At 72.2% G+C, this 112,497-nt stretch carries 107 protein-coding genes, 2 tRNA genes and 1 riboswitch (2 of these 110 running past the window's edge); of the genes, 68 read left to right on the top strand and 41 right to left on the bottom strand.

Annotated elements, in window-relative coordinates:
• Window positions 1-586 carry the start of an MFS transporter gene (locus tag KUA19_RS11920; protein WP_217396252.1) on the bottom strand. It extends 599 nt beyond the left edge of the window, so the window shows 586 of its 1,185 coding nt (coding positions 1-586); its start codon is at window positions 584-586; its stop codon lies off the left edge, out of view.
• Window positions 587-635: 49 nt separating this feature from the next.
• On the opposite strand from KUA19_RS11920, the gene KUA19_RS43870 reads away from it, so the two are divergent.
• Window positions 636-1,094: a helix-turn-helix domain-containing protein gene (locus tag KUA19_RS43870; RefSeq protein WP_217396251.1), complete on the top strand. Its 459-nt coding sequence runs from the start codon at window positions 636-638 to the stop codon at window positions 1,092-1,094.
• Between the two features lie 47 nt (window positions 1,095-1,141).
• On the top strand, window positions 1,142-1,870 hold the full coding sequence (locus KUA19_RS11910) for a hypothetical protein (RefSeq protein ID WP_217396250.1): 729 nt from the start codon (window positions 1,142-1,144) through the stop codon (window positions 1,868-1,870).
• A gap of 10 nt (window positions 1,871-1,880) precedes the next feature.
• On the opposite strand, the gene KUA19_RS11905 is transcribed toward KUA19_RS11910, so the two are convergent.
• Window positions 1,881-2,435: a YbaK/EbsC family protein gene (locus KUA19_RS11905; RefSeq protein ID WP_217396249.1), complete on the bottom strand. Its 555-nt coding sequence runs from the start codon at window positions 2,433-2,435 to the stop codon at window positions 1,881-1,883.
• A gap of 42 nt (window positions 2,436-2,477) precedes the next feature.
• Here KUA19_RS11905 and KUA19_RS11900 point away from each other — a divergent pair, with 42 nt between their 5' ends.
• Window positions 2,478-2,894, top strand: a complete 417-nt coding sequence (locus KUA19_RS11900) for an HIT family protein (RefSeq protein WP_217396248.1) — start codon at window positions 2,478-2,480, stop codon at window positions 2,892-2,894.
• 14 nt (window positions 2,895-2,908) lie between these two features.
• On the opposite strand, the gene KUA19_RS11895 is transcribed toward KUA19_RS11900, so the two are convergent.
• A complete protein-coding gene (locus KUA19_RS11895; RefSeq protein ID WP_217396247.1) occupies window positions 2,909-3,163 on the bottom strand; it encodes a hypothetical protein in 255 nt (84 codons plus the stop codon).
• Between the two features lie 122 nt (window positions 3,164-3,285).
• On the bottom strand, window positions 3,286-3,729 hold the full coding sequence (locus KUA19_RS11890) for an NUDIX domain-containing protein (protein ID WP_217396246.1): 444 nt from the start codon (window positions 3,727-3,729) through the stop codon (window positions 3,286-3,288).
• A 65-nt stretch (window positions 3,730-3,794) separates the two neighbouring features.
• Here KUA19_RS11890 and KUA19_RS11885 point away from each other — a divergent pair, with 65 nt between their 5' ends.
• The 6 genes from KUA19_RS11885 (at window position 3,795) to KUA19_RS11860 (ending at window position 7,529) form a co-directional block, all read left to right on the top strand.
• Window positions 3,795-4,217 carry a DUF1801 domain-containing protein gene (locus tag KUA19_RS11885; protein WP_217396245.1) on the top strand — a complete coding sequence of 141 codons (423 nt, stop codon included), beginning with the start codon at window positions 3,795-3,797 and terminating at the stop codon, window positions 4,215-4,217.
• A 129-nt stretch (window positions 4,218-4,346) separates the two neighbouring features.
• The gene (yaaA, locus tag KUA19_RS11880) at window positions 4,347-5,132 is read left to right on the top strand and encodes a peroxide stress protein YaaA (protein WP_217396244.1); all 786 of its coding nucleotides are present in this window, start codon (window positions 4,347-4,349) and stop codon (window positions 5,130-5,132) included.
• Window positions 5,133-5,191: 59 nt separating this feature from the next.
• Entirely contained in the window at window positions 5,192-6,079 is an 888-nt protein-coding gene (locus KUA19_RS11875; protein WP_217396243.1) for an alpha/beta fold hydrolase, read from the top strand.
• Window positions 6,076-7,017, top strand: coding sequence for a hypothetical protein (locus KUA19_RS11870; protein ID WP_217396242.1), 942 nt, complete (start codon window positions 6,076-6,078; stop codon window positions 7,015-7,017). The genes KUA19_RS11875 and KUA19_RS11870 overlap by 4 nt, the downstream gene beginning before the upstream one ends.
• Before the next feature lie 296 nt (window positions 7,018-7,313).
• Window positions 7,314-7,386, top strand: a tRNA-Trp gene (locus tag KUA19_RS11865).
• Between the two features lie 66 nt (window positions 7,387-7,452).
• A tRNA-Leu gene (locus KUA19_RS11860) sits at window positions 7,453-7,529 on the top strand.
• A gap of 12 nt (window positions 7,530-7,541) precedes the next feature.
• Here the strand turns inward: KUA19_RS11860 and KUA19_RS11855 are convergent.
• The 5 genes from KUA19_RS11855 to KUA19_RS43865 all read right to left on the bottom strand — a co-directional run bounded on the left by KUA19_RS11855 (window position 7,542) and on the right by KUA19_RS43865 (window position 12,036).
• Window positions 7,542-8,048 (bottom strand): DinB family protein, encoded by a 507-nt coding sequence (locus tag KUA19_RS11855; protein ID WP_217396241.1) that lies wholly within the window; start codon window positions 8,046-8,048, stop codon window positions 7,542-7,544.
• 29 nt (window positions 8,049-8,077) lie between these two features.
• Complete coding sequence (locus tag KUA19_RS11850) at window positions 8,078-8,701, bottom strand: SAM-dependent methyltransferase (protein WP_217396240.1); 624 nt, start codon at window positions 8,699-8,701, stop codon at window positions 8,078-8,080.
• A 53-nt stretch (window positions 8,702-8,754) separates the two neighbouring features.
• Window positions 8,755-9,246 (bottom strand): hypothetical protein, encoded by a 492-nt coding sequence (locus KUA19_RS11845; protein WP_217396239.1) that lies wholly within the window; start codon window positions 9,244-9,246, stop codon window positions 8,755-8,757.
• 149 nt (window positions 9,247-9,395) lie between these two features.
• A complete protein-coding gene (locus tag KUA19_RS11840) occupies window positions 9,396-10,310 on the bottom strand; it encodes a site-2 protease family protein (protein WP_217396238.1) in 915 nt (304 codons plus the stop codon).
• Window positions 10,311-10,341: 31 nt separating this feature from the next.
• Window positions 10,342-12,036, bottom strand: coding sequence for an ArnT family glycosyltransferase (locus KUA19_RS43865; protein WP_217396237.1), 1,695 nt, complete (start codon window positions 12,034-12,036; stop codon window positions 10,342-10,344).
• Window positions 12,037-12,182: 146 nt separating this feature from the next.
• On the opposite strand from KUA19_RS43865, the gene KUA19_RS11830 reads away from it, so the two are divergent.
• The gene (locus tag KUA19_RS11830; protein ID WP_217396236.1) at window positions 12,183-12,419 is read left to right on the top strand and encodes a helix-turn-helix domain-containing protein; all 237 of its coding nucleotides are present in this window, start codon (window positions 12,183-12,185) and stop codon (window positions 12,417-12,419) included.
• On the top strand, window positions 12,419-13,012 hold the full coding sequence (locus tag KUA19_RS44950) for a Clp protease N-terminal domain-containing protein (RefSeq protein ID WP_217396235.1): 594 nt from the start codon (window positions 12,419-12,421) through the stop codon (window positions 13,010-13,012). Before KUA19_RS11830 ends, KUA19_RS44950 begins: the two co-directional genes overlap by 1 nt.
• A gap of 43 nt (window positions 13,013-13,055) precedes the next feature.
• Here the strand turns inward: KUA19_RS44950 and KUA19_RS11820 are convergent, their stop codons facing one another.
• Both KUA19_RS11820 and KUA19_RS11815 read right to left on the bottom strand, forming a co-directional pair.
• Complete coding sequence (locus KUA19_RS11820; RefSeq protein ID WP_217396234.1) at window positions 13,056-13,484, bottom strand: NUDIX domain-containing protein; 429 nt, start codon at window positions 13,482-13,484, stop codon at window positions 13,056-13,058.
• Window positions 13,485-13,551: 67 nt separating this feature from the next.
• A complete protein-coding gene (locus KUA19_RS11815; protein WP_308167425.1) occupies window positions 13,552-14,019 on the bottom strand; it encodes an HIT family protein in 468 nt (155 codons plus the stop codon).
• 40 nt (window positions 14,020-14,059) lie between these two features.
• Between KUA19_RS11815 and KUA19_RS11810 the strand changes: the two genes are divergently transcribed.
• From KUA19_RS11810 to KUA19_RS11795, 4 genes are all read left to right on the top strand, one after another.
• Window positions 14,060-14,992: a hypothetical protein gene (locus tag KUA19_RS11810; protein WP_217396233.1), complete on the top strand. Its 933-nt coding sequence runs from the start codon at window positions 14,060-14,062 to the stop codon at window positions 14,990-14,992.
• A gap of 482 nt (window positions 14,993-15,474) precedes the next feature.
• Window positions 15,475-16,116 (top strand): ABC transporter ATP-binding protein, encoded by a 642-nt coding sequence (locus tag KUA19_RS11805; RefSeq protein ID WP_217396347.1) that lies wholly within the window; start codon window positions 15,475-15,477, stop codon window positions 16,114-16,116.
• On the top strand, window positions 16,113-17,624 hold the full coding sequence (locus KUA19_RS11800; protein WP_217396232.1) for a DUF6297 family protein: 1,512 nt from the start codon (window positions 16,113-16,115) through the stop codon (window positions 17,622-17,624). Before KUA19_RS11805 ends, KUA19_RS11800 begins: the two co-directional genes overlap by 4 nt.
• A gap of 213 nt (window positions 17,625-17,837) precedes the next feature.
• Window positions 17,838-19,001, top strand: coding sequence for a sporulation protein (locus tag KUA19_RS11795; protein ID WP_217396231.1), 1,164 nt, complete (start codon window positions 17,838-17,840; stop codon window positions 18,999-19,001).
• A gap of 250 nt (window positions 19,002-19,251) precedes the next feature.
• Here KUA19_RS11795 and KUA19_RS11790 read toward each other — a convergent pair whose 3' ends face one another.
• Window positions 19,252-20,055 (bottom strand): hypothetical protein, encoded by an 804-nt coding sequence (locus tag KUA19_RS11790; protein ID WP_217396230.1) that lies wholly within the window; start codon window positions 20,053-20,055, stop codon window positions 19,252-19,254.
• Between the two features lie 97 nt (window positions 20,056-20,152).
• Entirely contained in the window at window positions 20,153-21,028 is an 876-nt protein-coding gene (locus KUA19_RS11785; protein ID WP_217396229.1) for a bifunctional 5,10-methylenetetrahydrofolate dehydrogenase/5,10-methenyltetrahydrofolate cyclohydrolase, read from the bottom strand.
• Window positions 21,029-21,040: 12 nt separating this feature from the next.
• A riboswitch (ZMP/ZTP riboswitch) is annotated at window positions 21,041-21,122 on the bottom strand.
• 87 nt (window positions 21,123-21,209) lie between these two features.
• Between KUA19_RS11785 and KUA19_RS42615 the strand changes: the two genes are divergently transcribed.
• Window positions 21,210-21,815, top strand: a complete 606-nt coding sequence (locus KUA19_RS42615) for a GNAT family N-acetyltransferase (RefSeq protein WP_308167424.1) — start codon at window positions 21,210-21,212, stop codon at window positions 21,813-21,815.
• Here the strand turns inward: KUA19_RS42615 and KUA19_RS11775 are convergent.
• Entirely contained in the window at window positions 21,812-22,348 is a 537-nt protein-coding gene (locus tag KUA19_RS11775; protein ID WP_217396227.1) for a DUF6817 domain-containing protein, read from the bottom strand. The two genes, KUA19_RS42615 and KUA19_RS11775, sit on opposite strands and share 4 nt — an antisense overlap.
• Before the next feature lie 113 nt (window positions 22,349-22,461).
• Between KUA19_RS11775 and KUA19_RS11770 the strand changes: the two genes are divergently transcribed.
• Complete coding sequence (locus KUA19_RS11770) at window positions 22,462-22,839, top strand: FKBP-type peptidyl-prolyl cis-trans isomerase (RefSeq protein WP_217396226.1); 378 nt, start codon at window positions 22,462-22,464, stop codon at window positions 22,837-22,839.
• Window positions 22,840-22,843: 4 nt separating this feature from the next.
• Window positions 22,844-23,644 carry an HAD family hydrolase gene (locus KUA19_RS11765; RefSeq protein ID WP_217396225.1) on the top strand — a complete coding sequence of 267 codons (801 nt, stop codon included), beginning with the start codon at window positions 22,844-22,846 and terminating at the stop codon, window positions 23,642-23,644.
• Here the strand turns inward: KUA19_RS11765 and KUA19_RS11760 are convergent.
• A complete protein-coding gene (locus tag KUA19_RS11760; protein ID WP_217396224.1) occupies window positions 23,635-24,006 on the bottom strand; it encodes an ankyrin repeat domain-containing protein in 372 nt (123 codons plus the stop codon). The two genes, KUA19_RS11765 and KUA19_RS11760, sit on opposite strands and share 10 nt — an antisense overlap.
• 131 nt (window positions 24,007-24,137) lie before the next feature.
• On the opposite strand from KUA19_RS11760, the gene KUA19_RS11755 reads away from it, so the two are divergent.
• The 3 genes from KUA19_RS11755 to KUA19_RS11745 all read left to right on the top strand — a co-directional run bounded on the left by KUA19_RS11755 (window position 24,138) and on the right by KUA19_RS11745 (window position 26,322).
• Window positions 24,138-24,818 (top strand): GOLPH3/VPS74 family protein, encoded by a 681-nt coding sequence (locus tag KUA19_RS11755; RefSeq protein ID WP_217396223.1) that lies wholly within the window; start codon window positions 24,138-24,140, stop codon window positions 24,816-24,818.
• Window positions 24,819-24,909: 91 nt separating this feature from the next.
• Window positions 24,910-25,896, top strand: a complete 987-nt coding sequence (locus KUA19_RS11750; protein ID WP_217396222.1) for a DUF2332 domain-containing protein — start codon at window positions 24,910-24,912, stop codon at window positions 25,894-25,896.
• A 42-nt stretch (window positions 25,897-25,938) separates the two neighbouring features.
• On the top strand, window positions 25,939-26,322 hold the full coding sequence (locus KUA19_RS11745; protein WP_217396221.1) for a nuclear transport factor 2 family protein: 384 nt from the start codon (window positions 25,939-25,941) through the stop codon (window positions 26,320-26,322).
• A gap of 13 nt (window positions 26,323-26,335) precedes the next feature.
• On the opposite strand, the gene KUA19_RS11740 is transcribed toward KUA19_RS11745, so the two are convergent.
• The 3 genes from KUA19_RS11740 to KUA19_RS11730 all read right to left on the bottom strand — a co-directional run bounded on the left by KUA19_RS11740 (window position 26,336) and on the right by KUA19_RS11730 (window position 28,623).
• Window positions 26,336-27,073 (bottom strand): phosphotransferase, encoded by a 738-nt coding sequence (locus KUA19_RS11740; RefSeq protein WP_217396220.1) that lies wholly within the window; start codon window positions 27,071-27,073, stop codon window positions 26,336-26,338.
• Window positions 27,070-28,167, bottom strand: a complete 1,098-nt coding sequence (locus KUA19_RS11735; protein ID WP_217396219.1) for a sulfite oxidase — start codon at window positions 28,165-28,167, stop codon at window positions 27,070-27,072. The genes KUA19_RS11740 and KUA19_RS11735 overlap by 4 nt, the downstream gene beginning before the upstream one ends.
• A gap of 108 nt (window positions 28,168-28,275) precedes the next feature.
• Entirely contained in the window at window positions 28,276-28,623 is a 348-nt protein-coding gene (locus tag KUA19_RS11730) for a GlsB/YeaQ/YmgE family stress response membrane protein (RefSeq protein WP_217396218.1), read from the bottom strand.
• Window positions 28,624-28,734: 111 nt separating this feature from the next.
• Between KUA19_RS11730 and KUA19_RS11725 the strand changes: the two genes are divergently transcribed.
• The 8 genes from KUA19_RS11725 (at window position 28,735) to KUA19_RS11690 (ending at window position 36,886) form a co-directional block, all read left to right on the top strand.
• Window positions 28,735-29,517 carry an RNA ligase family protein gene (locus tag KUA19_RS11725; RefSeq protein WP_217396217.1) on the top strand — a complete coding sequence of 261 codons (783 nt, stop codon included), beginning with the start codon at window positions 28,735-28,737 and terminating at the stop codon, window positions 29,515-29,517.
• Window positions 29,504-30,643 (top strand): AAA family ATPase, encoded by a 1,140-nt coding sequence (locus KUA19_RS11720; protein WP_217396216.1) that lies wholly within the window; start codon window positions 29,504-29,506, stop codon window positions 30,641-30,643. Before KUA19_RS11725 ends, KUA19_RS11720 begins: the two co-directional genes overlap by 14 nt.
• 32 nt (window positions 30,644-30,675) lie before the next feature.
• The gene (gene otsB / locus KUA19_RS11715) at window positions 30,676-31,482 is read left to right on the top strand and encodes a trehalose-phosphatase (protein WP_308167423.1); all 807 of its coding nucleotides are present in this window, start codon (window positions 30,676-30,678) and stop codon (window positions 31,480-31,482) included.
• 21 nt (window positions 31,483-31,503) lie between these two features.
• Window positions 31,504-32,313, top strand: a complete 810-nt coding sequence (locus KUA19_RS11710; protein WP_217396215.1) for an SDR family NAD(P)-dependent oxidoreductase — start codon at window positions 31,504-31,506, stop codon at window positions 32,311-32,313.
• 29 nt (window positions 32,314-32,342) lie between these two features.
• Entirely contained in the window at window positions 32,343-33,341 is a 999-nt protein-coding gene (locus tag KUA19_RS11705; RefSeq protein WP_254549196.1) for a 1-phosphofructokinase family hexose kinase, read from the top strand.
• Window positions 33,338-34,117 (top strand): 5'/3'-nucleotidase SurE, encoded by a 780-nt coding sequence (gene surE, locus KUA19_RS11700; RefSeq protein ID WP_217396214.1) that lies wholly within the window; start codon window positions 33,338-33,340, stop codon window positions 34,115-34,117. The genes KUA19_RS11705 and surE overlap by 4 nt, the downstream gene beginning before the upstream one ends.
• A gap of 289 nt (window positions 34,118-34,406) precedes the next feature.
• Window positions 34,407-34,781 carry an SCP2 sterol-binding domain-containing protein gene (locus KUA19_RS11695; RefSeq protein WP_217396213.1) on the top strand — a complete coding sequence of 125 codons (375 nt, stop codon included), beginning with the start codon at window positions 34,407-34,409 and terminating at the stop codon, window positions 34,779-34,781.
• Window positions 34,778-36,886 (top strand): amylo-alpha-1,6-glucosidase, encoded by a 2,109-nt coding sequence (locus tag KUA19_RS11690; RefSeq protein ID WP_217396212.1) that lies wholly within the window; start codon window positions 34,778-34,780, stop codon window positions 36,884-36,886. The genes KUA19_RS11695 and KUA19_RS11690 overlap by 4 nt, the downstream gene beginning before the upstream one ends.
• 294 nt (window positions 36,887-37,180) lie before the next feature.
• Here the strand turns inward: KUA19_RS11690 and KUA19_RS11685 are convergent, their stop codons facing one another.
• Window positions 37,181-37,369 (bottom strand): hypothetical protein, encoded by a 189-nt coding sequence (locus tag KUA19_RS11685; protein WP_217396211.1) that lies wholly within the window; start codon window positions 37,367-37,369, stop codon window positions 37,181-37,183.
• 210 nt (window positions 37,370-37,579) lie between these two features.
• Between KUA19_RS11685 and KUA19_RS11680 the strand changes: the two genes are divergently transcribed.
• The 4 genes from KUA19_RS11680 (at window position 37,580) to KUA19_RS11665 (ending at window position 40,889) form a co-directional block, all read left to right on the top strand.
• Window positions 37,580-38,326 carry a hypothetical protein gene (locus KUA19_RS11680; protein ID WP_217396210.1) on the top strand — a complete coding sequence of 249 codons (747 nt, stop codon included), beginning with the start codon at window positions 37,580-37,582 and terminating at the stop codon, window positions 38,324-38,326.
• A gap of 27 nt (window positions 38,327-38,353) precedes the next feature.
• Complete coding sequence (locus tag KUA19_RS11675; RefSeq protein WP_217396209.1) at window positions 38,354-39,451, top strand: coiled-coil domain-containing protein; 1,098 nt, start codon at window positions 38,354-38,356, stop codon at window positions 39,449-39,451.
• Window positions 39,452-39,508: 57 nt separating this feature from the next.
• A complete protein-coding gene (locus tag KUA19_RS11670; RefSeq protein ID WP_217396208.1) occupies window positions 39,509-39,928 on the top strand; it encodes a DUF6086 family protein in 420 nt (139 codons plus the stop codon).
• Window positions 39,929-40,295: 367 nt separating this feature from the next.
• Window positions 40,296-40,889, top strand: a complete 594-nt coding sequence (locus tag KUA19_RS11665) for a GrpB family protein (protein ID WP_217396207.1) — start codon at window positions 40,296-40,298, stop codon at window positions 40,887-40,889.
• A gap of 55 nt (window positions 40,890-40,944) precedes the next feature.
• Here KUA19_RS11665 and KUA19_RS11660 read toward each other — a convergent pair whose 3' ends face one another.
• From KUA19_RS11660 to KUA19_RS11650, 3 genes are read right to left on the bottom strand one after another with little or no spacing between them, the layout of a single operon-like run.
• Complete coding sequence (locus tag KUA19_RS11660) at window positions 40,945-41,451, bottom strand: GyrI-like domain-containing protein (RefSeq protein ID WP_217396206.1); 507 nt, start codon at window positions 41,449-41,451, stop codon at window positions 40,945-40,947.
• On the bottom strand, window positions 41,448-42,602 hold the full coding sequence (locus KUA19_RS11655; protein ID WP_217396205.1) for a hypothetical protein: 1,155 nt from the start codon (window positions 42,600-42,602) through the stop codon (window positions 41,448-41,450). Before KUA19_RS11655 ends, KUA19_RS11660 begins: the two co-directional genes overlap by 4 nt.
• A 13-nt stretch (window positions 42,603-42,615) precedes the next feature.
• Entirely contained in the window at window positions 42,616-43,302 is a 687-nt protein-coding gene (locus KUA19_RS11650) for an N-acyl homoserine lactonase family protein (protein ID WP_217396204.1), read from the bottom strand.
• A 50-nt stretch (window positions 43,303-43,352) separates the two neighbouring features.
• On the opposite strand from KUA19_RS11650, the gene KUA19_RS11645 reads away from it, so the two are divergent.
• Window positions 43,353-43,799 (top strand): VOC family protein, encoded by a 447-nt coding sequence (locus KUA19_RS11645; protein WP_217396203.1) that lies wholly within the window; start codon window positions 43,353-43,355, stop codon window positions 43,797-43,799.
• 224 nt (window positions 43,800-44,023) lie between these two features.
• Window positions 44,024-44,950, top strand: coding sequence for a GNAT family N-acetyltransferase (locus KUA19_RS11640; protein WP_217396202.1), 927 nt, complete (start codon window positions 44,024-44,026; stop codon window positions 44,948-44,950).
• Window positions 44,951-45,142: 192 nt separating this feature from the next.
• Here the strand turns inward: KUA19_RS11640 and KUA19_RS11635 are convergent, their stop codons facing one another.
• On the bottom strand, window positions 45,143-46,030 hold the full coding sequence (locus KUA19_RS11635; protein WP_217396201.1) for a LysR family transcriptional regulator: 888 nt from the start codon (window positions 46,028-46,030) through the stop codon (window positions 45,143-45,145).
• 117 nt (window positions 46,031-46,147) lie between these two features.
• On the opposite strand from KUA19_RS11635, the gene KUA19_RS11630 reads away from it, so the two are divergent.
• From KUA19_RS11630 to KUA19_RS11610, 5 genes are all read left to right on the top strand, one after another.
• On the top strand, window positions 46,148-46,885 hold the full coding sequence (locus KUA19_RS11630) for an SDR family oxidoreductase (RefSeq protein WP_217396200.1): 738 nt from the start codon (window positions 46,148-46,150) through the stop codon (window positions 46,883-46,885).
• Between the two features lie 378 nt (window positions 46,886-47,263).
• Entirely contained in the window at window positions 47,264-49,552 is a 2,289-nt protein-coding gene (locus KUA19_RS11625) for a sensor histidine kinase (protein ID WP_217396199.1), read from the top strand.
• Window positions 49,553-49,582: 30 nt separating this feature from the next.
• Window positions 49,583-50,002 carry a roadblock/LC7 domain-containing protein gene (locus KUA19_RS11620; RefSeq protein WP_217396198.1) on the top strand — a complete coding sequence of 140 codons (420 nt, stop codon included), beginning with the start codon at window positions 49,583-49,585 and terminating at the stop codon, window positions 50,000-50,002.
• A gap of 7 nt (window positions 50,003-50,009) precedes the next feature.
• The gene (locus tag KUA19_RS11615; RefSeq protein ID WP_217396197.1) at window positions 50,010-50,393 is read left to right on the top strand and encodes a DUF742 domain-containing protein; all 384 of its coding nucleotides are present in this window, start codon (window positions 50,010-50,012) and stop codon (window positions 50,391-50,393) included.
• On the top strand, window positions 50,374-50,961 hold the full coding sequence (locus KUA19_RS11610) for a GTP-binding protein (RefSeq protein WP_217396196.1): 588 nt from the start codon (window positions 50,374-50,376) through the stop codon (window positions 50,959-50,961). The genes KUA19_RS11615 and KUA19_RS11610 overlap by 20 nt, the downstream gene beginning before the upstream one ends.
• A gap of 15 nt (window positions 50,962-50,976) precedes the next feature.
• On the opposite strand, the gene KUA19_RS11605 is transcribed toward KUA19_RS11610, so the two are convergent.
• Entirely contained in the window at window positions 50,977-51,177 is a 201-nt protein-coding gene (locus tag KUA19_RS11605; protein WP_217396195.1) for a hypothetical protein, read from the bottom strand.
• Window positions 51,178-51,333: 156 nt separating this feature from the next.
• On the opposite strand from KUA19_RS11605, the gene KUA19_RS11600 reads away from it, so the two are divergent.
• The 4 genes from KUA19_RS11600 to KUA19_RS11585 all read left to right on the top strand — a co-directional run bounded on the left by KUA19_RS11600 (window position 51,334) and on the right by KUA19_RS11585 (window position 54,901).
• Window positions 51,334-52,308, top strand: coding sequence for a helix-turn-helix transcriptional regulator (locus tag KUA19_RS11600; RefSeq protein ID WP_217396194.1), 975 nt, complete (start codon window positions 51,334-51,336; stop codon window positions 52,306-52,308).
• A 107-nt stretch (window positions 52,309-52,415) separates the two neighbouring features.
• Window positions 52,416-52,766 carry a hypothetical protein gene (locus tag KUA19_RS11595; protein WP_217396193.1) on the top strand — a complete coding sequence of 117 codons (351 nt, stop codon included), beginning with the start codon at window positions 52,416-52,418 and terminating at the stop codon, window positions 52,764-52,766.
• Window positions 52,767-52,822: 56 nt separating this feature from the next.
• Window positions 52,823-53,341: a GNAT family N-acetyltransferase gene (locus KUA19_RS11590; RefSeq protein ID WP_372451790.1), complete on the top strand. Its 519-nt coding sequence runs from the start codon at window positions 52,823-52,825 to the stop codon at window positions 53,339-53,341.
• 393 nt (window positions 53,342-53,734) lie between these two features.
• Window positions 53,735-54,901 carry a serine hydrolase domain-containing protein gene (locus tag KUA19_RS11585; protein WP_217396192.1) on the top strand — a complete coding sequence of 389 codons (1,167 nt, stop codon included), beginning with the start codon at window positions 53,735-53,737 and terminating at the stop codon, window positions 54,899-54,901.
• A gap of 4 nt (window positions 54,902-54,905) precedes the next feature.
• Here the strand turns inward: KUA19_RS11585 and KUA19_RS11580 are convergent, their stop codons facing one another.
• The 3 genes from KUA19_RS11580 to KUA19_RS11570 form a co-directional block, all read right to left on the bottom strand.
• Entirely contained in the window at window positions 54,906-55,796 is an 891-nt protein-coding gene (locus tag KUA19_RS11580) for an LLM class F420-dependent oxidoreductase (RefSeq protein ID WP_217396191.1), read from the bottom strand.
• A gap of 150 nt (window positions 55,797-55,946) precedes the next feature.
• Window positions 55,947-56,447 carry a hypothetical protein gene (locus KUA19_RS11575; RefSeq protein ID WP_217396190.1) on the bottom strand — a complete coding sequence of 167 codons (501 nt, stop codon included), beginning with the start codon at window positions 56,445-56,447 and terminating at the stop codon, window positions 55,947-55,949.
• Window positions 56,444-57,382: a ribose-phosphate diphosphokinase gene (locus tag KUA19_RS11570; protein WP_217396189.1), complete on the bottom strand. Its 939-nt coding sequence runs from the start codon at window positions 57,380-57,382 to the stop codon at window positions 56,444-56,446. The genes KUA19_RS11575 and KUA19_RS11570 overlap by 4 nt, the downstream gene beginning before the upstream one ends.
• A 64-nt stretch (window positions 57,383-57,446) precedes the next feature.
• Here KUA19_RS11570 and KUA19_RS11565 point away from each other — a divergent pair, with 64 nt between their 5' ends.
• Together KUA19_RS11565 and KUA19_RS11560 are read left to right on the top strand one after the other, a co-directional pair.
• The gene (locus tag KUA19_RS11565; protein WP_217396343.1) at window positions 57,447-58,424 is read left to right on the top strand and encodes a tyrosine-type recombinase/integrase; all 978 of its coding nucleotides are present in this window, start codon (window positions 57,447-57,449) and stop codon (window positions 58,422-58,424) included.
• Window positions 58,425-58,527: 103 nt separating this feature from the next.
• Window positions 58,528-59,961, top strand: coding sequence for a M1 family metallopeptidase (locus KUA19_RS11560; RefSeq protein WP_217396188.1), 1,434 nt, complete (start codon window positions 58,528-58,530; stop codon window positions 59,959-59,961).
• Here KUA19_RS11560 and KUA19_RS11555 read toward each other — a convergent pair whose 3' ends face one another.
• The 3 genes from KUA19_RS11555 to KUA19_RS11545 all read right to left on the bottom strand — a co-directional run bounded on the left by KUA19_RS11555 (window position 59,962) and on the right by KUA19_RS11545 (window position 62,815).
• Window positions 59,962-61,344, bottom strand: coding sequence for an exonuclease domain-containing protein (locus tag KUA19_RS11555; protein WP_217396342.1), 1,383 nt, complete (start codon window positions 61,342-61,344; stop codon window positions 59,962-59,964).
• Window positions 61,345-61,438: 94 nt separating this feature from the next.
• Window positions 61,439-61,672 (bottom strand): DUF6158 family protein, encoded by a 234-nt coding sequence (locus KUA19_RS11550; RefSeq protein ID WP_254549193.1) that lies wholly within the window; start codon window positions 61,670-61,672, stop codon window positions 61,439-61,441.
• Window positions 61,673-61,756: 84 nt separating this feature from the next.
• The gene (locus KUA19_RS11545; protein ID WP_308167421.1) at window positions 61,757-62,815 is read right to left on the bottom strand and encodes an alanine racemase; all 1,059 of its coding nucleotides are present in this window, start codon (window positions 62,813-62,815) and stop codon (window positions 61,757-61,759) included.
• 178 nt (window positions 62,816-62,993) lie between these two features.
• Here KUA19_RS11545 and KUA19_RS11540 point away from each other — a divergent pair, with 178 nt between their 5' ends.
• Together KUA19_RS11540 and KUA19_RS11535 are read left to right on the top strand one after the other, a co-directional pair.
• Window positions 62,994-63,740: a hypothetical protein gene (locus KUA19_RS11540; RefSeq protein WP_217396187.1), complete on the top strand. Its 747-nt coding sequence runs from the start codon at window positions 62,994-62,996 to the stop codon at window positions 63,738-63,740.
• 73 nt (window positions 63,741-63,813) lie between these two features.
• Window positions 63,814-64,464: an HAD family hydrolase gene (locus KUA19_RS11535; protein WP_217396186.1), complete on the top strand. Its 651-nt coding sequence runs from the start codon at window positions 63,814-63,816 to the stop codon at window positions 64,462-64,464.
• Window positions 64,465-64,595: 131 nt separating this feature from the next.
• Here KUA19_RS11535 and KUA19_RS11530 read toward each other — a convergent pair whose 3' ends face one another.
• Window positions 64,596-65,306, bottom strand: coding sequence for a calcium-binding protein (locus tag KUA19_RS11530; RefSeq protein WP_217396185.1), 711 nt, complete (start codon window positions 65,304-65,306; stop codon window positions 64,596-64,598).
• Window positions 65,307-65,440: 134 nt separating this feature from the next.
• Here KUA19_RS11530 and KUA19_RS11525 point away from each other — a divergent pair, with 134 nt between their 5' ends.
• Window positions 65,441-65,917 (top strand): macro domain-containing protein, encoded by a 477-nt coding sequence (locus KUA19_RS11525; protein ID WP_308167420.1) that lies wholly within the window; start codon window positions 65,441-65,443, stop codon window positions 65,915-65,917.
• An 80-nt stretch (window positions 65,918-65,997) separates the two neighbouring features.
• Here the strand turns inward: KUA19_RS11525 and glsA are convergent, their stop codons facing one another.
• Complete coding sequence (gene glsA, locus KUA19_RS11520) at window positions 65,998-66,921, bottom strand: glutaminase A (protein ID WP_254549192.1); 924 nt, start codon at window positions 66,919-66,921, stop codon at window positions 65,998-66,000.
• Window positions 66,922-66,969: 48 nt separating this feature from the next.
• On the opposite strand from glsA, the gene KUA19_RS11515 reads away from it, so the two are divergent.
• From KUA19_RS11515 to KUA19_RS11485, 7 genes are all read left to right on the top strand, one after another.
• On the top strand, window positions 66,970-67,362 hold the full coding sequence (locus KUA19_RS11515; RefSeq protein WP_217396184.1) for a hypothetical protein: 393 nt from the start codon (window positions 66,970-66,972) through the stop codon (window positions 67,360-67,362).
• A gap of 221 nt (window positions 67,363-67,583) precedes the next feature.
• A complete protein-coding gene (locus KUA19_RS11510) occupies window positions 67,584-70,067 on the top strand; it encodes a DUF7617 domain-containing protein (RefSeq protein ID WP_217396183.1) in 2,484 nt (827 codons plus the stop codon).
• Window positions 70,068-70,507: 440 nt separating this feature from the next.
• Window positions 70,508-71,224, top strand: a complete 717-nt coding sequence (locus KUA19_RS11505; protein WP_217396182.1) for a TerD family protein — start codon at window positions 70,508-70,510, stop codon at window positions 71,222-71,224.
• Between the two features lie 32 nt (window positions 71,225-71,256).
• Entirely contained in the window at window positions 71,257-74,808 is a 3,552-nt protein-coding gene (fxsT, locus tag KUA19_RS11500) for an FxSxx-COOH system tetratricopeptide repeat protein (RefSeq protein ID WP_217396181.1), read from the top strand.
• Between the two features lie 174 nt (window positions 74,809-74,982).
• The gene (locus KUA19_RS11495) at window positions 74,983-75,732 is read left to right on the top strand and encodes a hypothetical protein (protein WP_217396180.1); all 750 of its coding nucleotides are present in this window, start codon (window positions 74,983-74,985) and stop codon (window positions 75,730-75,732) included.
• Window positions 75,733-75,762: 30 nt separating this feature from the next.
• The gene (locus tag KUA19_RS11490) at window positions 75,763-76,653 is read left to right on the top strand and encodes a hypothetical protein (protein ID WP_217396179.1); all 891 of its coding nucleotides are present in this window, start codon (window positions 75,763-75,765) and stop codon (window positions 76,651-76,653) included.
• Window positions 76,654-76,659: 6 nt separating this feature from the next.
• Complete coding sequence (locus KUA19_RS11485) at window positions 76,660-77,274, top strand: hypothetical protein (RefSeq protein ID WP_217396178.1); 615 nt, start codon at window positions 76,660-76,662, stop codon at window positions 77,272-77,274.
• Between the two features lie 7 nt (window positions 77,275-77,281).
• Here the strand turns inward: KUA19_RS11485 and KUA19_RS11480 are convergent, their stop codons facing one another.
• On the bottom strand, window positions 77,282-77,749 hold the full coding sequence (locus tag KUA19_RS11480; protein WP_217396177.1) for an SRPBCC family protein: 468 nt from the start codon (window positions 77,747-77,749) through the stop codon (window positions 77,282-77,284).
• Window positions 77,750-77,758: 9 nt separating this feature from the next.
• Window positions 77,759-78,172 (bottom strand): GNAT family N-acetyltransferase, encoded by a 414-nt coding sequence (locus KUA19_RS42610; RefSeq protein WP_217396176.1) that lies wholly within the window; start codon window positions 78,170-78,172, stop codon window positions 77,759-77,761.
• A 10-nt stretch (window positions 78,173-78,182) separates the two neighbouring features.
• On the opposite strand from KUA19_RS42610, the gene KUA19_RS11470 reads away from it, so the two are divergent.
• The 3 genes from KUA19_RS11470 to KUA19_RS11460 all read left to right on the top strand — a co-directional run bounded on the left by KUA19_RS11470 (window position 78,183) and on the right by KUA19_RS11460 (window position 80,916).
• Window positions 78,183-78,698: a hypothetical protein gene (locus tag KUA19_RS11470; RefSeq protein ID WP_217396175.1), complete on the top strand. Its 516-nt coding sequence runs from the start codon at window positions 78,183-78,185 to the stop codon at window positions 78,696-78,698.
• 103 nt (window positions 78,699-78,801) lie between these two features.
• On the top strand, window positions 78,802-79,740 hold the full coding sequence (locus tag KUA19_RS11465) for a VOC family protein (protein ID WP_217396174.1): 939 nt from the start codon (window positions 78,802-78,804) through the stop codon (window positions 79,738-79,740).
• A 51-nt stretch (window positions 79,741-79,791) separates the two neighbouring features.
• Window positions 79,792-80,916 carry a site-2 protease family protein gene (locus KUA19_RS11460; RefSeq protein ID WP_217396173.1) on the top strand — a complete coding sequence of 375 codons (1,125 nt, stop codon included), beginning with the start codon at window positions 79,792-79,794 and terminating at the stop codon, window positions 80,914-80,916.
• Between the two features lie 2 nt (window positions 80,917-80,918).
• Here KUA19_RS11460 and KUA19_RS11455 read toward each other — a convergent pair whose 3' ends face one another.
• Complete coding sequence (locus KUA19_RS11455; protein ID WP_217396172.1) at window positions 80,919-81,680, bottom strand: ABC transporter permease; 762 nt, start codon at window positions 81,678-81,680, stop codon at window positions 80,919-80,921.
• Window positions 81,673-82,614 carry an ABC transporter ATP-binding protein gene (locus tag KUA19_RS11450; RefSeq protein ID WP_217396171.1) on the bottom strand — a complete coding sequence of 314 codons (942 nt, stop codon included), beginning with the start codon at window positions 82,612-82,614 and terminating at the stop codon, window positions 81,673-81,675. The genes KUA19_RS11455 and KUA19_RS11450 overlap by 8 nt, the downstream gene beginning before the upstream one ends.
• A gap of 131 nt (window positions 82,615-82,745) precedes the next feature.
• On the opposite strand from KUA19_RS11450, the gene KUA19_RS11445 reads away from it, so the two are divergent.
• From KUA19_RS11445 to KUA19_RS11430, 4 genes are all read left to right on the top strand, one after another.
• On the top strand, window positions 82,746-87,599 hold the full coding sequence (locus tag KUA19_RS11445) for a non-ribosomal peptide synthetase (protein ID WP_217396170.1): 4,854 nt from the start codon (window positions 82,746-82,748) through the stop codon (window positions 87,597-87,599).
• Window positions 87,596-90,622: a non-ribosomal peptide synthetase gene (locus KUA19_RS44505; RefSeq protein ID WP_217396169.1), complete on the top strand. Its 3,027-nt coding sequence runs from the start codon at window positions 87,596-87,598 to the stop codon at window positions 90,620-90,622. Before KUA19_RS11445 ends, KUA19_RS44505 begins: the two co-directional genes overlap by 4 nt.
• The gene (locus KUA19_RS11435) at window positions 90,619-98,814 is read left to right on the top strand and encodes a non-ribosomal peptide synthetase/type I polyketide synthase (RefSeq protein WP_217396168.1); all 8,196 of its coding nucleotides are present in this window, start codon (window positions 90,619-90,621) and stop codon (window positions 98,812-98,814) included. The genes KUA19_RS44505 and KUA19_RS11435 overlap by 4 nt, the downstream gene beginning before the upstream one ends.
• Window positions 98,815-98,993: 179 nt before the next feature.
• Window positions 98,994-99,458: a hypothetical protein gene (locus tag KUA19_RS11430; RefSeq protein ID WP_217396167.1), complete on the top strand. Its 465-nt coding sequence runs from the start codon at window positions 98,994-98,996 to the stop codon at window positions 99,456-99,458.
• A 20-nt stretch (window positions 99,459-99,478) separates the two neighbouring features.
• On the opposite strand, the gene KUA19_RS11425 is transcribed toward KUA19_RS11430, so the two are convergent.
• The 4 genes from KUA19_RS11425 to KUA19_RS11410 all read right to left on the bottom strand — a co-directional run bounded on the left by KUA19_RS11425 (window position 99,479) and on the right by KUA19_RS11410 (window position 105,358).
• A complete protein-coding gene (locus KUA19_RS11425; RefSeq protein ID WP_217396166.1) occupies window positions 99,479-99,862 on the bottom strand; it encodes a hypothetical protein in 384 nt (127 codons plus the stop codon).
• Between the two features lie 171 nt (window positions 99,863-100,033).
• Entirely contained in the window at window positions 100,034-102,340 is a 2,307-nt protein-coding gene (locus tag KUA19_RS11420; protein ID WP_217396165.1) for a M28 family peptidase, read from the bottom strand.
• A gap of 95 nt (window positions 102,341-102,435) precedes the next feature.
• Entirely contained in the window at window positions 102,436-103,872 is a 1,437-nt protein-coding gene (locus tag KUA19_RS11415; protein ID WP_217396164.1) for a pectinesterase family protein, read from the bottom strand.
• 1 nt (window position 103,873) lies between these two features.
• Window positions 103,874-105,358 carry an RICIN domain-containing protein gene (locus KUA19_RS11410; RefSeq protein WP_254549190.1) on the bottom strand — a complete coding sequence of 495 codons (1,485 nt, stop codon included), beginning with the start codon at window positions 105,356-105,358 and terminating at the stop codon, window positions 103,874-103,876.
• Window positions 105,359-105,695: 337 nt separating this feature from the next.
• Here KUA19_RS11410 and KUA19_RS11405 point away from each other — a divergent pair, with 337 nt between their 5' ends.
• The 4 genes from KUA19_RS11405 to KUA19_RS11390 all read left to right on the top strand — a co-directional run bounded on the left by KUA19_RS11405 (window position 105,696) and on the right by KUA19_RS11390 (window position 110,210).
• Window positions 105,696-107,870 carry a sigma-70 family RNA polymerase sigma factor gene (locus tag KUA19_RS11405; RefSeq protein WP_217396163.1) on the top strand — a complete coding sequence of 725 codons (2,175 nt, stop codon included), beginning with the start codon at window positions 105,696-105,698 and terminating at the stop codon, window positions 107,868-107,870.
• Window positions 107,871-108,413: 543 nt separating this feature from the next.
• On the top strand, window positions 108,414-108,950 hold the full coding sequence (locus KUA19_RS11400) for a GNAT family N-acetyltransferase (protein ID WP_217396162.1): 537 nt from the start codon (window positions 108,414-108,416) through the stop codon (window positions 108,948-108,950).
• 148 nt (window positions 108,951-109,098) lie between these two features.
• Window positions 109,099-109,725: a helix-turn-helix transcriptional regulator gene (locus tag KUA19_RS11395; protein ID WP_217396161.1), complete on the top strand. Its 627-nt coding sequence runs from the start codon at window positions 109,099-109,101 to the stop codon at window positions 109,723-109,725.
• Window positions 109,726-109,757: 32 nt separating this feature from the next.
• Window positions 109,758-110,210 carry a DUF3291 domain-containing protein gene (locus KUA19_RS11390; protein ID WP_217396160.1) on the top strand — a complete coding sequence of 151 codons (453 nt, stop codon included), beginning with the start codon at window positions 109,758-109,760 and terminating at the stop codon, window positions 110,208-110,210.
• Between the two features lie 72 nt (window positions 110,211-110,282).
• Here the strand turns inward: KUA19_RS11390 and KUA19_RS11385 are convergent, their stop codons facing one another.
• Window positions 110,283-112,073 carry a bifunctional metallophosphatase/5'-nucleotidase gene (locus KUA19_RS11385; RefSeq protein WP_217396159.1) on the bottom strand — a complete coding sequence of 597 codons (1,791 nt, stop codon included), beginning with the start codon at window positions 112,071-112,073 and terminating at the stop codon, window positions 110,283-110,285.
• Window positions 112,074-112,413: 340 nt separating this feature from the next.
• On the opposite strand from KUA19_RS11385, the gene KUA19_RS11380 reads away from it, so the two are divergent.
• Window positions 112,414-112,497, top strand: partial view of an AfsR/SARP family transcriptional regulator gene (locus tag KUA19_RS11380; RefSeq protein ID WP_217396158.1) — the 5' end (the start) only. It continues 3,054 nt past the right edge of the window; the window shows 84 of its 3,138 coding nt (coding positions 1-84); the start codon lies at window positions 112,414-112,416; its stop codon lies beyond the right edge, outside the window.

Raw genomic sequence — 112,497 nt, 5'->3', positions numbered from 1 at the left:
TGCCGACCGGCTCCCCGGCCCGCGGGGTGGCCGCGACGGGCCGCCGGGACAGGGCCACCGCCGCGAGCGCCGCGAGCAGATAGGTGGCCGCGTCGACGGTGACGATGGTGCCGAGGCCGGTCTGGGCGTAGAGCAGGGTGCCCAGTGGTGGTCCGGCCAGCCGGGCCGCCCCGAAGGTGAACGCGTTGACGGAGTTCGCCTCGACCAGCCGGTCGGCGGCCACCGCCGGGATCAGCGCCCGCGCGGCGGGGGCGAGCAGCACGGCCGCGATGCTTTCGACCAGCAGTCCGGCGTACACCCACGTGGTTCCGGCCGCCATCAGCAGCACCCCGGCCGCGGCGACGACGTTGCCGACCGCCAGCAGCGTGCGGCGGCTGTACCGGTCGGCGAGCAGCCCGGCCCACGGGCCGAGCAGCACCGCGGGCAGGCCCTGCACGGCCAGCGCGAACCCGGGCGCCAACGCCGACCCGGTGCTCGCGTACAGGTGTGCGGGCACGGCGATGACCAGCAGGTACGTACCCAGTTGCGACACCGCGGCGCCCGCCCACAGCAGCCGGAAGTCGCGGCTGTCGCGAAGAATCCCCATGGTTTGGCAAGCTATCCTCACAGAACACAATGTGGCAAGATATGTTCTCATGGAAACAGGTGAGTGGGGTCAGGTGCTCAAAGCCCGCCGGACCGCCGCCGGACGCACCATCGCGGCCGTGGCCGCCGACGCCGGACTGTCCGTTCCCTACATCGCCAACCTCGAGAACGGACGCGGCAACCCCACCCTGGCGGCCCTGTCCGCGCTGGCCCGCGCCCTCGGCGGACGGCTGCGCGTGGAACTGGCCGACGACGCCGCCCCCGTGCCGCCCGAACTGCCCGCCACCCTGCCCGCGTTCACCCGCCAACCCCGCTTCGGCGCCGAGACCGCACTGCTGGCCGCCCGCACCGGCCAGCCCGAACCCGCCGTACGCGACCGGGTCGTCGCCGCGATGGCCGCCGTCGCCGCCGTTCACCCCGGCCGGTCCATGACCGAGCTCGACTGGCACCGCGTGCTGGACGTCATCGTCCTGACCACCCGAGTGGCGCAAGACCCCGAACGGCGTTAGCGTGACCCGCCGGCCCGATGCCGCGCCACCATCACGGGGAGAAAACCATGCAGGATCCGGCGACGCAGTACGCCGCGACCGTCCGTCCCGCCGTCGACCGCGTCTACTCCTCCATGCGCCGCGCCTCCATACCGCAGGTGCGCGCCCTGGTCGAACGCACCGGCAGGAATCCGGGGTTCGCGGTCAGTTTCTACTTCGGACTGCTCGCCCGGCCCATGGACGCCGCCGGGTTCGCCGCCGCCACCACCTACAACGGCGGTGACATGACCACCGAACTGGAACAGGGCATCGCCGTGCGGGACGCCGACGGCGCCTGGCACCTGACCGACACCGGCCGCGACCTGACCCTGGAGTTCCAGCGGGTGCTCGCCGAGTCGGCGCAGGAACACTGGGCGCAGACGACCCTGCCCACCATGCCGGGCCTCACGGCGCTGCCGCGCCTGGCCGAACTGCTCGCCGTCCTGCTCGAAGCCGGTCAGGCCAGCGGCGGCCCCGCGTTCGCCACCCTCACCCCGGTCTACGAACCGGCCGAGGCCACCGACGCCCTGCGCGTGTGCACCCGGCTGGGCGCCCTGCGCCACCACCGCGCCGACGCCCACCGCGCCGCCTGGGCCGCGGCCGGACTCACCCTCGACCAGCTGCGCGCCCTCGACCCCGACAGCCCGCAGCGCCAGGCGATCGAGGACGACACGAACCGCCGTGACGCCCCGATCTACCAGGCGCTCACCTCGGCGCAGCGGCTGGAGTTCCTGGGCCTGCTCGCCGCGCTGCCCTGACCGGGCCGCCTCAGACGCCCAGCGCCTCCAACACGGTGGCGCCGGGCAGCCCGGCCAGCACCTTGCCCGGCACGATCAGCTTCCCGCGCCGGTTACCCGACCCGATCACCACGTACGGGGTGTCGGCCACGGCCGCGTCGACCAACACCGGCCAGCTGTCGGGCAGGCCGATCGGGGTGATGCCGCCGTACTGCATCCCGGTCAGCGTCACCGCCTCGTCCATCGGCGCGAACGACGCCTTACGCGCCCCGAGGTGCCGGCGAGCCAGGCCGTTGACGTCGGCGCGGGTGCTGGCCAGCACCATGCACGCCGCGTAGGTCACGGTCTCGCCGCGCTTGGCGGCCACCACCACACAGTTGGCCGACAGGTGCGGCTCCACCGCGTACGCCTGGCCGAAGTTGCCGGTGTCGGCCAGGTCGGGGTCGGTGTCGACGACCAGCACCGACTCGACCGGCTCCACCCCCGTCCACGCGGAGAGCGCGGCCGCGACGGGCGCGGCCACCAGGTCGGAGCGGGTCACGGCGGGCCAGGCGGCCTCGAATTTTCCGATCGGTGCGGCAGACATGTCCCCGATGGTAGCCACCGGGCGGCTAGGCTCACCGTTGCCATGGAGGGGTGTCTGTTCTGCGAGATCGCCGCCGGTGACCGGCCGGCGTTCGTCGTGCACGCCGACGAGGCGGCGGTGGCGTTCCTGGACACCCGACCCGTGTTCCCCGGGCATGTGCTGGTCGTGCCCCGTCCGCACGTGCCGACGCTGCACGACCTGGCCGCCGACGTCGTCGGGCCGTACTTCCGGCTGGTCCAGCGCATCGCCGGGGCGGTCGAGACCGGCCTGCAGGCGCAGGGCACGTTCGTGGCGCTCAACAACCGCATCAGCCAGAGCGTCCCGCACCTGCACACCCACGTGGTGCCCCGCCGCAAGGGCGACGGACTGCGCGGCTTCTTCTGGCCCCGCACCAAGTACGCCGACGACGCCCAGGCCCGCCAGTACGCCGAGGCCATCACCGCGACCCTGAACGGCTGAGCAGGCTGCGCCTCTCAGTGGTTGGACTGGAACACCGCGGTGGTGGTGGCCAGGAAGTACACGAACATCAGCACCGCGGCCAGCAGCGCCGCCCGGGTCGCCAGCAGCCACGCGGTGCGGGCCGTCTTCACCGCCGCCTTGGCCTTGGGCACCCCGGCCACGGCCCCCTTGTACCCGGCCCGCGCCTGCGTCATCTTCAACCAGCGGCGCCCGAGCAGCACGCCGAGCAGGACTCCGATGATGCCGACCATGAGGGCGTCAGGGGACATGGCCGCTACGGTAGCGCGTCCATCGACTCTGCGCGATCACTCATTCACCCGACGGGATCCGATCACGACACCGCACGGTGACGTGATGATCCCGCCGACCGGCTGCGACGTGCCCGACCAGCTCAGGTCGGGTCGACCGGGTAGAACCGGCCCGCCATCCGCAGGTATTCGTTGGAGTCCAGGAACCGGCCCAGCACGAACCCGGACGCGGGCGTGAATGCGCGGCCGCTGAGGACCTCCTCGCCGTGGACGAACTCGGCCACGACACCGGCCTGCGGCACGATGTCGGGGGTCCACGCCGAGGTCGGCGCGGCGAAGCAGTACACGTCCACGCGGGTGCCAGGCAGATAGCCGTGCCAGAACTCGACCGGTTCGGCGTCGACGGGCAGGCCGGTCTGTTCGGCGATGTGGCGTTTGGCCGCGTGCAGTGGGGTCTCGGCCGGGCGGACCGCTCCGCCGGGCAGGCTCCACCGGTTGGCGCGCACCGCCGACTGCTCGTCGCGCATGCGCAGTAGCACCGCTCCGGTCCGGCCCACCAGTGCCGTCAACGCGATCCGCGTGGTCATGAGGCGAGCGTACTTCGCACCCGCACTCGCGCGCTGACCCCGCCGGTCTGCCTATGCTGGGCCGTATGGCCGATCCGAAGACGGTGCCGACCGACGCCAGCGTGGCGGCGTTCCTCGCCGCGGTGCCCGACGAGCGCCGCCGCGCCGACGCGGTGGCGCTGTGTGAGCTGATGGAGGCGGCCACCGGCGCGGCGCCGCGAATGTGGGGCGAGGCGATCGTCGGGTTCGGGCAGTACCGCTACCGCTACGCCACCGGCCGGGAGGGGGTGTGGCCCGCGGTCGGTTTCTCCCCCCGCAAGACCGCGCTGACCGTGTACGTCGCCGAAGGTTTCGAGGCGCACGCCGACGCCGTGGCCCGGATCGGCCCGGTCACCACCGGTCGTGCCTGCCTGTACGTCAAGCGCCTGGCGGCGGTGGACGCCGATGCGCTGGCCGGGCTGGTCGGTGACGCGTTCCGGCAGGTCGACGGCAAGCTGATCACGAGCTGACCGGGATCGCTCTCAGCCGGGGACGGCGCGGGCGCACCCGACGCCGCCGCCCGGACAGCCGCACGCCCCTGCCCGCCCAACTGCTGGCCGACCCGCACCCCGGCCCCGCCGCCGACTAGGGTTGACGGCGTGCTGATCCTGCTGCCGCCGTCGGAAGGCAAAGCCGCGTCCGGCAAGGGCAAACCGGTCGACCCGGCCACCCTGTCGCTGCCCGCGCTGCACCCTGCCCGCGCCGCCGCGCTCGACGCCCTGACCACCCTGTGCCGCGGCGACCTCGACACCGCCACCCAGGTCCTCGGCCTCACCCCCGGCCTGCAGCCCGAGATCGCCCGCAACGCCACCCTGCCCACCGCTGCGGCCATGCCCGCCGCCGCGCTGTACACCGGCGTCCTCTACGACGCCCTCGACCTGGCCGGGCTGCCCACCACCACCCGCCGCCGCGCCAACCGCGCCATCCTCATCTTCTCCGGCCTGTGGGGCGCGGTCCGGCTCGACGACCGCATCCCGCCCTACCGCTGCGCCATGGGCGTCAAACTGCCCGGCGTCGGCACCCTGACCACCCACTGGAAAACCCCCATGGCCCAGGCCATGACCGAAACCGCCGCCACCGGACTGATCCTCGACCTGCGGTCCTCGGCCTACACCCCCGCCTGGACCCCGCGCGGCGAAACCGCCGACCGCACCGCCACCGTCCGGGTCCTGCACGAACGCCCCGACGGCAGCCGCATGGTCGTCAGCCACTTCAACAAAGCCACCAAAGGCCGTCTCGTACGCGACCTGCTGCTCGACGCCGCCACCCCGCGCACCCCCGCACAACTGGCCGACGCGCTCCGCGACCTCAAGTACACCGTCGAACAGCCACCCGTCGCCGCCGGGAAACCACGCCAACTCGACGTGATCGTCAACGAGCTGTAGGCGGCGTAGGCTGCCAGGCGGCCGCGCCGACACCGGCGCCGACACACCGGGAGCCGACCATGCGAAGCGCGTACGCCGACCTGGGCGGCCCCGTGCACCACGTCGACTTCGGCGGCCCCGCCGACGCCCCGCCGGTCGTGCTCGTGCACGGCCTGGGCGGCTCCCACCTCAACTGGACCCGCCTGGCCGCGCAACTGACCCCGTACGCCCGCGTACACGCCCTGGACCTGCCCGGCTTCGGGCGCACCCCCGCCGCCGGGCGGCCCACCACCGTCACCGCCAACGCCCACGTGCTGCGCCACTACCTGTCCGACGTCATCGGCGGCCCGGCGGTGCTCATCGGCAACTCCATGGGCGGCATGATCTCCACCCTCACCGCCGCCGACACCCCCGACCTGGCCCGCGCCGTCGTCCTGGTCGACCCCAGCGTCCCCATCGCCAAAGACGCCCGCATCGACCCCGCCGTACGCCGCCAGTTCCTGATCAACCTCATCCCCGGTGTCGCGAGCTGGAGCATGCGCCGCCGCCTGGCCACCGTCCCGGCCCGCACCCGCGTCCTGGACACCCTCGCCGTCACCTGCGCCGACCCCGGCCGCATCCCCGACCAGGTCATCGCCGACGCCGTCGCCCTCGACGCACAACTGCCCCCACCCGGCCCCCGCTCGGCCGCGTACCTGGCCGCCAGCCGGTCCCTGCTACGGCTGCTGGCCGCCCCCACCGCCTACTGGCGCGCCATGGCGTCGCTGACCATGCCGGTCCTGCTCGCCCACGGCCTGCACGACCGGCTCGTCCCCGTCGCCTCGGCCCGCGCCACCGCCGCCCGGCTGCCGCACTGGACCTACGTCGAACTCGACTCCGGGCACGTCCCGCAGCTGGAACACCCGACCGAGCTCGCCGCCCACATCCTGCCCTGGCTGCGCCGCCACGACCTGCTGCCCGCCGCATGACCCTCGGCCCGGCCCACGCCTACCGGATCACCAAATACGACCCCGCCGACCGCGACGAACACGGCCACTACCAGGGCCCGCTCGACTCCAGCAGCGACCACGGCCCGGTCGAGGCCGCCTACCTGGCGGCCGTCGCCGCGTTCGCCCACGACAGCGGCGTCGACCGCCTCGCCGTACGCGAACCCGAACTCGCCCCGCACACCCTGGACAGCCCGGCCGCCGCCCCAGACCTGCGCGAGCTGTTCCCCGGCGGCGTCCACGACGGCGCCGAACTCACCATCGACGGCGCCCAGCGGCTGGTCCAGGCCATGCTGCGCGAAGACGGCATCTGGTGCCGCCTCGAACACGACGACCTGCTGCACGTTCACGTCGGCTGGGACCAGTACCTGTACATCGCCGCCCACCGCCGCTGCGACCGCGCGGTCGACCAGACGAACCGGCTGGGCCTGTTCGTCGAACAGATCCCGCACTCGCCCTACCGGCACACCCCCGACGACGAGGACGGCCAGCGCCGCCCCGCCGACGACACGTTCTGGACCGAACTGTCCGCCCTGGCCACCCGGCACGGCAGGCTCCTGATCGAGGAGGGCTACGTCCACAACGCCGTCCGCTGGCACCGCGTCACCGCCGCCGACCTACCCGACCTGCGCACCCGCCTCGCCCCCCGCGCCCGGCTGGCGGTATGGCCCGACCTGCGCGACCCCGCCGCGGTGGCCGACGGCCTGCCCGACAGCCTGTTCACCATCGTCTGGCAAACCCCCGACGGCATCCTGACCGGCAGCCTCACCACCGACACCGACCACACACGGCTACGCGAACTGCTCGCCACCGCCACCGCCGCAACCCTGCTGTACTGCGACGACGACCAAACCCGACCCCTGCTCGCAGCCGTCGGGACCGACCCCGACGGCGTCCTGCGCGCCCGCTGGTCGGTGTGACCGGCGTTAAATCCTTTGCCCGGCCACCTGACCCGGCCGTACGGTGGGACCGCAACCGATCACCACCGGCCACAGGAGACAGACATGTCACGCCAGGTACCGCTCGCACCGCGATGGCAGACGCCGCGCGGCGAGACGGCCCTACCCGGTGCCGGACGCAGCGGTGACGCCAACCGCAACCGCCGACTGCAAGGACCGAAGACGGCCCGGCGCCACTGACGCGCCGACGTCACGGCAGGCCCTCCGCCCGCCCGGTCCGACCGGGTCAGGGCGGTTTCGTCTATCCGAACTCTCCAGCGGGTGTAGCTCAACGGCCAGAGCACCGGTCTCCAAAACCGGCGGCTACAGGTTCGAATCCTGTCACCCGTGCTCGACATGCCACCGGCGCCGGTGGCATGTCCGGTCACGCCCCATGGGGATAGGGCGTGACCACCCGCCCGGGTAGCCCAACTGGCAGCGGCGACGCGCTCAGATCGCGTTCAGTGCAGGTTCGACTCCTGCCCCGGGTACCACCCAAGCCCACGCTACTGGCCGGTCTGCCCGTCGATGCTCTCGCGCAGCAGATCCAGATGCCCGCAGTGACGGGCCGTCTCCTCGATCATGTGCGCCAACGCGTACCGCAGTGTGAACGCCATACCCTCACCGCGGGCCGCGGCGTCCAACTCGGCACCGGCGATCGCGGACCGCGACCGCTCGCACTCGGCCACGTACCCGGCGACGATCCCGGCCAGGGTGTCGCCCGGCTCGATCGGGAAACCATCCTGCTCGGTCGACGGCCACGCGACGTCCAGGGCGGCGAAGTCGATGCTGAACCAGTACCGCTCCACCGCGGTCAGGTGTTTGAGCAGCCCGCCGGGCGTCAGCTGCGACGCGGCCACCGGCCGGGCGAACGCCTGTTCGTCGCTGAGCCCGTAGACCTTGTGCACCACGGTCGCGCGCAGGAAGTCGAGCAGCCCCACGAGGGTGTCACGTTCGGTGCCGTTCTCCGGCGGCCGGATCCGTTCGACCGGCGACGCATCTGCTGAAGTCACCGCGACAGCCTAGAGCCGTCCGCCGACGCTCACCGGAACCGGAACATCGTCCCGCCGGCGGGCAGCGGCCGCGGCGCCCCGGTGAACTCGTGCACCCCGACCGTGAACAGGACGTCGTCCGGGGCGTGGAAAGCCCGCTGGACGAACCCGGCAGCGGTGAACCAGCCGTCGATCACCGGCGTCAGGTCCGGGGCGCGCCTGGTACGGGTCCAGATCACGGTCGCGCCCGGCGCGCACAGCGACGGCAGCGCCGCCACCGTCGCCCGCACGTCATCGTCGCTGACATTGCCGAACACCCCGGCCATCAGCACCAGGTCCGCAGGCACCGCCCCGGCGTACGACCCGAAGCCGCCCGCGTCGGCGCACAGCACCTCCACCCCGGCCAACCCCGCCGCGCCCGCCCGTGCGGCAGCGGCGTTGCGGGGGTCGTACTCGATCAGCCGGGCCTGGACCCGGTCCGCGTCGGCTCGCCCCGCCAGCACCCCCAGCAGGTCATGGCCCTGCCCGGCGCAGGCGCTTACCACCCGCAGCAGCGGCTCGGGCCGCCGGTCCAGCCACGAGTCGATGTGCGAGCGCACCAGCGCCAGCCGCCGCGACAGCGGCGAGCCCGGATCGGCATAGTCGCGGTGCCAGTCGGCCCAGTCGGTTCCCACCGCAGCAGTATCGCGATCCGGGGCGCCGACCGCACCACCCAGGCCGAACCGGTTCAGCCAGGCCGCACCTCATACATGCTGTGACACGAACCCCACGAGATCGCGCGTTGCCACGGCACCGCCCCCGGCTGGTCCAACGGCCACTGCGACCCGACCTCCTCCGGCGGCAGCCAGAAAAACCGCCGGTACGGCCCCGTCGCCGCGTCCGCGGTCACCGGCACCGGCCACGCCACCATCGGCACGTCACCGCAGTCGGTCACCTCGTAACGCAGCTCGATGCTCACCGAACGGCCCGCCGCCAACCGGTACGGCAACCGCACGTCGGTGCCGACCAGCCGCAGCCCCGGCCCGTCCCGGCCCACCGCCAGCAGCGTCATCTCGGTCCAGCCGTCATTGCGGATCGTGATCGTCTGCCGTGGCGGATCCCAACCATGCGACACCGACGGCTGCTCGCCGAGCGCGAACCGGGGCGCCACCACCCCCGACCGCCACGCCGCCGCCACGACCGCCGCCAAGACCACGACCAGCACCAACGGCCTGGTCACACGCCGGGAACGCACGGGTCGGCTCAACTTTCGTCCACGACAGACCGCGGCCCGGAGCGGCGGACCCTGACGCGGCGCAGCCTAGCCGCGCCGCGTCGAGCATCGCTTCCACCGGTCAGCCGACCCGCACCCGCCGCCCGGTCGAGACGCTACTGCCAGAACCGGAACAGCATGAACCCGTAGAAAGCACCGTTGATCGGCGCCCCGGACGCGTGCATGATGAACGAGGTCAGCTCACCGAACGGGCCCCGCAGCACGTACAGCAGCACGAACACCAGGATCAGCCCGAACGGTTTGATCCTCTCCCCGGTACGGCGCGCGTTCGGCGGCAGGTACGGCTCGATGATCCCGTACCCGTCCAGGCCCGGCACCGGCAACAGGTTCAGCAACGCCGTCGCGACCTGCAGATACGCCATCAACGTCAGCGCACCCCAGAACACCGCCTGCGCGGGCGGGGCGTCGAACACGAAGAACGGCCCGAACGTGCCCGCCACGAACAGCAGCAGCACCGCCGCGGCCACGTTGATCGCGGGCCCGGCCGCCGACACCAGCGAATCCCGGAACCTGTTCCGCAGCCGGTGCGTCTCGATCAGCACCGCCCCACCGGGCAGCGGCAGCCCGCCCATCACCAAAAACAGCAGCGGCAGCACCCACGTCAGCACCGGATGGCCATACCGGCGCAGATCAAGCCGCAGATACCCCTTCTCCACCACCGTGTGGTCACCGCCGCGGTGCGCCGCCAGCGCGTGCGAGAACTCGTGCAGACACAACGTCACCAGCCAACCGGCCAGCGTGAACACGAACACCAGCGGCCCCGCCGGGCCGACGCCCGTCCACATCAGCACCCCGGTGCCGACCGTCACCGCCACCAGCGCCAGGAACAGCAGCGAGATACCACCCCGCTCACCCGAACGCCCCGACCGACCCAGCCGCGACGGACGCAGCGCCCGCATCCGCCGCCCCCGCACGACCTCGTTCTCCACGTCCCGGACCCGTTTCGTCCAGTCCTCTTCGGCCGCCAGCCGGTCAAGCGGGTCCTCAGCGTCTCCTGCCGGTCTGCTCATAGCGCGCAAGGCTACCCGACCCCCGACCCGATCAGGTTCCCGCGCCGTCGGCGCCCGCGCCCGGCGCCGTCGGCGCCGGAACCTGCGGCTTCGGCTCGAACAGCACCTGCGCCGGGGCCCCCACCTTGCCCACACACCACGCCACCAGCTCCCGGTCACGTACGTACAACTCGTACTTCCCACTGCGGTACAGCACCGGATAGTGCTCGCGGATCCACGTGACCGCATCCGGCCGCTTCTTCAACCGCCCCGTGGACAGGAACACCGCGTCGGCGGCCTTGGCCGCGGCGATCACCTCCGCATCGGACAGCCGCCCGGAGTCCAGCCGCACGTGCGAGGTGTCGGCCAGCCACGGCACGGTACGCAGCCCGGCCCGCGAGATCATTTCCTGGTCGTCGGTGACCACCCGCAGGTCGTGCGGCAGCCGCCGCACGCACGCCTCCACCGCCGTCGGCGTCGGGTACGGCCCGATCTCCCGGTTGCGGGCCTGCCACACACACGCCCACGCCCCGGCCAGCACCACCGCGGCCGTCACCGCGCCCAGCCGCCGCAGTCGCAACCCCGACCACAGGCTCGCCACCGCCACGGCCAGCACCGCCGCCCACGCCCCCATGAACATCGGCAGATGGTGCTTGAACGTGGGGTGGTGCAGGTACTCGAACGGCACCACCGCGCCCGCCCACAGCACCAGCGCCACGACCCCGGTCCGGCGCACCACCCCCGCGGGCCAGCACACCGCCACCAGCGCCGCGACCCCGGTCGCCACCAGCAGCGGCATTGCGTACGGCCCACCCGAGGTCACGAACCCGACGAGGTCCGGCGCGGGCCGGTGCTCGGCGGCCGCCACATGGAACCCGAACACCTGGTCCCAGGCCTGCTTCGGCGGCGACAGCCACACCAGCACCCCGGCGACCGTCGCGGCGAAGCCCAGCCCCAGCCACGCCCCGGCTGCAGCAGTACGCCGCAGCCACGCCAGCGCCGCCGCCCGCCACCGCCTTGGATTGTCCTGCCGCCACGGCGATTGGGCCTGCTCGGTGCCCGGCCGGTGCAGCGGCCGCGACACCAGCCACGCCACCAGCAGCGGCGGCACGAACACGATCGCCATCAACTTCACCAGCACCGCCAGTGCCAGCATCGCCCCGGCGCCCAACCACCACCATCGCGCCCACCGCCGCGAGCAGATCCGGGCCCGCAGCGCGCACAGCAGCGCCATCCCGCCCAGTGCCGCGGTCGGCACGTCCGCGCCGAACTGGTAACTGAACAGCTGGATCAGCGGCACCGCGGCGACCCCCAGCGCCGCGAGCATCCCGGCTCGCGGCCCGCGCACGGTCGCCGCGATCCCGGCCACCGCCACGACCAGCAGCAGCGCGAACCCGACCATCAGCCACCGGCCGGCAAGCTCACCGGCGGCCAGGTCGTCGGCGTGCCAGTGGAACGGCTGCGCCAGCAGCCACGCGAACAGCGGCGGTTGGGCGTGGAACACCTCCGAGTACGGCTTGTGCCCGTCGGCCACGGCCAGGGCGGTCTGCCAGTAGATGCCGTCGTCGTTGTCGAGGACCTGGCCGGGGGAGTGCAGCAGCCGGTGGCGGAAGGTGAAGAACACGACCGCGGCGACCACCCCCCACAGGCTCAGGTCGACGACGGTACGCAGCCGCGGCGGGCGTAGGCGAGGCAGCCGCAGGCGGGACAGCGGTGGTCGCAGGCGGCCGGGCAGGGCCAGCTTCATTCGTTCCGTCCAGTGCTTCGAGGGTCGGGCAACACCACCCAGATAACGGATAAAACGGAGCCGAACGCTGTATACGGTGATATTTATCCCATCAGAGTTCGTCAACTTGAGTTGACAGGGCCGTGCTGTCAACCTACATTGACACCATGAGCGACGCCACCAAACTGGCCGCCGCCGCAGGCAGCCCCGACCCCGGAACCGGCCTACGCGCGGTGCTCGCCCTACGCCGCCTACTGGAAACCCTCGAAATCCTGCAGGTCGGCAACGCCCGCAAACAAGGCTGGTCCTGGCAGGAAATAGCCGACGCACTCGAAGTCAGCCGCCAGGCCGTCCACAAGAAACACGCCGGCCGCTGGCCCGACACCGACCGACGGGACAAATGATGCTCGAACGATTCACCACCGCCGCCCGCACCACCGTCCTGGCCGCCCGCACCGAAGCCAGACAACTCGGCCACCCCCAGATCGGCACCGAACACCTACTACTCGCCCTGCTACGCCCCGAGTCCGGCACCGCCTACGAAATCCTCACCACCGCCGGACTCGACCACGCCACCACCACCGCCGCCGTCACCCGCCTCGTCGGCACCATCGCACCCTTCGGCCCCGGCGACGTCGCCGCCCTCGAAGCCATCGGCATCGACCTCGAAGCCGTCCGCACCAGACTCGAAGAGACCTTCGGCCCAGGCGCCCTCGACCCCGCACCACCCAAACCCAAACGCGGCCTGTTCGGCCGCCGCACCGAACCACGAACCGGCCGCTTCGGCCCCCGCGCCAAGGTCGTCCTCGAACTCGCCCTACGCGAAGCCATCCGCCTGCACCACAACCACATCGGCACCGAACACCTGCTGCTCGGCATCATCCGCGAGCAACAAGGCCTGGCCGCCAAAGTCCTCACCGACGCCGGAGTGGACCTGCGCGAGCTGCGCCGCAGCACCGAGACCGCCATCGCCGAACGCAGCGGACCGGCCAGCTGAACAGCGACCCGTCGCGGCAGCCGGCGCCGCGACCACCGCACACTCAGCCCTCGGCGACACCCCCGACCGGCCACGCCACGATCATCGGCGCGATCGGGAACCCGCCCGACCACGGCACCACCTGCGGCAACGGAACCCAGTCCAGGCCCACCATCATCGGACAGTCACAGCCGTAGTCCTCCGCACCCAACACCGGCTCACCCGGCGCCACCTCGACCGCGAACACCGCCGTCGGCCCCGACGGGAACGGCAGGTCCGCCAGGTGCCGCACCGACACCACCGTCAACCCGACCTCCTCGGCCACCTCCCGGACCACCGCGTCCTCGGCCGACTCGCCGGACGCGATCCCACCGCCGGGCAACGTCCAGTACTCCACCCCGTCATGGCGCCCCAACGGACCCCGTCCCCGCTCGCGCACCATCAGCACATGCCCGTCCCGTACGATCACCGCCGCCGCCCTTCGCCGCGCCATGCCCACCGCCCTTCGCCGCGTCCAGACTGACCGCCCGGACCGCATCAGGCCAGCGAAATCCCGCCGGTCAGCCCGCCGTGTCGAAGTAGGCCCGCAGTCGACGCGCATACGGCAGCCGCTGTTCGGCCGACGCGTAGCCCGGCAACGGCGGGAGCCGGTACAGGTCGTCACCGGCGTACCGGGCGAACACGTGCACGTGGTGGTGCCACACGTCCTGGTTGCCCGCGGGTTCGTTGTGCTGACGCACCGAGGTGCCCGCACACCCGTAGGTCGCACGGATCGCGATCGCCACCTCCCGCACCAGGTCGTGCACCCCGTGGCCGTATCGCGGCGGCAGGTCGTACAGATTCTCGACGTGCGCGGTGGGCACCACCAGGACATGGCCATGGTTGTGCGGCCACCACCGTGGTGAGATCAGCGCGACAGCCGTCGCCGTGCGCCGGACGACGTCCGGCGGACCGCTCAGTTCGTCGCCACCACCGGCGACCAGCAGGCAGAACGGACATCGGTAGCCGTCGGGTCGGTGGTTGTACACGCTCACTCCAAGGGGGAGACCGACCACTAGAGTCACCCCGGTGACCAACCTCGTCCAGAGCCGCTACGTCGAAGGCGCCTTCCACCTCTATGACCTGGCACGTCATCGCGTCGGCACGCCACTCGCCCCCACGCTGACCGTCACCCCACCGCAGCCGATCGACAAGCTGCACGGGCACGCGACCCACCCGGCTCTGCACGGCCTGGCGTACGCGACGGAGGCCGAGGTGGTCCGCCTCGACGCCGACGGCACTGTCCGCTGGCGACTCGAATTAGGCCGTCCCAACGGCAACCACGGCGGCGCCTATACGTCGTGCGCCTTCGAAACCGACGGCGAACGGCTGTGGGTGTACGTACCCGACGCCATGACCCACCGGTCCCGAACCGACCGGATCATGGTCGTCGACGCCGGGGGTGTCGTGCTGGCGCAGGCGGCGGTACCGAGCGCCGGACATGGCGCCGGTCTCGAGCCACATCCCGGCGGCGAGATGATCATCGATATAGGGGAGGGGCAGGACGGAGTGGTCCTGCTGCGCTGTCGGCTCGACGCCGACCGGCTCGAGGTGCACGAGTTCCCGTGGCGCGACCGCTGCCTGATCGGCATGGCGCCAGACGGCGCGACCTTCATGACCGTCGACCACGGACTCCAGGAGAACGTCTCGTTCCACACGTACCCGGACAGCGTCGAACTGTTCCGGTTGACGCCGGCCGACTTCGGCGAGCGGCGTGAAGAGGCCGTGGTCGAGTGGACGGGCGGCTACCTGGACGACCGCACCGCCGTCGTGGTCCTGTACGGCGAGGACGAGGACACCGGCGACGAATGGTTCGAGCACCACCTGGTCGACGTCTCGGCTCGGGAAGTGCTCGGCCGCTGGCAGGTGGAGGTCGACGACCTCTACGACGTCGATCTGGTCGGCGACGGGACATGGCTGCAGCCCGACGGGCGGGGCGGCATCCGCCGGTACGCCCGCTAGAACCGCGCAGACCTGTCTTCCAGGCCTTTTGCGTCCACCTCCGACATCAGACCTGGCCACAAACGTGGCTCAGCGGGGCTCTCAGGGCGTTTGCGCAGGTCAGAGGGCATATGTGAGGCGCGGGTCAGCATTCGGATCATCCTGGTTCGCTCGGCACCCGGGGAGCACTTCGGACACCGGGGTTCTGGACGCCCGCTGGCGCCGCCGCGCGGTGTCTCACCGACGTTTTCGAGTCCTCCCACCGGATCCGCGGCTCACCGGACTGGTTCGACCCGGTCCGGAAGCCGTAAATCTTAGTCACAACATAACTGTCATTATGGTGTTGCTAATTTATGAGCGAGATTCCCGTCCTGGAGCCGTTTTTTGATTATTGGATTACCGATAATCGCAATCCTGTAATTAACCGGGATGGTCGTGCCCGCGCTCGATGCGCCGGGCAGCACCCGGACCGGTTCGGCTACCGTGGCGCGGTGTCGGCTGTGATGGCTTCTGGTGTGTCGGTGCGGCTGGGGTCGCGTACGGTCCTGGACCGTTTGGATCTGACCGTCGACGAGGGTGAGATCGTCGCGTTGTCCGGAGTGAACGGCACCGGCAAGTCGACGCTGCTGCGGTGCCTTTCCGGGCTGCTCTCCCCCACCGCCGGAACGATCTCCGTGTGGGGTGCGCCGCCCGACGCAGGGCCCGGGTTCTGGCGCGCCGTCGGCCTGGTCGCCGAGGAGCCCGCCTGGTATCCGGGGCTGACCGCCCGCGAGCACTTGGACCTCGTCCGGTTGACGCATGAGCCGCTGGCCGAGCCGTTGGCGTCGGTGGCCGAGGTACTGGAACTGTTTGAGCTGGTGGGGCATGCCGACGCGTCGCCGTTGACGTTGTCGTCGGGTCAGCGGCAGCGGTTGGCGCTGGCGGCGGTGTGGGTGCGCCCGAGTCGGCTGCTGCTACTGGACGAGCCGGAACGGAAGCTGGATCAGCGGTTCCGTGGGGTGGTCGCGGGGATGCTGCGGGCGTACGCCGACGGTGGGGGCACGGTGGTGGTGGCCACACATGATCCTGGGCTGGCGGTGGGGTCCGGGGCGCGGATGCTGTCGATGTCGCAGGGGCGCCTGTCGGCTGCGGTGGTGGCGGGATGAGTTCGGTCGGGCAGGTCCGGGCGCTGGTGCGTGCGGGCAGACGGCGACCGGGCTGGACTGACTGGTATCTGCTGCTCGCGGCGGTGGTGATCGGGTCGCTGCTGGTGGGTGGCCCGTTGGGTGAGGTGTTGGGGCGGTCGGTGCCGCCGTTGCCGCCCTATCGGGCGGCGGCGTTGTTGTCGCTGGTGGCGGCGGGTGGGGCCGCGTTGGTCGCGGTGGCGCTCGCGGTGGGGCCGGTGGCGTTGTCCCCCGCTGACGCCTACTGGTTGGTGCTGTCGCCCCTGGACCGGCGCGCGGTGTTGACGCGTGCGGTGGCGGTGGTGGGTGCGCTCGCGGTGGTCGTGGGTGGGCTGGGTGGGGTGCTGGTGCGCTGGGCGGCGGGTCTGCCCGCGTACGGGTGGGGGCCGGTCGGGGTGGCGGCGCTGGTGGGTGCGGCGGTGGCTGTGTGCGTGGCCGGGTTGTCGGTGCTGGCACAGGCGGCCAGGCTGGGTGCGCTGGTGCGCCGGGTGGCGGTCGGGGCCGGTGTCGCGGCGGTGGGGTTCGGGTCGGCGGCGGCGGTGTGGCCCGGCTGGTCGGGGTGGTCCGGGGCCGGGTCTCTGGTGGTGTCCGGGCCGGGGCTGCTGGTGGTGGCGGTGGCCGCGTTGGTGGTGGCGGCGCTGGTGGTGGCGGCGCTGGTGTGGTGGCGGCTGGCGGTGTTTCCGGCGGGTGCGGTGTTGGCGGCGTCGGTGCGGTGGGGTGTGGTGACGGACGCGGCGGTGGGGTTGGAGCCGTCGTTCGTGTCGCGGGTGGTCGAGGACGGGTTCTGGCGGGGGCGGGTGCTGCGGTCGCGGCCGTGGCCGGGTTGGTTGCCGGTGTGGGCGGCGCCGGCGTGGCAGGACTGGCGGATGCTGGGGCGTCGGCCGCACCGGCTGGTGGTGTCGTTGGTGGGGGCGGCGGTGCCAGGGGTGTTGGCGGTCGCGGTCGGTGGGCTGCGGCTGCTGGTGGCCGGGGTGCTGCTGGCGGGTGCGGTGTCGGCCGCGAGCGCGGGTGCGTCGGGGGTACGGCGTGATGCGGGCAGTGCGGTGTTGGGGCGGCTGTTCGGGGTGGGTGGTGTGGCGGTGGCCTCGGCGCGGTTGGTGCTGCCGGGGGTGTTGGCCGCGGGGTGGCTGGTTGCGGCTTCGGCGGTGTTGGTGGCGGTGGGTGTGTGGGGGTCGTGGTGGTGGCTGGTGTTCGGGGTGGCGGTGGCCCCGGTGTTGGCGGTGGGTGTGCTGCGGTTGGCGGGGCGGGGGTGGGTGGATCATGCGTCGGTGCCGGTGGTGATGCCGCAGTCGGGGTCGTGGGTGCCGACGGGTTGGATCGTGTGGTGGGTGACGGGCTGGGATGTGGTGGTGGCTGGTGGGCTGCCGTCGGTGTGGGTGTGGTCGGGTGGGTCGGGCGACCGGGTGTTGTTGTTCGGGGTGCAGGTGCTGGTCGGTGCGGTGGTGGTGTGGGGGTGGGTCCGGGCTGGGTCTCGTCGGGGTCGTGGGTGAGGTTCGGCGGTGGGATTCGTCGGCGCTCAGTCGGGTCGTGGTGTGGCCGGACCTTGGCTCCGTCGGCGCGGCTGTCGCGGGACGCGCGGCTGTGCGTGGGGTTGGGTTGTTTGCAGGTTTCGTGCAGGCGCGGCTGTTACGGTGCGCCGGGTGTGGCGGGGATGCGCCACGATGGTGACCTGGTCGTTGCGCGTACCACCGAAGGGCTCTGGGATGGTGTTCAAGAAGCTGCTCGCCGGGTTGGGTTTCGGCGGGGTGGAGGTCGACACGGTGCTGTCGCCGCAGTCTGTGGTGGCCGGGGGTGTGTTGGCGGGGCAGGTGAATCTGCGGGCGAAGTCGGATACCGACATCACCGGGATCACGTTGTTGCTGGTGGCGTCGTCGGCTGGTGGTGAGGCGGAGCTGGCCCGGTTCCAGGTGGCGGGGAGCCTGCGGGTGCCTTCGGGTGAGGTGCGGTCGCTGCCGTTCTCGGTGCCGGTGGCCTCGACGGTGCCGTTCACGCTGCTGTATGGGCAGGTGCTGCCTGGGGTGGGTGTCGGGGTGCGGACCCAGGTGTCGGTGGCGGCGGGTAGCGCCAAGGGTGACTTCGACCCGGTCCGGGTGGACGCGTCGCCGGTGCAGCAGCATGTCATGGACGCGTTGGGGACCATCGGCTGCCGGTTTGTGCGCAATGAGTTGCGGCCGGGGGCGTTCCAGGGGTTGCCGGTGCCGTTCGCGCAGGCGGTGACGTTCTATGCGCCGGTGCCGGAGGGGCAGCCGGCGGGTCCGCACATTCCGCAGTTGACGTTCACGTTCTCGGCGGTGGACGCGACGGTGCTGGTGTTGGCGGAGCTTACGTCGCGGCCGGGTGCCGCGGATCGGCATCACCTGTCGTCTGCCGAGGTGGAGCGGTTGACCGCTGATGGCGGTTGGGTCGCGGAGGTCGATCGGTGGGTGACCACGGCGTTGGAGCGGTTGTCGCAGCCGGGGCAGGCGGCGCCGGGGGCGTTTCTGCAGCAGCCGCCGTTGCCGCAGCAGCCGTATGGGCGCCAGCCTGGGTATGGTCAGCCGGGTTACGGCCGGCCGGGGTATGCCTATGGCGGGCACGGGTACGGCGGGTACAAGTATGGCGGCTATCACGGGCGGCCGAGTGTGGCTGGTGCGGTGGCGGCCGGTGTCGGTGGTGCCGCGTTGGGGTTCCTGGGTGGCATGGTGATCGGTGACATGATCAGTGACGCGTTCACGCCGGATGTGTCGGATGCGTCGGGGTTCGACGACCCGGGTGCGGCTGACTTCGCCGATTACGGCTCTGGTGCGGCGGACGCGGACTATGCCGGTTTCGATGGTGGCGGTTTCGACGATTTCGGCGGCGGGGATTTCGGGGGCGGCGACTTCTGACCGTCTGATGTCGTGGGGGTGCCGGTTACCGGCACCCCCCTGTTTTTTGCTGTGTTTGTCGGTCCTTGAGACGCTTCTGCGTGCAGGACAACGCGATGATCTTCATCCGAGGGGCCTCCCCTGTCCGCTCAGCGCCGCCCAGGACCGGCCACCGGAGAAAAGCCCCCGTGGCCGCACACTGAGGCAGCTCAACCCATCCACATCGAGCATCACCGATACGGGTGTCGAACGGGGTGTCTCGCGTTGTCGGTCAGCTGTCGAGGACCAGGTCGACGACGGGCCGGTAGTCGGCGGTGTGGTCGGTGGTGGCCAGTCCGGCGTGGTGGCGGCCGGCGGTGGTGGCGATGCGGTAGATGAGGGCACGGATGACCAGTTGCCGCCATGCGGGCCGGTGCTGGTGGCGGCTGATCAGGTCGACGGGTGCGTCGTACCAGGTGATGGCGTCGGTGACGGTGACGGCCAGGGCCCAGTCGGCGGGCCGGTGGTAGACGGGCCAGTCGATGACGGCCGGTGGCAGCCCTGGGGCGAACAGGACGTTGCCGAGCAGGTCGCCGTGTACGGGCTGGCTGGGCAGGTCGATCGGGTGCCGTTCGGCGGCGAGCTGCTGCAGCAGCCCGGCCATGGGGGCGTCTGCGGGGACGGGTAGTTCGTCGAAGGCGACGCGGTCGCCGTAGGTCCAGGGGTTGTCGCGGTGGTCGAGGAACGCCGGGCGGGGCAGGTCGGCCAGGGCTTGGTGGAGCAGCTGTCCGGCGGTGAGGGTTTCGTCGACGCGGCGGTGGTCGGGGTGGCCGGGCAGGTGCCGCCAGGCTTGCCAGCCTTGGTGGGTCCAGGTGCCGTCGGTGGCGGGTATGGGCCGGGCCAGGCGCAGCCGGGGTGTGTCGGGGATGGTGGCGAGCGTCGCGGCGATCCACTCGTGTTCGGCGGGCAGTTCGACGGGTTTGAGCACGACGGTCCCGGCGAGCCAGGTGTGTCCTTGGCCGCCCGGTAGCGGGGCCGGTGTGCTGCTGGTGCCGAACGCGGCCAGGACCTGCGGTGGCGGTGGTGATGTGTGCACGGGGCGATTGGATCGCGGCGTGGCGGTGCCGGTCCAGTGGTTTGCCCGGGTGCCGGTGGTGGGGGCACCTCGGGTGGGTGCCCCCCTTTCCGTCTGGTCAGGCGGTGGCTTTCTCGGCGGCGGCCACGGCGTTGCGGAACAGCATCGCGACGGTGGTGGGGCCGACGCCGCCGACGCGGGGGGTGATGGCGCCGGCGACGTCGGCGCAGGTTTCGTCGACGTCGGGCAGGATGCGGCGGCCTTCGTAACGGACGCCGCCACCGATGACGACGGCACCGGGTTTGACGTGTTCGGGCTGGATGATGCCGGGTACGCCGGCGGCGGCGACGAGGATGTCGGCGCGGCGGGTGTAGCGCGGCCAGTCTTTGACGCCGGTGTGCACGACGGTGACGGCGGCGTCGGCGGTGGGCCGTTTCTGGGCCAAAAGCATGGCCAGGGGGCGGCCGAGGGTGGCGCCGCGGCCGAGGATGACGACTTCACGGCCGGCGACGGGAATGTCGTAGTGGGCCAGCAGGGCTTCGATTCCGGCGGGGGTGCACGGCAGTGGTCCGGGCACGCCGAGGGCGAGGCGGCCCATGTTGACCGGGTGCATGCCGTCGACGTCCTTGTCGGGGTCCATCGCGGCCAGGGCGGCGGTGTAGTCGAGGTGGCCGGGGATGGGGTACTGGATGAGCATGCCGTGCACGGCGGGGTCGTCGTTGTAGGCGGCGACGGCGGCTTCGACCTGTGCCTGGGTGGCGGTGGCGGGCAGGTGGGTGTGCGGTGACGCGAAACCCAGGGCGGTGGCCTGCTGCTGCTTGATGCGGATGTAGCCGGCGCTGGCGTCGTCGTCGCCGACGAGGATGGTGGCCAGGCTCGGGGTGATGCCGCGGGCGGCCAGGGCGGCGGCGCGGGCGGCGGTGTCGGTGTTGACGGCTTGCGCGACGGGCCCGCCGGGCAGCAGCCGGGCGGTGGTCGTGGCGGTGTCGGGCACGGTGGTCCTCCGTGCGGACGCCCAGGCGGTCGGCTTCCGCGAGAGGCTCCCCGGTGGTCGGTTCCACCCTGTGCCGCCAGTCGCTGTCGGCTGCCAGCCTATCGGGTGCTGTCGGCGGGTCTGGCACGTGCTGGCACGTTTTGGGTTTGCGTTCGGGGCGTGTGTTGTTCACCATCGCCTGGTGGGTGACCATCCAGTTCCTGACTTCTCCGTCAAACCGACTCTGACCGGGCGGCTGGTGCTGCTGCGGCCGTTCCAGGAGTCGGACTTCCCTGGCTTGCGGGCGGCGCTGCGCGACCCGGAGGTGGCGCGGCTGACCGGCAGTGTGACCAGTTCGCGGCAGGAGCCGGAGCCGGACGACCCGACGCGGGAGAAGCGGCTGCGGGAGTGGTACACGACCCGCAACGCCCAGACCGACCGGCTGGACCTGGCGGTGGTGGACCTGGCCGGCGGCGAGTGCGTCGGGGAGATGGTGCTGAACAAGTGGGATCCCGACAACCTGTGCTGCACCTTCCGCACGCTGATCGGTCCCGGTGGCCGCGACCGGGGGTTGGGCACCGAGGCGATCCGGATGTTCATCGGGTACGGGTTCGAGCAGCTGCGCCTGCACCGGATCTCGCTGGAGGTGTTCGCGTTCAATCCGCGGGCGCGGCGGGTGTACGAGAAGGTCGGTTTCGTGGCCGAGGGTGTGCTGCGCGACGCGTTGCGGTTCGACGGGCAGTGGATCGACGCGACGGTGATGTCGATCCTGGCGCCGGAGTGGGCCCGGCACCGGGGCCGTCCCTAGCCGCCCAGGACCCGTCGGGCTTCGGCGCTGACCCGCGGTGAGGCCAGCGCGGTCCAGGTGGTGAACAGGTCGCGCAGGTGCTCGCCGTGGCGGGCGGCGGTGTCCGGGGACTGCTCGCAGACGTCGAGTTCGTTGACGATGGTCAGGTCGAGCAGGTCGCGCAGGGTGTCGGCGGGCAGCCGGCGGGCGCTGCCGTCGAACCGGTTGTGCCACAGGCCGGTGGTGGTCAGGTGTGGCCAGGTGGGTTTGCGGGCGCAGCCGCCGTAGTGGTGGACGAGCTGTTCGGCTTCGGCGCCGACGGTGGCGCGCAGCAGGTCGCGTTCGGTGGTGGCCAGCAGGGCGTGGGCGAAGCCGTCGGTGCCGTATGCGGCGTGGGTGAGTCCGGCGAGGGCGACGTGTTCGGTCAGGCCGAGGGCGAGCAGCCGGTCGTGGACCCGGACCAGGTGTGTGTGGAGGGTGCCGCCGGGGTGTTCGATGTGGTGCGCGCCCCGGTCGTGCAGCAGCGTCAGGGCGTCGTCTCGGGGTGTGGTCATGATGGCGACGGTAGGTGTGGTGGCGGGTCGGCGGCAGCGGCTTGTGTCCGATGTCATCGGCGGTTCGGGCGGTGCCGGTTCGGGCGGGGTGGGGCGGCCCTAGGATGGCCGTTATGACCTTGAGCAAACCGATGATTGAGTTCCCTGAGGGTGCCCCGCCGACCGAGCTGGAGATCACCGACCTGGTGGTGGGTGAGGGCCAGCAGGCCGGTGCCGGTGACCATGTGGTGGTGCACTACGTGGGGGTGTCGTTCTCGACCGGGGAGGAGTTCGACGCGTCGTGGAACCGCGGTTCTTCGTTCGATTTCCGGCTGGGTCGCGGGCAGGTCATCGCCGGCTGGGACCAGGGTGTGGCCGGGATGCGGGTGGGTGGCCGCCGCAAGTTGGTGATCCCGGCGAAGTTGGGCTACGGCGACCGTGGCGCGGGCCGGGCGATCAAGCCCGGTGAGACGCTGATCTTCGTGGTGGACCTGCTGGACATCATTCCGTGACCGGATGAGGCCTGAGGTTGTCGCGGTCGACCTCGACGGGACGCTGCTGGGCACCGGTGGTGTGTTGTCGGCGCGTACGGTCGGGGCGTTGCGGCTGGCCAAGGCGGGTGGGGCCCGGGTCGTCGTGGTCACCGCCCGCCCGCCGCGTTTCGTGGATCTGCTGGTCGGACACGCGGGCGTGGACGGGTTGGCGGTGTGCGCCAACGGCGCGGTCGTCTACGACCGGGAGGTCGGCGCACACGAGGTCGTCGGGCCGCTGCCGGTGGCGGTGGCGCAAAGGTGCGCGCAGGTGGTGGACGTGGTGCTGCCCGGTGCCACGTTTGCGGTGGAGACCGGCCGGCAGGTCCTGTGCGGGCCGGGGTTCCGGCGGGCGTTCGGCGGTGATCCGCATCGGGTCGATGTCGGGTCGCGGGAGCAGCTGTGGGCGGCCGCGGAGTCGGTGGTGAAGCTGCTGGTGTGGTCGCCTGCGCACGAGGACGCCGTGGACACGGCGTGGGAGGTGCTGTCGGCGGCGTTGCCGGACGTCGAGTGCACCCATTCGGGCGGGCGGGGCCTGCTGGAGATCAGCGCCGCCGGGGTGACCAAGGCCGGGACGTTGGCGGTGGTGTGCGGCCGCTGGGGCGTGGACGCGTCGCGGGTGGTGGCGTTCGGGGACATGCCCAACGATCTGCCGATGCTGGCGTGGGCCGGTACGGCGTACGCGGTCGCCAACGCCCATCCTCGGGTGCTGGCGCAGGTGGCCCGGCACACGGCCAGCAACAACGACGACGGGGTCGCGCAGGTGCTGGAGCGGCTCTACGGCTGACCGGCGAGCAGGTCGTCGCGGCCGAACATGGCGGCGGCCTGCCGGGCCGAGGGGCTGCCCGCGTCGGGGTCGGCGCCGGCGGCCAGCAGCACCCGTACGACCTCGGCGTGGCCTTTGAACACGGCCCCGGCCAGGGGGGTCTGCTCGCGTTCGTTGATCTGGTCGGCGGCGGCGCCGCGGGCCAGCAGTTCGGCGACGGTGGCCGGGTGGCCGTGGTAGGCGGCGAGCATCAGCAGGGTGTCGCCGCGGCCGTTGGCCAGGTCGGCGGGCATCCCGGCGTCGAGGTGCGCGGCCAGGGCGGCGGTGTCGCCGTTACGGGCCAGGGCGAACAGGTTCGCGGCAGGTCCGGGGTCGTCGGTCACCGGTCCAGCATCGCCGCTGGGCGACCGGGTGGCCACCGCTTACGTGCTCGACTCGGGCCCGCGCAGGTTCGGTGGCACGGTACGCCCGGAGAGTAGCTGAAAACGGTGGCAATCTACCTAGACTGGGATGCATGGAGCTGTCATTGGCAGAGCAACTCGTCCTGCTCAGTTATGACGACGTGTCGGGGCGGCCGTTGCTGAACACAGCTCAGCTCGACTGCGGCGTCGAAGGCGCGATCCTGCTGACCCTGTCCTACGCCGGCAAGCTGGTCCTCAACCACGGCCATCTCGAGGTGAGCGACCCGACTCCGACCGGCGACCCGGTACTGGACGCGTCGCTGGCCCGGATCGCGACCGAGACGACCCGCTACCACACGCCCGACTGGTGGATCTACCACCTGGCCAGCCCCCGCCACCGGGAGGCGCTGCTGGAACGCCTCGTCGAACGCGGGATCATGGTCCGTGAGGATCATGCGGTGCTGGGGGTGTTCCACCGCCGCCGCTACCCCGAACGGGACACGGTGGTGGAGAAGGAGCTGATCACGCACCTGCGGCAGGTGGTGAACCGGATGGCCGCACCCGACCGGCAGTCGGTGAGCCTGCTGGCGCTGGCGCACACGCTGCTGCTGGACCGGCACCTGTTCCCGGAGATCAACCGCGACAATCTGCGGCACCGGATCGCGGAGCTGACCGAGGGCGAATGGTGCGGCCCGGCGGTGGCCAAGGTGGTGTACGCGATGAACATGGCGGTCATGGCCGCGATCACCGGCGGTGCCGCGTCCTCCCCCACCGCCGCCGTCTCGGCCTCCTGAGCGAGCCCGGCACCGCCGCCCGGCCGGTCATGATCGACAGGTGAGGTCGGACACGGTGCGCGCGGGGCGGCACCCGTTCTAACGTGACGGCATGCAGGGAATCCCCCACACCGACGTGGCACTGGCCGACACCTACCGCGCGTTCGCGACGCTGGAATGCGCCGGCGTGTCCCCCGTCTACGAACAGCTGTGCCTGGGCGTGGCCGCAGACGCCGAGGTCCTGGCCCTGATCGGCACCCTGCCGCTGCCTCGGCGCCAACCGAACCTGCTGCTGGGCGTGGTCCGGCTGCTCGGCGGCCCGATCGACGACTACCTGACGATGCGCGCCTGGCTGGTGGCGCACTGGGACGCCGTACGCGACCAGATGCTGACCCGCACCACCCAGACCAACGAGGCCGCCCGCACCGCGATCCTGCTGCCCGCGCTCGCGGACCTGCCGCAGCCGCTGGCGCTGCTGGAGGTCGGCGCTTCGGCGGGCCTGTGCCTGTACCCGGACCGGTACGCGTTCGCCTACGACGGCCGTGCCCCGATCGGCGACCCGGCCGGGCCGGTCATCGAATGTGTCACCAGCGGCCCGGTACCGGTCCCGCAGGCGGTTCCGCCGGTGGTGTGGCGGGCCGGTATCGACCTGAACCCCCTGGACGTCACCGACCCCGACGACGTGGCGTGGCTGCGGGCGCTGATCTGGCCCGAGCACACCGCCCGCCGCGACCGGCTGAGCGCCGCCGCCGCGATCGCCGCGGCCGACCCGCCGCTGCTGGTCCGCGCCGACCTCAACGACGCCCTGCCCGACCTGGTCGCGCAGGCGCCCGACGACGCGACGCTGGTGGTGTTCCACACCGCGGTGCTGGCCTACCTCAGCCCCGCCGACCGGGACCGGTTCTGCACCACGATGACGGACCTGGTCGCGAGCAGGCCGGGCACGGTGTGGCTGTCCAACGAGGCCCCCGGGGTGCTGCCGGCGATCACCGGGCGGCTGCCGGTGCCGGTCCCGTCGGGCCGTACGGTCCTGGCCCGCGACGGGCGGCCGGTCGCGTTCGGGATGCCGCACGGCCAGGCCCTGACCTGGCTCGACTGACCACGCGGCGCAACCCGGGCCAGGGCCCGTATCCTCACCGCCATGTCCTCGATCACGCAGACGTTGAAGAACCTTGAGACCGCACGGTTGACGGCGTTGGTCGAGGCGGACGCGGACGTGCTCGACCAGCTGCACGACCCGGACTTCGTCCTGATCCATCCCAGCGGCGGCGCATGGTCGAAGGCGCAGTACGTCGGTGGCGTCCTGTCGGGTGAGATCGACTACCGCAGGTTCGAACCCGTCTCGGAGATCGAGGTCCTGGCCGACGGCGACCTGGCGGTCCTGCGTTACCGGTCGGCCATCGAGATCGGTGTCGGGGGCCGGGAACCGGGCCCGCTGCAGTGCTGGCACACCGACTGCTACCGCCGGGCCGCGGCGGACTCGCCCTGGCGGGTGGTGTGGTCGCAGGCCACCGAATGCGGGTGAGGCGCCGACCCGGTCACAGGTACGCGGTGAGCGCGTCGGCGTGGGCGGCGGTCCAGTCATGGGCGGCACCGATGCGCTGCGGCACCCCGGACTCGCGCAGCCGCACCATCGCGGGCACGCCCCGCTGCGCGGCGTCGAGGATGCCGCGTCGGCAGCGGTCCTGCCACCACAGCACGGTCGGCAGCAGGGACCGCCGGTCGGGCAGGCCGTAGGCGTCGACGAGCACGGCGAGCAGCCGGGCGGTGGTGTCGACGTCGGTGACGTCGGGTCCGAGGTCGAGCCACTGCCAGCACACGTGCGCGAGGTCCTGGACCCGCCGGCCTGGTCCGGCCAGGTCCCAGTCCAGGAACGCGACCGGGGCGCCGTCGCGGTAGACGGTGTTCTTCGGCGACAGGTCGTGGTGGCACACGACCTCACCGCCGGCGGCCAGTGCGGTGCCGGCGGTCAGGTCGTGCAGACGCCGGACCAGCCGGGCCAGGGCGGTGAGGCTGTCCGGGGTGCGCAGCGCGGCATGCTGCTCGCTGCGCCATGGCACGTCCCCGTCGATGTAGTCGAGGATCTCCCGGCCGTGTTCGTCGTGGCCGTGCCAGCGCGGCGACCCGCCGTATCCGGCTTGGTGCAGGTGGGTGAGCAGTTCGTGGACGTAGGCGCCACGTTCGGGGGCGGTGCGGTGGACCCGCTGCCCGATCCGGACGACGTCGGCGATGTTGCCGCCGCCCAGCCGGTGCTCGGTCGGCCGGGGTCCGGTCACCGGCACAGGACGTCGACGAACTGGACGGCGTTGTTGGCGAACCCGCCGCGGTTCCACTCCTGGTCGACGGGCTGCGCGGCGCCGGTGGTGTCGTGGGCGCGGGCGGTGAGCTGGTGGCGGCCGGGTTCGGCGGTCCACCGGTGGGTGAAGCGGCGCCACGCCCACCGGTGCCCGGTGTCGGGTTCGAGTTCGGCCGGGGCCCAGGTGCGGCCACCGTCGGCGCTGACCTCGACCGACTCCAGCGGGGCCTGCCCGGACCAGGCCCGTCCTTCCAGCGTGTGGACGCCGGCGTCGACGACCCGGACGCGGGACATGAAGTCGGGGAAACCGGGCGGCACGAGCAGGGCCCGGGGCCGGATCCGGGTGACCGGGTCGCCGTCGTCACCGGGCTGCCGGCGCAGCCGGTAGGCGACGGCGTTCTGGTATCCGGTGAACGCGGTGTCGGTGACGGTGATGTCGCGCAGCCATTTGACGTGCGCCATGCCGTACCAGCCGGGGGCGACCAGCCGCATCGGGTGGCCGTGCTGCGGCGGCAGCGGCTGGCCGTTCATCGCGTACGCGACCAGCACCTCCGGCGCCATCGCGTCGGCCAGGGACAGGCCGCGCTGGTAGTCCTGTTCGACCCCGCGTTCGATGCCGTGGTCGGCGCCGGTGAACACGACATCGACCGCGGCCGGGTCGACCCCGGCGTCGGTGAGCAGGTCCCGCAACGGCACCCCGGTCCATTCGGCGGTGCCGACGGCTTCGACCAGCCACGGCTGGCTGACCGGCCGCGGGCGCAGCCGGGCGCGGCCGTTGCCGGCGCACTCCATGGTGACCCGGACCGTGCTCGCGGGCCGGGTCTTCAGGTCGGCGAGGGTGAGGGTCAGCGGACGGGTGACGTGCCCGCCGACGGTCAGCTGCCACGTGTCGGCGTCGGTCAGCGGGATGTCGTAGTGGATGAGCAGGTAGTGCAGGCCCGGTGGGGTGAGGTCGTAGCGCAGCGCCTCCAGCGGGATGCCGTGGTTGCGGGCCGCCAGGGCCAGTTCCTCGGCGGAGATGGCCTCGTCGTGGTCGGCGACCCGGCCGGGGCGGCTGATCTGGTCGAGGTTCATCGGTCTCCCCTGTCGCGTGCGGTGCGGTGCCCTTTCAGCTTCGCATCCGGGTGGCACGGGCGCGCCCCCGGTCCGGACAGGTCGACCGGGGGCGCGAACGGGTGGGGGTCAGGCGCTGCGGCGGCGACGGCGTACGGGCTTGTCGTCGTCGGCGACGAAGGTGCGGGTCAGCGCCATCGCGGCGATGATGCCCAGCACCGCGAACGCGAGCTGCACCCCGAGGGTGGCCCAACTCCAATGCAGGTGCAGGCCGATCCAGTCCCAGTCCCAGCGGGCCTGGACGTTGTCGTCCCAGCCCAGGCGTCGTGACGCCCAGCCGCCCAGCAGCGCGGCGATGATGCCGACCGCGACGGTGGCGACGGCGCCGATGTTCTGCCGGCCGGGCAGGACCAGGCGACCGAAGGTGCCGATGAGGATTCCTATCAGGAGCGCGGAGAGGATACCGGTAGCCGTCATGGGCCGCATCTACCCACGCGGCGAGGTGTTAATCCTGTCGGCGGCACCGGTTTCGGCGCCCGGACGAAACCCGGTCGCGGCCGGGCAGGTCCGGGCGGTAGACATGTCGCCGTGTTCAAGTTCCCGCGTACGCCGCACCTGGCCGGTTCCCGTCTGCAGCCCGGTGACGAGGACCTGGCGCAGGTGCCGCTGTCGGCGCTGCGTGGGGTGAGGGTGGTCGTGTGCGAGAAACTCGACGGCGCCAACGCGGGCATCTCGTTCGACGCCGACGGGCGGCTGCGGCTGCAGTCGCGGGGCCACTACCTGTCCGGCGGCCCACGTGAACAGCAGTTCACGTTGTTCAAGTCATGGGCGGCGACCGTCGGCCCGCTGCTGTGGCCGCGCCTGCGCGACCGGTACGTCTGCTACGGCGAATGGCTGTACGCCAAGCACACCGTCTTCTACGACGCGCTGCCGCACTACTTCTGCGAGTTCGACGTCCTGGACACCGCCACCGCCCGGTTCCTGGACACCGGCGCGCGCCGGGACCTGCTCGCCGGGGTGCCGATCATGTCGGCGCCGGTGCTGGCCGAGCAGGTGTTCGACTCGGCCAAGCAGATCGCGGCGCTGGTGGGGGCCTCGACGTGCCGTACCCCCGGCTGGCGCGACGCCCTGGCCCGTGCCGCCGCCGACGCCGGGGTCGACCCGGCGACCGCCGCGGCCGAGTCCGACACCTCCGACCTGATGGAGGGCCTGTACCTGAAGGTCGAGCAGGGCGGGCAGGTCGCGGGCCGGTACAAGTGGGTGCGGCCCAGTTTCGCCACCGCGGTGACCGACTCCGGTTCACACTGGGCCGACCGGCCGATCGTCGCCAACCGGCTCGCCGACCCGGAGGTGCTGTATGCGGGTCTTTGACCGGCTGTGCCCGTCCGGGCCCGACTGGGACCTGGACTGGGACGCGATCTGCGAGCGGTTCGCGTGGGTCCGCGCGATGGCCGGGGTCGGCCAGGACCCGCGGCACCACGCCGAAGGCGACGTCGCCGAGCACACCCGGCTGGCCGTCCTGGCCCTGGTCGGGCTGCCGGGCTGGCGGGCGTGTCCGCGTGAGCGGCAGGTGCGGCTGTTCGCGGCGGTGCTGCTGCACGACGTCGCCAAACCGGACTGCACCCGGGTCGAGGACGGGCACGTGCACGCGCGTGGGCACGCGCGTCGCGGTGACCTGCTGGCCCGACGGATCCTGTGGGAGCTGGGGGCGCCGCCGGGCTGGCGCGAGCAGGTGGCGGCGCTGGTGGCCCACCATCAGGTGCCGCTGCGGGCGATGGACCGTCCGGACCTGGAGCGGATCGTGCTGCGGGTGTCGTTGCTGGCCGCCAACGACGACCTGGCGCTGCTGGCCGAGGCCGACGCGCGGGGCCGGGTGTGCGCCGACGCCGACGCGCTGCTGGAGCAGGTGGGGCTGTTCCGGGAGTACTGCGCGGAACTGGGGGTGCTCGACGCGGCGTGGCCGTTCGCCTCCGACCACGCGCGGTTCATGTACTTCCGCACCCCGGGCCGCGACCCGGGTTACGCCGCCTTCGACGACACCCGGTCGGTGGTGACGGTGATGTCGGGCCTGCCGGGGGTCGGCAAGGACACGTGGCTCGCCGCCAACCGGCCGGGGGCGCCGGTGGTCAGCCTGGACGAGCTGCGTGGGCGGCTGGGGGTGGCGCCGACCGCCGACCAGGGTCCGGTGGTCGCCGCGGCGTACGCGCGGGCCCGGGAACTGCTGCGCGCCGGGCAGCCGTTCGTGTGGAACGCGACCAACGTGTCGCGGCAGCAGCGGGACCTGTGCGTCGGGCTGGCGGCGTCATACCGGGCGCGGGTGGAGATCGTGGCCCTGGAGGCGCCGCCGCCCGTGGTGCGTGCCCGCAACAGCGGCCGGGACGCGGCGGTGCCGCAGGCGGCGTGGGAACGGATGCTGGGCAGGTGGCAGGCCCCGGACGTGACCGAGGCCCATGCCGTACACCGGATCGATACAGGAATGATGGATCACTTCACGTGATCCTCAGGGCGGCGGTGGCCTACAGTGGGCGAGTGATCGAGTCGCAGAGGGTTACCGGCGCACTACACATTGCTGCCGAAAGGGCCCAAACCTGCGGTTTCTTCTTCGACTTCGACGGCACCCTGTCGACCATCCAGACCGACCCGTCCGCCGTCACCCCGGTCCCCGGCGCCGTCGAAGCCATCGCCGACCTCGCCCCCCTCATCCACACCACCGCCATCGTCTCCGGCCGCCCCGTCGGCTTCCTGCAACGCCACTTCGGCGGCCTACCCGTACGCCTCTACGGCCTCTACGGCATGGAATCAGCCGACGAACACGGCACCATCTGGACCGACCCCGAAGTCATCCCCTGGATCCCCGCGATCGACACCGTCGCCCGCCAGGCCATGGCCGACCTCGACCCCCAGATCCTCGTCGAACACAAACGCCTGTCCGTCGCCCTGCACTACCGCACCGCACCCCACCTACGCGACCACATCGAACAGTGGGGACAGGCCAAAGCCGTCGAATACGGCCTCACCGCCCTACCCGGACGCATGGTCGTCGAACTCAAACCCCCCGTCCGCCGCGACAAAGGCGACGTCATCGCCACCACCACCACCGGCCTGACCTGCGCCTGGTACTTCGGCGACGACCTCGGCGACCTACCCGCCCTACACGCCCTCGACCGCCGCGCCCACATCGACCCCGACTTCGCCGCATTCTGCGTCGGCATCCACAACCCCGAAACCGGCGACCAGGTCGCCGACTGGGTCGACCTCGTCCTGGACACCCCCGCAGACCTCGTACCCCTGCTGCGGCTCGCCGCCCGCGCGATCTCCACCGTACGCACCCGATGATCGACACCATATGATGCGTCGATGACCGACACCCCCGTCGCGCTCGTCACCGCAGGCGGCGGCGCCATCGGCGCCGCATACGCACGACACCTCGCCGCCCGCGGCTACCACCCCGTCCTGGCCGACATCGACCTCGACGCCGCCACCGCGGTCGCCGCCACCGTCGGCGGCACCGCGCACAGCCTCGACGTCAGCGACCGCGACGCCAACCTCGCCCTCATCGACACCATCCTGGCCCGACACGGCCGCCTCGACCTGCTGTGCCTGCACGCGGGCGTCCCCACCGGCCAACGCGCCACCGAACCACTCAACCTCGAACGCTACCGCCGCGCCATCGCCGTCAACATCGACGGCGTCGTCTTCGGCGTCGACGCCGCCCTACCCGCCCTGTCCGTCCGCGGCGGCCACATCATCGTCACCTCCACCCTGGCCGCCATCGACCCCAGCCAGGCCAACCCCCTCTACACCCTCACCAAAGCCGCCGTCCTCGGCTTCGTCCGCGCCCTGGCCAACCCCCTCAAACCCCGCGACATCGCCATCAACGCCCTGTGCCCCGGCTTCGTCGACACCCCCATGCTCAACGTCCTACGACCCACCCTCGCCGAACAGGGCTACCCCCTCATCACCCCCGACGACGTCGCCACCGCCATGGACCACGTCATCGACACCGGCACCACCGGCGGCGCCTGGGCCCTCATCCCCGGCCAACCACCCCTGCGCTACGAATACCCGCCACTGCCGCCATCGCTGATGCCCGACGGCAGCCCCGCCCCCGACCTCAAACTGCCCCCACCGCTCATGCCCACCGGCAGCCCACACACCCGGGGTTGATCCACCCGGCAACGGGGTACGACACCCGTATGCCCGACAGTGTCATGGTGTTCGCCCCATCGCCGCAGCTCACCGTCACCATCGAGAAAACCGGCGACGACGACGAGATCCACCTCCACGCAGGCGGCCAAGGCGTCTGGGTCGCCCGCATGATCCGCTCCCTCGGCGTGCCCGTCCGGCTCGTCTCCGCCTTCGGCGACGAGACCGGACACGTCGTACGCACCCTCATCACCGCCGAAGGCCTCGAACTCGCCGCCACCGACACCACCGGCGGCAACGGTGCCTACGTCCACGACCGACGCGACGGACAACGCAACGAACTCGCCCAAGCCCCCGGCCACACCCTCACCCGCCACGAACAGGACGAGCTCTACGGACTCGCGCTCGCCGAAGGCCTACGCGCCCGCGTATGCGTCCTGGCCGGCGTCGCCGACCCCCGCGTGCTACCCCCCGACACCTACCGGCGCCTGGCCATCGACCTGCGCCGCAACGGTGCCCTCGTCATCGCCGACCTGTCCGGCGACTACCTCGACGCCGCCCTGGCCGGCGGCCTGGACGTGCTCAAGGTCTCCCACGAGGAACTCCTGCACGACGGCCGTGCCGCCGACGACAGCACCCCCGCCCTACTGGCCGCCATGCGGCAACTGCAGGCCGAAGGCGCCGCCGCGATCGTGCTCAGCCGCGCCGACCTACCCGCCCTCACCCTGCTCGACCACCACCTGCTCGAAGTCAGGCTCCCCCGACTCGAACCCGCCGACCACCGCGGCGCCGGCGACTCCATGACCGCGGGCCTGGCCGCCGTCCTGGCCCAGGGCGGCGACATGCGCACCGCCGTACGCACCGGCGCCGCCGCAGGCGCCCTCAACGTCACCCGCCACGGCCTGGGCACCGGCCGCGCCGACGCCATCAACCGCTTCCTCGACACCGTCCAGCTCAGAGACCTGCCCGACGAACCCGCCACCGGACACCACCCCGACAGCGGCCGCACCACCCCACAGGAACTCGCCGGAAAGGTCAAAAAAGCATGAAGCGGACACTGATCACCAACGACGACGGCATCGACGCCCCCGGCCTACACCAACTCGCCGCCACCGCCGCCGACCACGGACTCGACGTCATCATCGCCGCCCCCGCCCGCGACTCCAGCGGCGCCAGCGCCGCCATGAGCGCTGTCGCCCAAGACGGCCGCGTCATCATCGAAGAACGCGTCCTGCCCGGCCTACCCGGCATCCCCGCCTACGCCGTCACCGGCACACCCGCACTCGCTGCCCTACTCGCCGGCAACGGCGCCTTCGGCGACCCCCCACAGATCGTCCTGTCCGGCATCAACCGCGGCGCCAACGCCGGACACGCCGTCCTACACTCCGGCACCGTCGGCGCCGCCCTCACCGCCGCCGCCAACGGCTGCCGCGGCCTGGCCATATCCCTCGACATCACCGACGGCGACGACACCACCCGCCACTGGGACACCGCCGCCCGACTCGCCCTCGCCCTCGTCCCCATCCTCGACGACCTACCCGACAGCACCATCCTCAACCTCAACGTCCCCGACCGCCCCACCAGCGACATCAACGGCCTCTGCCGCGCCCGCTTCGGCCGCTTCGGCCAAGTCCAGATGCGCATCGCCGAACGCGGCAGCGGCTACGTCCGCACCGCCCTCGAAGACACCGGCGCACGCCTCGAACCTGGCACCGACATGGCCCTGCTCGCCGACGGCTACGCCACCGTCACACCCATCCAGCCACTGGGCGAAGCACCCGTCCAACTACCCGGACTGGCACACCTGCTCGCCACCGCCAGCTGAACCCGAGCCGCCAGAGACCCCTCGTCCGCCACGTCCCCGGGACGCGGCGGCGGCCACGGCCGCGCCGCCGGGCGCACCGGCGAAGGCAACGGACTCGGCGCCGGAGTCGGCACCCCCGCGCCCGGCACGACCGCCAACACAACCACGGCGGTCAGCGGCACCCACAGCACAGCACCATCGTCGCGCGCCCACCCACCCGCCCGCCACAAAAGCCGGATTCCGCCCCCCGCCACCCCGACATTGGGAGGATGAGAAACAACCAGCCCCGCGCCGCAGGGGGGAACCGCACATGACCGACCCCACCGAACAGTTCTTCACCGAACTGGTCGCCCATGGCCGCCACCCGCTGCTGGAGACCACCACCGGCACCATCCGCTTCGACCTCACCAGCACCGGCCGCACCGAACACTGGCACACCCGCATCGACAACGGCCACGTCCAGGTCACCCGCGGCAGCGACACCGCCGACTGCGTCGTGCGCGTCGAACGGACCCTGTTCGACGGCATCGTCACCGGACGCGTCAACACCATGGCCGCCACCCTGCGCGGCCAGGTCGAAGTCGAAGGCGAACTCCACCTCGTCGTCATGCTGCAACGGCTGTTCCCCGGCCGCCCCGACAAACAGCCACCCGCCAACACCGGCAGCCGGAGGGAAACCCGATGAGCATCGGCAGCGTACGCACCCTCGACGGCAACACCTTCGTCGTCAGCGACACCCGCGGCGACATCGAAGCCCACCCAGACGAACCCACCGGCCTGTTCTCCTGGGACACCCGCTTCCTGTCCCGGTGGATCCTCACCGTCAACGGCCGACGCCTCACCCCGCTGTCAACCGACGACCTGCACTACTTCGAAAGCCGGTTCTTCCTCGTCCCCGCCACCGGCACCGTCTACGTCGACGCCACCCTGTCCGTCATCCGCCAACGCGCCGTCGTCGACGGCCTACGCGAAACCCTCACCATCCTCAACCACGCCGGACAAGCCGCCGACCTCACCGTACGCATCGACGCCGGATCCGACTTCGCCGACCTGTTCGAAGTCAAGGACCACCTCAAGAAGAAAGGCAAGTACTACACCCGTATCACCGACAACCAGCTACTGCTCGGCTACGAACGCGAAACCTTCCGCCGCGAGACCGTCATCGTCACCGACGGCGCCGACCTCGACGACCAGGGCCTCACCTACACCGTCCACCTCGACCCACACGGCATGTGGACCACCGAGATCCAGGTCTCCCACAGCATGTGGGGCTGGGCCGAACACCAGCGCGTCGTCTCCAGCAGCCAACAGGCCCACTCCCGCCGCGGCATGGAAGACGACCTCGCCGCCTGGATGGAGGACGCCCCCAAACTCGAATGCGACTGGGAACCGCTCAAACACACCTACCGGCGCAGCCTCATCGACCTCGCCGCACTGCGCTTCGCCCCCATGACCTCCGGCGTACGCTGCCTACCCGCCGCCGGCCTGCCCTGGTTCATGACCATGTTCGGCCGCGACAGCATCCTCACCAGCCTGCAGGCCCTGCCGTTCGTACCGTCCCTGGCCGCCACCACCCTGCTCGAACTCGGCGCCCGCCAAGGCAGCCGCCTCGACGACTTCCGCGACGAGGACCCCGGCAAGATCCTGCACGAGATGCGGTACGGCGAACTCACCGCCTTCGAGGAACGCCCCCACTCGCCCTACTACGGCTCGGCCGACTCCACCCCGCTGTTCCTCATCCTGCTCGACGAGTACGAACGCTGGACCGGCGACACCGCACTGGTCCGACAGCTCGAATACGAAGCCCGCGCCGCCCTCAACTGGATCGACGAATACGCCGACCTCACCGGCACCGGCTACATCTGGTACGAACGCCGCAACCCCGAAACCGGCCTGGAGAACCAGTGCTGGAAAGACTCCTGGGACTCCATCTCCTACCACGACGGCCGCCTACCCGGCTTCCCCCGCGCCACCTGCGAACTACAGGGCTACGCCTACGACGCCAAGATCCGCACCGCTCGCCTGGCCCGCACCGTCTGGAAGGACCCGGCCCTGGCCGACCGGCTCGAACAGGAGGCCGCCGACCTCAAACAACGCTTCAACCGCGACTTCTGGATCGAAGACGGCCAGTACTACGCCCTCGCCCTCGACGCCGACGGCACCAAGGTCGACACCCTGTCGTCCAACATCGGCCACCTGCTGTGGAGCGGCATCGTCGACCGCGGCCGCGCAAAGGCCGTCGTCGGCCACCTCATGGGGCCCCGCCTGTACTCCGGCTGGGGCATCCGCACCCTGGCCGAGGGCGAGGAACGCTACAACCCCGTCGGCTACCACGTCGGCACCGTCTGGCCCTTCGACAACTCGTTCATCGCCTGGGGCCTGCGCCGGTACGGCTACCGGAACGAAGCCGCCCGCCTGGCCGCCGGAATGCTCGACGCCGCCGAATACTTCGACGGACGCCTGCCCGAAGCGTTCTGCGGCTACCCCCGCGACGTCACCAAATACCCCGTGCCGTACCCGACCGCGTGCAGCCCGCAGGCCTGGTCCACCGGCACGCCGCTGCTGCTGCTCGGCACGATGCTCGGCCTGCAGGCCGTCGGCAACCACCTCGTCGTCGACCCCGCCCTGCCCATCGGCATCGGCCACCTGGCACTGCTCGACGTGCCCGGCCGCTGGGGCCGCCGCGACGCGTACGGCCGCGGCCGCGTCCAGGTCCGCGCCACCGACCGCCGCAAACTGCGCCCACAACTGTCGGGCCTGGAAGACGTCGTCGCCCGCCGCGAGCAGTGAGCCGAACTCGGCTCCGCACCCGCGGCGGCTCCGCGCCACGTTGATCGTCAACCGTGGTCGTCTTGTCGGCCACCGGCCCGCGTTCCAGCCGCAGAGCCTGTTCAACGCCGCCTGATCGGCACTTCCGGCGGTGTGCGGCGGAGTTCGGCGGGCCGTCCGGCCCCCCTGATATGTCGTCGCCCGAAGGGCGTCCTCATCTGGTTTAGATGTTTGGGCCGCTCCCCTGGACCGTCACAACCCCTACGGCATCCTAGGATTGTCGAACGGGGTTGTGCCCAGCGGCGGGATCGCGCGTCAGCGTTTCTGCGCGCGGTAGAACCTGAGCAGGGCCGTGATCCGGCTGTGGTCGGCGGCGCGGTTGAGTTCGTCGAGCAGTCGATCGGGACACAATTCGTAGAGTTCGCCCCACCAACGGCGCGCCCTGTTGTCCCAGATGCGGTAGCCGCCGGGCACTCCCCGGGCCACGTATCGCCTCCGGCTCATGCCGAAGGAGCTCAGGGCGGCCAGCCCGGTGGTGGCGAGCGCATTCGGGACCTTTCGGCAGGACGTCTTTTGGCATGTCGTCGCCCGAAGGGCGTCCGAACATGGGTTGATCTGCGAGGGCCCCGAAACGCCACTCCCTGTATCGCATCCTAGGAATCTGGGATCATCTTGAGCCTTGGCAGGAAGCATCCGGCCCGACACACTCTCTGGGTGCAGCTGCTTACGGGGCGCCCATGGTGGTGGTTGGCCGGTGCGACCGGGCTCGCGCTCGGCCTTGTCGCGTTCGGAGTCGACGAGATCCCGCAGCCCGGTGACCGCTTCGCCGAGATGCTGTTCAGCACCACGTTCGTATGGGGTGCGGCCGCGCTGGTGTGCGGCTACCTGTCGCACGATGCCCTACGAGCGGTCGCCACGGCCACCGGCGCGCTCGCCCTGGCCACGGTCAGCTACTACCTGCTCGTGCTGCTGGTGTCCCGCCGATGGGCGGGCGGGATGCTGGAGGATGGCAGCTCGGCAGACCTGTACGGGATCATGTCGATCGGCCGGGCCACCGTCGTATGGCTGGCCGTCGCCGCCGTCGTGGGTCCGGTCATGGGCTGGTTGGGTCACCTCGTGGCCGGCGGATCGCGGCGCACCGGCGCGCTCGCGGCCGGGGTGGCGTTCGGTGCGCTCGCGGCGGAGAGCGCCCACCTGCTGTGGACGTACCCCATGTGGCTCACGGTCGGGCGGGAATACCAGGTGCAGTACGCGATCGCGGCGCTGGGCCTGTGCCTGGCCGTGCTGACAACGGTCGTGTTGCTGCGGCGACGCCCCGGTGGTGTGGCCTGGCCACTGTTCCTGGTATGCGCAGTGGTCACCCTCGTCGGGGCGGTGCTGGCGTGGCAGGTGCTCGAGGCCTGGCGCAACGTCGGGTTCGAGGCACTGGACGCGCCGGTGCCGCGCCTGCTCGGCAGGTGACGGCGCGGCAGGCTACGCTGCGCTGCGATGTCCACTGCGAACGCCGAACCCGAGCTCACCCGGCCCTGCGCCCACTGCGGCAAGTCCGTGCCGCAGCGCGCCGCCGCCGGGCGTCCCTTCCGCTACTGCCGCGACAACGACGGTGCCTGCCAGGCCGCCGCCCGCAACTCACGGCTGCGCCACCGCAACTCCCCCGGCCTGGCCGGGCAGGTCGCCAAGGCGTACGAAGTGGTCGAACGGCTCGAACAGGTCGCCGAGACGCTGGTGGAAGCCCTGGAGATCGAGCTCTCCCCCGCCGGGGTGGAGCGTCAGCTCGCCGAGGTGCGCGCCGAGGCCGCCAACCAGGTCGCCGTCGCGCACACCGAACGGGACGAGGCCCGCGGCGACGCCGACCGCGCCGCCAAACAGGTCCACGAGGCCGTCGACGCCGCCGAGAAGACCCGCCGGCAGGCTGAGCAGCAGGTCCGCGAAGCCCGTACCGCCGCCGAGGCGGAAGTCGCCGCCGCCCGCGCGAAAGCTGAGGAGCAGCGCGAACTCGCCGAGCGGGCCGCCACCGCGGCCACGGCCGCCAATGATGCCGCGCAGGTCGCCAAGACCGACCGCGACCAGGCCCGCCGCGACCTCGCCGCCGCCGAGGCGCTGCGGCAGGAGGCCTACCGCGACCGTGACGCCACCCGCGCCGCCGCCGACCAGGTCCAGGCCGCGTTCGACCTGGCCCGCGCCGCCGCCGAGGAGGCCGGCCGCGAGGCCGAGGGGCTGAAGGTCGAACTGACCCGGGCGCAGCAGCAGACAGCCGCCGCCGAGGCGCAGACCGCCACGGTGCGGCAGGAGTCCGGGCGCCAGGTGGAGGAGCTGCGGACCGAGCTGGCCCACCTGCGGGCCGCGCTCGCGGCGCAGCAGTCGGCGACCGCGCTCGCCGAGCAGCAGGTGCAGCAGCGGCTGACCGACATCACCGTGCTCACCGCGCAGCGCGACGGCACGCAGGCCGAGGCGGCCGCGCTGCGGGCCCGCGTCGACGAGCTGACCGGCCAGGTCGGACAGCTGGCAAGTACGCTCACCCAGCTCACCGCCAAGCTGACCATGCCCGCCCAGGCCACTCCGGCCGCCGAGCCCGCCACGGCCTGAGCAACGCAACACCGATCTCAGTTGGTACCTGGCCCAGTTTGCCGCGATCATGGGTCGGTGAGTCGGTACTTCCAGATCGGTGCGCGGGTTCTGTGGAATCCGTCGAACAACGTGGCCGAGTTGTTCGCTCGTACGGCCGAGGTGATGTCCGCGCTGGTGGACAAGCCGACCGGCATGCATGACCTGGGCCAGGACGAGTACGAGATCGACCTGCCGGTGTTCGAGGCCTTCGTGGACACGCTGGCGCGCCGGTATCTCGGCAGCAGCCACCTGGTGCTCCGCTCGCTGGTGGAGGGATTCCTGGCCACCGCCATCGTCATGGTGGAGCGGGCCGAGGGCGGCCTGCCCGCGCTGACGCAGTCGCACGAACTGTTCCCGCGGGACATACAGGTAGGACCGACGGGAACGATGCCGCTGGGGGACGTGCGGCGGCTCCGGGACCTGGCCGACGACGTCGCGCGGGCGATGCCGCGCTGACCGCGCTCACCTGCGCCGGAACGTCGTGATGAGCCGGAGCAGCACGAAGAACAGCAGCGAACCGGCGAGCCGAGGTAGGCGAGCACGAACCGGTCCTGGGGGACGGGCCACGCACGGCGTCCCAGTCGGCAGCGGCCGGGAGGCGCTGCCCGGCTTCGCGGGCGAGCCAGGCCAGGTCGGTGGCGGCGGTGCGCAGTTCGGTGTTCGACGAGCTTGGCCACCCGCTGACCCGCACCCGCGTCGCGCAGGACGCGGTCCAGCTCATCCCCGCCATCCTCCCCCGCGACACGAAAGGCGTTCACGGTAGCGGTACGAGTCATCAGCGGGCAGCCGGACCCGGGGCGCGCGTACCGCCTACAGTGGGCGGATGCGTGTTCCTCCGCTGCCGCGGCCGAGTGCTCCGATCACCGAACAGGAGCTGGCGAAGGTGATGATCGGGGCGCCGAACAGACTCACCGGCCCGGTCGTGATCCACGACTATGACCCGTCGTGGCCTCTGCTGTACGAGCGTGAGCAGGAGCGGATCCGGGCCGCGCTGGGTCCGCTGGCGCTGGCGGTGGAGCACGTCGGGTCGACCTCGGTGCCGGGGCTCGCGGCCAAGTTCCTGATCGACGTGGACCTGATCGTGGCCGACCCGACCGACGAGGACGCGTACGTGCCCGCGTTGGTGGCCGCCGGATACGTGCTGCGGGTGCGCGAACCGGACTGGTACGAGCACCGGCTGCTGAAGGGCTTCGCCCCGGAGGTGAACCTGCACGTGTTCGGCCCGGACTGCGACGAGCACCTGCGGCATCTGATCTTCCGGGACTGGCTGCGGTCGCATCCGGAGGACCGGGACCGCTACGCGGCCGAGAAGCGGCGCATCGCCGCACTGCCGCTGGAGTTCATGGCGCAGTACGCCGACCAGAAGACCGACGTGGTCGTGGACATTCTGCGCCGGGCAGGGCTCACGGCCCGCTGACCGTCGGTCGCCGTGGGTTCAGCCGGGCCGCGGGGGCAGGGCCGTCGATGCGGTATCAGTCGGCCAGGCGGAAGGCGAGTTCGGTCTGCCACTGGCTCATGTCGGGCTGCTCCATCGGGTTGGTGTGGTAGAGCTCCAGGCGGGCGGTCCAGCGCTCGCCGTCGGGGGTCGCGGTGGTGTCCCAGCGCAGGCCCTGCTGCTCGGCCCAGGCGAGCACGGCACCCGTGACGCCCTCCAGTTCACTGGGGTGTCCCCGATGGGTCACGGTGACGTACCGCCCGGCGGGCAGGACCGCGCCGAACACGTCCCCGTCCCCGGTGATCTGCTCCGCGACCGGGACGCCCGCCTCCATCTGCAGCTCACGGTCCATGTCGATGACGTTGTACTTGAGGAACGGCGCCCCGGCCGGGGCGATGCCCCGGGCGGCCAGCCAGCCGATGAGCTGAGGGATGCGGTCGGCGATCTCCGGGATGGTGTTCATGGTGACGGTCCGCTTGATTCCCGCGTACGGCTGGGCGGCCCGGTCGGTGATGGCCGGGTGCACCGGCGGCGTCGAGGTCATGGCTCGATTGTGGCGGCTGGGCCCGGCCCACGCAGGGCTGCGGGCAGCGTGGCGCGCAGGTCGGCGATCACTGCGAGGACTTCTTCGCGGTAGCGGTCGGTGGACATCCAGCCCGGCACGCGGCCGTACGGTCCCGGCCAGGCGTCGTCGACTGGACCGCTGCCGCTGCGTGCCCGCACGCACCGTTCGATGGTGTCGAGGTGTCGGGCATGGAACGCCCACACCGTCCGCCCGTCGCGGCAGCGTCGCTGCAACCACAGCGGAAGCCCGAAGTCAGCGTCGACCTCTGGGTCTTCGCCGCGTGTGTACACATAGCCGGGGGCGGGCTCCTCGAACGGCGGGCAGCTGCCGGTGCAGACGAGGCGGCGCCGGTCATACGGATCGGCGGACGGTTGCCTGCTCGTGAGTGCCGGGGCGGCGCAGTCCGGACGCGGGCAGACGACCACGGTGCCGGCCAGGTAGGCACGCCAGCCGTTGGAGTCGGGCTGGGCCGCCTGGTGGGGATGCTCGGTGCGGCCGTGGTGTTCGCGCAGGTAGCGGCGCCACTGCGACAGTTTCGGCGCGGCCTGGAGCGGATCGTCCAACAGCCAGATCAGGTATCCGGCGCGTTCCCGGGTGGTGGGATCGCCGGACTCGTGCAACTGGACCAGTCGGCTGTACAGCGGTTCGCGGGGCAGGCGGCGCGCCAGTCTGGCGTAGTACTGGTCGCGTACCCGCTGCGGACGTGCGGCGGCCAGCACGACCAGCTCGGCCAGTTGCGGCAGCAGGTGCGCCGGCAGCTCGTGGATGTGCCAGGCGAGTCTGCGCAGCCAGGCTTTCTTGTACCCCCAGCGCTTGGCGTGCCAGGTCCACTCGTTCGGGTAGAGCGCCTCCCAACGCAGGTAGATGACCAGATATTCGAGCAGGGCGCTGGATGTGCGCGAAGCGAACTCGGTCAACCCGTTGGCCGCGTACGGCATGAGCTGCGACTCGGCCTCGTCGAGACGGGCGCGGACCGTCCTGTGGTCGGGGGCGGCGTGGAAGTGGCCGAGAACCTCGTGGTAGCGCGTCTCGGCCACGTTGTAGCGCAGCAGCGCCCGCTCGCGAATGGCCGGGTCGTCGCTGATCAGGTCTCGGGTCCAGCCGAGGCGCCGGTCGATGTCGTCGTGCACGCGGCAGAGTGGATCACCAATGGTCGCGGGGCGGCAAGTCGTTTGCGGGTTCCCAGACGGCGGCGTCGTGGGCGAACAGGACGCGGCGCGGGTCGAAGGCGAGGATGCGGTCGAGCCACGCGGGGTGCTCCAGCCCGGCGGTGCGGTTCAGGACGCTGGTGCTGTAGTCGGAGGCGAAGTCATGGGCCTGCCCGGCGAGCACGACGGTGCCGTCGGGTCGGCGTAGGACCAGGGACTGGTGTCCGGCGGTGTGGCCGGGGGTGGCGATGAGCCATACGTCCGACCAGATCTCGGTGTCGCCGTCCAGGCGGCGGTAGTCGGCGCCGGTGAAGTCGACCAGGTCGGGCAGGGTGTGTCCGGGTCCGGCGGCGAGGTCGAGTTCGGCGGCCTGGGCCATGATCGGCACGCGGGGGAAGTGCGGGTTGCCGCCGCTGTGGTCGAAGTGCAGGTGGCAGTTGGCCACGACGTCGATGTCGGCGGTGGTGAGTCCGGCGTCGGCGAGCGCCTGTTCGATCGGGCGGGGTCGTGGCTGGTAGTGGTCGTCGGTCCAGGGGTGGCGGCCGATGCCGGTGTCGAACAGCAGGACACGGCCGTCGTGTTCGACGAGGTAGCCCAGGACGGCCTCGGCGCGGGGCTGGGGACCGCCGGTCTCGGCGGCGGGGCGGACGAAGTAGCCGAGGTCGAGGCGGCGGATGCGCATCCGCCACGATAACCGGTGGTATGTCGGGCCTGGACGGTAGCGTCGCGGGCATGGCAGCGAACTTTCAGATCTCAGTCGACAGCGCCGACCCGCACGCCCTGGCCCGGTTCTGGGCGCAGGCGCTGGAGTGGGAGGTCGAGCGGCATGGCGAATTCATCAAGCAGATGCTGGAGGCCGGGCACGCCAAGCCCGACGACGTGATGACCCTGGACGGTGAGCTGGTGTGGAGCACGGCCGAGGCCATCCGTGATCCGCAGGCGGCCGTCAATGGTCGGGGGTCCCCCATCCGGTCCCGGATGATCTTCCAGGTGGTGCCCGAGGGCAAGACGGCCAAGAACCGGATGCACCTGGACGTGACTTTCGAAGGCGTCGACAAGGAGGTCACCGCGGCGCGGCTGGAGCAGTTGGGCGCCAAGCGGCTGTGGGAGGGGCAGCAGGGTCCGCACTCATGGATCGCGATGACCGACCCGGAGGGCAACGAGTTCTGCGTGTCCTGACCACCGGCCGGTGACAGGGCGTACGACCGAACGGTGGAGTCGAGCGTACGCCCTTGTCGCGTCCGGTTCGGCGTGTCGCGTCGATGAAATCGATCGGTTCCATCGGCGAGCGCGCGGTGCCTCGTCAGCTCGAATTCAGCTTGGCCACAACGGACGGAGGTCCTGAGCGGTTCTTTCTTCGTCAAGGTTGCCCTCGGCATCCAGGCCAGTAGCATGCCGTAGCTATGACCCTCATCCGGCCCGCGCGCCCGGCCGAGATCCCCGCCCTGTGCGTGGTCGACGGTGACGACGAGCGCAACGCCGCCACTGCCGCGTACCTGATGCGCCTGCTCGAGGCCGGATGCACCTGTGCGGACTGGTGCTTGGTCGCCGAGGCCGACGACGGCCGCCTGGCCGGCAGCGTGGTGCTGTGGGCACCCCCCGGCGGCGCGACGCCAGTGGACTTCGTCTTGTTCGAGCCCGGCGATACACACGTCGGCAAGGCACTGCTGGATGCGGCTGGCGCGCTGGCCCGTGCGCTTGGCGCTGCGACGCGGGGCCACGTCCTGGACACTCCAGGGCAGGCCCCGCAGTTCCAGCGCGACCCGCAGCTGCGCCAGGAGTTGCTCGCCGCGGCTGGGTTTGGCGTAGAACGCGACGGTAGGCGCTATCTGTGGCAGGCCGGGGACTCGGCGCCCTTCCCGACTCCGGACCTCAGCTGGCGCAATCTGGCGGAGGTGGGCGAAGGTCCTTTCGTCGACCTGCTCGAGGACGTGCTCGAGGACACCGCCGACGCGCTACTGCGGGCTGAGGTCGCCCGGCACGGCCAGCGCGATGCCGCCGCCCGCCATTTCAAGGACTGCCTGCAGTATGAGCATCAGCCGCAGTGGTACGAGGTCGGCTACGCCCCTGATGGTTCGCCGGCGGCGCTGAGTTTGCCCGCCCGCACCGCCGCGTCGGCCATCATCAGCATGGTCGGAGTCTCCAAAGCCCACCGGGGCAAGGGCTACGCCGCGGCGGTGGTCGCCCGCGGCACGCAGATCCTGGCGGGTGCCGGAGCAACCGAGATCCGCGGTGACTGCGACGCGGCCAACATTGCCATGACCAAGGCCTTCGAGCGGTGCGGCTACACCAACTTCGCCAATCGCCGGATGTTTCGCCGCGCGCTCTGACCGCGGCGGAGACCCAGCGAAGACCGTCAAGAACCGGGTCCACATCTGCGTGGCCCCGACGACGCCGGCGATCTGCACCAGATACGGCGGAGTATGCCGCTCGTAGCGCACGCTCAACCCATCGACCTGCTCGACGAACGTGACCTTCGGACAGAACCGGTTCCTTCACCAGGACCACCAAGCAACCGCCGCTCAGTGCATCAGCGCGGTGTCCGGAATCAGCTGCGTGGCAGTGCGAATCAGGCTCGCGAGGGCGAGCGAGCGGCTGTGCGGGGGCCAGGCGATGTGGGTGTGGACGGGGGGTGCGTCGGTCAGGGGTACGGCGGCGTGCTCATGCCATAGCCAGGTGCGGGCGGAGTCGGGGACGACGGCCATGGTGCGCCCGAGGGCGATCAGCTGGGCCAGCTGCGTGTGGTCGTGGACCTCCGGGCCCGGACCGGGTGCGTAGATGCCATGTCGTGGCCAGCGGGCGATCGGGAGATCGGGGACGTCGCTGATGTCGGCCATGGACAGAACCTTGCGGGCCGCGAGTGGGTGCCTTGCGGGCAGGACGGCGATCCGCCCTTCGGTCAGCAGTTCCTCGCTGTCGAACCCGGCCAGGGAGTTGAACGGGACGATGAGGAGCGCGACATCGGCGCGGCCGTCACGCAGCATCTGCTCCTGCCCGTTGAAACCGCCGGCCAGCACCTCGATCTCGGCGGCGTTGGGCTCGGCGGCGTAGGCGTCGAGCAGACGCTGCAACAGATCGTGGGATGCGGCGGCCTTCACCCCGATGACCAGGCGTTCTCGGAGGCCGTTCGGACGGTCTGTACTGCCGGAGCGGCGGGTGCGTCGAGCTGCGGCGGTGGTCGCGTCCAGGGCCGCGCGGCCCTCGTGCAGCAGCACCTGGCCGGCGCCGGTCAGGCGCACGCCGCGGCGGTCGCGTTCCAGCAGACAGACCCCGAGGCGTCTCTCGAGCTGCTGGATGGCTCTGGAGAGCGGCGGCTGGGCCATACCCAAGCGTTCGGCGGCGCGGCCGAAGTGCAGCTCCTCGGCGACGGCGATGAAGTACCTGAGCTCGCGGGTCTCCAAGGCGTCCATGGCTATTGCCCTCCCGGGGTTGATACCTGTCCCTCCCGGGGCTGATACCTGGCGGGTATTACAGAATACCGTTTCGGTGTTGGACGCTCTGCTCGGCTGAGGGCGAGCATCAGCGGCATGAGTAAAGCGAAGATCGCGCTGGTGACCGGTGCGAACAAAGGCATTGGGTACGCAATCGCGGCCGGTCTCGGCGCCTTGGGGTACCGCGTGGGCGTGGGAGCCCGTGACGAAGCCCGGCTTGGGGCTGCTGTCGAGAAGCTGCGCGCCGCCGGGGTCGACGCGTTCGGCGTGCCGCTGGACGTGACGAGCCGACGCAGCGTCATCGAGGCCGCCGAACTGGTCGAGCTGGCGGCCGGGCGTCTCGACGTCCTGGTCAACAACGCCGGCGTCTCGGGGGAGATGGGGCCGGGGTGGGTCCAGGATCCGACCAGCCTCGATCTTGACGTGGTCCGGACGGTGGTGGAGACCAACGTGCTGGGCGTCATCCAGGTGACCAACGCGATGCTGCCGCTGCTGCGGCGCTCCAGGTCGCCCCGCATTGTCAACGTCTCCAGCGCCGTGGGCTCCCTGACCCGGCAGGCGGACCCGGACATCGACATCGGCCCCGTCATGGCGGCCTACGCGCCGTCGAAGACGTTCCTCAACGCCGTCACCGTGCAGTACGCCCGCCAACTCGCCGGCACGGGCGTCTTGATCAACGCCGCCTGCCCGGGCCTGGTCGCGACCGACTTCACCGGCTTCCACGGACCCCGCACCCCCGAGCAGGGCGCAGTCACGGCGATCCGGCTCGCCACGCTGCCGGACGGCGGCCCGACCGGTTCGTTCTTCGAGGACGGCGGAGCCATCCCCTGGTAACCCCGCGAGTGGTACGGCCTTCCTCCCTCTTGAACCCGACCGCAAGGTCCGACTCGTGGATCGCGATGGCCGACCCGGAGGGCAGCGAGTTCTGCGTGTCCTGACGACCGGCCGGTGACAGGGCGTACGACCGAACGGTGGAGTCGGGCGTACGCCTTCGTCGCGTCCGGCCGTACCCGAGGCTGAGCTTTGGCGGCGTCGCACTGGCGGTGCGATGTCGGTGAGGGGCCCGTTGCTATTACTCGTGCGACGTTCATTCACGTCAGGTGTCGGACCGGTTGCTCTTCGCAGGCACACGCAGGCGCGGGGCAAGTAGTGAAGGCGTCTGCCCTGGGGGTCAGGCGTGTGCGTGTCGTCAGCCGAGTATGAGCGGGTGCCATGAACAGACCGCGCAACCCCGGTCTCCGGAACAAGATCGTCGCCGTGCTGGCGTCGCTGGTGGCGCTGTGGGCGTTCGCCGCGTACGTCACCGTCGGCGAAGGCGTCAGCCTGGTGTGGCTGGCCACGTTGGAGCAGCAGGTCGCCAAGCCGACCGAGGCGCTGATCGCGGCGGTGCAGGAGGAGCGGCGCGAGTCGGTCGCCTACGCCGCGGCGGGCGCGGCGGCGTCGCGTACCGCGATGGACGCCGCCCGCGCCACCACCGACCAGGCCGCGGCGAAGCTGCGCGGGGCGCTGGAGGGCACCGCCGCACAATGGTCGACCAGCGCCGCCAGCGACGCCCGGCTGGCCGACCTGCTCGCGGGTCTGGACACGCTGGGGTCGCACCGCACCGCCCTGGACGGCGGACAGGTGGACCGGGTCGGCGCCAACGACTACTTCACCGGCCTGGCCCAGCTCGGCTTCGACGTGTACGACACCTACACCGCCTGGGACGACTCCGAGGTCATCTACCACACCTCGACGCTGGTGCTGCTCACCCACAGCCAGGAGATGATCTCCCGGGAGGACGCCGTGGTCTCCGGCGTCCTGGGCGCCGAACGCCTGACCGACGCCGACCGGGCCACGCTCACCCAGCTCGTCGGCGCCCAGCGGTACCTGTCCCGGCAGGTCGCCGACCGGCTGCCGCAACCGGACCGGGGCGAGTATCAGAAGCTGCTGGCCGGGCCCGAGCTGACCGCGCTGCGCGCCCTGGAGGAGCAGCTGATGGCGGTCAGGCCGGGGGTGGCCCCGGGCGTCGACGCGGCCGGGTGGCGTGCCACGGCGACCGGTGCGATCGAGGCGCTGCGCACGCTGGTGCTGACCCTGGCGGACCTGACCGTGGTGCGGTTCCGGGGCGCCGCGATCTGGATCGTCATCCGGCTGGTGCTGGCCGCCGGGCTGGGCCTGGTCGCGGTCGTGGCGTCGATCCGGTTCACCATCCGGACCCTGCGCAACCTGCAGAACCAGCTCGCCGAGCTGCGCGTGGCCGCGCTCGATCTGGCGCAGCAGCGGCTGCCGCGGGTGGTGGAGCGGCTGCGGCTGGGCGAGGACGTGGACGTCGCCGGGGCCGCGCCACCGCTGGCGTACGGCGCCGACGACATCGGGCAGGTCGGGCACGCGTTCAACGAGGTGCAGCAGACGGCGATCCAGGCCACCGTCGACCAGGCGGCACTGCGCCGGGGCGTACGCGACGTGTTCCTCAGTCTGGCCCATCGCATCCAGGCGCTGGTGCACCGGCAGCTCAAGCTCATCGACCACATGGAACGGCAGGCCGTCACCGACGAGGAACTGGCCGACCTGTTCCGGATCGACCACCTCGCCACCCGGATGCGCCGCAACGCCGAGAACCTGGTCGTCCTGGCCGGGGTGCCCGCCAGCCGCACCTGGCGCGGGCCGGTGCCGCTGATCGACGTCATCCGCGCCGCGCTGGCCGAGGTCGAGGACTATCCCCGGGTGCGGCTGCGCTCGGCCGACACCGCGGCGGTGGCCGGACGGGCCGTCGGTGACCTGATCCACCTGCTGGCCGAGCTGATGGAGAACGCGTTGTCGTTCTCACCGCCGCAGACCGTCGTGGTGGTCACCGGACGCGCCGTGCCCGTCGGATACCTCATCGAGATCGAGGACCGGGGCCTGGGCATGACCGACCCCGACCTGGCCGAGGCCAACCGGCAACTGGCCGACCCGCCCGAGTTTCAGCTGACCGGAGCGGCCCGGCTCGGGTTCTACGTGGTCGGCCGGTTGGCCGCCCGGCACCGCATCGAGGTGCGGCTGCGGCGCTCGGCCGACGCCGGGGTGGTGGCCTCGGTGCTCGTGCCCGAGGCGTTCCTCGACGACGAGACGACCGGCGCGCAGCGCCCGTACGAGCGGCTGCTGGCCACCGTCGCCGCCGCGACCGCGGTGGCCCCGGCCCGGGGGCCGTCGACCGGATGGGACAGCCCCACCCCGCCGCAGGGCATCAGCGCCGACACCCCGCCCACGGGCGTGCCCGCCCTGCCTGCGGCCGACACCCTACAGACTCCCGCCGGACTGCCCTGGCGGGAGAAGCGGCCCAAGGCCCCGGCCACGCCGCCGGTTCCGGTTCCGGTTCCGGTTCCGCGACCACGGGACCTGCAGGAGCTGGAGCAGGCCGATGCCGCGTGCCCGAACGGGCGCACCCCCGAAGAGGTGGGCCGATTCCTGGCCGCCTACGTCAACGCGGTCCACCAGGGCCGCGAGCGAGCCGACCGGTCCGGTCCCGCCGCCGGTTGATCCATTCCCCTCCCCGACAGGAAGCCGAGCATGTCCGACAAGACAGCCACCGCCAACGCCGACCTGACCTGGCTGGTCGACGACCTCGTCCACCGGGTCGTGGAGGCCCGCTACGCCGTGATCCTGTCCACCGACGGGCTGCTGGTCGCCGCCTCGCGCGGGTTGGTGCGCGGCGACGCCGAGCACCTGGCCGCCGCCGCGTCCGGGCTGAGCAGCCTCGCCCGGGGCGCGGGGCGCCACTTCGGCGACAGCGTCGTACGCCGCACGATGATCGAGTTCGGGACGGGGTACCTGTTCGTCACCGCGGCGGGCAACGGCGCCTGCCTGGCGGTCGTCACCGGCACCGGCATCGACGTCGGCGTCGCCGCGTACGAGATGGAGATGCTGGTCGTCCGGGTCGGGCAGTACATCACCACACCGCTGCGCGCCCCCGCGGTGCCCGCCCACTGAGCCGCGTATGGACGACAGCATCGCCTCCGCCGGCGGCGGGTGGGCCCAGGAGGACGCCGGACCGACCGTCCGGCCGTACGCCGTGACCTCCGGCCGCACCCGCCCGGTGCGGGGCGCGTTCGACCTGATCTCCATCGTGATGGCGCTGCGGTCCCCCGCGGCGCCCGACGGCACCTCGCCGGAGGTCGAGCAGATCCTGCGCTGCTGTCGGCTGCCGGTGTCGGTGGCCGAACTGGCCGCTCGCCTGGACCTGCCGTCAGGCACCGTCAAAGTGCTGCTGGGCGACCTGCTGGAACAGCGGCTCATCGCCACCAGATCCCCCGCGCCGGAGCTCGGCACGCCGAACCGGCCCGTCCTCGAGGCGGTCATCCATGGACTCCGTGCTCTCTGACACCGCGGCCGACACCGCGGTGTTCACCCTGCCCACCGCCGTGAAGATCCTGATCGCGGGGCACTTCGGGGTCGGCAAGACCACGATGGTCGGCTCGGTCAGCGAGATCCTGCCGCTGCGCACCGAGGAGGTCCTGACCGACGCCAGCGTCGGCGTCGACGACCTGTCCGGCGTCGAGGCCAAGAACACCACCACCGTCGCCATGGACTTCGGGCGGATCACCATCAGCGACGACCTGGTGCTGTACCTGTTCGGCACCCCGGGCCAGGAACGGTTCTCGTTCGTGTGGGACGAACTGGCACTCGGGGCGTTGGGGGCGGTCGTGCTGGCCGACACGCGGCGGCTGAAGGACAGCTGGGCCAGCATCGGCTACTTCGAGGACCGGATGACCCCGTTCGTGGTGGCGGTCAACTGCTTCGACGACGGCGAGCGGTACACCACCGCCGACGTGCGGCTGGCGCTGAACCTGGAACCGGACGTGCCGGTGCTGCTGTGCGACGCCCGCCGCCGCGACTCTTCCAAGCAGGTCCTCATCCGGCTGGTCGAACACGTGCTGACCGGCGCCTGAGCCACGGCCGCGCCGTCACGGGTACGGACGGTCGTCGGGCCAGATCCACGGCTGGATGCACGGCGGCGGGGTGCCTTTCACCGCCGCCGGTGGGCAGGGCTGCTCCTCGGTGTCGGCGTAGGAGGGCGCGACCGCCCACACCGCCAGCGCTGTGACGACGGCGAGCACCAGCCCGGCCAGTAACGCCAGCAAGCCCGTACGCCGTTGTCCCGGCATCGTCCCTCCCCAGTCCTGAACCGCCCGTCGAGTATGGGCATCCGGCGGCTGGTCACTCCACGCCTGCGGGGGTGCTGGAAGTGGCCATGTCCACTTGTGGCCATACTTAGGTATCGTTCAATGGATCATCGGTGCGGTCGACGGAGTTGAGACGGCATGTTCGAGACGTTCGGCGTTTCCCGGCCCGCCGAATCGGCGTACCGGATGCTGCTGACCGAACCCGGCCTGACCCGCGCGGACCTGGACCGGCTGCTCGACGCAGACGCCGGGGCGAGCCTGGCCGAACTGACCGAACGCGGGCTGGTCGCGGCCCGCGCTGACGGCACGTTGCGGATCGAGCCGCCGGAGCGGGCGATGGACCTGCTCATCGCCGCCGAGGAGGCCGCCATCGAGGCCCGGCGGGCGGCGCTGGCCGGGCTGCGCGACGGCGTCGGCGACCTGGTCGCCGAGTTCGTCGGGGGCCGCAGCGAAACGTTCGGTGACCTGATCGAGCACGTCACCGGCGACGACGCGGTGCGTTCGCGGCTCTATCAGATCGCCACCGGGGCCAGGCGGCAGGTGTGGACCGTCAATCCCGGACCGGCACCGTCGGCGCGGGCGCTGGCCGCGAGCCGGGCCATGGACCAGGTGAGCCGGGCCAGACAGGTGCGCAGCCGGTCCGTCTTCGGCACCGAGGCCGCCACCGACGCCGGAATGCGCGCCTACCTGACCGAGACGGTCGCCGCCCTGGACGAGGTGCGGCTGCACCCGGATCCGCCGCTGCTGCTGTTCATCGTCGACGGCGAGCTGGCGGTGCTGCCCGCCGACGTGGACCGGCCGGGCCGGGGTGCGCTGGTGCTCAAGAGCCCCGCGCTGGTCCAGCCGCTGATCGTGCTCTACCAGCAGCTGTGGCGGGTGTCGCGGCCGTTCGAACCCGACGCGGGCGGGGAGTCCGACACCGAGCGGCTGCACCGGATCGTGGCGCTGCTCGGCGAGGGGCAGAAGGACGAGGCGATCGCGCGGCGGCTGGGCCTGTCGGTGCGTACCGTCCGGCGCCTGATCTCGGTCGCGGTCGAGGGCCTGGGCGCCGAGAGCCGGTTCCAGGCCGGAGTGCACGCGGTACGTCGCGGCTGGGTGCCCGCCGCCGAGTGACAGCAACCGGCCATCGCCGGTTCGTGCAGCGCCGGACGCCTTACCGGCGGCCACCGGCGGTGCTTGGCTTCGGGTCACCAACGATCTCGATCCTGATGGGAGAGACCATGCGGAACCTGACCCGCCTCGGCGCCGGTGTCGCGGCGACCGTGCTCGCCGCGACCGCCGTGCTGGCCATGGCGTCACCGGCCAGTGCCCGGCTCAACCCGGCCGGGCTGCTGGACTGCGAGTCCGGCGGCTACTACCACTACACCTGCCACATCGAGGACCAGCTGCCGCTGAGCAACGAGGTGTGGAAGTACAACGGGTCGCACGTGGTCGCCTTCGACGGACTCAGCGGCGTGTACGGCGCCTGCGCGGCGAACCTGCGGTTCTCGATCGGGGTCACCTACACCCGGTCCAACGGCACAATCGTCAACACCGGCATGACGCTGAACTGCCTCTACGCCTGGCAGTGAGCACATCGGCATGGGTTCGGCGCCGCCGGACCCATGCCGATGGGTACGGTGTGACCGTGAGCAGCAGCGCCGACCTGACGATCCGGCTCGCGGGAGCGGAGGTCGTGGACGCGCTCGAACCGCTGTGGATCGGCCTGCACGAGCATCACCGCACCGTCGCGCCCCACCTGGCCATGTACGACGACGCCCGCTCCTGGCAGCTGCGGCGCGAGCTGTACCTGCGCTGGATCGCCGAGCCGGGATCGTTCGTGCTGCTGGCCCTCGACGGGGACAAGCCGGTCGGGTACGCGTTCGTGCACGTGTTCGACGGCCCCGACGACAGCTGGGTCTCCGGCGACCGGATGGCCGAGCTGGAGACCTTGTCGGTCGCGCCCGCCTACCGAGGTCGGGGCCTGGGCACACGATTGCTGGACGCGGTCGACGCCCGCCTGGACGAGCTGGGCATCGGTGACCTCTACATCGGCGTGCTGGCCACCAACCTCGCCGCCCAGCGCGTGTACGAGCGCCGCGGCCTGCGCCCCTTGATGATCAAATACGCCCGCCTGGCCGCCTCGCCACCGGCGGCTTCCGCCTAGCCGCAGTGTGGCGCGGGCGCGCCCCAGCCGACCAGCTGTTATCCACCCGTCCACGACCGCGCCGACGCCGCCTGATGCTAAAATTATTCCGCTTTGTGTGGTGGCACCCCCGGTGTCCCGTTCGCGAGCAACTCGCCGCGGGCAGAGGGCTGGGGGTCGACGATGAGGGTTCTACGGGCAGGAGCACAACCGGCCGCGCATCGTGGAAGGGGCTGTCGCGGCGGCCCGAAGCCGTCTCGCCTGGCCGCGATCGCCTCTTGCGCGTTACTGGTCGCCGCGAGTTGCGCGGTGGTCGGCGACGCGGCGTCCGCCGTACCCGCGCGGCCGACGGCCGGGTCGGCACCGGCCGCGCAGGCGTGCGCGACGAGCACGACCGCGCCGAAGGGATCGGCCTTGAAGCCCATCGACCAGGCCGCGTTCCAGGCCGCCGTGGCCGCCGCCGCCGAGCAGATGATGATCCCGGGGGCGGTGGTCCTGCTGTGCACCCCGCAGGGCAGGTTCGAAGCGCTGACGGGCACCACCCAGCTGGGCACGCAGGCACCACCGGCGGGTGACACCCACTTCCGGATCGCCTCGAACACCAAGACCATGACCGCCGCGCTGATCACGCTGCTGGCCCAGGACGGCAAACTCAAGTTCAGCGACCCGGTGTCGGCCTACGTGCCCGGTGTGCCCAACGGCGACAACATCACCGTCGAGCAGCTGCTGAAGATGCGCAGCGGGCTGTACAACTACACCTCCGACCCCCAGTTCTCGGCCACACTGGACGCCGACCCGCAGAAGGCCTGGACGCCACAGGAGGTCCTGGCGATCGCGTTCGGCCACCCGCCGAACTTCGCACCCGGCACGTCCTACGAGTACAGCAACACCAACTACGCGCTGCTGGGCCTGATCGCCGAGAAGGTCGGCGGCAGCGGGCTGGCCCAGCAGCTGCAGGACCGGCTGTTCGGCCCGCTCGGGCTGACTCAGACGTCGCTGCCCGCCACCACCGACACCGAACTGCCGCAGCCCTTCTCGCACGGGTACATGTACGGCGGGTCGATCTACGCGCTGCGCGACGATCCGTACCCCGCCGACCTGCAGGCCGCGGCCCGCGCCGGCACGCTGCAGCCGACCGACTACACCAACCAGAACTCCTCGTACGCCACCGCCGCCGGAGGTGCCGTCTCCACCGCCGACGACCTGGCCGCATGGATCCGGGCACTGGCCTCGGGCAAGGTGCTCGACGCCGACCACCAGCGGCAGTGGCTGCGCAGCCTGCAGGTCGAGGACCCGGCCAACCCCGACGGACAGCAGTACGGGTACGGCATCACCTACCAGCGCTTCGGGCCCGAGGCCGCGATGCACTACCACGGCGGTGAGCTGCCAGGCTTCAACTCGTTCATCGGCTACGACACCGACAACGACGTGACGCTGGTGGTGTGGGCCAACCTGACCCTGACCCCCGAGGGCATGACCACGGCCAACGCGCTGCTGCCGACGGTCCTGAACCAGATCTACGCGGGGATGGCGCTGCCTACCGCGCCGGCACCGGCACCGGCGCCCACCCCGACCAGGTGAAGCGTCACAACTGCCGCAGCGCGGGCACCACGTGGGCGCCGAGGCCCTCGATATAGCCGACCGGGTCGGTGCCGAACGGCATCAGGTGCACCTGGTCGATGCCGATCTCGGCGAAGGCCGCCATCTGGCGCAGGAACTCCGGCGTCGAAGCGGCGTCCGGGGTGAACGGAGCCCAGGTGATGGTCTTGCGGATGCGGGCGTAGTCGGTGCCCTCCCTGGCGCAGTGGGCGGCCAGGATGGCCAACTTGGCCGCGATCACGTCGGGTCCGGCCTGCGGCCCGGCGAACAGGTTGCAGGCGTCGGCGTACTTGGCGACCAGGCGCAGGGTCTTCTTCTCCCCCATCCCGCCGATCATGATGGGCGGGTGCGGACGCGCCAGCGGCTGCGGCGAGTTGACCGTCCCGGCGAGCCGGTAGTGGGCACCCTCGAACGGGCCGGTGTCCTCGCTCCACATCTGGCGGACGATCCGCAGCGTCTCCTCAAGCCGCTCGAACCGCTCGGACAGGGGCGGGAACGGCACACCGAAGGCGGCGTGCTCGCGGTCGTACCAGGCGGCGCCGATGCCGAGCACGGCCCGGCCGCCCGACAGCACGTCCAGCGTGGTCACGATCTTGGCGAGCAGCCCCGGGTGCCGGTAGGTGACCCCGGTGACCAGCAGCTGCAACTCGACCGTGCTGGTCTGTCCGGCCAGGAATCCGAGCGTGGTGTAGCCCTCCAGCATCGGCGCGTCGGGTTCGCCCAGGCCCATGCCCTCCATCTGCAGGTAGTGGTCCATCACCGAGATGTTGTCCACCCCGGCCGCCTCGGCCGCCTGCCCGGCCTGGGCCAGCGTCGGCCCGATCGCCGAGGGGCCGCCCGGGAAGGCGAAGTTGACGATGTGTACACCGAGCCGCATGCGAATGTCCCCCTGTGCAGTGTCGTGGATGCGCGGTCGCCGAGGTCACCGTACCGGTGCCGACGGCGCGACGACGGCCGTTCCCGGGCCGCGCCGCGATACGAGCGGTCAGGCCCGCGCTACCGGCGCCGGTCCTGCCGCGATGTCTCGTCAGATGCGGTACTGCGGTGCGTCGGGGTCGTCCGGCAGGGGACGGGTGAGCGTCGCGTAGGTGAAGCGCGCGATGGACTGCTCCCACCGGAACAGGCACACCTCGGCCCCGACCCGCACGAGCCGCGGCCCCGCCGACACGTCGTGGCCGTCCGCGCGCAGGCACTCCACGACCTCGTCGGCGTCCCAGCCGAACACGTCCACCCCCGCGAACACGACCGGCTGATGCGCGGCCAACCCCTCGCGGCCGGCGTGCTGGAAGACCGTCCGCCGGTCGACCTGGAAGGCGAAAGCCAGCCGGTCCGGACCGCCACCGGCCCGCACGCTCACGCCGTCGAGGTCCCAGGCCCACGTCCAGGTGAGCCCGCAACCCCAGGCATGTCGGTGCGGCTTGGCGCGTCGCTCGACCACGGCCCGCACGTCGTCGAGGGTCATGCCGTAGGTCAGGTCGGGCCAGTCCTCGATCCTGACCCCGTGGTCGGGGACCAGTTCGACGGTCACGCGAACAGGGCGCTGACCGACTCGCCGTTGTGGATGCGGCGCATCGCCTCGGCCAGGGCGGGGGCGATCGAAAGGATCTTCAGCTTTGGTACGCGCTTGTCCTCGGCGATCGGCACCGAGTTGGTGCACACGACCTCCAGCACCCCGGGCTGCTCGCTCAACCGGTCCAGCGCGCCGCTGGAGAACAGCCCGTGCGTACACGCCAGCCGGATCGAGCGCACGTCCAGCGCCCGCAGGTGCTCCATCAGCTCGATGACCGTGCTGCCCTTGGCGATCTCGTCGTCGAGCACGATCACGTGCTTGCCCGCGACGTCGCCGATGATCGCGCTGATCTGCACCCGGTCGTCGCTGTAGCGCTGCTTGGCCCCGGCGGCCACGGGCGTGCCGAGCAGCCGGGCGAACGCGGCGGCCTCCTTGGCGTTGCCGAGGTCGGGCGAGACCACGACCGTGTCGGTCAGGTCGTACTGGCCGAAGTAGCCCGCCAACTCGCGCAGCGCGTGCAGGTGGTCCACCGGCATGCTGAAGAAGCCGTGCACCTGCGGCGAGTGCAGCGTCAACGCCAGCAGCCGGTCGGCTCCGGCGGTCTTGAGCAGGTCGGCGACCAGGCGTCCGCCGATCGAGATGCGCGGGCCGTCCTTCTTGTCCGACCGGGCGTACGCGTAGTGCGGCATCACGACGGTGATGCGGGCCGCCGAGGCGCCACGGGCCGCGTCGAGCATCAGCAGGAGCTCGACCAGGTGCTCCTGCACCGGCGGGACCAGCGGCTGCACCAGGTACACGTCACGCTCACGGCAGTTGGCGCCCAGCTGCACCTCGAGGCAGTCGTTGGCGAAACGCGACACCCGCACCGGATGCAGCGGCACCCCGAGATGGGCGCAGATCTCCGCCGCGAGTTCCGGATGGGCACTGCCACTGAAGACCGCGATGTCGCGCACGAGTGGCATGGTAGATGATCGAGTGTCGCGACTGGCCGGTAGGCTCGGCGAGGTGAGCGGCGAGATGGTGGTGCCCCGGCAGACAGCGGCGCTGGCCGCCTCGGTCCAGGAGTATGTGGACTTCACCGAGGCGTGGCTGAACAACCGGCGGCTGTCGGCCAACACCCGCGAGGCGTACCGGCGGGACGTGGCGGCATACCTGGGCTGGTGCGGCGAGCACGGGGTCGAGCCGCTGCGAGCCATGTTCACGCACGTCAACGACTACGCGCGGGCACTGGAGAGCACCGTGGACCCGCGTAGCGGCCGGACGCTGGCCGCCACGACCGTGGCCCGGAAGATGTCGGGGCTGTCCAGCTGGTACGACTTCCTGGTCAAGCTCGGCGTGGTGACGGCCAACCCGGTACACGGCGCCGACCGGCCACACGTGTCGCGCGACCACTCCGCCACCATCGGGATGAGCCCGGCCGAGGTCGACGCGCTGCTGCGGGCCGCCGAGGCGGATTCGGCCCGCAGCTTCGCCCTGATCACGCTGCTGGCCGACCTGGGTCTGCGGGTCGGCGAGGCGGTGCGGCTGGACCTGGCCGACCTCGGACACGAGCGCGGGCACCGTACCGTGCGGTTCTCCGGCAAGGGCGGCAAGCCGCGCCGCCGCGCTCTGGCGCCGGGCACCGCGGCGGCGCTGGACGGGTATCTGGGACAGCGCGCCGACACGGCGGGCGTGTCGCCCGAGCAGCTGAGTGGGCCGGTGTTCGTCACCCGCCACGGCCGCCCACTAGACCGGCACGCGGTGTTCCTGCTGGTGCGGCGCCTGGCCGAGCAGGCGGGCATCCCGAGCGCGGCGCACCTGTCGCCGCACTCGCTGCGGCACGCGTTCGCGACCACCGCGCGGGCCGAGGGGGTGCCGCTGGAGGACGTGCAGGACGCGATGGGCCACGCCGACCCGCGCACCACCCGCCGCTACGACCGCGACCGGCACAACCTCGACCGCGACCCGTCGTACGCGATCTGGGCCGCCCGCGCTCGCCGCGGCTCGGGCCGCTGACCAAGCTCGGAAACGGCTGGGAATCGGCGGTTCATCCGGCTGAGCGCACTATCTGCACCACTTTGCCCAGTTACCGTGGGTATTCACACACGGGGAGGGCACGATGGCGATGCGTAGCTGGCTGGCGGGGGCCACGGTCGTGGCGCTGCTCGGCGCCGGGGCGTGCGGTTCACCCGCGACCAAGCCGCTGTTCAAAACCGACCCGCGCCTGCCCGCACCCGAGACGGCCGCCTTCGACCCGGCCGGAGTCGGTGACCCCTACTTCCCCACCGCGGGCAACGGCGGCTACGACGTGTCGTCCTACGACCTCAAGCTCAGATACGACCCGGCCACCGGCCGCCTCGACGGCACCGCCGCGATAACCGCCACCACCGCCCGCGACCTCACCGACTTCCACCTCGACCTGCACGCCCTGCCCGCGACCAAAGCCGACGTCGACGGCACCGCCGCCGCGACCAGGCACGACGGCGACGAACTGGTCGTCACCCCGGTCGCGCCGCTGACCGCCGGCCAGACGTTCGTCGCCACCATCGCCTACGGCGGCACGCCCAGCCCGATCGAGGACCGCCGGTTCGGCAGCGGCGGATTCTTCCGCACCCGCGACGGCGCCATCGCCATGGGCGAACCCGCGTCGGCCAGCACCTGGTTCCCCGTCAACGACCACCCTCGCGACAAGGCCCACTACACCATCGAGGTGACCGTGCCCGACGGCCTGGCCGCGATCAGCAACGGCGTGCCGTCCGGACAGTCCAGCCAGGGTGGCTGGACCAGCTGGCGCTGGGAGGTCACCGCGCCGATGGCGCCCTACCTGGCGATGCTCGCGATCGGAAAATACCGGGTGGTCACCAGCGAGCACGATGGCAAGCCGGTGGTCAGCGTCGTCGCCGACACGGTACGCGGCGACGACGCGCAGACCGCGCTGGCCCGCACCCCGGAGATCACCGACTTCCTGGCCCAGTGGTTCGGGCCGTACCCGTTCGACGCCTACGGCGGCGTGGTGGTCGACGACGAACGGGTCGACGAGGCCCTGGAGACCCAGACCCGGCCCGTGTATCCAGCCTCGACGTTCCGGCGCGGACCCGACACCGTCACCGTCGCGCACGAACTGGCCCACCAGTGGTTCGGCGACAGCGTGTCGCTGACCCGGTGGCGCGACATCTGGCTCAACGAGGGCTTTGCCACCTACGCCGAGTGGCTGTGGCAGGAGCACGAGGGCACCAGCACCGTGCGGGAACGGTTCGACCGGCTCTACCGCAACCCCGACAACCGCATCTGGTCGGTGCCGCCGGGCGACCCCGGCCGCGGCGGCCTGTTCTCCGACAGCGTCTACCAGCGCGGCGCGATGACCCTGCAGGCCCTGCGCGACCAGGTCGGCGACGACGCGTTCTTGACCATCCTGCGCACCTGGGCCACCACCCACCGCGACGGCAACGCCACCACCGGCGACTTCACCGCCCTGGCCGAGAAGGTCGCCGGGCGGTCGCTGGCCGGGTTCTTCGACGCATGGCTGTTCCAGACCGGGCGCCCGCAGCTGTGATCAGCCCAACGGGTCGCTGGTCCGGGTGCCGTCACCCGGGCTGACCTGGGCGGTCCAGGCCCGGCCGTCCCAGTAGCGGTAGTAGTGCCGTCCGGTCGGATCGGTGTACCAGCCGGCGGGCGCGGCCGGGGCGGGCAGCAGCGCGGCCTCGGGCCGGTCGGCGGGCACGGCCGGCAGCAGCCGGTCCAGCTCACCCACCGCGAGCTCGGACAGGCCCAGCTCCCGGGCGCGGCGCACCCGCGGGTCGTCGGTGTCGCCGTCGGCGACCACCACCGTGGCCAGTCCCCGGGTCAGGTTGGTGGCCAGCCGGTAGCCCGCCTGCCCGATCCGGCGCCGCACCTGCGCGGGCACCGCCGGGCTGCACCACACCCGCGGGCCGGTCGCCCGCGCCGCACCGGCCTGCACGGGCACGGTGACCAGGTCGGCGAAGTAGTCGGGCAGGTCCAGCAACCTTGCCACGGCCACCAGTTGCCGCTGCTCGTCGGCGCTGAGGGAGGGCTGGGCCATCGCGGCGTCGCGCAGCCCGTCCAGGAACCGGCGGTGCAGCGCCGCGACCTGCGACGCCCCCATCCCGGCCCGACCGGCCAGCCGACCCAGGTGCCGGGTCTTGCGGCCGGTCAGCCTCCCGTCGATCAGCGCGTCGGCCAGCGCGTCCAGATACGGCTGGGCGCCGACCGGGTCGTGGTCGGCCATCGAGTACGGCAGCTTCGTCAGCAGTGAACGCATCCACCCGCCGGTGCCCTTGCGTAGGTTGGTGACCCGGGTGCGGGGCGTGGCGCCGGTCCGCTGCCGCGGCAGCACCGCCGCGGGCACCGGGTAGGTGATCTCCGGCGACTGGGCGAGCAGCCGCGGCAGCAGCATCGCCGTGGCCCGCACATCCCCGAGGGCGGTGTGCGCGTCGTACAGGGTGATGCCGGAGATCTCGCAGCAGGTGGACAGCTTGTAGTTCGGGCAGGCCAGCACCGCGCGGGCCAGCCGCAGCGTGCACAGCGCCGGGATGACCGGGGTCGCCACCCCGGCGCGGGCGAACTCGTAGGCCAGGAACCGTTCCTCGAACGGGGCGTGGTGGGCCACCACGACCGCGCCGTCGAGCCGGGCCAGGATTTCCGGCGCCATCTGCGCGAACGTCGGCGCGCCGAGCACCATGTCGGCGGAGATGTGGTGCAGGTACGTCGGACCCGGGTCACGGCCCGGGTCGATGAGGGTGGCCCACTCGTCCACGACGACACCGTCCTCGACTCGGGCCATGGCGATCTCGACGATGCGGTCGTCGTCGGCCAAGCCGGTGGTCTCCAGGTCGATCACGACGTAGGTGGATGGGAGCCGGTGACCGTCGGGATCGGTGGTGCCGTAACCGAACAGCGCAGGTGCCTGACCGTACATGGCACAGAGTCTGCGGTCGCGGTACGACACGTCGACATCGGACGGTCGGCCGGTCCTGCGATCAAGGCCGGATGGGACGGTGGGTCAGCCCAGGTCAGCCCAGGTCGGCGCGGGAGCCCTCCCGGGTGCGCTGCGGATCGATCTCGCGCTGCGGGAACCGGCGCAGGTACTCGTGCTCCAACTCGCGGGAGCGCTCGGTGTGCGTGTGCAGCGCGTCGTCGGAGCCGTGGCGCAGGGTCTGCACCCGGGTGCGGCCCAGGCTCTCCAGCTCACGCAACAGATCCTCGTCGGCCAGTTCGTCGGCCGGAATGCCTTCGATGATCTCCATGTGAGAGGTTTACCCAGTTCCGGGCACCGCCAATCGGTACCCGGAACGTTTGGGTACTTTCGAACGTGTTCGACGGTTTCGACGTCAGGTGTTGGCGCCGCGGGCGGCCACCCGCCACCGGTCCACGACCTGACCCGCCGAGCTGACCACCAGTTCGTCGGCGAGGTTGACCGCCGCGCACACGTGGTTGGGCATGACCCGAACCCGGGTGCCGACCGGCGGCAGCTCGGCCGGATCCGGCAGGACCACGGTCGCGTGGTGCTCCGACACGGTGACGATCCGCGCATCGGGCAGGCCGACCAGACGTCCGAATCCGGTGGTCCACGCGGGGCGGTCGGCGCCCAGGACCTTGTTGCCCGAGTCGAGGATGACATGCCCCGGGCGGCGGCTGACCACCGTCGCGGTCACGGTGAGCGCCACGTCCCCGGGGTCGCAGACGCCCAGTTCGACCTGCTGGGCGTCGTTGAAGGCGTAGACGCCGGGACGCAGTTCGGTCACGCCGGAGCCGGTGAGCGGGGCGGTGGGGGTCGAGCCCCCGCTGACCACCCGCGGGTCGACGCCCATCGCGCGCAGGGCGTCGGCGGCCGCGGCCAGGGCCGCCGACTCGTCGGCCGCGGCGGTCGGCGGCTGCCCCGGCCCGTACCCATGGCCGGGGAAGGTGAACACGCCGCGGACCCGCAGCCCGGCCCGCAGCGCCGCCGCCGCGACCGCCCCGGCCTCGTCCGGCCGCACGCCGCTGCGGTGATGACCACTGTCGATCTCGATCACCACCTCGATGGCGGTACCCGCGTACCGGGCCAACGCCGCGACGCTCTCGGCGGAGTCCGCCCCGACCGCGACGCGGCCGCGTTCGGCCAGGGCCGCCAGCCGGGCGCCGCGCGCGGCGTCGACCCACAGCGGGTACGCCAGGAACAGGTCGGTGAAGCCGGCGGCGGCGAAGATCTCCGCCTCACCGACCGTGGCCACGGTCAGTCCGGTCGCGCCGGCACCGACCTGGCGCTTGGCGATCTGCAGGCATTTGTGGGTCTTGGCATGGGGTCGCAGCGTCAGGCCGTGCGCGGCGGCGTGGGCCGCCATGCGGGCGATGTTGCGGTCGAGCACGTCGACGTCGACGCTGACGTACGGAGTGGGCAGCTCGGGCACCAGCCCATCCTGCCACCGCCGGCCCGGCGACGCCCGTGCGTGAATCGGTATCGAGCTCCGGTTCGGTACGCAGACGGCCAGCCGCCAAAGATCCGTACCAGCGCTGAGGCGCCCGGCCTGGTCCGGGGCCTACCGTGGAGAGATCGGCATACCACGTACAGCCCTTGGAGGAACCGCGATGCGCAGGCCCGCCACTCTCACGGCGATCATGGTCGGGCTGGCCGTCCTGGCCGCCGGATGCGGCAGCAAACCCGCCGCCACGCCCGGCGCGGTCGCGACGGCCAGCACCACGCTGTCGCCCGAACCCGCGGCCACGACCGCGGCCAGTCCCAGCGCGACCGGGACGGGCTCGGGTTCTGGCTGCGGCATGAGCGGCACGGTCACCGGCGGCGACGGCGCCGCGCTGGACGTGATGAAGGCCTGGCTGCAGTGCGACACCGCCAAGCTGCACACGCTCATGCAGAACGACGCCTACCAGCAGCTGCACGCGGTCGGCGCGCCGAACATCGACGGGCACTGGACGTTCGTGAACTGCGACGGGGCGATGGGGTCGAGCTACTGCACCTTCCGCAACAAGCTCGGCTCGGACGTGATCATCCGGCTGCAGAACGGGGCCACCGACCACCCGGTCACCGAGTTCAAACTCGACCGGACCGTCTACCACAACGACCCCGAGAAGTACGCCCGCGAGTTCCTCGACGCGTTCATCAACCACAACAAGCCGCGCATGGTGACGCTGGCCTCGCAGTCCATCGTCGACTCGATCGTCGTGGACGCGCCGCCCGCCGGCTACGACCTGACCCTGTCGCCCGACCCGCACTGGGTCTACAACGCGCACTTCGACACCGGCGAGTACTGGGTCGTGACCATCCACGGCACGCTGGGCAAGGCCCACGCGATCACCGCGTTCGGCAACGCCGGCTGACCCTCTCCCCGATCCGGTCCGGGACGCAGGCACCACGTCCCGGACCTTCGGCGTGCTGTGACAGCCTGTATGGATGATCAAAGCGGTGGTCTTCGACTGTGACGGGGTGCTGGTCGACTCCGAGCGCATCAACAACGAGGTGTTCGCCCGGCTGGCCACCCGCGCCGGGGTTCCGACGACGTTCGAGCAGAGCGTGGCCCGCCACATGGGCCGGTCCACCGTCGAGTGCGTCGCCGAACTGGCGGCCGAACTGGGCCGTCCGCTCGATTTCGACCTGCCCACCGAGTACGAGCACGAGGTACTGGCCCGCCAGCACGAGGGCCTGGTCGCGGTCGACGGCGTACGGGACCTGCTCGACCTGCTGCGCGCGGCCGGGGTGCCGGTGTGTGTGGCCTCCAGCGGCACCCCGCGCGAGATCGCCTTCCGGCTGGGGCGCACGGGGCTGGACGGGTATTTCGGCGAACACTGCTACAGCGCCTCGATGGTGTCCCGGGGCAAGCCCGAGCCGGACCTGTTCCTGCTGGCCGCCGCCGGAATCGGGGTGGACCCGGCCGCCTGCGTGCTGATCGAGGACAGTCCGTACGGCGTACGCGGCGGCAGGGCCGCGGGCATGACCGTGGTCGGGTACGCCGCCCTGGCCTCCCCCGAGGTGTTACGCGGTGCGGGCGCCGACCACGTCGTGGCGGCGATGGCGCAGGTGCCGCCGCTGCTCGGCCTGGGCTGACGCCGTTCTCGTCGTGGCCATGTCAGGGGCCGCACACCGCCTACGGCATCCTAGGAGGATGGGCAGCGGCTTGGGTGTCGGCGTCAGCGGGGCGCCCGCGCCGCTGACGGGCTGAGATCAGGGGTAGCCGGTCAGGGGCAGCCGGTCAGGCTGGCACCGTCGGCCCCGGGGGCACAGCTGTCGGTGCCGGAACCGCCGTCGAGCGCGTCGAACCCGGCATCGCCGTACAGCGAGTCGTCGTCGTCCCCACCGAAGATCTCGTCCGCGCCGGGGCCGCCCTCGGCTATGTCGGCGCCCGCCTGGCCGTACAGGACGTCGTCGCCGTCGGCACCGGCGAGGTAGTCGGCGTCGTCACCACCGTAGAGGCGATCGGCACCTGCCTGGCCGTAGAGCTTGTCGCTGCCCGCGCCGGTGGCCAGCTTGTCGTCACCGGACTCGCCGTAGACCAGCTTGGCCCCGCCGGACAGGGCATACACCAGGTCGTCGCCCTCCCCCGCGCCGATGAAGGCGGTCAGCGAGGTGCTGTCGGTCACAGTGTCGGCACCGTCGTAGGTCTTGATGCTCAAGTCCGTGATCTTCGCGGTGCACAGCACCGAGGTCGGGGTGAGCGCCGCGCAGCCGGAACCGGGCAGCACCGGCCAGCTGTCGTCGACCCGTATGCCGCCGGAGACGGGCGAGACCACCAGCGTGTTGGCGACGCCCTGTCCGGCCTGCACCACAAGGGTGGTGCCGGTGACGTAGGCATGGCCCTCGACGGCGGCGTACGCCGGGACGGCGGTGGCGAGCACGGTCGCGGCCAGCACCGTCGTGGCGCAGCCGAAGGCGAGATGGCGCGGGGACATGCGGTAATGATGGGCGTCGGCGGACCCGTCGGGCCCGGTCGCGTCCGGAATCCGTCCGTGCCACCGCGTCGCCCCCCGACGAGGGGGCGGAAAACTCCTGGCCGGTGTCGCAGCCGGCTGGCATGCTGCCCGCCGTGACCACACTCTCGATCATCAAGGGGGACGCGACCAGCCCCCAGGCCAAAGGGCCGAAGGTGGTCGCGCACGTGTGCAACGACAGCGGCGGCTGGGGCAAGGGGTTCGTGCTGGCCGTGTCGCGGCGCTGGCCGGAGCCCGAGCGTGACTTCCGGGCCTGGCACCGCCAGCGGGCGGCCAACGACTTCGGGCTGGGCGCGGTGCGGCTGGTGCAGGTGGCCCCGGAGTTGTGGGTGGCGAACATGGTCGGCCAGCGCGGCACCAGGACCGGCAGCAACGGGCCGCCGATCCGATACGAGGCGGTGGAGCGCTGCCTGACCACCCTGGCCGAGCACGCGGTGCGGCTCGGCGCGTCGGTGCACCTGCCGCGCATCGGCTGCGGGCTGGCGGGCGGCAAGTGGCCGCGGATCGAACCGATCATCGTGCGTACGCTGTGCGCCCGGGGTGTCGCCACGACCGTGTACGACCACGATTGACCAGGCAAGGCGGGTGCCGCCCCCCAGGCCGGAGGTGGCGGCACCCGCCCCGCGTCGCGCGCCGGGTCGCCGGCGCCGTCTCAGAACACCGACCAGCCGGTCAGGGTCGCGAAGTGTTCGAGGGCGAGCATCCCGGTGACGGAGTTGCCGGAGGGATCCAGGCCGGGGCCCCACACGCAGACCGTGCCCACCCTGGGCGCCACGGCCAGGATCCCTCCCCCCACCCCGGTCTTGAGCGGCAGGCCGACCCGGTGCGCGACCTCGGCGCTGGCGTCGTACGCCCCGCAGGTGAGCATGGTGGCGTTGACGCGTTTGGTGTCGGCGGGGCTGAGCAGGCGGCGGCCGTCGGCGCGGACACCCGCCCGCGCCAGGTACAGCCCGGCCAGGGCGAGGTCGCGGCAGCTCGCGGCGATGGCGCACTGCCACTGGTAGTGGGCCAGCACGGTCTCCACCGGCAGGCTGAGGTTGCCGTACTCCGCCATCAGGTGCGCGATGGCCATGTTGCGTTCGGACCGGTCGCGCTCGTCCTTGACGGTGACCGGGTCCATCTCGATGGAGTGGTTGGCCGACTCGACCCGGACCAGCTCCAGCACCCGGTGGCAGCCCTGTCCCTCGGACAGTTCCAGCAGCCGGTCGGTGACGACCAGCGCGCCCGCGTTGAGCAGCGGGTTGCGCGGAATGCCGTGTTCGATGTCGAGTTCGGAGACGGCGTTGTACAGGCGGCTGGAGGGGCGACGGCCGACCCGGGTCCACAGCCGGTCGCCGTCCAGGGACAGCACCAGGGTGAGGGCGAAGACCTTGGCGATGCTCTGCATCGGGAACGGTTCGCGCCAGTCCCCCGCGCCATGCAGGTGCCCGTCGACGGTGGCCACGGCGAGGCCGAGGCCGGTGTCGGGTGCGGCGCTCAGGCGGGCGGCCGCGTACACGGTGTCGACGACGACGTCGAGGTCCATGCTGCGCTCCGGGGTCAGGGGCGGCTGCGCTGCCGCGGTCGGTGCCAGCATGTCCGGCGCCGCTGCCGCGCCGAAACAGGGAAAGCCCTTGTCCTACCCTTGCGCGCCCCTTGCCCGCCCACAGCTCAGCCGTTCGGGCAGGTCAGCACGGTACGGTGCGCACCCGCCGATTACACCGCGCTGGCTCCGCACTTCGCCGAGACCTTCCTCGCTGGGGACGCCACCGGGATCCGGCCGGTGCCCCGGGCCGCGTTCCTGGCGATGCTGCCCGCACGGGCGGCGGCGTTCGCCCGCGCGGGAATCGGCTCACCGGTGCTGGAGCACAGGCGACTGCACCCGCTCGACGACCATTACACCCTCGTGTACACCCGGTGGCGGGCGCCACGCACCGACGGAGGAACGCAGCAGCTCATGTCGTCCTATCTGGTGCACCATCGCGACGGTGCGGCACAGATCGTGGTGTACCTCAACCACCAGGGAATCGGCGGCTGACCGCATCGATGAACAGCCGTATCACTCGCCATTCGCTCACGAATGGCGACGTTTGATTCACACGTTCCGGGGAAAGAGCGACGCACTCAACGCCTCATTCAAGTAAAGCGATTGTTCGATGGGTTACGGTCGCCGCCCCGACTCCGTGCTGGAGCGGGGCGGTTACTCATGCCGATTCAGATCGCGGCCACCGCCGGATCACGACGGAAAGAGGCGACATCGTGCGACGATCACCAAGGCTGCGGCACTGGCCCTATGCGGCCGCGCTCGCGGCACTGTCACTGATGCTGGCTCCGGCCGGTACGGCGGCAGGCGTCCCGACCGCGCAGTCGGCACCTTCACTCGCGGCCAGTTCCCTGACCAAGAGCGCGCAGAACGTGAGCCACCCGGGCGCCGACCCGGCCTCGCACGGCGATGTCCTCAACTGGACCGTGTCCTACGCCGACGGCGGCACCGGTGGTCCGGTCACCGTCACCGACCCGATCAGCGGCGGGCACGGCTACGTCAACGGATCGCTGCGCGTGCCGCCGGACTGGACCCCGCAGTGGTCCACCGACGGCACCACCTTCAGCGACACCGAACCGGCCTCCGGCACGGTCGCGGTGCGCGCGACCATCCCGGACCGCAACCCCGGCGGCACCAGCCTCACCCGGATCCTGCTGCCGCCGGTACGGGTCATCACCAGCCCGACCGGTGGCGACGGCTTCACCCCGGTGCTGTACCGGTCGGACAGCGGCGCCGTCGAGGCGTGGAACACCTACCACCACCTCGGGGCGGCCGCACCGAAGGTCGTCTGCACCGACCTGCTGACCGCGCAGCCGTGCGCGGGCGGCCCCTGGCCGCGGCCGCTCAACACGACACCGGGCCCGCTGGGCACCGGCAACACCGGCGACATCGCCAGTGGCATGGCGCCGCAGTTCGTGTTCGACCCCGAGCGTCCCGGCATCCTCTACTACCCGGCCATCACCGCCGCATCGATCGGCGTCGGCTGCCTAGACCTGGACGCCCGCGCCAACTGCGGCTTCTTCCCCCTCATCGACTACGGCAACACCCCCGGGGCGTACAGCGTCGGCGGGTTCGTCGAGCACGGCGGCAACCTCTACGGCGTGGCCAGCACCGGGCGCGTGCTGTGCCTGACCATGGCGACGCAGACCCCGTGTGCGGGCCAACCGTACGCGGCGATCCTGCCCAACCGGCCCAACGTCAACTTCCTCGGCTCGCTGACCATGGTCGGCGACAAGATCTTCGCCTCCTCGTCACAGAGCGGCCCGGCCCCCACGATGGGCTGCTTCGACCCGGCGACCGTCGGCGCCTGCGACGGCTGGTCCAGCTACCGCACCCTGGGCAACACCTCGATGTCCACGTACGGCATCTTCACGTCGTACACCACCTCCGGCCAGCCCAACGGCGCCTGCATCCCGATGGTGTCCAACCCGTACCAGGTGTTCTGCGCCGCCACTGACGGCTCCGCGCTGGCCGCACCGAACCTGGGCGCGCTGCCTGCCAACGCGTTGACGTTCCGGCCGGAGACGATCACCGCGCCCGACGGTCACCTGCGCAGCTACCTCCCGCTCTGGAGCGGCGGGCTGCCGGGCTCCACCGGCTGCTACGACTGGACCACCGCGGCGGTCTGCGCGAACATCCCGTTCCCCAACAACCACCCCACCGTCAACCACGGCGACACCCGCGACTACGGGTACGCCTACGACGCGGTCACCCAGTGCCTGCTCGGCCTCGGTGACGCCGGGATGCTGTTCTCCGAGGACCCCATCACCGGGGCGTCGCCGTGCTTCCACGCGGGCGCGTCGATCACCCTGGCCACGCCGGACTTCTACTGCGACGGCGGCACCGACCACGTCAAGGGCTACCAGAACGCCCGGCTGGACGACATCACGCTGACCAACGTCGACCTGGCCAACAGCTCGGCGACGATCAGCACCCCGGACGGCACCGTCATCGACACCGTCGGGTTCGCCGCCGACGGCACCGTCGACCTGTCCGGCGTCTCGACCACGACATACCCGAAGATCGTCGTCGACGCGGCCCTGCGCCTGCACAACGTCGACGACTTCACCAGCACCAACCAGCCGCACCTGATCGCCGGATTCATCGGCGACCCGCCGCAGGTGTGCTTCCAGACGAAGATCGACACCGCGTGCGCCGTGACCGGGGTCGACAACACCGCCGGTGGCACCGACGCCGCCGGTGCACTCGCCTCGAACACCATCAAGATCGGTGTCGCGGCGGGTGCGGCGTGCAGCCCGCATGTCAGCATCGAGAAGGAGATCTGCCGTGACGGCCGGGCTTCCCGGTGCGGCCCCGGCGGGGTCGGGCCGTGGGGCAAGACCAGCCCGGCCGGGCTGCTCGGGATCCTGGGCACGGCGTACTGGCGGATCACCGTCACCAACGCCGGGCCGGTCGACGCGGAAGGGGTGACCATCAACGACCCGGTGGCATCCTCGTGTGCCACCGCGGCGGGCACGTTCAAGCTGGCGGCCGGGGCGAGCAAGCAGATCTACTGCTCGTCGTTCCTGCTCCTGCTGCCGCTGACGAACACGGCCACCGCGTCGTACTCGGCGCCGAACGCCCCGCCGGGCACTCCGCCGTCGGTCACCGCGCCGTCGTCGGCGACGGCCTGCTCACTGATCTGCATTCTGGCCGCGCCCAACCGGGTCCCGGAATACGGCAGCAAGCAGCTGCCGTAGCGCGGCGCGGGGCGGCGGACCGGAGTTCGTGCTCGGCACCGGCCCGCCGGCGGCAGCAGCCGCGGCGGGCCGGTTGCGCGCCAGCACCCAGCTCCCGTCGCGCGGCGGGGGGGGGCGGCCCCCCCCGGCCCGCCGCCCCGTCCGGAGTTCGTGCTCGGCACCGGCCCGCCGGCGGCAGCAGCCGCGGCGGGCCGGTTGCGCGTCAGTGCACCGCCGCGACCGCAGGACGATGCCGCGTCGGGAAAGGACCTCTTGTCGACCGTGGTTCGAGCGACGACACGATGTCCACACGGGACGCGACCGAGCTCCCGCTGGTTTGCTTCCGCTACGCTCCCCGGGTAGCAGACATGAGCTTTCCTTCGCCTCGCGCGATGCTCATCTGCGTACCGATCAATCGATCATGCCTGCCATCGGTCGAGACTCTCACTTCGGAGGGAAACGTGCGCAGAAATCCGCCTACCGACCCGCTGCCCGACAACAGTGGTGGGGCGACCGGTCCGGCCGACGACTCCGACGAAACCGGCCAGTATCAGATCCACCGGCGCGACACCTTTCCCGCGTCCGGCCGCAATGTCGCCTTCTCCCTGAACTCCGGCCCCAAGCTCACCGGAAGCTTCGAGGCCCGGCTCTCCTGGGACGTCGCGGCGAGCCCCGACGACATCGTCATCCACCTCAGCGCGTTTCTACTCGACTCTTCGGCAAGGGTTCCGGTCGGCAATCCGTACTACTGCGTGAACCATGACAATGACCGCTCGAAAGACGGTTCCACGCTGCGCCGAGGCCGCCGACGCCACGGCAGCAACATCAGCGATGAGACGATCTCGGTCGACCTCGACTACGTCGACGAGGACGTTATGAAGATCGCCTTTGTCGCCTATATCCAGGACGCCGAGCCGCTCGATCATTCTTTCGAGAAGCTCGTCGGTGGCAAGGTCACTTTCAAGAACACCCCCAAGGTCGACCGGACGGGATCCACCGTCACTCCTCAGATCGAGCCGCACCTGCTCGACAGCGACTATTTCAAGACCGACACGGCGGTGATCATCGGCGAACTCGTGCGGCGCCGCGAGGCATGGACCTGGCGAGAGGTGGGCAAGGGATTCGCCGACCTCGTCGACGTCGGTGAAGAGTTCGGAGTCGTCTTCATCGCCGAGTGACCTGACCAGCCGACACTGGAATCGAGGTGAGCATGCGGCTGTTTCTCTCCTTCGCGCCGGAGGACGCCGGTCTCGCCGGCCTGATCGCCGCATACCTGGCCGGCGCCCGCCACGAGGTCGAGCCCGACCTCGCCCTGCCGAACGGGCGCGCGGACGCCACCCGGACGCCGCGTGAACTCATCCAGGCCAACCGTATGGTCGTGGTGTTGTCACGGGCGTATCTGGACAGCCCGTTCCGGCGCGAACTCGACTGGTGGCTCGCCCAGCCCGGGGGCGAGGAACGGCTGACCCTGCTCCGGATCGACGACGTGCGACCGACCGGTGCGCTGCGCCTGATCGGCCATACCGATCTGGCCGGACTGCGGGTGGAGAAGCTGCGCAAGAGGGTCGTCGAGTCGCTGGTGCACGGCCCGGCGGCCCCTGACCGGCGCGATGAGCGCGGCAGGCAGACCGCCGTGCCGTCCTCGACGGCAGCCACCCACCATCGGCTTCCGGCACGCAATCCCGACTTCGTCGGGCGCGGCGACACGCTGACCGGCGTCGCCGAGGGCCTACGGTCGCGCAGCCGGTGTGTGCTGGGTTCGGCCGACCGTCTCGCCGGTGTGGGAAAATCCCAGCTGGCCATCGAATACGCACACCGGCATGGCGCCGCCGCCCGGGCCGAGGACCGTGACTACGACCTGGTGGTCTGGATCGACGCGGAGCATCCGGACCTGATCGCCGACCAGCTCGCCCAGGCCGCGGTGACCGCGGGACTGTGCGATCCCGGACTGCCCGCGGCCGACGCCAGGCTGGCCCTGGCCGAACTACTGCGGGCCAGGCACCGGTGGCTGGTCATCTTCGACAACGCCGAGGACGTGGCGGTGGCGAAGTGGTTTCCCAAAGGGCGCGGACACGTCCTGGTCACGTCACGACACCTCGTCTGGCAGAACCTGGCCTTCACCGTGGAGGTCGGCGTCTTCGCCCGGACCGAAGCGGTCGCCTTCCTGCGCCACGTGATCCGCCGTCCGATCGCGCCGCGTGACGCGGAAGGTCTCGCGGCGGAACTGGACGACCTCCCGCTGGCCCTGTCGCAGGCAGCCGGTGTGATCAACGAGACCGCGATGAGCGTCGCCGATTACCTGCACAGTCTGACGAGCTACGCCGACCGCACCGGACCACCCGCGCGCAGCGCGGTCGCCATCCCGGTCGGCATCTCCCTGGCGAAACTGCGCGAGATCGACGAGGCCGCCCTGGCGCTGGTCCGGTTGTGCGCCGTGCTCGCGCCGGTCGGCATCCCGTTCGACCTGTTCAGCAACGCACCCGCGCGAGCGCTGCCCGCCGCGCTGGCCAACTCGATCTCCCGGCTCGCGACGATAGCCAAGGCACTGTTCCGGGTCAACGTGGCGACCCTGGCCGCCGACGGTCTGATCCTGCACCACGAAACCCGCGCGGCGATCATCGACGAGATGTCGGCCGAACAACTGGCCGCCGTCCGCAGGTCCGCCGAAGCGGTCCTGGTGGCCGCCAGACCCGACGACGGGCGGAATCCTCGCCGCTGGCCGCTGTGGCAGCGGCTGATGCCCCACCTCGTCGCGCTCGAGCCGTCCACCAGCCCCAATCCCGAACTCCACGACATGACGAACGCGGCGCTGCTCAGCCTCGTCGAACGCGGTGACGCCGAGTCTGCGCGCCCGTACGCGGCGGCGTTCGCCACGGCTCTGACGGAGTCCTTCGGCGCCACCTACGAGCACACGTTGCGAGCCGTACGGGTGCTGGCGGAGTGCCTGTCGGCGACCGGCGATCACACCGGCGCGCTGCTGAACGACGAGCAGGTGTACCAGGTGCTGCTGAAACTGTATGGGGACGACGACCCGACGACCCTCGACGCCGCGACCGCGGTCGCCCGCGACCTGCACCACCTCCAGCGGTACGACGAGGCGCGCAGGCTGAACGAACAGGTGCTGAGGATCCGCCAGCAGCTGCACGGAGGCGAACACCACCAGTCCCTGGTCTCGCAGGACCAGCTCGCGCTCAACCTGCTCGCGCTCAACCTGCCCGGGGACGCGCTTCGACTGAACGAGATCACCTGGGCTGCCCGCCGGCGCCAACTGGGCGAGTCGCACCGCGACACGCTGCTGTCGGAATACCACCTCGCCCTCAGTCTGGCCGAGGTGGCCAGTTGGGAGGACGCCCGAGACCACCTCGCCCACGTCCTGTCCGCCCTGTCCACGTTCCTGCACAGCGAGCACCCTGACCTCGTCGCGGCCACCCAGGCCTACGACCGGTGCCTGCGCGTGATCGAGGCACCGTCGCGTCACTCGGCCAGACCGGCGGCACAGGATCCGCGCACCCGGGAGCCGATCGTCCGGCTGGCCGAGCCGCCGGTCACCCGGACGGTCCTGTCCATCGCAACCGAGTGGCCGTCGTCGCGCGGTGGCCTCAGCACCTTCAACCGGCAGCTCTGTCTCGCCCTCACGGCGGCCGGACAGCGGGTGTTCTGCGTGGTGGACTCGATGACCGAGGAGGACCACCGGCAGGCCGAACTCGGCGGGGTCACCCTGCTGGCCACGGACACCACCGGTCCGCTGTCCGAGCAGACGGCCCAGAGCCGTCTGCTCGACCTGATGGGCGCCAACACACCGGACGTGGTCCTGGGCCACTCCCGCATCACCGGCCCGACCGCGCAGGCGGTCATGCACGCGTTCCCCGAGGCGCTGCGAGCGCACTTCATCCACATGGCGCCGTCCGAGATCGACGTCTACAAGCCCGAGCGCCGCGACGGTATCCACGCCGAACGGCACCACACCGAGCTGACGCTCGGGCGGGAGGCAGACCTGATCGTGGCCGTGGGGCCACGCCTGTTCGCGCGGTACGAACTGGACTTCCACCCGTACCGGCGCCGGGTCATCCGCCTGGATCCGGGTTTCGACTCGGCGGACACCTCGCTCACCGAACCACCGCCGGGGCAGTCGCTGCGCCGGGTGCTGTTCACCGGACGCGTCGACGACGCCGCTCTCAAGGGCATCGACATCGCCGCGGCGGCCCTCGGTCAGATGGTCCGGCGACAGGCCGGACTGGCCACCCGCATCGAGTTCATGGTCCGGGGCGCACCCTTCGGGCAGACCGGCGAGCTGCGTGAACGTATTCTCGAGTGGGCCGGGCTGCCCAGCCTCGAGGTCTTCGTCGAGCCGTACGTGACGGACACGGCGATGCTCGAGCACGAGATGCTCACCGCGAGCGTCGTGGTCATGCCCTCCCGGGCGGAAGGCTTCGGCCTCGCCGGGCTGGAAGCGATCACCCATGGCGTGCCGGTCCTGATCAGCCATGTGAGCGGCCTGGCCGAGCTGCTGCGCGACACCGCAGCGGTCGACGACGACACCGTCGAGCGCATGGTCGTACGGATGACCAACGACCACGCGGAGGATGTGGCCGCCTGGACCACGTCCATCACCGGGGTGCTGCGCTTCCGGGATGACGCCTTCCGCCGCGCCGCCGAGCTGCGTGACGTGCTCGCCGCCGAGTTTCCCTGGGCGAAGGCGGCGCAGGTGCTCCTGGAAGGCCTCCGCGGCGCCGACGCCGACCGCCGTTCCCGACGTCGCTGAGGCTCGGGTTTACCAGCCACCATGGTGAATGGATGGCACCGTCGATAGTGGAACAGGTGGTCCGTGGCACTGGTGTGGATCGGATAGAGTGTCCGCCGGTGCCGGTCTTCGGATGCCATGCGGAGGCCGAAGTCCGAAGCTGACGGGACCGTGCCCGACGAGCCGAGGGAACCCATGCAGGACCTTCTCATCAACCTGCTCGCGAGCGTCATAGCCGGTGCGGCGGTGTGGTTCGCCCAGCGGCTGGTGCGGTATCGGAGCGTGGAGCGCCGGCGGCGGTTCTTCGGCATCCGGCCGAACGAGGAAGTCCACTTCCATGTGTCCCGGCACTTCTCCTCGCCCCGCGAGAAGAGCGTCCATCGCGACGACATGGCCGCGCTGGTCGAGCTGGCGATCGTGACCAAGGAGTGCGGTGGCCGCCCGACCCTGGTGACCGCGGTCGACACCGCGGCCGCGTCACGCACGGGGACCGAGTTCTGCGTCGGCGGCCCGGCCGCGAACGAGCGGACCGCGGCGTACCTGCGCTCGCTGTTGCCCGGCGTCGCCTTCGACATCGTCGACTCCGCGCAGATGTCCATCCGGGTGGGTGGCAGGACCTTCGACCACACGCCGGGCCGGGCCGAGTACGCGCTGGTGGTCCGGCTGCTCGGGCAGAAAACCGGCCACCCCGTGTTCCTGCTGATGGGCCAGAAGGCCTACACGAATCTCGCCGCCGCGCGCTATCTGGCCACACAACACCGGGAGCTGGGTCGCCGGTTTCCCGACCAGCGTGACTTCTGCCTGCTGCTGCTTGTCCGCGAACCCGCCGTGCTGGGTTCGGACCACGTCGAACTCGTCGCGGATCTGACCGCCGAGGCGGCCACCGCGCCGGTGGCCGCGCCTGCGGTCACCGGCGACGCCGACGACCACACCGCTCAGCGCTGATCTGTCGGTGGGCCGTGCCAGAATCCGGCCATGACCAATGATGTTCTGGGCACAGGCCGCGCCTTTCTCGACCTGGAGGGGCGGCTGGTCGAGCGCCGCCTGACCGCGGTGCTGTTCGACGGCGACGACCCGACCTGGGTGGTCGACGCGGTCCGGGCCTACCGCAACGGCGACGGCGGGTTCGGGCACGGTTTCGAGCCGGACAAGCGCTGCCCGGCGAGTCTGCCCATCGACGTGGAATGCGCCCTCGACGTGCTGCTCGCGGCCGGGGAAGGGCGACCAGGCTGGTTCGCCGAACCCGCCGTGGCCACGCTGATCGACGACGCGTGCGACTGGCTCGGCTCGGTGGCCGCGCCCGACGGCGCGTTGCCGCTGGCCTTCCCGGTGATGGAGGGCTACCCGCGGGCGGAGCACTGGTCGGACTGGACCTACGTGCCGGGCCTGAACCCGACGGCCGGTCTGGCGGGTCGTCTGCACCGCATCGGCGTAACCCACCCCTGGCTGGACCGGGCCACCGAGTGGACCTGGACCAGCCTCGAGTCCGGGATCGGCGAGGACGCGCACACCCTGCTGGAGGTGCTGCAGTTCCTGGCCAACGTGCCCGACCGCGAGCGGGCCGCCGCCGTCGGCGCCCATGTCGCCGACTGGCTCGGCAAGCTCCGCTACTTCCGCGCCGACCCGGCCGACCCCGAGTACGGTGTCACGCCGCTGCACCTGGCTTCGACCCCGGACAGCCCGTGGCGTGGCCTGTTCGACGACGCCGCGATCGAGGGGCACCTGGACCGGCTCACCCGTGACCAGCAGGCCGACGGAGGCTGGACCATCACCTGGCAGCCGCCGGGGCAGGCGTCCACCCTGGAATACCGCGGGATCGAGACCCTGCGCGCCCTACGCACGCTGCGCGCCTACGGTCGGATCTGACGCCACGTGACCGGTCCCCGAGACACCTGGGTGAACACCACACACGACTGGGCCGCCGAGGTCGACCTGGAGCACCTCGAACTGGTGCGCCGCGATCCCGGTCGGTACGCGCCCGGCGGCGTGACCCACCTGGTCCTGGAGGTGGTCGCATACGCCGACGACGAGGCCGAGGCGGCCGGTCGCCGGGGCTCGTGCACGGTGGCGTCGCATCCTGACGGGTCGGTGTCGGTGACCGACGACGGCCGCGGCACCGACACCCGCCGTGACGAGCACGGCCGACCGGTCCGCAAGCCCGTCATGGCCACCAAGGACCTGCGGTTCTTCGACGGGCCACCGGCGGTATACCTGCCGGACGGGGCGCCCCGGCGCGGCATGTCCGTCGTCGCGGCGCTCAGCGAATGGCTCGCGCACACCAACCGGCGGGCCGACGGCGCGTGGACGCAGCGGTACGAGCACGGAATACCCGTCACCGACCTGGTCGGCCACCCGGGCGACGGCACGACGGGCACGACCGTGCGGTTCCGGCCCGACCCGGCGCTGACCGGCGTGCAGGCAGCCGATCTACGCCGGATGCTGTCGGCCTTCGGCCACCTGGAGGTCGACGTCCGCACGGCTGACTGAGGCGGTGTCAGGCGGCCGAGCGCGCCTCGACGAGTCGGGCGAGGTTGGCCAGGGCCATCCGGGTGCCGGTCTCGTTGTCGGCTGGGGAGACGGCGTCGGAGACGCCCTCGTGCACGATCGTGACATCCGTGCCGCCGTCGGCGTCGACCAGTGTCGTGGTCATGGTCATGGCGCCGCCGAACGCCGGGTCGGTGGTCTCGAACTCGATCTCCTCGACGACCCGTTCGTCGGGCACCAGGGTTCGGAACCGGCCGTGGTAGGTGTCGGTGTGGCCGGAGGTCTTGCCGGTGGCGTCGGGCGCGTCGTAGGTGAGCGAGACCCGGAAGGCGCCGCCCTCGCGGGCCTCGAACTCGTGCACCCGGCTGGTCATCCCGGCGGGTACGCGCCATCCGGCGATCGCGTCGGGGTCGAGCAGGGCGCGGTAGACCGCGGCGCGGGATGCCCTGACGTGTCCGGTGATGCGAGTGGAGTACATGCGGTGAACCTACGCTCGGGCGGGCACGGGTTTGCGATGGCGCGGGTGACGCGCGGTCACGGCGTACCCGGCTTTGGTGTACAGGCCCACGGTGTCGTTGGCGTTCTCGGCGACGGTGCGCAGCCGCACCTTCGTGACGCCCGCCGCGGCGAGGTGGTGGTGGGTCCGGTCCAGCAGGCTCAGCGCCAGGCCACGGCGTCGCCACGCCGGACGCACGGCCACCCAGGGGACCTCGGCCGCGTCGCCGTCGAGTTCGCACAGCACCAGTCCGGCGAGCTGGTCGCCGTCCCAGGCCACCGACCACAGGTCCGGCCGGTAGGGGCTGCCACGCAGGTCGTCCAGGTACTGCTCGAACGTGCGGACGACATGGCCGTGGCCCGGCTCGTCGAAGCATTCCTCACGGGCAGCGCGGCGCCCGGCCACGCTCTAGCATGTGCGTCGCGACGACGTCGAGGAGACCGTGATGCCGATACTGATCCGGATACGACCGGAGGCGCGGTATCTGATGCTGCTCGGGCTCGCCTGTGTCCCGGTGGTGCTCGGCGTGCTCATGGGCGGTGGCACCGGTACGGCTGTGGCCGTCGCGGGCGCGGCGTTCCTGGTCCTGCTCGGCTATCCGGTCGTGGTGAGTACGCTGCTGCGGGTGCCGGTCCTCGTGATCTCCGATGAGGGCCTCCGGATGCCGCTGATGGGGCCGGCGTTGGGCTGGGACGAAATCGCCGACGTGCGCGAGGATGTGAAGGCCACCGGGTCACGTCCGGTGCCGGTGCTGCTGATCGTCCCGACCGAACCGCAGGACGCGGTCTGGCGGATGCGGCCGTGGTTGCGCGGCGAGGGGCGGGCCAACCTGGCGCGGTTCGGCACCCCGTTCGTGATCCAGGGCGGGTCTCTGAGTTGGTCGCTGGATGACATCCGCGCGGCCATCCGGGACCGAATAGACCCGTCCTGACCTGGGCGGAAGTCGGCGCGTCGCCGGTGCCGAGGCACACGGGGACCGGGACAATCTCGGTGCGGCCCGGCGGTGTGCCGCCCGGCGCGCGAGGAGCCCCCTGATGACCCAGCGGTTGATCACCCACTTGCGCCATGTCGATCTCGCGGTGCCCGATTTCGACCGTCAGGTGAGGTTCTTCACCGGCACCTGGGGGTTGACCGAGGTCGCCGCCGACACGGGCGTGGCGTTCCTGGCGGCGGCGGGTTCGCCGGAGCAGTACGCCGTGCGGGTGCGACAGGCCCCGGACAAGCGGCTGGACCTGATCGCGTTCGGGGCGGCGTTCCCGGCCGACGTGGACACCCTCGCCGAGCGGCTGGGCCGTGCCGGGGTGCGGCTGGTCGGCGAGCCAGGCCCGCTGGCGACCCCGGGCGAGGGCTACGGGTTCCGGTTCTTCGATGTCGACGGCCGTACCGTGGAGGTCTCCGCCGACGTGCGGCCGCGGGCCCACCGGCGGATCGAGGCGCGCGAGTCGGTGCCGGTGCGGCTGTCGCACGTGGTGGTGAACTCCCCCGACCCGCAGGCCACGGCCGCGTTCTATATCCGGCACCTGGGTTTCGCGCTGTCGGACCGGCTGAGCCACCCGCATCGCGGCGACCTGATGTGGTTCCTGCGGTGCAACACCTGGCACCACAGTTTCGCCGTGTCACGCGGCCCGCACGTGGCGCTGCACCACGCGTCGTTCGAGCTGCGCGGGCTGGACGAGTTCATGCGCGGCTGCGGCCGGATGATCCGGGCCGGGGTCGAGAAGGTGTGGGGGCCGGGACGGCACACCGCGGGCGACAACACGTTCAGCTACTTCCGCGACCCGCACGGCAACGTGGTGGAGTACACCACCGAGTTGGAGCAGCTCGACGAGGATCGCTGGCACCCGCATGTGTACGACTCGTCCGACCCGCACATCTCCGACCAGTGGGGCACCGCGAACCCGATGAGCGAGCTGGTGGCCCGGCAGACGTTCAACGACCCCGACCGCGGCCTGTTCACGGCTCCACCGCTGTAGACGGCGGCCGCCGGGGCTGCGGCGAGAGATGATGGCTGCAGGAGGCAGCCGATGCGACCGACGCTGCGGTTGGGCACCATCGCCGGCATTCCCGTCGGCGTGCACTGGTCCGCGCTCGCGATCATGCTGCTGCTCGGGCACGGTCTGGCCACCGGAGTGCTGCCGCTGGGCGCGCCGGGCGGGGCGCCGGTGGCGTACTGGGTCGTCGCGGTGGCGGTGACGGTGCTGTTCCTGGGCTCGCTGTTGGCGCATGAGCTGTGCCACGCGGTGGTGGCCAGGCATTTCGGGGTGGGCGTACGCCGGATCACGCTGTGGCTGCTGGGTGGGGTCGCCGAGCTGGAGTCCGAGCCGCCGCACGCGCGAGCCGACCTCCTGGTGGCCCTGGCCGGGCCGGCGGCGAGCTTCGGCGTGGCGGTGGTGTTCGGTGTGCTGGCGGCCGGGGTGTACCTGGTCGGGCTGTGGGCGTTGGCGTGGGTGGCGTTGGCGTGGCTGGCGCTGGTCAACGCGGTGCTGGCGGTGTTCAACCTGCTGCCGGGCGCGCCGCTGGACGGCGGGCGGGTGCTGCGGGCGGCGGTGTGGTGGTGGCGCGGGGACCGGGCCGTGGCGCAGCGGGTGGCCGCGTTCGCGGGGATGGTGGTCAGCCTGCTGCTGGTGCTCTGCGGCACCCTGCAGGTGGTCTACCTGCACAGTGTGGGCGGGTTGTGGCTGGTGCTGCTGGGCTGGTTCCTGCTGTTCGCGGCGCAGGCCGAGCAGACCGACTTCCAGCTGCGTACGGCGATGGCCGGGCTGACCGTCGCCGACGCGATGACCGCCCCGCCGGTATGCGGGTACGTCAGCCAGCGGATCTCCGACTTCGTGGCGCTGGCCCGGCAGCACCGCCCGGCCGACGCCTACCCGGTGCTGGATCCGGACGGCAACGCGGCGGGTCTGGTGACCCTGTCCGCCCTGGCGCGGGCCACGCCGCAGCAGCGTGCCGAGCAGACGCTGCGCGACGTGCGGGTGCCACCGGACCGGCTGGTGGTGCTGGCGCCGGACGTGCCGCTGGCCGACGCGGCCCGTCAGATCATGGCTGGGCGCCTGCCCGCGCTGGTGGTCGTCGGAGGTGTGCTGGTGGGCCTGGTCGGCACCGCCGATCTCGCCCGCGCCGTCGACATGAACTCGCTGCGGGGCGACTGAGCTCAGCGGCCGCGCCAGTCCAGCAGCCGGTGGGTAAGCACCAGCAGGGCCGCGGTGAGCCCACCCATCACCGCCAGGTCGACCCAGAACGGCACGAGGACCGGCCCGGCGTGGAACACGTGCCGGAACGCGTCGGCGACGTAGGTGGTGGGGATGGCGTAGGCGACCGGTTTGAGCAGTGCCGGGTACGCGTCGAGCCGGGTCATCAGCGGGGACAGGAACAGCGCCACGGCCAGCACCAGGTTGCCGATGAGGTTGCCGACGATGCTGTTGGGCGCCCGCGACCCGAGGAACGCGCCCAGGCCCGCCAGGGTCAGCGCGGCCAGCGGCACCAGCGGCAACGCCGCCAGCACGCCGGTGCCGGGGATGCCGAGCAGGAACCAGCCCAGGGCCAGCATCGCCGCGACGCCGGGTAGCGAGAACAGCAGGTGCCCGGTGCACAGGGCCAACACCAGGCTGACCTTGGGCACGGGCAGGGTGGCCCAGTAGTCGAACTCGTGGTGTTCGCGGGCCAGGCCCAGACGGGCGCAGAGCATCACGGCCGGGCCCATCGCCAGCGACGCGGCCAGCGCGCCCCCGGCGAGGTAGCGCAGGTCGACGTCGCCGCCGCTGGTGTTGACGAAGAACAGGATGCCGGCGGGCAGCAGCACGCTGAAGAAGACGTAGAACGGGCCGGTGGTGCGGAACTCGGCCAGCACCACCGGCAGCAGCCGCAGGTACGCGGACAGCGCCGAGGGCCGGGCCGGGCCGGTGGTGTCAGCCAAGACGGTCCCTTCCGCCGAGCTGAAGGTAGACGTCCTCCAGCGAGGGTCCCTGCACGCGCAGGTCGGACAGGCCGGTCGGCCCGATGCGGTCGGCGACGGCGTCGAGCACGTCCCGGACGCGGTCGCGGGCCACCAGCAGCAGGGCCCGGTCGCCGTCGCGGACGAGTTGGTCGCCCGCGTCGGCGAGCAGTTCGTCCAGGACCGGGTCGGTGTGCTCGGGCAGGGCGATGTCGAGACGGACCCGCTGGTCGACGCGGCGGCGCAGCTCGGCGGTGGGGCCGAGGGCCAGCAGGCGGCCGTGGTTGACCAGCCCGACCCGGTCGATGACCCGCTCGGCTTCGGCGACGTCGTGGGTGACCAGGATGATGGTGCGGCCCTCGGCGTTGAGTTTGCGCAGGTGGTCCCAGACGAGGCGGCGGGCGGCGGGGTCGAGGTCGTTGGTGGGCTCGTCGAGGATGAGCACGGGCCGGTCGGCCACCAGCGTGACGGCCAGTGACACCAGTCGTTTCTCGCCGCCGGACAGAGTGCGTACGCGGCGGGCGGCGAGCTGGTCGATGCCGAGCAGGGCGAGCAGGGCGGCGGTCTGGGCGCGGGCGGCCACGGTGGTCAGGCCGCGCAGGCGGCCGGTGTGGTGCACCGCCTCGGCGGCCGTGAGGTCGAGCAGGGCGGCGGGGCTCTGTGGCTGCAGCGCGACGTGCTCGGCGACGACGTGCGGGTGGGCGGTGACATCGGTGCCGAAGAGGGTGATGCGGCCGCTGGTGGGGCGGAGCAGCCCGGACAGTTGCCGGACGAGGGTGGTCTTGCCCGCGCCGTTGGGGCCGAGCAGGCCGAAGATCTCGCCGCGGGCGACCGTGAAGGTGATCTCGTCGTTGGCCGGGGCCGCGGCGCCGGGGTAGTGCTTGGTGACGGCTTCGATGTCGTACACCACGCTCATCGGTGCCCCTCTCCCCCGCTGCGGCCTGCGCGACTCTCGCATCGATTACTTTCAGAGTCAAGGACTTGCAATCATCGAATCGACGAAGTAGACCTGTAGCGCAGTTACCGGGGGACTGCTTGGGGGATGTCGTGTCCGAAGTCGTCACACAGGTGGGGGTCGTCCTCGCGGTCAGGGCCGAGCTGACACCTGGGGCGACGGCGTTCCGGTTCGTGCGCGCCGGCGCCGACCCGGTCGAGCTGACCTACCGCGCGCTGCACGAGCGGGCCGGACGGGTCGCGGCGATGCTGGCCGAGGCCGGGGTGGGCCGGGGCGACCGGGTGCTGCTGGCGGCGCCCGCGGGGCTGGACTATGTCGCGGCGTTCTTCGGCTGCCTGTACGCGGGGGTGGTCGCGGTGCCCGCGTACCCGCCGCGCGGGTCGCGCCACGACCAGCGGCTGGCGGCGGTGGCCGCCGACGCCCGGCCCGCGCTGGCGCTGGGCACCGAGGAGTCGCGCGAGCGGGCGGCCCGCAGCGGCGCGCTGCCGCTGCCGTGGCGCACGGTCACGCGGGCCGACGGGTACGCGCCGCTGCCACCCGTCGCGGCCGGACCGGACGAGGTGGCGTTCCTGCAGTACACGTCCGGGTCGACCGGGGCGCCCAAGGGTGTGGTGGTGCCGCACCGGGCGTTGTCGGCCAACCTGCGGATGATCCGGGACAACTTCGCGCTGCGCGACGACGACGTGGCGGCGAGCTGGCTGCCGCCATACCACGACATGGGCCTGGTCGGCGGCCTGCTCACCCCGGTGTCCGCGGGGATCCCGTGCGTGCTGCTGGCCTCGACCGCGTTCGCGCAGGACCCGGTGTTCTGGCTGGAGACGGTGACGCGGCACGGGGTGACCGTGACCGGCGGCCCGGACTTCGGCTATCGGCTGTGCGCCGAACGCGTCACCGACGCGCGGTTGTCCGGGCTGGACCTGAGCCGGTGGCGGCTGGCGTTCACCGGCGCCGAGCCGGTACGCGCCCAGACCGTGGACCGGTTCACCCGGCGGTTCGCCGCCGCCGGTTTCGACCCCGCCGCGATGCACCCGTGCTACGGCCTGGCCGAGGCGACGCTGATCGTGTCGGGCGCGACCGCGGGCACCGGGCCGCGGAGGTGTCACGTCGATCGCGACGCGCTGGCCGCGGGCGTGGTCGTGCCGACCGGCGACGGTCAGGCGCTGGTGTCCAGCGGGCGCCCGCTGTGCCCGGTGCGGGTGGTCGACGAGCAGGGTGCCGACCGGGCCGCTGGGCAGGTCGGTCACCTCCTGGTGGGTGGGGACGGGGTCGCCGCCGGGTACTGGGGGGCGTCCAGCGTCGACTTCGACGGCGGCTGGCTGCGCACCGGTGACCTCGGCTTCCTCGACGGTGGGGAGCTGTTCGTCACCGGCCGGGCCAAGGAGCTGGTGATCGTACGCGGCCGCAACGTCTATCCGGCCGATGTGGAGGAGCAGGCGCTCGCGGCGCATCCGGCGCTGGCCGGGTCCGCGGCCGGAGCGTTCGCGGTGGCCGACGGCGGCGGCGAAAGCCTCGGCGTGGCGGTGGAGACCGACCGGCATCTGGCCCCGGAGCTGCTGCGCGAGGTGCTCGACGCGGTGCGGGCGGCGGTGGCCGAGAGCACCGGCGTCACCCCGGCGGTGCTGGTGGCGGTGCGCCGCGGCGGGCTGCCGCGCACCTCCAGCGGCAAGCTGCAACGCGCCGAGCTGCGCCGAGGCTACGAGCAGGGCACCCTGCCCCGGCTCGATCCGGCCGCGCCCGCGCCGGTGGCGACGTTGGCCGGTCTGGTGGCCGAGCTCGCCGCGCTGCTGCCGCCGTCGATCGGACCGGTCGGCGCCGACACCGCGCTGACCGCGGTGGGCCTGGACTCGCTCGGCGCGGCCGACCTCACCGCAGCCGCCCGGCGCACCGGCTGGGAACTGGACCTGGAGCTGCTGCTGGGCGGGGCGACGCTGGCCGAGGTGGCGGCCGTCGCCGTGCCGGTGACGCCGCCGCGGCTGGGCGCTCGGCCGCCCGCCGAGCGACCGTTCTGGCTGCACGAGCAGCTGGTGCCGGGCACGCCCGCGTACACGATGGCCGTCGCGGCGCGGTGTGCGGACGGAGTGGACCCCGATCGGCTCGACGCGGCGCTGCGCGAGGTGCTGCGACGCCATCCGGTGCTGCGTGGCCGCGTCGTGCCGGGGGGTGAGCCCGGCACCGTGGCCGTCGAGACCGACCCGGTTCCCGACCGGGTGCTGAGGGTGCTCGACGCGGTGCCCGTGGGCTTTCTCGACGCGCACCTGACCGCCCTGTGCTGGCCCCCGCCGCAGCTGACCCAGGGGCACCTGGTGCGCGCGACGCTGCTGCCGGTGACCGGCGGCGAGCCGGTGCTGCTGCTGGTGGCCCACCACGCCGTGGCCGACCAGCGGTCGGCTCGGGTGCTACTGGCGGAGATCGACGCCTGCTACGCCGGGCGCGAACTGGCGCCGCCCCCGGAACCGGGTCCGGTACCGGTACCGGACGATGAGGACCGGCGGTGGTGGCACGAGCAGTTGGCCGGGGTCGCCGAGCGGGCCGAACTGCCCGCCGACCAGCCCGCCCCGGCCGTCGCGACCCACCGAGGCCGAACGCTGCACCGCCGGCTGGCCACCGACGTGGCGAGGTTGGCCGAGGCGACCGCGTCGACCCGGTTCGCGGTGCTGCTGGCCGCGACGGCGGTGCTGGTGGCACGGCACACCGGCGAGCCGGAGGCGGTGCTCGGCGTGCCGGTCGACACCCGCGACGCCGGTGCGCGCGAGGCCGTGGGCTGCCTGGTGACGCTGGTGCCGGTACGGGTCGACCTGCGCCGAGCGGTCAGCACCGCCGACGCGATCGCGGCGGCACGGACCGCCCTCGCGGCGGTGCTGGCTCGGCCGATGCTGCCGGTGGATGAGCTCGCCGCCCTGGCCGGACGCGGCGTCCCGGGACGGCATCCGCTGTTCGACGTCGTCGTCGCCGACGAGTCCGCCACACCCGACGGGCTGGTGCCGGTGGACCGGGGCGGGGCCGCGTTCGACCTGTCGCTGCTGTTCGCTCCCGGCGAGGTCACGGTGGAGTACGCGCTGGACCGGTTCGCACCCGGCACCGCCGAACGGCTGGCCGACCGGCTGGAGACGCTGCTGGCGGCGATGGCCGCCGACCCGGCCCGCCCCTGGTACGCGCAGCCGCTGGACCCTGCCGCACCGCCGCACCTGCACACCCCGGCCCCCGCCGCGCCATCGGGTGCCGGGCTGCTGCACGAGATGGTGTGGGCGCAGGTCGACCGCACCCCCGACGCGCTCGCGGTGCATGACCGTGACACCCGCTGGAGCTACCGCGAGCTGCGGGAAAGGGCTGAGGCGGTGGCCGGGGGCCTGCGCTCGCGCGGGATCGGTCCGGGCGATGTGGTGGCGCTGCGGCTGCCCCGGTCGGCCGCGCTCATCGCGGCGATGCTCGGGGTGCTGGAGACCGGGGCGGCATACCTGCCGCTGGACCCCGGCTACCCGCCGGAACGCCTGGCCGCGATCCTCGCCGACGCCGCCCCGGCGGCCGTCCTGGGCGACCTCGAAGACGCCGAGCCGATCACCGGTACGGGTCCGTCACCGCAGGACGCGGCGTACGTCGTCTACACCTCCGGGTCGACGGGACGGCCCAAGGGCGTGGTCGTCGAGCACCGCCACATCGCCGCCTCGACCGCGGCCCGGCACGCCTGGTACGGACCACCGCCGCGCCGGTTCCTGCTGCTGTCCTCTCCCGCGTTCGACAGCTCCGTCGCCGGGATCTACTGGACCCTGACCGGTGGCGGCACCCTGCACCTGGCCGAGCCGGGCCTGGAACGCGACTCCGCGGCGGCCTGGCGGGTGCTGGCCGAGATCGGCGCCACGCACACACTGACCCTGCCGACGCTGTGGGCGGCGATGCTGGAAGCCGGAAGGGACCTACCACTGCCCGAACTGGACACCGTCGTGGTGGCCGGGGAGGAGTGCCGGGCCGACGTCGTGGCCCGGCACCACGCGGCGCTGCCGGACTGCAGGCTGGTCAACGAGTACGGGCCGACCGAGGCCGCGGTGTGGGCGACCGTGCAGGAGCTGCGTCCCGGCGGGTCCGGGGTGGTGCCGATCGGGTCGCCGGTGCCCGGCATGACCTGCCGGGTCCTGGACCGGTGGGGTGCGCCGGTGCCCGCCGGGATCGCCGGTGAGCTGCACCTGTCGGGGCCACAGGTGGCTCGCGGCTACCTGCGGCGGCCGGAGGAGACGGCCGTGTCCTTCTACGACGACCCCTGCTTCGGCCGTACCTACCGCACCGGTGACCGGGTAAGCGTCACCGGCGACGGGGTGCTGCGGTTCCACGGGCGCGTCGACGCCCAGGTCAAGATCCGAGGGCAGCGGGTGGAGCCGGGTGAGGTCGAGGCGGTGCTGGCCGGGCACCCGGCGGTGGCCGACTGCGCGGTCACCGCGTACGGCACCGGCGTGGGGGTACGGCTGGCCGCCTACGTGGTGCTCCGCCACGACCCGGGCCCTGACCTGCTCGGCTGGCTGGGCGAGCGGCTGCCTCCGGCGTACCTGCCGCAGGCGGTGCTGGCGGTGCCCGCGCTGCCGCGTACGCCCAATGGCAAGGTCGACCGGCGGGCCCTGCCCGACCCGGCCCCGGCCACGCGCGGCGGCCGCGGCCCGGACGGCCCGGCCGAGCGGGCGGTGGCCGAGGCGTTCGCCGCCGTGCTGGCGTGCGGGCCGGTCGGCGCCGACGACGACTTCTTCGCCCTCGGTGGCCATTCGCTGGCCGCCGCGCAGCTGTCCGCCCGGCTGGGCGCCTCGCTCGGGGTCGCGGTGCGGCTCGGCGACGTGTTCGAGGCGCCGACGGTGGCGCAGCTGGCCGCTCGACTCGGTCCCCGGCAGGCGACCGCCGCGGCGGTGCCGATCCAGCGCCAGCCCCGGACCGCGGCGACCGGCGCCGGGCGGAGCGGCGACCGGTGAACGGATACGACGAGTTTCCCGCCTCGGCGCAGCAGCGGGCCATGTGGTTCGTCGAGTCGCTGACCCCGGGCACGGCGCGTCACCACGTGCCCGCCGCCATGGACCTGTCCGGGCCGCTGGACGCCGCCGCGCTGCACCGGGCGCTGCGCGCGGTCGTGGCCCGGCACGAGGCGCTACGGACCGGCTTCGCGACCGTCGCCGGGCAGCCGGTACAGCGGGTGTTCGGCGCGGTCGACGTCGACCTGCCGGTGCGCGACGTCGCCTCGGCCGCCGAGGCCGACCTGGCCGAGGCCGACGTCGCGGTCGCGCCGTTCGACCTGGCCGGACCGTCGCTGCTGCGCGCCGAACTGCTGCGGCTGGGCCCCACCGAGCACCGGCTCGTCGTGGTGGCCCACCACCTGGTCTGCGACGCCTGGTCCAGCGCCCTGGTGCTGCGCGACCTCGCCATCGCCTACCGTGGCCGACAGCTGCCGCCCGGCCCGATCGAGTACGCCGACTACGCCGTCTGGCAGCGCGAACAGCTCACCCCCGACGTGGTCGCCGGGCACCTGGACCACTGGGGTGCGGTGCTGCGGCCGCTGCCCGAACCGGTGGCGCTGCCCGTCGACCGGCCCCGCCCGCCCGTACGCGGCGGCACGGGCGACACCCGCACCGCCCGCATCCCGGCGCGAACTCCGTTCCCGGTGCTGCTCGCCGCGCTGGCCGGGGCGGTATACCGGCTCACCGGCCAGTCCGACCTGGCCTTCGGCGTAGTCGCCGCGCAGCGTGACCGGGCCGAACTCGCCGAGATGGTCGGTTTCCTGGTCAACACCGTGCCGGTGCGGATACGTCCGGCGGGGGCGCGGCCGCTACGCGAGCTGCGGGAGCAGGCCGCGAAGGCCCTGGTCGACGCACTCGACCACCGTGACCTGCCGTTCGACCGCCTGGTGGAGGCGCTGCGGCCGCCCCGGGACCCGGCTCGGCTGCCGCTGGTGGACATCCTCGTCACCCACACGGCCGACGGGCTGCCCGAACTCGACCTGCCCGGCCTGTCGGCGCGGGTGCGGCGGCTGCCCACCGGCCTGGCCAAGGCCGACCTGACCGTCGAGGCCGCCGCCGGGGACGTGCACCTGGAGTTCGACCGCGACGTGCTCGGCCCGGACACCGCCGACTGGCTGGTCAGGGCGGTCACCACCCTGGTCGCCGCGCCCGACGAGCAGCCGCTGTCCGAGGTGGATCTGCTGTTCCCCGGGCAGGCCAAGGCGCTGTCGGCGTACGACGACGGGCCTGCCGTGACGGCGACGCCCGCGACGATGCCGCAGCGGTTCGCGGCGGTGGTCGCCGCCCACGCCGACGCGCCCGCGGTGGAAGCCGACGACGGCACCCGCACCTACGCGCAGTTGGCCGATGAAGTGCACCGCTGTGCGGCGGCGCTGGTACGGGCCGGGGTGCGGCCCGGGGATCGGGTGGGCGTACGCGCGGCCCGGTCGGTGTCGTGGCCGGTGCTGATGCTCGCCGCGATGTACGCCGGGGCGGCTCCGGTGCCGCTGGACCCCGGCTACCCGGCCGCCCGGCTGGAGGCGATGACGACCGCCGCCGCAGCGGCGATGGTGCTGGACGCGCCGCTGGACGCCGAGCCGCTGCCACTGCCGTCGGTCACCCCCGACGACCTCGCGTACGTGATCTTCACGTCCGGGTCGACCGGGCAGCCCAAGGGTGTCGCGGTCGAGCACGCGAGTCTGGTCCGGCTGGCCGACCACACCATCGCCCGGTTCGGCCTCGGGCCGGGCGACCGGGTGCTGCAGTTCGCCACCCCGAGCTTCGACGCCGCGATGTGGGACCTGGTGCTGGCGCTGTTGTCGGGCGCGACGCTGTGCCTGGCCGCCGCCCCGGCGCTGCTACCGGGACCGGTGCTGCGCGCGACGCTGCGCGACCGGCGGATCAGCTACGTGCTGGTGCCGCCGAGCGCGCTCGCGCTGGTGCCCGCCGACGAGCCGCTGCCCGACCTGCGGGTGCTGGTCAGCGGCGGCGAGGCGTGCCCGGCCGAGCTGGTGCGGCGGTGGGCGCCTGGACGGCGGTTCTTCAACGCGTACGGCCCGACCGAGAACACGGTGGTGGCGACCCTGTGGGAGGCCGCGCCCGGCCAGCCGGTCACGCAGCCGCCGCTGGGCGAACCTCTGCCAGGCGTGGGGGTGCACCTGCTCGACGAGGCGATGCGGCCGGTGCCGCCGGGGGTGCCCGGGGAGATCTTCCTCAGCGGCGCGGCCCTGGCCCGTGGGTACATCGGACGCGACGACCTGACCGCGGCCGCGTTCACCACCGGGCCGGGTGGCAGGCGCTGCTACCGCACCGGTGACCTGGCCGTGCGCGACGGCGCCGGGCGGCTGCGGTTCACCGGCCGCCGCGACGGACAGGTGAAGATCCGCGGGTTCCGGGTGGAGCCCGCCGAGGCCGAGCACGCGCTGCGCGCCCAGCCCGAGGTGACCGCGGCGGCGGTGGTCGCGCGGACTGGCCCGGTCGGGACGGAGCTGGTCGGCTACTACGTCGCGGCCGGGGTGCCCGGACCCGCCCCGGACGGACTGCGGGCGGCGTTGGCGCGGACGCTGCCGGGGTACCTGGTCCCGGCGCATCTGGTCGCCGTTCCGGCGCTGCCGGTCACGGCCGGCGGCAAGCTGGACCGTGCCGCGCTGCCCGACCCGGTCGTGCCCGTGCGCAGCCGACCACCCCGGCCGGGCCTGGAGCAGACCGTCGCCGCCGCGTGGTGCGAGGCGCTGGGCCTGGCCGAGGTCGGGGCCGAGGACAACTTCTTCGACGTCGGCGGCCACTCACTGGCGCTGGCGCGGGTCCACGCCCGGCTCTGCGTCGACCTGGGCCGGGACCTGGCCGTGGTGGACCTGTTCCGCCACCCGACGGTCGCCGCGCTGGCCGCGCACCTGTCCGGACCCGACACCGTCGCGGCCGCGGCCGCCGACGGGCGCGACCGGGCCGCACAGCGACGCGCCGCCCAGCAACTGCGCCGCCCGACCGGTGGAGGCGGGCGGTGACCAGGATCGCGGTGGTCGGCATGGCCGGGCGGTTCCCCGGCGCGGCCGATCCGGAGCAGCTGTGGCGCAACAGCCTGGCGGGCATCGAGTCGCTGAGCCGGTTCGACGTCGCCGACCTGGCCGCGTCCGGGCTGGACCCGACTCTGCTCGCTGACCCCGCGTACGTGCCCGCCGCCGGGGTGATCGACGGGGTGGACCGGTTCGACGCCGCCCTGTTCGGCTACTCCCCCCGCGAGGCGGAACTGCTCGACCCGCAGCACCGGCACTTTCTGGAGGTGGTGTGGTCGGCGCTGGAGCACGCCGGACGCGACCCGCTCGGGCTGGACCTGCCGGTGGGCGTGTTCGGCGGCGCGAGGCTCAACACGTACCTGGTGGAGAACCTGCTGCCGCACCGGGGCGGGTTCGACGACCTGGCGCTGCTGGGCACGCTGGTCGGCAACGACAAGGACTTCCTGGCCACCGGGGTCGCCTATCGGCTGGGGCTGACCGGGCCCGCGATGACGGTGCAGACGGCGTGCTCGACGTCGCTGGTCGCCACGCATCTGGCCTGTCAGAGTCTGCTGTCGGGCGAGTGCGACCTGGCGGTGGCCGGAGGCGCGGCGATCGCCGTGCCGCACCTGGCCGGATACCGCCACCACCAGGGCGGCATCTACTCCCCCGACGGACACTGCCGGGCGTTCTCGGCCGACGCGGCGGGCACCGTCGGCGGCTCCGGGGTGGCCGCGGTGGTGCTGCGGCGGCTCGACGACGCGCTCGCCGACGGCGACCCCGTGCACGCGGTCATCCTCGCCTCGGCGGTGAACAACGACGGCCGTCGCAAGGTCGGCTTCACCGCCCCGAGCGTCGAGGGCCAGACCCGGGTCATCGCCGAAGCCCTGGCCCTGGCCGACGTGAACGCCGCGACTGTCGGCTACGTCGAGGCGCACGGCACCGGCACGCAGCTGGGCGACCCGATCGAGGTCACCGCGCTGACGGCGGCGTTTCGGGCCGACACCGACGCGGTCGGATACTGCGGCCTCGGGTCGGCGAAGCCCAACGTCGGCCATCTCGACGCCGCCGCCGGGGTGACCGGCCTGATCCGGGCGGTCCTGGCGGTACGGGACGGGATGGTCCCGCCGACCGTCCACTTCCGGCACCCGAACCCGGCCACCGGCCTGGAACGCAGCCCGTTCTTCGTGGCCGCGACGGCGCAGCCGTGGCGGGTCGCCGGGCCGCGCCGCGCCGGGGTCAGCTCGTTCGGGATCGGCGGCACCAACGCGCACGTGGTGCTGGAGCAGGCCCCGCCACGACCGGCCACCCCCGTCGGGGCCGGGCCGGAGCTGCTGGTGCTGTCGGCGGCCACGCCGCAGGTCCTCGACACCGCGCGCGAGCGCCTGGCCGAGGCGCTGACCGGCGCGGACCTGCCGCTCGGGGACGTCGCGGCGACACTGCGACACGGCCGCACCCCGATGGCGTACCGGCTGGCCGTCGTCGCCGACGACCCGGCTCGGGCCGCCGTCGCGCTCGGCCGCGCCGCGCCGTCGACGGCCGACGCCGATCCCCGGGTGGTGTTCCTGTTCCCGGGCCAGGGAGCGCAGCGGCCCGGCGCGGGAACGCACCTCTACCGGACCGAGTCGCACTACCGCGACGCGATCGACCATGCCGCGGCCGTACTGCGTCCGCGGTTGGGCCTGGACCTGCGCGATCTGCTGCACGCCGACCCGGACGACCCGCAGGCGGCGGCGCTGCTGACCCGGACCCGGCTGGCGCAGCCCGCGCTGTTCGCCACCGGCTGGGCGCTGACCCGGCTGTGGCGGTCGTGGGGGGTCGAACCGGCCGCGTTGGTCGGGCACAGCCTGGGCGAATACCTCAGCGCGACCGTGGCCGGGGTGTTCGCGCCCGACGACGCGCTGCGGCTGGTGGCCCGGCGCGGCGAGCTGATGGACGCGCTGCCCGGGGGCACGATGCTGGCCGTCCTGTCCGGTCCGGAGGCCGTCGCCGACCTGGTCGGCGGTGAGGTCGCGCTGGCGGCCGTGAACGCGCCCCAGGTGTGCGTGCTGTCCGGCCCGGATGAGCGGATCGCCGAAGTGGCGGTCGAGTTGGCCGGGCGCGGCGTGCGGACCCGGCCGGTCACGACCTCGCACGCGTTCCACTCGCCGATGATGGCCCCGGCGGCCGACGCGCTGCGGGCCGAGATCGCCACCCTGCGGCTGGGCACCCCGGCGATACCGTTCACGTCCAGTCTGACCGGTCAGTGGATCACGCCTACGCGGGCGGCAGATCCGGACTACTGGACCGAGCAGCTGCTGAGTCCGGTGCGGTTCGGCGACGCGCTGGCGGCCGCGACGGCTGCCGGGGCGGGTGTGCTGCTGGAGTTGGGACCAGGGCGCACGCTCACCGGGTTGGCGTCGGCGCAGGTGGGGGCGGGCTGGGCGGCGTACCCCGGGCTGGACGCGGGCGACCCGGCGACGGTACTGCGCGCGATCGGTGCCGCGTGGTGTGCGGGCGTACCGGTGGCACCGTCGGCCGCCGACGCCGGCAGGCTGTGGCGTCGCGTTCCGCTGCCGACCTACCCGTTCGACCGGCGCCGCTACTGGATCGACCCGCCTCGCCGTGCCACCGGGACGGCGCCCCTGCCGACGGTCGCGCCCGAGACTCCGGTGGCCGAGAGTCCCGTGGCGGAGACCGGGATGCAGCCGGACGTCGCCGCCCAGGTCGCCGAGATCTGGCGTGAGCTGCTGGGCGCGGCCGAAGTGGACAACGACGACGACTTCCGGGCCGTGGGCGGGCACTCGCTGCTGGGTGCGCAGCTGGGCGGCCGTTTGCAGGCCCGGTTCGGGGTGCGGCTGAACCTGGGCGACGTGCTGGCCGCCGGGACGCTGGGCAAGCTGATCGAACTGGTGCGCGAAGCCCTGTCCGAGGGCACCGTCGCCGCGTCACGCGTCGTTGCCCGCCCCGCCGACGCGGGCGCGCCGCTGACCTTCGCGCAGCAGCGGCTGTGGGTGCTGGAGCAGCTCGACCCGGGCACCGCCGTCTATCACCTCCCGTTCGTGCTGCACCTGCGCGGACCCCTCGACGTGACCGCCCTCGAACGGGCGCTGTCGCGGGTGCTGGCCCGGCACGAGGTGCTGCGCGCCAGGTTCACCGTCATCGACGGCGACCCCGCCCAGCCCGCCGCCGCGCCGCAGCCGGTCACGCTGACCGTGCACGAGCCGGGCGACCTGGACGCCGAGGTGCGTCGCCCGTTCGACCTGGCCACCGGACCGGCGATCAGGTTCCGGCTGGAACGGCTCGGCCCGGACGAGCACCGGCTCGTCGTCACGGCCCACCATCTGCTGCTCGACGGCTGGTCGGTCGGCGTGCTGGTGTCCGAGCTCGGCCGCGCCTACGCCGACCCGGACGCCGACCTCGGCCCGGCGCCGGTGCAGTGCGGCGACGTCGCCCACTGGCAGCGCGCCGCCGACACCGGCGGCCTCGACTTCTGGACCGAAGCCCTCGACGGGTACGACGACCAGCCCGCGCTGCCCTTCGGCTCGGCCACACCCGGCACGATGCCGAGCGGACGCGGCGGACGCGTCGAGGACCACCTCGACCTGCCCGCGACGCCCCGGCTCTACCCGCTGCTGCTGGCCGGGCTGGGGGTGCTGCTGTCCCGGCTGGGCGGCGCGGACCGCCTGGTCGTCGGCAGTCCCGTCGCCAACCGGCCGCACCCCGAACTGGAAGAGACCGTCGGCCTGCTCGCCAACACCCTGCCGATCCCGCTGGACCTGCGCGGCGAACCCACCGGGCGGCAGTTGCTGGCCCGGGTGACGTCGACCGTCGACGAGGCCCTGGCCCACCAGCAGGTGCCGTTCGAGCGGATCGTCGCGGCGGTCGGCGGCGGCCGTCGCGCCGAGCAGCATCCGCTGTTCAACGTGCTGCTGGTGCTGCAGAACGCGCCGATGCCGCCACTGCGGCTGGGCGAGCTGGACCTGACCGTGCAGGACGTGCACACGGGCACCGCGAAGTTCGACCTGACCGTCGACGTCACCCCGGTCGACGGGCGGCTGCGGGTGTCGTTCGAATACTCCGCCGACGCCTGGTCGGCACAGACCGCCGGGCGGATGCTCGCCCGGTATCTGCGGCTGCTGACGGCGCTGGCCGCCGACCTCGACCGCCCGGTCGGGCAGCTGCCGCTGCTCGACGCCACCGACTTGGCCGAGATCGCCGATTGGACGAGCACATCCGCGCTGCCGGAGCGGACCGTCACCGAGCTGGTCGACGCGGCCGTCGCCACGACACCCGACGCCCTGGCGGTGTCGGCGACAGACGGTGAGCTGACGTACGCGCAGCTGTCGGCGCGGGCCGACGCGGTGGCGGAGCTGCTGCACCGGGGCGGCGTCCGGCCCGGGGACCGGGTCGCGGTCTGTGCCCCGCGCGGGTCGGGCAGCGTCGCCGCGCTGCTGGGCGTCCTGCGTACCGGGGCGTGCTACGTCCCGCTGGATCCGTCGTATCCGGCGCCGCGCCTGGCCGCGATGCTCACCCGGGCGCAGGCTCGGCACGTGCTCACCCTCGGCGAGCCGGAGTTGCCGATCGAGGGGCGGACAAGGCACCGGATCGAGGACGCGGTCAGCGGACGGCGTGCGCCGCGGCATCGGGTCGAACCGGACGCGCTGTGCTACGTGGTCTTCACGTCCGGTTCGACGGGCCAGCCCAAGGGCATCGGGTTGGCGCATCGGGCCCTGGCGAACCTGGTGCAGTGGCAGGTCGAACGGTCGGCCGCGCACGGGGCAACCCGGACGGCGCAGTTGACGCCGTACAGCTTCGACGTGCACTTCCAGGAGGTGTTCGCGACCCTGGCGGCGGGCGGGACGCTGGTCGTGGCCGCCGACGAGCTGCGCCGCGACCCGGCCGAGCTGCTGCGCTGGCTGAACGCCGAGCGGGTCGGACGGCTGTTCCTGCCGTACGTCAGCCTCGCCGGGCTCGCCGACGCGGCCCGCCGCGCCGACACGGTGCCCACGTCGCTGCGCGAGGTCGTCACGGCCGGGGAACGCCTGCAGGTCACCGCGCCGGTACGGGAGCTGTTCACCCGGCTGCCCGACTGTGTGCTGGACAACCACTACGGCCCCGCCGAGAGCCATGTCGTCACCGCCGAGCTGCTGACCGGCGACCCCGCCGACTGGCCCGCGCTGCCCGCCATCGGCACCCCGCTGCCCGGCGTCGAACTGTCCGTACGCGACCGCTGCGGCGGCCCCGCCACCCCGGGCGCGCCGGGTGAGCTGGTCATCGGTGGGGTGCAGCTGTGCGACGGTTACCTCGACGATCCGCAGACGACCGCGCGGCGGTTCCACGACGGCCGGTACCGCACCGGTGACCTGGTGCGGCGGTTGGCCGACGGCAGATTGGAGTACCTGGGCCGGACCGACCAGCAGGTGAAGATCCGTGGGCACCGGGTCGAGCCGGAGGAGATCGAGACGGTGCTCGGCGGGCATCGGCTGGTGCGCGAATGCGCGGTGGTGGCCGGGCCGGGGCCGGACGGCAGGCTGCGGCTGCTCGCGTACGCCGTAACCGAAGCCACCGGCCCGCAGCTGCGCGAGTGGCTGGCCGCCCGACTGCCCACGCACCTGGTCCCGGCCCGGATCACGGCCCTGGCCGAGCTGCCGCGTACCCCCAGCGGCAAGGTCGACCGGCGGGCCCTGGCCGCCGTCACCGCACCGGTCGCCGCGCCCGCCGCCGCGCGGCTCGGCGACGTACGCGCGGCCCTGGTCGCCGACGCGATGGCGGCCGTGCTCGACCAGCCCGTCGGCCCGGACGACGACTTCTTCGCCCTCGGCGGCGACTCGATCCTGGCCATTTCCCTGACCGCCCGCCTCACCGAAGCCGGGATCGCCGTCGCACCCCGCGACGTCTTCACCCACCCCAGCCCCGCCGCCCTGGCCGAGGCCGCCGGTGCCACGGTGGACACCGTGCTGCCCGCCACGCCGCGTCAACTCGCGCTGCGTCAGGCCCGTCCACATCAGGCGGTGCTGCCGCAGCCGGGCCGCGTCGACCCGGCCGAGCTGCGCAAACTGCTCGACCGGCTGGTGGCCCGCCAGCCCGCGCTGCGGGCCCGCCTCACCGGCGCGGTCCTACGGCTGCCCGCGCCCGAACAATCGGGTCAGGACTCCCCGCTGGTCGAGGTCGACCTCACGGACTTGAGCCCGCTGGAGGCGTCAGAGCACGCCCGACGGCTCGCCGCGGACGCCGGGCGCGGGCTGTCGCCCGAGCGAGGTCCGGTGCTGGCCCTCGTGCTGTGCCACGGACCGGACCGGGACCTGCTCGCCCTCGCCGCCCACCCCGCGATGCTCGACGAGGCGTCCTGGCGCGAGCTGTGCGAGCGGCTCGGCGGGGAGCAGGTCGACGTCCCCGAAGGTGTCGACCGGTCCTGGGCGCGCTGGCTCGCCGCCCCCGTCCGGCCGCCCCGGCGTCCGGCCGACAACGCGCATCGGTCCTGGCCGCAGGAGGTGTACGCGGCCGGAGTGCTGCTGTCCGGCCACGATGTCGCCCTGATCCGCGACACCGCCCCGGCCGCAGCCCGCCGTGATGGCGCACTGGGCCAGTGGGAACGGGAGGTGTTCGTCCCGGCCGACCCGGTCCCGGCCGACCTCGCCGAGGCGCTGCGCCGGGTCAAGGACGCCACCGCGACCGTGCCGCCGGACGCCGATCCGGTGCCGGTGTCCCAGGCGGGAGCGTCGCTGTCGCTGCTGCGCGGCGTCGCACCGGCCGCGACCCTCACCCCGGCCGACTTCCCGCTCGCCAGACTGGACGCCGACGGCCTGGCCCGGATCGTCACCGCCTACGGCGTACCCGACGACGTCTACCCCGCCACGCCCCTGCAGCGAACCATGCTGGCCCGGATCGCCGACGGCGCCCGGCCCGGCCTGTACTCGGTGCGTACCACCGACGCGCTGCCTGCCTTCATCGACCCGGTCGCGCTGCGGGCCGCGTTCGACGCGCTCGTCGCCCGCCATCCCATCCTGCGCACCGCGTTCGTCCAGGACGGGCTCGACGTGCCGGTGCAGGTGGTGTGCGCGCGGGCGACCATGCCGTGGACCGATCTCGACTGGCGCGACGCCGCCGACCCGGCCGAGCTTCGGCGGCGCCTGCGCGAGCACCTCGACGCCGACTTCACCGCCCCGTTCGACCCCGCGAGCGCACCGCTGGCCCGGTGCACGCTGATCCGGCTGCGCGGCGGCTACCAGCTCGTCTTCACCGCACACCACCTGCTGCTCGACGGCTGGTCACGGTCGCTGCTGCTGCAGGACCTACCCGCGCTGTACGCCCGTGCGCTGACCGCCCGACCGGCCGCCGCCCGCCTACGTACCGCCGCACACCAGCTGTCGGCGCTGCCCCGACTCGGCCTGGGCGCCGCCCGGACGCTGTCGCGTGCCCAGCGCGAGCAGCACCTTCCTGCCGACCCACCGACCCCGGGCGACCACGCCGCCGCCCTCGCCGCCGTCGCGCCCGCGGACGAATACTGGGACCGCTACCTGCGCGACAGCCCCCGCGGCACGCCACTGCCGCCGGCCGCCCATCCGGATGCGGCAGGCGGCTACGGTCGACGGACCGCCGACGCGGAACACGCCACCATCGACGCGCTCACCCGGTTGGCGCGCGATCACGGCATCACCACGGCGGTCGCGGCCCAGGCGGCTTGGGCGACGGTGCTGGCGCAGCAGACCGGAGCAGCGGAGGTCGTGTTCGGCGTCACCACGTCGGGCCGTCGGGCCGAGCTGCCCGGATACGACCGGATGGTGGGATTGTTCATCAACACGCTGCCGCAGCGGGCCGTGCTCGGGCCGGACACCACCGGGTTGGATCTGATGCGGCGGATCCAGGCCGACGCCGCCGCTGCCCGGGAGGCCGAGCACGCGGCACTGGTCGACCTGGAGCGTCGGCACGGCGGTCGGCTGTTCGGCAGCATCGTCGTGGTCGACAACTTCCCTCAGCACGCCGGGCAGCACGAGCTGGCGGCGCTGCTGCGCCGGGGGCATCCGTTCGCGGGCGAGCACTTCGACCTGGGCATGACCGAGTTCCCGCTGCGGCTGGAGGTCATCCCGGTCGACGGGCTGCACGTAGCGCTCGGCCACCACCGCGACGAGTACGGCGACGCCGACGCCGACGCCCTGCTGTCCGACTGGCTGACCACCCTGCACCGCCTGGCGAAAGAGACCCTTTCCCCCGCCGCGCGTTGAACGCGCGGCGGGGCCCGTTCGGGCGGCGCCGGTCGGAACGCGTCGGCGGGCAGCCGCTGGGTGGCGATCGCGGGCGGGACTCCGGCCGGTAGCTGACCGCCGTCGGCGTCCTCCGCCGCGCGGACCTCCACGGTCCGCAATCGATCGATAGTCATCGAGCGGGGAGCTATGCTGCCCGCATGTCTGAACCCTCAGGAAAGCCGCACGCCACGCGGCCGCACACGGCTCACCTTGTCGCGGCCTGGTTGTGCGCGGCGGGAGCGGCGGCGACGGCGACGTTCTTTGTCCTCGCGCTGGCTTCGGGCAGTCTGACCGGCCGAGACGACACGACCGTGGGCGGCGCAGCCCTGGTCGCCGTCGTCCTGTTCCTGACTGTGACCGCGGCCGTCGCTGCCCTGCTCGCTTATGCGGGCCACGCCGTGTGGAGCCGTGGCCGTCGGCTGCCGGCCGGGCTCCTCGGCGGCGTGGCGCTGGTGATCGGAACGGCTGCGCTGCTCGTGGAGTTCGCCGAGTCCGGCGGCAGGGAGGAAGGCGCGCTGGTCGGATGGGGCGCCATGGCAACCTGGGCGCTGGCCCTGCTGGTGGCGGTCTCGATTCCAGCACGCGCGCAGGTACAGCCTGGCGAATTGGCCAACCGCAGGTAAGCCCGAGTGCCGCTGCCGTACTAGGACCATGGCCAGGTGATGACCTGCCAGTCGTGGATACGGGAATCCATCGCGTCGATCCGCTGCCGGAGCGAGCGCGCGTCCGCCGGTGGGAGGACCGGCAGCACGCGATCAAGCAGCAGCCGGTCCGTCAGCGGGTCCGGGCAGCAGCCCGATTCGCCGCAGCCGCGGATCCGCACCCGGCGGGCATCGTCGGCGTGGGTGAACCGCTCCCATCCGCGCAGAGCTTCGAAGACGGCACCTGGCCGTAGTTCGAGTCGCTCCAGCCGCGCGATCTCGGCGAGTCCTCGGGCGGAGATGTTCGAGGCGAGCGGGACGCGCTCGCCCGGCTGGCGGCGACGAGGCAGGTCGGCTCGTACTCTGGCCGGTGCTCTACGAGCCATGGGCCTTTCGAGTGGTCGTCATTTCGAGATCGTCGCATGCCACCGAGCGCGCACGCGAGCCTATTGCGGCGCCCTGCCTGCGGCCACGTGGAGGCCCGCCGCCCCGCTGGCGGTCGATCTGCCAGCCGAGGCCGGCGGGCTCGGGGACGTCCGGGCGGCCTCGGCTGAACGTCACGGCAGCGTGAAGGTCTTACCCGCCAGGGTGGCGTCGGTGGGCAGCGGGCCCGCTGCCAGCCCGGTCGGGCGCGGCCGCAGTCCCGGTACGTCGCCGAAACCGTCGGTCCGGTCGGTCACCCGCACCGTCACCGGCCCGGACCCCGCGAAGCGCAACCTCACCTCGATACCTTCGGACGGCAGGGCGTGGAACTCGAACCCCCAGCCCCACTTCCCGGGCCGCGCCGGCGCGCCGTCGACCGGCACCTCGACACCGTCCACGGTCGCGGCCACCGGCTGCGGCCCGTCCGTGGCCACGTGGAACGACAGCACCCCCGCCGAACGGGTGGAGCGCAATGTGAACACGACCGACCCGGCGCCGGTGGCGCCCGGCTTGATCGCCAGCTCCGGCGGCGCCAGGGCGATCGTCGGAGCGGGGCCGGTGTGGTAGTCCGACAGCAGTCCGCCGACCAGGGTCGGGAACTGCGGTTCCACCGACTCCACCCGCCCGGTCAGGTAACCGGTGGTCCAGGCGTCGGGGGTGGCGTCGGGCGAGAGCCAGCGGGCCGTGCCGGAGTCCGCGTCGTACGCGTAGAGCAGGTGTGACGGGCGCGGATGGTCCGCGTCGACCGGGTCGGTGACCAGCCCGGCGGCCAGCAGCGCCGCGACCGTCACCGCCGCGACCGCCGCGACCAGCCCGGCGCGGCGGGGTACCAGCAGGTCCAGCAGCGGCAGCGCGGGCACGGCCAGCAGCGCGATCAGCGCGGCCGGGGCCGCGCCCAGAGCCAGCCCCAGCGCCGGATGGAGCAGCGCCACCACCGGCGCCGTCACGAGCAACGTCGCCAGCGCACCCACCTGCACCGCGATCGGCCACCACGGCACCAGGGTCGGCCGGGCCAGCGCGACACCGCCCGCGACCGCGCTGACCAGCACCGGCAGGCTGAACAGGTACGACGCGCCGGGCGCGAGCAGCGCCAGCGCCAAGCCCAGCAGCCCCAGCCAGGTCAGCCCACCGGCCGACAGCGCCGCCGCGCCCAGCCGCCGCCGCATCAGCAGCCACCAGCCAGCGGCTGCCAGCAGCGCGGCCCCGGTCAGCGCGGCGCGATACCAGCCCGGTTCGTAGGTGTCGCCGAGGACGAAGGCCCCGTACTCCGGCCGGAGCGCGACGGCGAGCTGCCACAGTGCGACCGCGAGCAGCACGGCCGCGATGACGGGGACCAGCCCCGTGCCGAACGCGACGGCGTACCGGCCGAGGCTGAGCTGCCCGGCGCGGCGGGCCAGCGTGACCAGTCCCGCCAGCGCGAGCAGCGCGGCGACGGCGAGGGGCAGGACCAGCCCGTTCGGGTAGCGCACGAGGCCGAGCGGGGTCCAGAAGTAGGTGTCGGCGCCGTCGTCGAGGTGGGCCAGGTCGGCGTCGCCGAGCGAGCGGGCCAGGGCCAGCACGAGTTCGCCCTCGTGCTGGAGGCTGGCGCCGTCGACGTGCTCGGCCGAGTCACCCGGGGTGTGGTAGCGCGGTGATCCGTCCAGGTAGGCGACGTTGAGTCCGGCGAATCCGGCGTCGCGCCACTCGGTGAAGTCGGTGTCGTTGGGCAGCCGCCGGTAGACCTCGGCCGACAGGGAGAACCCGAGCGGCGTGGGCGTGTCGGCGTAGTGGCCGATCAGCGAGCTGTTGGCGGCGGAGGTCTCGAACATCAGCGCGGGTCCGCGGTCCCCCCGTGCCTCCAGGTTGACCACCACCGCCCCGGCCGGGTCGGGGTGGCGGGTGTCGAGGAACAGGCGGGCGCCGAGCAGCCCTGGCTCCTCGCCGTCGGTGAGCACCAGCGCGAGGTCGTTGCGGGCGCCGGGGCCCTGGCTGAGCGCACGGGCGGCCTCCAGCAGCGCGGCGACCCCGGCCGCGTCGTCGTTGGCGCCGGGTCCGGTGCGTACCGAGTCGAAGTGGGCGGTGAGGTAGACGGTGCCGGTGCCGGCGGTGCCGGGGCGGCGGGCGACCAGGGTGGTGACGCGTCCGATCGGGACGGGCGTGCCGAGGCGGGGGTTGGCGGCGGTGCCGACGATCGGGTCGAGCGTCCAGCCGAGGCCGCCGAGCTGCTGCGCCAGGTACCCGAGGACGCGGGCGTGGGCGGCGGTGCCGCTCGGGTGCGGCTGGGCGGCGATGGCCCGCACGTGCTCCATCGCCCGGGTGGCGGAGAACCGGTCGGCCGGGGCGGCCGCGGGCGCGGGCGACGGCGGCCGCATGCCCAGCATCACTGCCGTCGCGGTGGCGAGCAGGACGAGCAGGGCGGCGGCGCCGGTCAGCGCGGGGCGGCGGAGAGAGGTCGACTGCACCCGGGGAGTGTATGCGGTCATGGAAATCCCCGAATACCTCTGCGGTGCGGCCGGTCCGCGCCGGACCCGGACACCCGGCGCGGACCGGCCGTACGTCAGATCGGGTTCCAGCCGTCCGATCCGGCCAGGTACTTCTGCGGCGTGTAGTTGGCCGCCTGGGCGTCGCTCAGTTGCGGCCGGTTGCTGTTGACGCCCGCCCCGGCGCCGGTGTTGCGGTATTCCAGGAACCGGGCGTTCTGCCAGGTGCTGGTGGACATGTCGGTCCACGGCTGGGCGGTCTTGATGGTGTTGGTGAGGGTGGACTCGCGGTAGAGCACCTGCGCGTCCTGTCGCCACGGCCGCCCGAGCTGGGTGGTGTTGGCGGTGGCGCCGGAGACGGTGGACTTGTAGATCAGGATGCCGTACAACCGGTCGGCGGGGGTGCTGGCGGCGGTGATCGGGCCGCCGGTGGTGCGCTTCTCGTAGATCTGGCAGGCGTTGAAGACGGCGATGCCGCCGCCGTAGATGAAGTCGACCGTGCCCTCGACGTAGGAGTTGACGAAGTAGACCCGGGCCGAGTTGTTCACCAGCAGGGTGTCCTGGTTGCCCAGCAGCCGTATGTTGTCGAACCTGCCCCGGTCGACGTTGAGGTTGAGCGCCAGCGCCTGCACGCCGATGCCGTAGTCGTTGGAGACGGTCAGGTTGGTCGCCGCGAAGTCGTGCCCGAACACCGTGATCGTCGAGCCGTTGTTGGCGCTGCCGTCGGCGGCGTTGTGGTTGTTCACGATCACGGTCGCGCCGGCCGACGAGCCGAGACCCTGCAGGGTGACGTACGGCCGGTCGGTCGGGATCACCACGGTCTCGCGGTAGGTGCCCGCCTTGATCGTGATGACCCGGCGGCTGGTGTTGCCCGAGGGCACCGCGTTGATCGCCGCCTGGACGCTGGTGTACTGCCCGGTGCCGTCGGTGGCGACCGTCGGGGTGCCCGGCGGGGTGCTGGGCGCGGTGCCGACCAGGTTGAACGCGATCTGCATCCGCGCGATGTCGGCGCAGGACTCCTGCACGATCGGGTTGTTGCCCGCGGTGGAGCCGTCCTTGTCGCTGACGCACTGCGCGGTCGCGGCGCTGACCACCAGGTACTTGCCGGACGCCGCCGACGAGGCGGTGAAGGTCCACAGTTGGTTGGTCTGCGCCGCGCAGCCCCACTGCTGCAGCTGGGTGCCGGAGGTGGTGGAGGCGCCGGGCACATCCACGCACATGCCGCTGTTGATGTTGACCAGCTGGAACTTGCCGGAGTTCGCGACGACCCGCCACTGCTGCCGGGTGGCCCCGGCCGCGCAGGCGGCCTGGGTCAGCTTGGTGCCGCTGGCCGTCGAGGAGCCGGGCACCTCGACGCACTTGCCACTGACGCCGGGCACCAGCGTGTAGACGCCGCCCGCAACCGGGGCGACCGCCGCCTGCGAGGTGGCGGGCAGCAGCAGCGCCGTCGCCGACGCCACCACGACCAGGGCCAGCGCGGCCGGCAGCGGCCTGATTGCACGGGTACGGGTCATGTCAGGCTCCGATGTTCGACTGGGGACCGGCGTACGTGGTGACCAGCGCGGGCACGTTGGCGGCCGGGTCGAGGGTGTAGGCGTAGAACGACGACGGGTCGAACGCCGACCCGTTGGTCGTCGCCTTGCCGGTGCAGTTGACGAGGATGCTGCCCCGCTGCACCAGCTGCGCGGCCGTGGTGTCCGGGTAGTACGGGTTGGCCACGTTGGCGAAGTAGCTGTTCTCCAGCACCATCTTGGTGGCCCCGCGCGACAGGTTGCCGTACGAGGTGACGTTCTGCAGGTAGTTGTTGTACAGGTGCGCGTAGGCGACGTTGTCGGTGCTGGGATTGCGCTGGTTGGTGTCGTGGATCCAGTTGTGGTGGATGGTCATCCGCGCGGTGACGTTGTCGGTCCAGCCGATGCCGAAGGTCTTGTTGTGGTCGGACAGCACGTTCCAGGACACGGTCAGGTAGGTGGTGTCCTTGCGGCTGTCGATCAGGCCGTCGTTGGTGTGGGTGATCAGGTTGTGGTCGATCCAGATGTGGTCGGCGGTGTCCATCTGGATGCCGTCGTAGTCGAAGTCCTTGTCGTCGGGGTCGTCGGAGGCGACCTCGGTCTCGCCGATCGTCAGGTTCCGGATGATCACGTTGCGCACCCCGATGCCGAGGAAGATCCCGCCGTGCAGGATCTTGCCGTTGCGACCCACCCCGATCAGGGTCTTGTTCGAGGTCACCGGGATCTCGTAACCGAAGGTGGGCACGGTGATCGCCGCGTTGATCCGGATGGTGTACGGCGACGACGACGTCGCGTACGCGAGCAGGTCGGCGTACGTGGTGACGGTGACGGTCGCCCCGCCCGCGCCACCGGTCGTCCCGGCGGCGAACCCGTCGGCGGTGTTGGACCAGGTCCGGCCGGACGCGGTCGGGCTGGGCGCGGCACCGACCAGGTTGAACGCCCACTGCATCCGGGCGACGTCGGAGCAGGTCTCCTGCACGATCGGGTTGTTGCCCGCGGTGGAGCCGTCCTTGTCGCTGACGCACTGGGCGCTGGAGACGCTGGTGATGCGGTACTTGCCGGACGCGGCGGCCGAGGCGGTGAAGGTCCACGACTGGTTGGCCTGCGCCGAGCCGCAGCCCCACTGCTGCAGCTGGGTGCCGGAGGTGGTGGCGGCGCCGGGGACGTCGACGCACATGCCGCTGTTGACGTTGACGAGGTTGTACGCGCTGCCAGCGGTGGCGACCCGCCACTGCTGGCGGGTGGCCCCGGCCGCGCAGGCGGCCTGGGTCAGCTTGGTGCCGGAGGCGGTGGAGCTGCCGGGCACCTCCAGGCATTTGCCACTGGCGCCGGCGACCACGGTGTAGACGCCGCCGGGCAGCGGTGTGGTGGCCGCCTGCGAGGGCAGCATGTTCACGCCGACCACCACGGCGGGCACGGCGACCAGCACCGCGGCGGCGCTGATCAGTCGCGTTGCGGTCCGGGAACGGGGACGGGACGGTTCGGGCATGGGATGGCCTTCCTGCGCGCCCCGCGAGGCGCGCACCTGGTGGGACCGCCGCCTCTGGCCGTAGGGAGGGCAGACGCGCGGTCCGGCGGGTCGGCACGCCTGCCGGGCGACAGGCCTGCCGACGGCGGCGCGGTCCTGCGGACCGGTGCAGCCGTCGGCAGTAGACGGATGGCGCCACCTTCGGATAACACAATCCGAACAAGATTCTTTCCCGGTACGGCGTTGACCTGCGGATAGCAGAGACTTCACGCAGTCTTTACAACAAACTCGACGCTGTGCCACGATGGCGCCCGCGCCCCGCACCGGACCCCCGTCCCATCCCGGAAACGGCTCGCCGATGAATCCCGCCCCCGACACCGGACTGGTCCGCGCGGCGCAGGCCGGTGACCCCCGTGCGCGCCAGGAGCTGTTCGCCGCCCACCTTTCGCTGGTGTACAACGTGGTCGGTCGCGCCCTCGACGGGCACCCGGACACCGACGACGTGGTGCAGGAGACGATGCTGCGCGCCGTGGCGGCGTTGCCGAGGCTGCGCGACCCGGACCGGTTCCGTTCCTGGCTGATCGCCATCGCGGTCCGGCAGACCCAGGAGCGGGGACGGGCCCGCGGCACCGCCCAGGCCCGCCTGCGGCAGCTGGCCGACTGGACCGAGTTGCCCGACCCCGCCGCCGATCCGGAGGGCGAGACCCTGGCCAGCGTCAGCCTGTCGACCCAGCGGCGCGAGGTCGCGGCGGCCACCCGCTGGCTCACCCCGACCGAGCAGAGCCTGCTCGCGCTGTGGTGGCAGGAGGTGGCCGGTGTGCTGACCCGCACCGATCTGGCGGCGGCGCTGGGCATCACCGTCGCCCACGCGGCGGTCCGGGTGCAGCGGATGAAGGCGCAGCTCGACCTGGCCCGGCAGGTGGTGCAGGCGTGGCGGGCCGATCCGCGCTGCCCCGGCCTGGACACGGCCGCCCGAGATCCTCGGCGCCGTCAGGGTCCGCTGTCGCTGCGCCGGGCCGAGCAGCACGTCCAGGACTGCGCGGTGTGCGCCGGACGCCTGGCGCCGCTGGTGCCCGCCGAACGACTGCTGACCGGGGCCACGCTGCTGCCGGTCCCGGTGGCCCTGGCGGCGAAGGTCGCCGGGCTGCTGAGCACGGGTGCGGTCGCCACCAACGCCGGTTCGGTCGGCCTGGCGGTGGGCGACTGGCTGCGCCGAGGCGTCGCCGGACTGAGCGCCAAGACGGCCGTCATCGGCGGATCGTCGCTGGCCGCGGCGACTGCGGCGGCGGTGCTCGCCGTCCACTACCTGCCCGCGTCCCCGCCTGCGGCAAAGGCCGACCCGCCCCAGCCCACACCCTCGGCATCCGCGCCCGCCACCGCGCCGAGCCCGAGCGCGTCACCGAGCCCGTCACGAGCACCCGCGGCGGCGGCCCGACCGGTCACCGGTGTGGCCGCGGCCGAACTGTACGTGGCACCCGGCGGCAGCGACACCAACCCGGGCACGCTCACCGCCCCGCTGGCCAGCCTGAACCGCGCCGTCGAACTGGTCCGGCCCGGTCAGACCATCGCGCTGCGTGGCGGCACCTACCGGGCGACCGGCCCGGTCACCATCACCACCAGCGGCACCGAGTCGCAGCGGATCACCCTGAGCAACTACCGCGACGAGCAGCCGGTGCTGGACGCGACCACGATCCGCGACAACCAGTGGTACGTGACCCAGCGCGCGTCGTACTGGACCGTGCAGGGCCTGACCGTGCAGCACGCCAAGACGTTCCCGTACGTCTGCGTGAGCTGCCGCGGCTCCGTCTTCCAGCGGTTGTCGATGCACGACAACGGCGCCACCGGGTTGGTGCTGCGCGGGCCCGGCACGGTCGGCAACCGGGTGCTCGACAGTGACTTCCACGACAACCACGATGACGCCGCGCACGGCGCCAACGCCGACGGGGTCGCGTTCAAGGACGGCGACGGCGCGGGCAACGTGATCCGCGGCTGCCGCGCCTTCCGCAACGCCGACGACGGCGTCGACCTCAGCGGGTTCGCCGACCCGGTGACGGTGGAGCGCAACTGGGCGTACGGAAACGGCGTCAACCGGTGGGGCCTGGCCGACTTCGCCGGGGCGGGCACCGGGTTCAAGCTCGGCGGCGGCGACCCGGTGCCGGCCGCCAGGCACGTCGTGCGGGACAACGCCGCCTGGGACAACGCCAGTTACGGTTTCACCGAGCAGAACAACCCCGGTGCGATCACGGTCACCGGCAACACGGCGTTCCGCAACGGCGGCGACGGGTTCGCGTTCTGGTACTCCCCCTCGGTACTGGAGGCGAACCTGGCGCTGGGCAACGGCCGCGACGACAACCGGGGCGACACCGCCCACGAGAGCGGCAACTCGTGGAACCAGAGCGGTTGGACCGTGGCGCTGCTGCGCAGCGCCGATCCAGCCGCGGCCGAGGGTCCCCGCCGCCCGGACGGCACACTGCCCGGCACCACGTTCCTGACCCCGACCCGGCCCGGCGTCGGGGCGAAGATGGCGCCCTAGGCCTGGTCGGGTGCCCGCGTCACTTTCCGCCGTTCCGGGAGTCCCCGGTCGCGGCGTTTTCAGGCCGCCGAGAAAGTCCGGAAGTCGCCGTGCATCATGTTCCGGACCGTCTCGCAGAACGCGACCATCGCCTCCATCCTCTGAATCATCATGATCATCATCTTCTGCAACCAATAATCGTGGTGCCACTCCACTTCGTACAGTCGTCACTCATCCCCTTCACGTCACATATTCGGCTTCGGTACACCGTCCCCGATGACCGGCCGGACCGCAGGTGTGATGCCCATGGGAAAAACCGTCCGACCCATCCTGGAAACGTTGCCGAAGAGGCCTGTTCCGACAGGCCGAAACACACGCCTCCGCCTTGCCTGAAATTCCCGCCCCAGCCGCCGTCCGCAGTGTTCTCATCGGGTCTCGCGAGCGTCACACGGGCAGATGTCGCCATCCATTCGAAAGGTACTTTTCTTGTTGAGCGACGCTGCCGGTCGGTCAACGGGAAACGACGCACCCTCGCCTGCGTCGCTCGGCTGTTAGGCTGCGCGCATGTCAGCCTTGGGCGTCGTCGCCTGGCCGCCCGAGCCGATCAGGACCGAGCGGCTCGTGCTTCGCGAGTCCGAGGCCCGGGACCGTGCGGTGTTCATCGAGCTGCTGGCCTCGCCCGAGGTCCACACCTACCTCGGCGGCCCTCGACCGCGACCCGAGCTTGAGCGCGAGCTGCCCGAGGTGCCCGAGCGGGCGCCCGGGAGTTTCGTCGTTGAGCTCGACGGGGCGATGATCGGCCTGATCCTGCTCAGGAGAGCGACGAAGCACCGCCCGGCCGCCGTGGGCAAGGCCGACCTCGGTTACCTGTTCCTGCCGCGGGCGTGGGGATTCGGGTACGCCGCCGAGGCGTGCGCGGCGGCACTCGACTGGTTCGACAGCGCCCTGCCCGGCGAGCCGGTGGTGCTCGCCACCCAGACCGCCAACGTCAGCTCGATGCGGCTGGCGGTGAAGCTGGGCTTCACCGAGGTGGAGCGGTTCCATGCCTGGGATGCCGAGCAGTGGCTCGGCCTGCGGTCCCCGGTCACGCCGTCCGCCTGAGCCCAAGGTCGCCAGGGGTGCGTTTCCGGCCGCCGACAGGCGGCAGCCGTGATCTCACGGCGAGCGGACAGGGACCGTGCTCCCGGCAAGCCGAACGTGTCGGCCGACCCCGCGCCACCACGACGGGCGCGACGGGCACACTTCCAGGGTGAACGACGATCTCGACGCGGTGGCCGCACTCCACGACCCGGTCCGCCGGGCGCTGTATGAATTTGTCGCGGCCCAGGGGCGCCCGGTCGGGCGCGAGGAGGCAGGGCAGGCGGCTGGCATCTCCCGTACGCTGGCCGCCTTCCACCTGGACAAGCTCGCCGAGGCCGGGCTGCTGGAGATCGACTTCATGCGACTGACCGACGCCAAGCCGGGTCCGGGCGGCGGCCGCCCGGCGAAGGTCTACCGCCGCGCCCGTACCGCGCGCAAGGTCACCCTGCCCGAGCGCGACTACGAGCAGTTGGCGGGCCTGCTGGCCGAGGTCGTGCACGACCTCGACGCCGACGACCGGGCCATCGCGGCGGCCGGTGCCGCCGGGCGGCGGCTGCACCAGCCCGGCGCGTGGCACCAGACGCTGCGGGACCGGGGCTACGAGCCCTATGCCGACGGTGACCGGGTGCGGCTGCGCAACTGCCCGTTCCACCAGGTCGCGCGGGATCAGCCGCTGCTGGTGTGTGCGATGAACCTGGCCCTGTGCCAGGGCCTGGCCGGTGCGGACGCGACGGCCGAATTGGATCCCCGCCCCGACGAATGCTGCGTCTCCTTCTCTAAAAACAAAAATTGTTGACATAGAATCACTGCCGGTGATCTGCTGTGGGTATGCATCTCGCGCAGCTGAACGTCGGGCACCTCATCGCGCCCGTCGACGCCCCGGAAATCGCCGAGTTCATCGCCCTGCTCGAACCGGTCAACGCCCTCGCCGACGAGGCATCCGGCTTCGTGTGGCGCCTCAAGGCGTCCGAGACCGACCCGACCGCGACCTACATCCATGATTTCGGCGACGACCTGCTGCTCAACATGTCGGTCTGGCGCACCCGCGACGACCTGTGGAACTACGTCTACCGGACCCGGCACCTGGCGGTGCTGCAGCGGCGCCGCGAGTGGTTCCAGCGGTCGCTGGAGGTCAGCAGCGTGATGTGGTGGATTCCCGAGCAGCATCTGCCGACGGCCGACGAGGGCATGGTGCGGCTGAGCCGGCTGCGCGAGCAGGGCGCGGGTCCGGAGGCGTTCACGTTCAAGGACTTCCACGAGGCATCGGCGGCGGTCGCCTGACCTGCCACGCGACCGAAGGAAGAAGCCGTCCCGCCCGGAGTCGGGCGGAACGGCTTCAGGAAGCGGCGCAGATCAGAAGACCGGAACGCCCGCGCGGACCAGGCGCCAGTTCGGCTGGAAGAAGTCGGCCGGGTCGATGACGCCCTTGGCCTGTGCCCAGTCGATGAGCAGCTGGCGGATCTCCTGCTGGGCGTTGTAGACCTGCGGCTTGACGATGCCGGGGAAGCCGCCGCCGCCACTGCGCCGGTAGTTGTTCACCGCGACCACGAACTGGTCGGCGTCGGCCACCGGCGTGGTCGTGCCGCCGTGGTACAGCGCCACGATCCGCTGCCCCACCGGCTTGCTGATGTCGATGTCGTAGTCGACGCCGGACAGCGTGTCGTAGTTGTAGTCCGGCACCGCCGGGTCGCTGATCACGGCCGGGTCGACCGTCTCCCCCGGGGCGAACGTGCGGAAGTACTTCGCCGAGTACTCCAGGTAGGCACGCACCTCGGCGCCGGTCAGCACCACCGCTTCGAGGGTGTTGTCGTAGATGTACAGCCCCGCGACGTCCTTGATCTTGACGTCGCCCGCCGGGAAGAGCGCGGTGCGGCTGAACGGCGCCGAGATCGACAGCACCGGCAGGCCCGCGTACGAGGTCGAGGCCAGCGCGGCGGCCACGGTCTCGGCCTGCACGTTGTTGATGAAGTCCAGGATCGGCGTGTCGCGGTAGCGGGACTCCGCCGCCGACAGCTCGACGACCGAGGTGGCGACCACCTGGTTGATGTAGGCCACCGTCGTGTCGTGCTGGGCCCGCACCGCCGCGACGACCGCCGGGTCCTCGACCACGGTGTTGGTGTTGAGCATCGTCGCGTGCTTGCTGACGACCTTCCAGCGGCCGCGCTCGCGGCTGAGCGTGAAGTCCATCCGGGTGACCCGCTGGCCCCACTTGGACGGCTCGGAGGTCAGCACCTGCTCGCCGGTCTGCGTGTTGGTGACGAACTTCTCCACGATCTCGCTGTGCGCGTGGCCGAACAGGATCGCGTCGATGCCCGGCACCTGCTGCGCGATGAGCGCGGTCGGGTTCTCGTTGGGCAGCTCGGTGCCGTAGCTGGACACGCCGCTGTCACCGCCGTGCGCGGAGATCAGGATGATGTCGGCGCCGCGGTCGCGCATGATCGGGACGTACTTGGCCGCGGTGGCGATCATGTCCTCGAAGCGCAGCACACCCTCGACGTTGGCCCGGTCCCAGATCGCCACGCCCGGGTTGGTCAGGCCGAGGATGCCGACCCGCAGCGACGGCGCGTCCGGACCGAGCGATACCTTCTTGATGACGTACGGCGTGAACGCGGGCTGGCCGCTGCGGGCCTGGACCGCGTTGGCGGCCAGCGCCGGGAAGCCCAGCTGCTTGATCCACAGGTCGAGCAGCGGCAGGCCGTAGTTGAACTCGTGGTTACCCAGCGTCACGGCGTCGTAGTCGATGACGTTCATCGCCCGCGCCATCGGGTGCCGCTCACCGGTCGAGGTGATCGGCTGCTGCTTGGCGTAGAACGTCGCCAGCGGGGTGCCCTGAATGGTGTCGCCGGCGTCGAGGACCAGCGTGGCCTTGCCCCGGCGCTCGGCGCGGATCTGGTTGACCAGGGTGGCGACCTTCGCGACGCCGACGTCGTTGTGCGCGCTGTCGTCGTACTCCTTGTCGCGGTAGTAGTCCCAGTTGAAGACGTTGCCGTGGGTGTCGGAGGTGCCCAGGACCGTCAGATCGTAGGTCTGGGGCTGCCCGCCTGCCTGCGCCGGAGCGGCGACGGCCAGCGGGCCCACGACGGCGGCCGCGGCCGCGCCGGTGAGCAGCTGCCGCCGGGACGGCATGCCGGAGGGTGGGGTCATCTCTAGTGCCTTTCCGAGGGGGTCGCGCCCGGTGGGGCGCCACCACGCACCCTAGTCAAACGGGTGATCAGCTCGCCATCCGATCGGCATGGACGCATAGCCGCATGTCCAACTTTCAGCGGGAAGGTGCGGGCCGCCGGCTCGGCGATCAGCGGCCATGCCGCGCACGTGCACGGGCCCGGCCAGGGGCTTACCCCGGCCGGGCCTCGAGTGGAGGCGCCGTGCTGCCCACCCCCGTGGCGGCAGTCCGTGCCTGTGCCACAGAGCTTGCGGTGCCGCCCTTACCACCGGCTTAACACCGGTGGCAGGCGCTCGGCAGCGGTCGGCTACGGTGCGCTCCATGGTCGACTTCCTGTTGCTGGGCCCCCTCGAGGCACGCCACGAGGGCAGGTCCCTCGATCTGGGCCGACGGCGGGCGGAGCGG

The sequence above is a fragment of the Catellatospora tritici genome, assembly GCF_019083965.1.
Lineage (GTDB): Bacteria > Actinomycetota > Actinomycetes > Mycobacteriales > Micromonosporaceae > Catellatospora > Catellatospora tritici.
This window is presented reverse-complemented; position numbering and strand designations above follow the sequence as displayed.

Coding starts and splice junctions, on each gene's coding strand:
- KUA19_RS11415 (WP_217396164.1), bottom strand. CDS start 103,872: ATGACCCGTACCCGTGCAATCAGGCCGCTGCCGGCCGCGCTGGCCCTG.
- KUA19_RS11390 (WP_217396160.1), top strand. CDS start 109,758: ATGCATCTCGCGCAGCTGAACGTCGGGCACCTCATCGCGCCCGTCGAC.
- KUA19_RS11840 (WP_217396238.1), bottom strand. CDS start 10,310: ATGAGCAGACCGGCAGGAGACGCTGAGGACCCGCTTGACCGGCTGGCG.
- fxsT (WP_217396181.1), top strand. CDS start 71,257: ATGCGGCTGTTTCTCTCCTTCGCGCCGGAGGACGCCGGTCTCGCCGGC.
- KUA19_RS11480 (WP_217396177.1), bottom strand. CDS start 77,749: ATGTACTCCACTCGCATCACCGGACACGTCAGGGCATCCCGCGCCGCG.
- KUA19_RS11400 (WP_217396162.1), top strand. CDS start 108,414: ATGTCAGCCTTGGGCGTCGTCGCCTGGCCGCCCGAGCCGATCAGGACC.
- KUA19_RS11620 (WP_217396198.1), top strand. CDS start 49,583: ATGTCCGACAAGACAGCCACCGCCAACGCCGACCTGACCTGGCTGGTC.
- KUA19_RS11710 (WP_217396215.1), top strand. CDS start 31,504: ATGACCGACACCCCCGTCGCGCTCGTCACCGCAGGCGGCGGCGCCATC.
- KUA19_RS11765 (WP_217396225.1), top strand. CDS start 22,844: ATGAGGCCTGAGGTTGTCGCGGTCGACCTCGACGGGACGCTGCTGGGC.
- KUA19_RS11910 (WP_217396250.1), top strand. CDS start 1,142: ATGCAGGATCCGGCGACGCAGTACGCCGCGACCGTCCGTCCCGCCGTC.
- KUA19_RS11535 (WP_217396186.1), top strand. CDS start 63,814: ATGATCAAAGCGGTGGTCTTCGACTGTGACGGGGTGCTGGTCGACTCC.
- KUA19_RS11540 (WP_217396187.1), top strand. CDS start 62,994: ATGCGCAGGCCCGCCACTCTCACGGCGATCATGGTCGGGCTGGCCGTC.
- KUA19_RS11645 (WP_217396203.1), top strand. CDS start 43,353: ATGGCAGCGAACTTTCAGATCTCAGTCGACAGCGCCGACCCGCACGCC.
- KUA19_RS11875 (WP_217396243.1), top strand. CDS start 5,192: ATGCGAAGCGCGTACGCCGACCTGGGCGGCCCCGTGCACCACGTCGAC.
- KUA19_RS11795 (WP_217396231.1), top strand. CDS start 17,838: ATGGTGTTCAAGAAGCTGCTCGCCGGGTTGGGTTTCGGCGGGGTGGAG.
- KUA19_RS43865 (WP_217396237.1), bottom strand. CDS start 12,036: ATGAAGCTGGCCCTGCCCGGCCGCCTGCGACCACCGCTGTCCCGCCTG.
- KUA19_RS11730 (WP_217396218.1), bottom strand. CDS start 28,623: ATGACGGCTACCGGTATCCTCTCCGCGCTCCTGATAGGAATCCTCATC.
- KUA19_RS11410 (WP_254549190.1), bottom strand. CDS start 105,358: ATGCCCGAACCGTCCCGTCCCCGTTCCCGGACCGCAACGCGACTGATC.
- KUA19_RS11820 (WP_217396234.1), bottom strand. CDS start 13,484: ATGGCGCGGCGAAGGGCGGCGGCGGTGATCGTACGGGACGGGCATGTG.
- KUA19_RS11870 (WP_217396242.1), top strand. CDS start 6,076: ATGACCCTCGGCCCGGCCCACGCCTACCGGATCACCAAATACGACCCC.
- KUA19_RS43870 (WP_217396251.1), top strand. CDS start 636: ATGGAAACAGGTGAGTGGGGTCAGGTGCTCAAAGCCCGCCGGACCGCC.
- KUA19_RS11465 (WP_217396174.1), top strand. CDS start 78,802: ATGACCCAGCGGTTGATCACCCACTTGCGCCATGTCGATCTCGCGGTG.
- KUA19_RS11595 (WP_217396193.1), top strand. CDS start 52,416: ATGCGGAACCTGACCCGCCTCGGCGCCGGTGTCGCGGCGACCGTGCTC.
- KUA19_RS11625 (WP_217396199.1), top strand. CDS start 47,264: ATGAACAGACCGCGCAACCCCGGTCTCCGGAACAAGATCGTCGCCGTG.
- KUA19_RS11630 (WP_217396200.1), top strand. CDS start 46,148: ATGAGTAAAGCGAAGATCGCGCTGGTGACCGGTGCGAACAAAGGCATT.
- KUA19_RS11425 (WP_217396166.1), bottom strand. CDS start 99,862: ATGGCTCGTAGAGCACCGGCCAGAGTACGAGCCGACCTGCCTCGTCGC.
- KUA19_RS11770 (WP_217396226.1), top strand. CDS start 22,462: ATGACCTTGAGCAAACCGATGATTGAGTTCCCTGAGGGTGCCCCGCCG.
- KUA19_RS11690 (WP_217396212.1), top strand. CDS start 34,778: ATGAGCATCGGCAGCGTACGCACCCTCGACGGCAACACCTTCGTCGTC.
- KUA19_RS11665 (WP_217396207.1), top strand. CDS start 40,296: ATGCGTGTTCCTCCGCTGCCGCGGCCGAGTGCTCCGATCACCGAACAG.
- KUA19_RS11750 (WP_217396222.1), top strand. CDS start 24,910: ATGCAGGGAATCCCCCACACCGACGTGGCACTGGCCGACACCTACCGC.
- KUA19_RS11580 (WP_217396191.1), bottom strand. CDS start 55,796: ATGCGGCTCGGTGTACACATCGTCAACTTCGCCTTCCCGGGCGGCCCC.
- KUA19_RS11405 (WP_217396163.1), top strand. CDS start 105,696: ATGAATCCCGCCCCCGACACCGGACTGGTCCGCGCGGCGCAGGCCGGT.
- KUA19_RS44950 (WP_217396235.1), top strand. CDS start 12,419: ATGCTCGAACGATTCACCACCGCCGCCCGCACCACCGTCCTGGCCGCC.
- KUA19_RS11890 (WP_217396246.1), bottom strand. CDS start 3,729: ATGACCACGCGGATCGCGTTGACGGCACTGGTGGGCCGGACCGGAGCG.
- KUA19_RS11705 (WP_254549196.1), top strand. CDS start 32,343: ATGCCCGACAGTGTCATGGTGTTCGCCCCATCGCCGCAGCTCACCGTC.
- KUA19_RS11900 (WP_217396248.1), top strand. CDS start 2,478: ATGGAGGGGTGTCTGTTCTGCGAGATCGCCGCCGGTGACCGGCCGGCG.
- KUA19_RS11885 (WP_217396245.1), top strand. CDS start 3,795: ATGGCCGATCCGAAGACGGTGCCGACCGACGCCAGCGTGGCGGCGTTC.
- KUA19_RS11695 (WP_217396213.1), top strand. CDS start 34,407: ATGACCGACCCCACCGAACAGTTCTTCACCGAACTGGTCGCCCATGGC.
- KUA19_RS11660 (WP_217396206.1), bottom strand. CDS start 41,451: ATGACCTCGACGCCGCCGGTGCACCCGGCCATCACCGACCGGGCCGCC.
- KUA19_RS11640 (WP_217396202.1), top strand. CDS start 44,024: ATGACCCTCATCCGGCCCGCGCGCCCGGCCGAGATCCCCGCCCTGTGC.
- KUA19_RS11600 (WP_217396194.1), top strand. CDS start 51,334: ATGTTCGAGACGTTCGGCGTTTCCCGGCCCGCCGAATCGGCGTACCGG.
- KUA19_RS11565 (WP_217396343.1), top strand. CDS start 57,447: ATGGTGGTGCCCCGGCAGACAGCGGCGCTGGCCGCCTCGGTCCAGGAG.
- KUA19_RS11555 (WP_217396342.1), bottom strand. CDS start 61,344: ATGTACGGTCAGGCACCTGCGCTGTTCGGTTACGGCACCACCGATCCC.
- KUA19_RS11775 (WP_217396227.1), bottom strand. CDS start 22,348: ATGACCACACCCCGAGACGACGCCCTGACGCTGCTGCACGACCGGGGC.
- surE (WP_217396214.1), top strand. CDS start 33,338: ATGAAGCGGACACTGATCACCAACGACGACGGCATCGACGCCCCCGGC.
- KUA19_RS11745 (WP_217396221.1), top strand. CDS start 25,939: ATGTCCTCGATCACGCAGACGTTGAAGAACCTTGAGACCGCACGGTTG.
- KUA19_RS11720 (WP_217396216.1), top strand. CDS start 29,504: ATGCGGGTCTTTGACCGGCTGTGCCCGTCCGGGCCCGACTGGGACCTG.
- KUA19_RS11895 (WP_217396247.1), bottom strand. CDS start 3,163: ATGTCCCCTGACGCCCTCATGGTCGGCATCATCGGAGTCCTGCTCGGC.
- KUA19_RS11610 (WP_217396196.1), top strand. CDS start 50,374: ATGGACTCCGTGCTCTCTGACACCGCGGCCGACACCGCGGTGTTCACC.
- KUA19_RS11800 (WP_217396232.1), top strand. CDS start 16,113: ATGAGTTCGGTCGGGCAGGTCCGGGCGCTGGTGCGTGCGGGCAGACGG.
- KUA19_RS11560 (WP_217396188.1), top strand. CDS start 58,528: ATGGCGATGCGTAGCTGGCTGGCGGGGGCCACGGTCGTGGCGCTGCTC.
- KUA19_RS11530 (WP_217396185.1), bottom strand. CDS start 65,306: ATGTCCCCGCGCCATCTCGCCTTCGGCTGCGCCACGACGGTGCTGGCC.
- KUA19_RS11385 (WP_217396159.1), bottom strand. CDS start 112,073: ATGACCCCACCCTCCGGCATGCCGTCCCGGCGGCAGCTGCTCACCGGC.
- KUA19_RS11450 (WP_217396171.1), bottom strand. CDS start 82,614: ATGAGCGTGGTGTACGACATCGAAGCCGTCACCAAGCACTACCCCGGC.
- KUA19_RS11735 (WP_217396219.1), bottom strand. CDS start 28,167: ATGAACCTCGACCAGATCAGCCGCCCCGGCCGGGTCGCCGACCACGAC.
- KUA19_RS11830 (WP_217396236.1), top strand. CDS start 12,183: ATGAGCGACGCCACCAAACTGGCCGCCGCCGCAGGCAGCCCCGACCCC.
- KUA19_RS11615 (WP_217396197.1), top strand. CDS start 50,010: ATGGACGACAGCATCGCCTCCGCCGGCGGCGGGTGGGCCCAGGAGGAC.
- KUA19_RS11755 (WP_217396223.1), top strand. CDS start 24,138: ATGGAGCTGTCATTGGCAGAGCAACTCGTCCTGCTCAGTTATGACGAC.
- KUA19_RS11905 (WP_217396249.1), bottom strand. CDS start 2,435: ATGTCTGCCGCACCGATCGGAAAATTCGAGGCCGCCTGGCCCGCCGTG.
- KUA19_RS11550 (WP_254549193.1), bottom strand. CDS start 61,672: ATGGAGATCATCGAAGGCATTCCGGCCGACGAACTGGCCGACGAGGAT.
- KUA19_RS11675 (WP_217396209.1), top strand. CDS start 38,354: ATGTCCACTGCGAACGCCGAACCCGAGCTCACCCGGCCCTGCGCCCAC.
- KUA19_RS11650 (WP_217396204.1), bottom strand. CDS start 43,302: ATGCGCATCCGCCGCCTCGACCTCGGCTACTTCGTCCGCCCCGCCGCC.
- KUA19_RS11635 (WP_217396201.1), bottom strand. CDS start 46,030: ATGGACGCCTTGGAGACCCGCGAGCTCAGGTACTTCATCGCCGTCGCC.
- glsA (WP_254549192.1), bottom strand. CDS start 66,921: ATGCTGGCACCGACCGCGGCAGCGCAGCCGCCCCTGACCCCGGAGCGC.
- KUA19_RS11805 (WP_217396347.1), top strand. CDS start 15,475: ATGGCTTCTGGTGTGTCGGTGCGGCTGGGGTCGCGTACGGTCCTGGAC.
- KUA19_RS11495 (WP_217396180.1), top strand. CDS start 74,983: ATGCAGGACCTTCTCATCAACCTGCTCGCGAGCGTCATAGCCGGTGCG.
- KUA19_RS11685 (WP_217396211.1), bottom strand. CDS start 37,369: ATGAGCCGGAGGCGATACGTGGCCCGGGGAGTGCCCGGCGGCTACCGC.
- KUA19_RS11605 (WP_217396195.1), bottom strand. CDS start 51,177: ATGCCGGGACAACGGCGTACGGGCTTGCTGGCGTTACTGGCCGGGCTG.
- KUA19_RS11430 (WP_217396167.1), top strand. CDS start 98,994: ATGTCTGAACCCTCAGGAAAGCCGCACGCCACGCGGCCGCACACGGCT.
- KUA19_RS11460 (WP_217396173.1), top strand. CDS start 79,792: ATGCGACCGACGCTGCGGTTGGGCACCATCGCCGGCATTCCCGTCGGC.
- KUA19_RS11490 (WP_217396179.1), top strand. CDS start 75,763: ATGACCAATGATGTTCTGGGCACAGGCCGCGCCTTTCTCGACCTGGAG.